The sequence below is a fragment of the Streptococcus sp. Marseille-Q8145 genome (assembly GCF_965112035.1).
Genome location: NZ_CBCOPQ010000005.1, coordinates 57,672 through 173,014 on the forward strand (window position 1 = coordinate 57,672; position 115,343 = coordinate 173,014).

General features: G+C 42.8%; 96 protein-coding genes, 2 pseudogenes and 1 riboswitch (2 of these 99 cut by a window edge). Of the genes and pseudogenes, 76 read left to right on the forward strand and 22 right to left on the reverse strand.

From position 1 onward, the window contains the following. From ACWPVL_RS10140 to ACWPVL_RS10230, 19 genes are all read left to right on the forward strand, one after another. On the forward strand, window positions 1–1,060 hold the 3' portion of the coding sequence (locus tag ACWPVL_RS10140) for an LCP family protein (protein ID WP_454388699.1). Its footprint begins 278 nt before the window's first position; 1,060 of the gene's 1,338 nt are visible here — the last part of the coding sequence; its start codon lies off the left edge, out of view; its stop codon occupies window positions 1,058–1,060. A gap of 183 nt (window positions 1,061–1,243) precedes the next feature. Continuing rightward, window positions 1,244–2,614 carry a 23S rRNA (uracil(1939)-C(5))-methyltransferase RlmD gene (gene rlmD, locus ACWPVL_RS10145; RefSeq protein WP_454388701.1) on the forward strand — a complete coding sequence of 457 codons (1,371 nt, stop codon included), beginning with the start codon at window positions 1,244–1,246 and terminating at the stop codon, window positions 2,612–2,614. Between the two features lie 339 nt (window positions 2,615–2,953). Continuing rightward, complete coding sequence (locus tag ACWPVL_RS10150; protein WP_454388703.1) at window positions 2,954–5,533, forward strand: dynamin family protein; 2,580 nt, start codon at window positions 2,954–2,956, stop codon at window positions 5,531–5,533. 11 nt (window positions 5,534–5,544) lie between these two features. Then, a complete protein-coding gene (locus ACWPVL_RS10155; RefSeq protein WP_454388705.1) occupies window positions 5,545–6,105 on the forward strand; it encodes a hypothetical protein in 561 nt (186 codons plus the stop codon). A 22-nt stretch (window positions 6,106–6,127) separates the two neighbouring features. Then, on the forward strand, window positions 6,128–9,349 hold the full coding sequence (locus ACWPVL_RS10160; protein WP_454388707.1) for a helicase HerA domain-containing protein: 3,222 nt from the start codon (window positions 6,128–6,130) through the stop codon (window positions 9,347–9,349). Continuing rightward, window positions 9,349–10,257 (forward strand): hypothetical protein, encoded by a 909-nt coding sequence (locus tag ACWPVL_RS10165; RefSeq protein WP_454388709.1) that lies wholly within the window; start codon window positions 9,349–9,351, stop codon window positions 10,255–10,257. Before ACWPVL_RS10160 ends, ACWPVL_RS10165 begins: the two co-directional genes overlap by 1 nt. A 15-nt stretch (window positions 10,258–10,272) precedes the next feature. Continuing rightward, the gene (locus tag ACWPVL_RS10170) at window positions 10,273–10,929 is read left to right on the forward strand and encodes a PoNe immunity protein domain-containing protein (RefSeq protein WP_454388711.1); all 657 of its coding nucleotides are present in this window, start codon (window positions 10,273–10,275) and stop codon (window positions 10,927–10,929) included. 303 nt (window positions 10,930–11,232) lie between these two features. Beyond that, entirely contained in the window at window positions 11,233–12,999 is a 1,767-nt protein-coding gene (locus tag ACWPVL_RS10175; protein WP_454388713.1) for a glycoside hydrolase family 13 protein, read from the forward strand. A 114-nt stretch (window positions 13,000–13,113) separates the two neighbouring features. Further along, a complete protein-coding gene (locus ACWPVL_RS10180) occupies window positions 13,114–13,425 on the forward strand; it encodes a hypothetical protein (protein WP_015604760.1) in 312 nt (103 codons plus the stop codon). 241 nt (window positions 13,426–13,666) lie between these two features. After that, a complete protein-coding gene (locus ACWPVL_RS10185) occupies window positions 13,667–14,554 on the forward strand; it encodes a DUF4300 family protein (protein WP_454388715.1) in 888 nt (295 codons plus the stop codon). Window positions 14,555–14,608: 54 nt separating this feature from the next. Beyond that, a complete protein-coding gene (locus ACWPVL_RS10190; protein WP_454388717.1) occupies window positions 14,609–14,800 on the forward strand; it encodes a hypothetical protein in 192 nt (63 codons plus the stop codon). Continuing rightward, window positions 14,793–15,248, forward strand: a complete 456-nt coding sequence (locus ACWPVL_RS10195; RefSeq protein ID WP_454388719.1) for a hypothetical protein — start codon at window positions 14,793–14,795, stop codon at window positions 15,246–15,248. The genes ACWPVL_RS10190 and ACWPVL_RS10195 overlap by 8 nt, the downstream gene beginning before the upstream one ends. A gap of 134 nt (window positions 15,249–15,382) precedes the next feature. Beyond that, a complete protein-coding gene (locus ACWPVL_RS10200) occupies window positions 15,383–15,895 on the forward strand; it encodes a DUF6630 family protein (protein WP_454388721.1) in 513 nt (170 codons plus the stop codon). Window positions 15,896–16,085: 190 nt separating this feature from the next. Then, the gene (locus ACWPVL_RS10205; protein WP_447450680.1) at window positions 16,086–17,513 is read left to right on the forward strand and encodes a helix-turn-helix domain-containing protein; all 1,428 of its coding nucleotides are present in this window, start codon (window positions 16,086–16,088) and stop codon (window positions 17,511–17,513) included. 157 nt (window positions 17,514–17,670) lie between these two features. After that, window positions 17,671–19,179 (forward strand): glycerol kinase GlpK, encoded by a 1,509-nt coding sequence (glpK, locus tag ACWPVL_RS10210; RefSeq protein WP_268731838.1) that lies wholly within the window; start codon window positions 17,671–17,673, stop codon window positions 19,177–19,179. 69 nt (window positions 19,180–19,248) lie between these two features. Further along, complete coding sequence (gene glpO / locus ACWPVL_RS10215) at window positions 19,249–21,075, forward strand: type 1 glycerol-3-phosphate oxidase (RefSeq protein WP_454388724.1); 1,827 nt, start codon at window positions 19,249–19,251, stop codon at window positions 21,073–21,075. Window positions 21,076–21,145: 70 nt separating this feature from the next. Next, a complete protein-coding gene (locus ACWPVL_RS10220) occupies window positions 21,146–21,850 on the forward strand; it encodes an MIP/aquaporin family protein (protein WP_454388726.1) in 705 nt (234 codons plus the stop codon). A gap of 191 nt (window positions 21,851–22,041) precedes the next feature. Continuing rightward, the gene (locus ACWPVL_RS10225; RefSeq protein ID WP_454389022.1) at window positions 22,042–23,079 is read left to right on the forward strand and encodes a M42 family metallopeptidase; all 1,038 of its coding nucleotides are present in this window, start codon (window positions 22,042–22,044) and stop codon (window positions 23,077–23,079) included. A 154-nt stretch (window positions 23,080–23,233) separates the two neighbouring features. Next, window positions 23,234–24,148 carry an alpha/beta fold hydrolase gene (locus ACWPVL_RS10230; protein ID WP_454388728.1) on the forward strand — a complete coding sequence of 305 codons (915 nt, stop codon included), beginning with the start codon at window positions 23,234–23,236 and terminating at the stop codon, window positions 24,146–24,148. A 72-nt stretch (window positions 24,149–24,220) separates the two neighbouring features. Here the strand turns inward: ACWPVL_RS10230 and ACWPVL_RS10235 are convergent, their stop codons facing one another. Beyond that, window positions 24,221–25,669 (reverse strand): alpha-amylase, encoded by a 1,449-nt coding sequence (locus tag ACWPVL_RS10235; protein WP_454388730.1) that lies wholly within the window; start codon window positions 25,667–25,669, stop codon window positions 24,221–24,223. A gap of 179 nt (window positions 25,670–25,848) precedes the next feature. On the opposite strand from ACWPVL_RS10235, the gene ACWPVL_RS10240 reads away from it, so the two are divergent. From ACWPVL_RS10240 to ACWPVL_RS10255, 4 genes are all read left to right on the forward strand, one after another. After that, window positions 25,849–28,893: a CocE/NonD family hydrolase gene (locus ACWPVL_RS10240; protein ID WP_454388732.1), complete on the forward strand. Its 3,045-nt coding sequence runs from the start codon at window positions 25,849–25,851 to the stop codon at window positions 28,891–28,893. Between the two features lie 124 nt (window positions 28,894–29,017). Further along, a complete protein-coding gene (locus ACWPVL_RS10245) occupies window positions 29,018–30,631 on the forward strand; it encodes a M20/M25/M40 family metallo-hydrolase (protein ID WP_454388734.1) in 1,614 nt (537 codons plus the stop codon). A gap of 110 nt (window positions 30,632–30,741) precedes the next feature. Further along, window positions 30,742–31,485 carry an ABC transporter ATP-binding protein gene (locus tag ACWPVL_RS10250; protein WP_045497015.1) on the forward strand — a complete coding sequence of 248 codons (744 nt, stop codon included), beginning with the start codon at window positions 30,742–30,744 and terminating at the stop codon, window positions 31,483–31,485. Then, window positions 31,475–33,115 (forward strand): hypothetical protein, encoded by a 1,641-nt coding sequence (locus ACWPVL_RS10255; RefSeq protein ID WP_454388736.1) that lies wholly within the window; start codon window positions 31,475–31,477, stop codon window positions 33,113–33,115. The genes ACWPVL_RS10250 and ACWPVL_RS10255 overlap by 11 nt, the downstream gene beginning before the upstream one ends. A 119-nt stretch (window positions 33,116–33,234) precedes the next feature. On the opposite strand, the gene ACWPVL_RS10260 is transcribed toward ACWPVL_RS10255, so the two are convergent. The 3 genes from ACWPVL_RS10260 to ACWPVL_RS10270 all read right to left on the reverse strand — a co-directional run bounded on the left by ACWPVL_RS10260 (window position 33,235) and on the right by ACWPVL_RS10270 (window position 35,277). Beyond that, window positions 33,235–33,993: a CPBP family intramembrane glutamic endopeptidase gene (locus tag ACWPVL_RS10260; protein WP_454388740.1), complete on the reverse strand. Its 759-nt coding sequence runs from the start codon at window positions 33,991–33,993 to the stop codon at window positions 33,235–33,237. Window positions 33,994–34,184: 191 nt separating this feature from the next. Next, the gene (gene trhA, locus ACWPVL_RS10265) at window positions 34,185–34,832 is read right to left on the reverse strand and encodes a PAQR family membrane homeostasis protein TrhA (protein WP_062005232.1); all 648 of its coding nucleotides are present in this window, start codon (window positions 34,830–34,832) and stop codon (window positions 34,185–34,187) included. After that, window positions 34,816–35,277 carry a DUF1836 domain-containing protein gene (locus ACWPVL_RS10270; RefSeq protein WP_179856147.1) on the reverse strand — a complete coding sequence of 154 codons (462 nt, stop codon included), beginning with the start codon at window positions 35,275–35,277 and terminating at the stop codon, window positions 34,816–34,818. The genes trhA and ACWPVL_RS10270 overlap by 17 nt, the downstream gene beginning before the upstream one ends. Window positions 35,278–35,432: 155 nt before the next feature. On the opposite strand from ACWPVL_RS10270, the gene yaaA reads away from it, so the two are divergent. Continuing rightward, the gene (yaaA, locus tag ACWPVL_RS10275; protein WP_454388743.1) at window positions 35,433–36,161 is read left to right on the forward strand and encodes a peroxide stress protein YaaA; all 729 of its coding nucleotides are present in this window, start codon (window positions 35,433–35,435) and stop codon (window positions 36,159–36,161) included. A gap of 279 nt (window positions 36,162–36,440) precedes the next feature. Here the strand turns inward: yaaA and ACWPVL_RS10280 are convergent, their stop codons facing one another. The 4 genes from ACWPVL_RS10280 to coaA form a co-directional block, all read right to left on the reverse strand. Then, complete coding sequence (locus tag ACWPVL_RS10280; RefSeq protein WP_125404504.1) at window positions 36,441–37,169, reverse strand: TraX family protein; 729 nt, start codon at window positions 37,167–37,169, stop codon at window positions 36,441–36,443. 301 nt (window positions 37,170–37,470) lie between these two features. Continuing rightward, complete coding sequence (locus ACWPVL_RS10285) at window positions 37,471–37,989, reverse strand: DNA topology modulation protein (protein WP_454388745.1); 519 nt, start codon at window positions 37,987–37,989, stop codon at window positions 37,471–37,473. A 67-nt stretch (window positions 37,990–38,056) separates the two neighbouring features. After that, window positions 38,057–38,293, reverse strand: a complete 237-nt coding sequence (rpsT, locus tag ACWPVL_RS10290; RefSeq protein WP_001274000.1) for a 30S ribosomal protein S20 — start codon at window positions 38,291–38,293, stop codon at window positions 38,057–38,059. 70 nt (window positions 38,294–38,363) lie between these two features. Next, window positions 38,364–39,284, reverse strand: coding sequence for a type I pantothenate kinase (coaA, locus tag ACWPVL_RS10295; RefSeq protein ID WP_454388747.1), 921 nt, complete (start codon window positions 39,282–39,284; stop codon window positions 38,364–38,366). Window positions 39,285–39,377: 93 nt separating this feature from the next. On the opposite strand from coaA, the gene ACWPVL_RS10300 reads away from it, so the two are divergent. From ACWPVL_RS10300 to ACWPVL_RS10335, 8 genes are all read left to right on the forward strand, one after another. After that, window positions 39,378–39,965 carry a class I SAM-dependent methyltransferase gene (locus ACWPVL_RS10300; protein WP_454388749.1) on the forward strand — a complete coding sequence of 196 codons (588 nt, stop codon included), beginning with the start codon at window positions 39,378–39,380 and terminating at the stop codon, window positions 39,963–39,965. A 2-nt stretch (window positions 39,966–39,967) separates the two neighbouring features. Next, window positions 39,968–41,245 (forward strand): pyrimidine-nucleoside phosphorylase, encoded by a 1,278-nt coding sequence (locus tag ACWPVL_RS10305; protein WP_454388751.1) that lies wholly within the window; start codon window positions 39,968–39,970, stop codon window positions 41,243–41,245. Between the two features lie 17 nt (window positions 41,246–41,262). Next, the gene (deoC, locus tag ACWPVL_RS10310; protein ID WP_454388753.1) at window positions 41,263–41,925 is read left to right on the forward strand and encodes a deoxyribose-phosphate aldolase; all 663 of its coding nucleotides are present in this window, start codon (window positions 41,263–41,265) and stop codon (window positions 41,923–41,925) included. Beyond that, the gene (locus tag ACWPVL_RS10315; protein WP_005590143.1) at window positions 41,912–42,301 is read left to right on the forward strand and encodes a cytidine deaminase; all 390 of its coding nucleotides are present in this window, start codon (window positions 41,912–41,914) and stop codon (window positions 42,299–42,301) included. Before deoC ends, ACWPVL_RS10315 begins: the two co-directional genes overlap by 14 nt. Window positions 42,302–42,372: 71 nt before the next feature. Beyond that, complete coding sequence (locus ACWPVL_RS10320) at window positions 42,373–43,428, forward strand: BMP family lipoprotein (protein WP_005590144.1); 1,056 nt, start codon at window positions 42,373–42,375, stop codon at window positions 43,426–43,428. Window positions 43,429–43,564: 136 nt separating this feature from the next. Beyond that, on the forward strand, window positions 43,565–45,079 hold the full coding sequence (locus tag ACWPVL_RS10325) for an ABC transporter ATP-binding protein (RefSeq protein WP_045497051.1): 1,515 nt from the start codon (window positions 43,565–43,567) through the stop codon (window positions 45,077–45,079). 13 nt (window positions 45,080–45,092) lie between these two features. Next, on the forward strand, window positions 45,093–46,187 hold the full coding sequence (locus ACWPVL_RS10330) for an ABC transporter permease (protein ID WP_061422956.1): 1,095 nt from the start codon (window positions 45,093–45,095) through the stop codon (window positions 46,185–46,187). Window position 46,188: 1 nt separating this feature from the next. Next, entirely contained in the window at window positions 46,189–47,145 is a 957-nt protein-coding gene (locus ACWPVL_RS10335; protein ID WP_061911259.1) for an ABC transporter permease, read from the forward strand. Window positions 47,146–47,246: 101 nt separating this feature from the next. On the opposite strand, the gene ACWPVL_RS10340 is transcribed toward ACWPVL_RS10335, so the two are convergent. Continuing rightward, entirely contained in the window at window positions 47,247–48,179 is a 933-nt protein-coding gene (locus tag ACWPVL_RS10340) for a polysaccharide deacetylase family protein (RefSeq protein WP_454388757.1), read from the reverse strand. Between the two features lie 132 nt (window positions 48,180–48,311). On the opposite strand from ACWPVL_RS10340, the gene ACWPVL_RS10345 reads away from it, so the two are divergent. The 8 genes from ACWPVL_RS10345 (at window position 48,312) to ACWPVL_RS10380 (ending at window position 56,962) form a co-directional block, all read left to right on the forward strand. Continuing rightward, on the forward strand, window positions 48,312–49,598 hold the full coding sequence (locus ACWPVL_RS10345) for a homoserine dehydrogenase (protein WP_454388759.1): 1,287 nt from the start codon (window positions 48,312–48,314) through the stop codon (window positions 49,596–49,598). A 1-nt stretch (window position 49,599) separates the two neighbouring features. Further along, a complete protein-coding gene (gene thrB / locus ACWPVL_RS10350; protein ID WP_454388761.1) occupies window positions 49,600–50,466 on the forward strand; it encodes a homoserine kinase in 867 nt (288 codons plus the stop codon). 165 nt (window positions 50,467–50,631) lie between these two features. Continuing rightward, window positions 50,632–51,534 carry a UDP-N-acetylmuramate dehydrogenase gene (murB, locus tag ACWPVL_RS10355; RefSeq protein ID WP_454388763.1) on the forward strand — a complete coding sequence of 301 codons (903 nt, stop codon included), beginning with the start codon at window positions 50,632–50,634 and terminating at the stop codon, window positions 51,532–51,534. Between the two features lie 203 nt (window positions 51,535–51,737). Continuing rightward, window positions 51,738–52,895, forward strand: a complete 1,158-nt coding sequence (locus ACWPVL_RS10360; RefSeq protein ID WP_454388765.1) for an ABC transporter ATP-binding protein — start codon at window positions 51,738–51,740, stop codon at window positions 52,893–52,895. Next, on the forward strand, window positions 52,876–53,682 hold the full coding sequence (locus ACWPVL_RS10365; protein WP_454388767.1) for an ABC transporter permease: 807 nt from the start codon (window positions 52,876–52,878) through the stop codon (window positions 53,680–53,682). Before ACWPVL_RS10360 ends, ACWPVL_RS10365 begins: the two co-directional genes overlap by 20 nt. Next, window positions 53,679–54,452, forward strand: coding sequence for an ABC transporter permease (locus tag ACWPVL_RS10370; RefSeq protein ID WP_005590157.1), 774 nt, complete (start codon window positions 53,679–53,681; stop codon window positions 54,450–54,452). Before ACWPVL_RS10365 ends, ACWPVL_RS10370 begins: the two co-directional genes overlap by 4 nt. Continuing rightward, window positions 54,449–55,519 carry an ABC transporter substrate-binding protein gene (locus tag ACWPVL_RS10375; RefSeq protein WP_005590161.1) on the forward strand — a complete coding sequence of 357 codons (1,071 nt, stop codon included), beginning with the start codon at window positions 54,449–54,451 and terminating at the stop codon, window positions 55,517–55,519. The genes ACWPVL_RS10370 and ACWPVL_RS10375 overlap by 4 nt, the downstream gene beginning before the upstream one ends. A 291-nt stretch (window positions 55,520–55,810) precedes the next feature. Then, entirely contained in the window at window positions 55,811–56,962 is a 1,152-nt protein-coding gene (locus tag ACWPVL_RS10380; RefSeq protein WP_454388770.1) for an iron-containing alcohol dehydrogenase, read from the forward strand. A gap of 115 nt (window positions 56,963–57,077) precedes the next feature. Here ACWPVL_RS10380 and ACWPVL_RS10385 read toward each other — a convergent pair whose 3' ends face one another. After that, window positions 57,078–57,893 (reverse strand): Cof-type HAD-IIB family hydrolase, encoded by an 816-nt coding sequence (locus ACWPVL_RS10385; protein ID WP_454388772.1) that lies wholly within the window; start codon window positions 57,891–57,893, stop codon window positions 57,078–57,080. A gap of 136 nt (window positions 57,894–58,029) precedes the next feature. Between ACWPVL_RS10385 and proB the strand changes: the two genes are divergently transcribed. The 8 genes from proB (at window position 58,030) to ACWPVL_RS10425 (ending at window position 78,069) form a co-directional block, all read left to right on the forward strand. Then, a complete protein-coding gene (proB, locus tag ACWPVL_RS10390) occupies window positions 58,030–59,139 on the forward strand; it encodes a glutamate 5-kinase (RefSeq protein ID WP_454388774.1) in 1,110 nt (369 codons plus the stop codon). A 96-nt stretch (window positions 59,140–59,235) separates the two neighbouring features. After that, window positions 59,236–60,498 (forward strand): glutamate-5-semialdehyde dehydrogenase, encoded by a 1,263-nt coding sequence (locus tag ACWPVL_RS10395; RefSeq protein ID WP_454388776.1) that lies wholly within the window; start codon window positions 59,236–59,238, stop codon window positions 60,496–60,498. A gap of 2 nt (window positions 60,499–60,500) precedes the next feature. After that, on the forward strand, window positions 60,501–61,301 hold the full coding sequence (proC, locus tag ACWPVL_RS10400) for a pyrroline-5-carboxylate reductase (RefSeq protein ID WP_454389024.1): 801 nt from the start codon (window positions 60,501–60,503) through the stop codon (window positions 61,299–61,301). Between the two features lie 236 nt (window positions 61,302–61,537). Beyond that, the gene (locus tag ACWPVL_RS10405; RefSeq protein WP_454388778.1) at window positions 61,538–62,809 is read left to right on the forward strand and encodes a DUF2130 domain-containing protein; all 1,272 of its coding nucleotides are present in this window, start codon (window positions 61,538–61,540) and stop codon (window positions 62,807–62,809) included. A 9-nt stretch (window positions 62,810–62,818) separates the two neighbouring features. Then, a complete protein-coding gene (locus ACWPVL_RS10410) occupies window positions 62,819–63,262 on the forward strand; it encodes an N-acetyltransferase family protein (RefSeq protein WP_454388780.1) in 444 nt (147 codons plus the stop codon). Window positions 63,263–63,363: 101 nt separating this feature from the next. After that, entirely contained in the window at window positions 63,364–64,242 is an 879-nt protein-coding gene (gene truB, locus ACWPVL_RS10415; protein WP_447450666.1) for a tRNA pseudouridine(55) synthase TruB, read from the forward strand. A gap of 282 nt (window positions 64,243–64,524) precedes the next feature. Continuing rightward, window positions 64,525–76,803 (forward strand): collagen-flanked surface repeat-containing protein, encoded by a 12,279-nt coding sequence (locus ACWPVL_RS10420; protein WP_454388782.1) that lies wholly within the window; start codon window positions 64,525–64,527, stop codon window positions 76,801–76,803. A 117-nt stretch (window positions 76,804–76,920) separates the two neighbouring features. Further along, window positions 76,921–78,069, forward strand: coding sequence for a glycosyltransferase (locus tag ACWPVL_RS10425; RefSeq protein ID WP_454388784.1), 1,149 nt, complete (start codon window positions 76,921–76,923; stop codon window positions 78,067–78,069). Between the two features lie 330 nt (window positions 78,070–78,399). Here ACWPVL_RS10425 and ACWPVL_RS10430 read toward each other — a convergent pair. Beyond that, window positions 78,400–78,792 (reverse strand): annotated as a pseudogene (locus ACWPVL_RS10430) (IS66 family transposase); the annotation flags it as partial. Between the two features lie 286 nt (window positions 78,793–79,078). On the opposite strand from ACWPVL_RS10430, the gene ACWPVL_RS10435 reads away from it, so the two are divergent. The 3 genes from ACWPVL_RS10435 to ACWPVL_RS10445 all read left to right on the forward strand — a co-directional run bounded on the left by ACWPVL_RS10435 (window position 79,079) and on the right by ACWPVL_RS10445 (window position 80,920). Continuing rightward, on the forward strand, window positions 79,079–79,606 hold the full coding sequence (locus ACWPVL_RS10435; protein WP_454388786.1) for a hypothetical protein: 528 nt from the start codon (window positions 79,079–79,081) through the stop codon (window positions 79,604–79,606). A gap of 109 nt (window positions 79,607–79,715) precedes the next feature. Further along, window positions 79,716–80,039 carry a hypothetical protein gene (locus ACWPVL_RS10440; protein ID WP_454388788.1) on the forward strand — a complete coding sequence of 108 codons (324 nt, stop codon included), beginning with the start codon at window positions 79,716–79,718 and terminating at the stop codon, window positions 80,037–80,039. A 167-nt stretch (window positions 80,040–80,206) separates the two neighbouring features. Beyond that, a complete protein-coding gene (locus ACWPVL_RS10445) occupies window positions 80,207–80,920 on the forward strand; it encodes a DUF6572 domain-containing protein (protein ID WP_454389026.1) in 714 nt (237 codons plus the stop codon). 44 nt (window positions 80,921–80,964) lie between these two features. Here the strand turns inward: ACWPVL_RS10445 and pepT are convergent, their stop codons facing one another. Beyond that, window positions 80,965–82,188, reverse strand: a complete 1,224-nt coding sequence (gene pepT, locus ACWPVL_RS10450) for a peptidase T (RefSeq protein ID WP_454388789.1) — start codon at window positions 82,186–82,188, stop codon at window positions 80,965–80,967. A gap of 282 nt (window positions 82,189–82,470) precedes the next feature. Between pepT and ACWPVL_RS10455 the strand changes: the two genes are divergently transcribed. The 4 genes from ACWPVL_RS10455 to ACWPVL_RS10470 all read left to right on the forward strand — a co-directional run bounded on the left by ACWPVL_RS10455 (window position 82,471) and on the right by ACWPVL_RS10470 (window position 87,383). Further along, a complete protein-coding gene (locus ACWPVL_RS10455; RefSeq protein ID WP_454388791.1) occupies window positions 82,471–83,103 on the forward strand; it encodes a copper homeostasis protein CutC in 633 nt (210 codons plus the stop codon). A gap of 11 nt (window positions 83,104–83,114) precedes the next feature. Continuing rightward, entirely contained in the window at window positions 83,115–83,786 is a 672-nt protein-coding gene (locus tag ACWPVL_RS10460) for an MmcQ/YjbR family DNA-binding protein (RefSeq protein WP_454388793.1), read from the forward strand. A gap of 112 nt (window positions 83,787–83,898) precedes the next feature. After that, entirely contained in the window at window positions 83,899–85,647 is a 1,749-nt protein-coding gene (locus ACWPVL_RS10465; RefSeq protein WP_454388795.1) for an ABC transporter ATP-binding protein, read from the forward strand. Further along, a complete protein-coding gene (locus ACWPVL_RS10470) occupies window positions 85,644–87,383 on the forward strand; it encodes an ABC transporter ATP-binding protein (RefSeq protein WP_454388797.1) in 1,740 nt (579 codons plus the stop codon). Before ACWPVL_RS10465 ends, ACWPVL_RS10470 begins: the two co-directional genes overlap by 4 nt. A gap of 42 nt (window positions 87,384–87,425) precedes the next feature. Here ACWPVL_RS10470 and ACWPVL_RS10475 read toward each other — a convergent pair whose 3' ends face one another. From ACWPVL_RS10475 to ACWPVL_RS10485, 3 genes are all read right to left on the reverse strand, one after another. After that, window positions 87,426–88,709 carry an aminotransferase-like domain-containing protein gene (locus ACWPVL_RS10475; protein WP_454388798.1) on the reverse strand — a complete coding sequence of 428 codons (1,284 nt, stop codon included), beginning with the start codon at window positions 88,707–88,709 and terminating at the stop codon, window positions 87,426–87,428. A 138-nt stretch (window positions 88,710–88,847) separates the two neighbouring features. Beyond that, the gene (locus ACWPVL_RS10480; RefSeq protein ID WP_125381784.1) at window positions 88,848–89,360 is read right to left on the reverse strand and encodes a transcription repressor NadR; all 513 of its coding nucleotides are present in this window, start codon (window positions 89,358–89,360) and stop codon (window positions 88,848–88,850) included. Between the two features lie 38 nt (window positions 89,361–89,398). Beyond that, on the reverse strand, window positions 89,399–89,923 hold the full coding sequence (locus tag ACWPVL_RS10485; RefSeq protein ID WP_454388800.1) for a hypothetical protein: 525 nt from the start codon (window positions 89,921–89,923) through the stop codon (window positions 89,399–89,401). 207 nt (window positions 89,924–90,130) lie between these two features. Here ACWPVL_RS10485 and ACWPVL_RS10490 point away from each other — a divergent pair, with 207 nt between their 5' ends. The 5 genes from ACWPVL_RS10490 (at window position 90,131) to ACWPVL_RS10510 (ending at window position 94,169) form a co-directional block, all read left to right on the forward strand. After that, window positions 90,131–90,469 carry a zinc ribbon domain-containing protein YjdM gene (locus ACWPVL_RS10490; RefSeq protein WP_454388802.1) on the forward strand — a complete coding sequence of 113 codons (339 nt, stop codon included), beginning with the start codon at window positions 90,131–90,133 and terminating at the stop codon, window positions 90,467–90,469. An 8-nt stretch (window positions 90,470–90,477) separates the two neighbouring features. Further along, window positions 90,478–91,104, forward strand: a complete 627-nt coding sequence (locus ACWPVL_RS10495; RefSeq protein WP_454388804.1) for a Pr6Pr family membrane protein — start codon at window positions 90,478–90,480, stop codon at window positions 91,102–91,104. A 286-nt stretch (window positions 91,105–91,390) separates the two neighbouring features. Further along, window positions 91,391–91,918: a bifunctional pyr operon transcriptional regulator/uracil phosphoribosyltransferase PyrR gene (pyrR, locus tag ACWPVL_RS10500; RefSeq protein ID WP_454388806.1), complete on the forward strand. Its 528-nt coding sequence runs from the start codon at window positions 91,391–91,393 to the stop codon at window positions 91,916–91,918. After that, window positions 91,915–93,195 carry a uracil-xanthine permease family protein gene (locus tag ACWPVL_RS10505; RefSeq protein ID WP_454388808.1) on the forward strand — a complete coding sequence of 427 codons (1,281 nt, stop codon included), beginning with the start codon at window positions 91,915–91,917 and terminating at the stop codon, window positions 93,193–93,195. The genes pyrR and ACWPVL_RS10505 overlap by 4 nt, the downstream gene beginning before the upstream one ends. Before the next feature lie 56 nt (window positions 93,196–93,251). Further along, a complete protein-coding gene (locus ACWPVL_RS10510; RefSeq protein ID WP_045497159.1) occupies window positions 93,252–94,169 on the forward strand; it encodes an aspartate carbamoyltransferase catalytic subunit in 918 nt (305 codons plus the stop codon). Between the two features lie 146 nt (window positions 94,170–94,315). Here the strand turns inward: ACWPVL_RS10510 and ACWPVL_RS10515 are convergent, their stop codons facing one another. Together ACWPVL_RS10515 and ACWPVL_RS10520 are read right to left on the reverse strand one after the other, a co-directional pair. Continuing rightward, window positions 94,316–94,882 (reverse strand): LytS/YhcK type 5TM receptor domain-containing protein, encoded by a 567-nt coding sequence (locus tag ACWPVL_RS10515; RefSeq protein WP_454388810.1) that lies wholly within the window; start codon window positions 94,880–94,882, stop codon window positions 94,316–94,318. A 4-nt stretch (window positions 94,883–94,886) separates the two neighbouring features. Further along, window positions 94,887–95,864: a nucleoside hydrolase gene (locus tag ACWPVL_RS10520; protein WP_454388812.1), complete on the reverse strand. Its 978-nt coding sequence runs from the start codon at window positions 95,862–95,864 to the stop codon at window positions 94,887–94,889. A gap of 121 nt (window positions 95,865–95,985) precedes the next feature. Beyond that, window positions 95,986–96,030: riboswitch (PreQ1 riboswitch) on the reverse strand. 133 nt (window positions 96,031–96,163) lie between these two features. Between ACWPVL_RS10520 and ACWPVL_RS10525 the strand changes: the two genes are divergently transcribed. The 4 genes from ACWPVL_RS10525 (at window position 96,164) to whiA (ending at window position 99,387) form a co-directional block, all read left to right on the forward strand. After that, the gene (locus ACWPVL_RS10525) at window positions 96,164–96,547 is read left to right on the forward strand and encodes a RidA family protein (protein ID WP_005590207.1); all 384 of its coding nucleotides are present in this window, start codon (window positions 96,164–96,166) and stop codon (window positions 96,545–96,547) included. Between the two features lie 67 nt (window positions 96,548–96,614). After that, window positions 96,615–97,505 carry an RNase adapter RapZ gene (gene rapZ / locus ACWPVL_RS10530; RefSeq protein WP_125446610.1) on the forward strand — a complete coding sequence of 297 codons (891 nt, stop codon included), beginning with the start codon at window positions 96,615–96,617 and terminating at the stop codon, window positions 97,503–97,505. Then, complete coding sequence (locus tag ACWPVL_RS10535) at window positions 97,502–98,479, forward strand: YvcK family protein (protein ID WP_149555572.1); 978 nt, start codon at window positions 97,502–97,504, stop codon at window positions 98,477–98,479. The genes rapZ and ACWPVL_RS10535 overlap by 4 nt, the downstream gene beginning before the upstream one ends. Continuing rightward, window positions 98,476–99,387, forward strand: coding sequence for a DNA-binding protein WhiA (gene whiA / locus ACWPVL_RS10540; RefSeq protein ID WP_454388815.1), 912 nt, complete (start codon window positions 98,476–98,478; stop codon window positions 99,385–99,387). The genes ACWPVL_RS10535 and whiA overlap by 4 nt, the downstream gene beginning before the upstream one ends. 32 nt (window positions 99,388–99,419) lie before the next feature. Here the strand turns inward: whiA and ACWPVL_RS10545 are convergent, their stop codons facing one another. After that, the gene (locus ACWPVL_RS10545; protein WP_454388817.1) at window positions 99,420–100,388 is read right to left on the reverse strand and encodes an NAD(P)/FAD-dependent oxidoreductase; all 969 of its coding nucleotides are present in this window, start codon (window positions 100,386–100,388) and stop codon (window positions 99,420–99,422) included. Window positions 100,389–100,498: 110 nt separating this feature from the next. Next, on the reverse strand, window positions 100,499–101,815 hold the full coding sequence (locus ACWPVL_RS10550; protein WP_454388819.1) for an FAD-containing oxidoreductase: 1,317 nt from the start codon (window positions 101,813–101,815) through the stop codon (window positions 100,499–100,501). A 192-nt stretch (window positions 101,816–102,007) separates the two neighbouring features. Between ACWPVL_RS10550 and ACWPVL_RS10555 the strand changes: the two genes are divergently transcribed. The 6 genes and pseudogenes from ACWPVL_RS10555 to rpsU all read left to right on the forward strand — a co-directional run bounded on the left by ACWPVL_RS10555 (window position 102,008) and on the right by rpsU (window position 106,467). Next, window positions 102,008–102,364: a DUF1304 domain-containing protein gene (locus ACWPVL_RS10555; RefSeq protein WP_454388821.1), complete on the forward strand. Its 357-nt coding sequence runs from the start codon at window positions 102,008–102,010 to the stop codon at window positions 102,362–102,364. Between the two features lie 111 nt (window positions 102,365–102,475). Further along, entirely contained in the window at window positions 102,476–102,853 is a 378-nt protein-coding gene (locus ACWPVL_RS10560) for a BlaI/MecI/CopY family transcriptional regulator (RefSeq protein WP_005592027.1), read from the forward strand. A 15-nt stretch (window positions 102,854–102,868) separates the two neighbouring features. Then, window positions 102,869–104,371: pseudogene (locus tag ACWPVL_RS10565) on the forward strand (M56 family metallopeptidase). 300 nt (window positions 104,372–104,671) lie between these two features. After that, window positions 104,672–105,403, forward strand: coding sequence for a polyphosphate polymerase domain-containing protein (locus ACWPVL_RS10570; RefSeq protein ID WP_454388824.1), 732 nt, complete (start codon window positions 104,672–104,674; stop codon window positions 105,401–105,403). A gap of 11 nt (window positions 105,404–105,414) precedes the next feature. Continuing rightward, window positions 105,415–106,098 carry a DUF4956 domain-containing protein gene (locus ACWPVL_RS10575; protein ID WP_454388826.1) on the forward strand — a complete coding sequence of 228 codons (684 nt, stop codon included), beginning with the start codon at window positions 105,415–105,417 and terminating at the stop codon, window positions 106,096–106,098. Window positions 106,099–106,290: 192 nt separating this feature from the next. Next, window positions 106,291–106,467: a 30S ribosomal protein S21 gene (gene rpsU, locus ACWPVL_RS10580; protein WP_000048054.1), complete on the forward strand. Its 177-nt coding sequence runs from the start codon at window positions 106,291–106,293 to the stop codon at window positions 106,465–106,467. Between the two features lie 98 nt (window positions 106,468–106,565). Here the strand turns inward: rpsU and mscL are convergent, their stop codons facing one another. Further along, complete coding sequence (mscL, locus tag ACWPVL_RS10585) at window positions 106,566–106,952, reverse strand: large conductance mechanosensitive channel protein MscL (protein WP_061909123.1); 387 nt, start codon at window positions 106,950–106,952, stop codon at window positions 106,566–106,568. A gap of 169 nt (window positions 106,953–107,121) precedes the next feature. Here mscL and dnaG point away from each other — a divergent pair, with 169 nt between their 5' ends. From dnaG to ACWPVL_RS10600, 3 genes are all read left to right on the forward strand, one after another. Then, complete coding sequence (gene dnaG / locus ACWPVL_RS10590; RefSeq protein WP_454389028.1) at window positions 107,122–108,891, forward strand: DNA primase; 1,770 nt, start codon at window positions 107,122–107,124, stop codon at window positions 108,889–108,891. A gap of 2 nt (window positions 108,892–108,893) precedes the next feature. Further along, window positions 108,894–110,006 (forward strand): RNA polymerase sigma factor RpoD, encoded by a 1,113-nt coding sequence (rpoD, locus tag ACWPVL_RS10595; RefSeq protein ID WP_062004428.1) that lies wholly within the window; start codon window positions 108,894–108,896, stop codon window positions 110,004–110,006. Window positions 110,007–110,131: 125 nt separating this feature from the next. Beyond that, a complete protein-coding gene (locus ACWPVL_RS10600) occupies window positions 110,132–110,470 on the forward strand; it encodes a metal-sulfur cluster assembly factor (RefSeq protein WP_125381817.1) in 339 nt (112 codons plus the stop codon). 82 nt (window positions 110,471–110,552) lie between these two features. On the opposite strand, the gene birA is transcribed toward ACWPVL_RS10600, so the two are convergent. Continuing rightward, the gene (gene birA / locus ACWPVL_RS10605) at window positions 110,553–111,488 is read right to left on the reverse strand and encodes a bifunctional biotin--[acetyl-CoA-carboxylase] ligase/biotin operon repressor BirA (protein ID WP_454389030.1); all 936 of its coding nucleotides are present in this window, start codon (window positions 111,486–111,488) and stop codon (window positions 110,553–110,555) included. Window positions 111,489–111,502: 14 nt separating this feature from the next. Further along, a complete protein-coding gene (locus ACWPVL_RS10610) occupies window positions 111,503–112,504 on the reverse strand; it encodes a LacI family DNA-binding transcriptional regulator (protein WP_454388829.1) in 1,002 nt (333 codons plus the stop codon). Window positions 112,505–112,702: 198 nt separating this feature from the next. On the opposite strand from ACWPVL_RS10610, the gene ACWPVL_RS10615 reads away from it, so the two are divergent. The 3 genes in view from ACWPVL_RS10615 to galT are tightly spaced (at most 11 nt apart) and all read left to right on the forward strand, a layout consistent with a single transcriptional unit that may run on beyond the window. Further along, the gene (locus ACWPVL_RS10615) at window positions 112,703–113,881 is read left to right on the forward strand and encodes a galactokinase (RefSeq protein WP_454388831.1); all 1,179 of its coding nucleotides are present in this window, start codon (window positions 112,703–112,705) and stop codon (window positions 113,879–113,881) included. An 11-nt stretch (window positions 113,882–113,892) separates the two neighbouring features. Beyond that, on the forward strand, window positions 113,893–114,552 hold the full coding sequence (locus ACWPVL_RS10620; RefSeq protein WP_454388833.1) for an HAD family hydrolase: 660 nt from the start codon (window positions 113,893–113,895) through the stop codon (window positions 114,550–114,552). Next, window positions 114,549–115,343: the 5' portion of a UDP-glucose--hexose-1-phosphate uridylyltransferase gene (galT, locus tag ACWPVL_RS10625; RefSeq protein ID WP_454388835.1), read on the forward strand. It continues 690 nt past the right edge of the window; 795 of the gene's 1,485 nt are visible here — the first part of the coding sequence; it begins with the start codon at window positions 114,549–114,551; the stop codon falls past the right edge of the window. Before ACWPVL_RS10620 ends, galT begins: the two co-directional genes overlap by 4 nt.

A 115,343-nucleotide genomic window follows, 5' to 3' on the forward strand; every position in this document is an offset into this window, starting at 1 on the left:
AGAAACGAAAAAATCAACTCAGAAAACTCCTAGAACCTACAAAAAAATTCGTCCGAAGCGCGTGCTGATGTGGCTCCTCATTTTTGTGCTTTTGGTTGTTTCTGGCATGCTCTTTATGTTTTTCAAAGGCTTAAATACAGCGAGACCAGGAAATCTTAAAGCGGCTGATGTTGAGTACTTTGATGGTCATGATGCTCGAGATGGGATCAACATTCTTGTTTTAGGGACAGATGGCCGAATTGGAGAAAATTCAACGGAGACTCGGACTGATTCAATTATGGTCTTGAACGTTGGTAATAAAGACCATAAAATGAAGTTGGTTAGCTTTATGCGTGATACCTTGATTCATATTGACGGCGTCAGCAATTCCTACACGGAGCCGACGGATGATGATTATTATGATCAAAAATTGAACTCCGCCTATACTTTTGGTGAACAAGACAATCATCGTGGAGCTGAGGCAGTGCGCCAAGCATTGAAAGATAACTTCGATATTGACATTAAATACTATGCTCTAGTGGACTTTAATACCTTTGCGACTGCAATTGACACCCTCTTTCCAAATGGTGTATTCATGGATGCTAAATTTTCGACTATTGATGGCGAAAAAGTCACAGAAGTGGAAGTTCCAGATGATTTGAACATGAAGGATGGAGTGGTTCCTACTCAAACCATCAAGGTTGGTCGTCAGCACATGGACGGTCGGACGCTCTTAAACTATGCCCGCTTCCGTAAGGACGATGAGGGTGACTTTGGACGTACACGCCGCCAGCAAGAAGTCTTGACTGCTATCATGCAGCAGATAAAAGACCCTACGAAGCTTTTTACAGGATCTGAAGCATTAGGAAAAGTTTTTGCCTTGACCTCGACCAATGTACCTCAGAGTTTTATTTGGTCACAAGGCTTATCCTTGGTGCTTGATTCACGCAATGGGATAGAGCGCCTCACTATACCAGAACTAGGCGACTGGACGGATACCTATGATATGTATGGTGGACAAGGACTCTTGATTGATTTTGAAGCCTATAAAGAAAGATTGAAACAAATGGGATTAAGATAGGGCTCTTATGATATAATGGGAAGTGGCAGATTTTGTCTCTTCCTTTTCTTTTTGGGAAAATAGCAGAGCAGAAATGTGACCATATTTTCCAATAGGAAGAAAGAAATAAACAGTATAAAATCCAGTGATTCCCTGCTTTAGTATAATTGTAGTTGAACGCAGGATTGCTTAGAAAGTAAAGAAATGTTAAAAAAGAACGATATTATTGAAGTAGAAATTGTAGATCTGAGTCATGAGGGAGCGGGTGTGGCCAAGGTAGACGGCCGCGTTTTTTTCATTGAAAATGCCCTGCCGAGTGAAGTGATTCGCATGCGTGTCCTCAAGGTCAATAAAAAAATCGGCTTTGGCCGTGTTGAGGAATTTGTGAAAAAGTCTGACCAGCGCAATGAGCATGTTAATTTAGCCTATCTGCGGACTGGGATTGCTGATTTAGGGCACTTAGCCTACCCAGCCCAGTTAGCTTTTAAAGGCAAGCAAGTGCAGGACTGCCTTTATAAAATTGCTGGCATTTCGGACGTAGAAATGATGGAGACACTGGGCATGGATCAGCCACTGGCCTACCGTAATAAAGCACAGGTGCCAGTTCGCCGTGTCAATGGACAGCTGGAAACTGGCTTTTTCCGGAAAAATTCCCATGACCTCCTACCGATTGAGGACTTTTATATTCAGGATCCAGTTATTGACCAAGTTATCGTTTTTGTACGCGACTTGCTGCGTCGCTTCGACCTCAAGCCCTACGATGAGAAGGAGGGCACTGGTTTGATCCGTAATCTGGTTGTCCGCCGTGGCCATTATTCTGGTGAAATCATGGTGATTTTGGTGACCAGTCGGCCTAAGATCTTCCGAGTGGAGCAGTTAATAGAGAGTTTGACAGAGGCTTTCCCAGCTATCAAGTCCATCATGCAAAATATCAATGACCAGCCGGGAAATGCCATTTTCGGTCGGGAATTTCGAACACTCTACGGCCAAGATTTCATCACTGACAGCATGCTGGGCAAGCAGTTCCAGATTGCTGCGCCAGCCTTTTACCAAGTCAATACTGAGATGGCAGAGAAGCTGTATCAGACGGCCTTTGACTTTGCTGATTTTAAAAAAGAGGATATTGTGCTGGATGCCTACTCAGGTATTGGCACCATTGGCCTGTCGCTGGCTGACCGAGTCCAGCAGGTCTATGGAGTCGAGGTCATTCCTGAGGCCGTGGAAAATAGTCAGCGCAACGCAGAACTCAACGGTATCACCAATGCTAGCTATGTTTGCGCCCCTGCAGAACAAGCCATCCAAACTTGGCTGAATCAGGGAATCAAGGCGGATGTCATCCTAGTCGATCCGCCGCGTAAGGGCCTGACAGAAAGCTTTATCACTTCTAGTGTCAGCATGGAGCCCCAGCGGATTGTCTACATTTCCTGCAATCCTGCTACTATGGCGCGTGATATTAAACTCTATCAAGAGCTAGGCTACGAACTAAAGAAAGTCCAGCCAGTGGATCTCTTTCCGCAGACGCATCATGTTGAGACGGTATCACTGCTTGTACGAGCTGATTTATCAGCGAAGTAGAAGTAGATGTTCCGTCCATGCGATAGCTGTCGTAGAGTGGAGATAGTCTCCACGACGGACTAAAATTATGTGTTCCAGTGGTGAGATACGAGGAGCAGTTAAATTTGGACGATAGTGGGCTATTCACAAATATACTAATAGATCAATTGATGGAAGAATAACTACAGGAGAGTATCAGAACTGGGGAAAAAAGATTGAGTCCTAAGAATAGACAAATAATAGAATAGAGAAATAATTGACAAGTATAATTACTGAAGGGGTAATTAAAAGGAAAAGGATTCTTAAGATGACACACTATGTTATTGTGAGATGATAAAATCTAAATTTGGAGGAACTAAAATGAGAAAAGTATTTATAAAATATGATCCTTATGAAATGAAAACCGTGGTTGTGGTTGATGGAAAGGAAATACAGAAAAATAAGCATTGCGATGCTAACTTAAAAAAATATTTGGATGCGGATGTACATATGCCTATTCAATCGTGGATTGATCCGATAAGCCGAGATAACTGGAAAGGTTTATTGGAAACGCTGTGCTTAATGGGCGATAAGGATATAGTGGTCGAGTTTTCTGGAAGAAAGATAGATTATGATAGTGTACAAGAAGCACTTATCGCACAGAATGAGGTGCGTAAACTTGGTGCAAAGCTTACCTTTTGTGACCTTACGGATGAAATTGTAGCTGACTCTGAAATGAAAAAGAATATTGATGAAGTAATTAATTTGATGCTTACAGATTATTTTGAAGAAATCGTCAGAGAGTCAAAGTCAGAAGTACTCATAAAAAAATATGAATGCTTAAAAGAAACGTATGAGGAAATTGATGCTGAAGAATTTAGAATTGTGTTTACAGGCACATATAGTAGTGGTAAATCTTCTACAATAAATGCGCTAATTCGAAAGAATTTATTGCCAACAGCGTCCGGAACATGCACTGCTAAAATATGTAGAATTATTCATAGCGAAAACGAAAAATGCATGGCTATTGTTAAATATAAACTGAATGGAAAAGTTAAAGAATTTAAGTGTTTCGATGAACAAGAAATTCAAGATAGAATTAAAGCAGTAGAGGATGCTGTTGAAATAATAGAAGTATACACTGACCTTTCAATTCTATATCCAGAAGGAGTGAAAAAAGATTACAAAATTGTAATAGTAGATACGCCCGGTACAGATAGCGCAACAGGAAATGACACTGAAAAAGCTGAAGAAGAGGTAAAGCGTCTTTCTAAGAAATCACATATTGAGATTACAAAGGATGTGCTGGAGTCTAAACAAAAAGAGATGGTAGTTCTCATTTCTGATGAAAAGGTTGAAGATGAGAATATTGTTGAACTCTTAGATATTATTGAAGAATCAGCAGAGCGGGATGGTGGAGCATTCAATGATAGATTTCTTTTTGTAATGAATAAGTGTGATGCTTTATCATATTCAAATCAGGGGGAAAATCTTGAAAATTACGTAAAGAACTTTATCACAAATATAAAGAAAGTTCCAAATTCAGCAAGAATAAGAAATATTGTAAACCCAAGGGTGTTTCCTATTACTTCAGGAGCTGCATTAGCTGTAGTTAATGGCTATACAACTGAACCAGGAATTGCTGAAGGTATGACAAAAAAAGCCGAACTCTATGGATATTACGAATCGTTTTGTAAAAAAGTGTACTATTATGACCCGGCAAAACTTTCCGATAATTTTAAACGGTATATTGAACAGATTAAAACTCAATATGCTAACTATCATAATTTCTGCTTGGAGGAACAAAGTGCGGTTTCAGAGGCTACAAAGTATAACTATTTACAAGCTTTAGATGGAGAACTAAGTGTACCAGAACGTATATTAATTCATTCTGGTTTGCCTGCCTTGGAAAATGCAATTCAGGAATATATAAAAAGCTATGCTTATCCTATAAAGGTTCGTCAATTATTAGGTTGTTTTATTGATATATTGGATGAGTTGAATTCATTGAATAAACTTAAAATTGAGGCGTTAGAAGAAGCAAAAAAAATTTACAGCGGTGCTGTTCTATCCAGAGAAAAAAAAGAAAAGGAAAAGGCGCAAGAGGAGCAAAGAAAAGCTACTCTAGAAGGCGTAAAAGGAAAAATGGACAGCGTAAAAGAAAAGATTGATCAGATTACAGAAACTGTACCTGAGATAAATGATATTCGTTCTAGCTTTTACGATGTGAAGAACAGTATCGCTGAGAAGGTTGCTGGACGTAGTACAGTATCCAAGTCAGAAGGAGACAAAATTATTGCTGAGATATCTAAAAAGATAGATCAGTTATTAGGACAGATAAATGACACAGTAAAGAAGGTTAAGGATAAGAAGAGGGGAGCAACAATTGAACTGTACGATGAGTTTATTAAGTATTTGCAAGAGTTAGAAAGTGCAGGTTTAATGACAAATGGAAGCTTCTCATTAAAGGATACTATGGCATATAAGAAAATCGTTGATAAAGATTCATTTACAAAAGCAGAAGAGGAATCTAGGGATGAAAAAAATCCTAATAAATCCCATATAGAATTTGGTTATGGTATAGGACCTTTCTTTAAATCAATTGGATCGGCTTGGAAAACTAGAAAAGAGCCTGAAACTATTCAAAAGATATATATAAATATAGAAGAATATATTTCCAAAAATATTACTCCAATAGAAGCTAAGGTTGATGAATATGTTGCTAAATTAAAGGAGGACTATCGAGAGGATATAAGGTCACTTAAGAATGAAACAAAAGGTAAAGTGGATCGAGTTATTGAACTGATAAAGGAAAAGGATAAAGATATTATCGTAATAAAAGAGGAAGCAGCTCAAATTGCCTCGGATGAAAAAACATATGCGGAACAAGTGATGCGTTTTGATGAAGTAAGACAGTATATTGAAGCACTTGTTGAAAAAATAGAATATACACAAGTTTAGGAGGTCAAATAATGGAAGATATGAAATATTTTATTCCTAATTCTACTTATGATGATGCTATTAAGAATAAAGAAGTTGGGGTATTAAGAGGGCTACTTATAGGTATTATTGGGTCAGATCCTACTTTTTCAACAAGAGAGTTTAGTGAAGCCAAAAGATATATCAAGGAAAAAAGCATAGAATATCACGGTGAAAAAATCAAACTCACAGAACCATATGTAAAGCAAGAAGATGAATATGAAAAAGAAATGTGGGATGAAGATTATTATAAACTACAGTTGGTATGGTTTAGAGACAATTTTGCTAAAGCTCGCTTTATAAAAATCAAAGAGGAAGGCAAAATTATCTATAAAGATAAAATGACTTACGGTAAGGCAAAGCTACAGAACCGTTTGTCGGTTTCTTCTCAATCAAAAGGAAATTCAATAAAAAAAGAATCAGTCGTTATAGCAACCGGTAACGATGAAAAGAAGAAACGGTTGTCATTCGTAGAATGGACTAAGAAAAATTGGTGGTGGATTTTGATATTAGTGGCTTTGATTGCTAGCTATTTTATTCTTTTTGGTAAATAATTATAGGAAAGGTAGAGAATTTATGGCGAAAGAGGATGTAGATGTACGACAACATGGTGAACTAGATGATGCCTTAGCAAAAGTTGATAAGGTAATAATGAGAAAATATATTTCTAATATTGATGAAAGACCTGTATTTATCCCGTCATATGATGTTTCTTTTGCACCTGTTGAAAACCCTGAGGTGCCTACTTGTATTGTTGGAACCAATATAATGCTATCTAAATTAACAAGGGTCGTATTTGATAAGGATGAAAATATTCTTGATAAATTGACAGTCGCTTATAATGCAACTTCCATGTATGAGGATGCAACCTTAGTAATGCTGTTAAAATCAGATGGTAGTAATATTGATGTTTATTTGGGCACTGTTTGTAAGAAAACAGATGATTCATTTGTTCCCAAAAAACAGATTACAGCACTAATTAAAAACTTCGAGGCGAACTTTCCGGGAAGTAAAATAGAAGAGATAGAAGATGCTGCAATCAGAATGTCAATCGTGCAAAGCATTTTTGAAAATAATGTTTGTGTATCGGCTGTTACAGGTATAGCGGCGCTAAAAGAAGAAAAGTACACCGAAAATGCAAAGTATATTCAAGGACTTGAAAAGCTTGCAGATTCTTTAAAAGGGAAAAAATGCACGGTTATGATTATTGCGGATCCAGTTGGAGATCATGATCGTGAAGCGATTAGAACTGGATACGAGGAAATATACTCAGCATTGAAACCATTTGAAAAATCTGAATATACCGTAAATCAAAATAACGGCAAAACAGTTACAGATAGCGTTATTAAGGGGGTAACAGATACGACCAATGAAAGTGTAGCAAAGACTAAGACACATACTCTTACAAAAGGAACTAACAGCTCATACACAGTAGGAGGTAGCGTTGGAGTGAATGCTAGTGTTACAGCAACTGCGGGAATATCTGTTGCTCCTTTCGGAGTTGGTGTCAATGCGAGTGCTTCTACTACGCTAGGTACTAGTGTTTCGAAAGACTATCACTATATGCATGGACACCATGAAGATAAAAGCGATGCAGAAGGTAGGACAGATACAAAAGGAACATCCAAATCATTAAGTGAGCAAAACTCAATTGCAAATGCACTTAGTTCATCTCAAGGTGATGGCCTCCAAATCACTTATGAAAATAGAAGTATAAAATCTATTTTAGAAAGAACAGATCTGCAAATAAAAAGAATATCTGAATGTGAAGATTACGGAATGTATGATTGCGGTGTTTATTTCTTATCAGAGGATTATACAACCTGTTTGTCAGTCGCAAGTACATATAAATCAATTATTCAGGGAGAACATTCTTCTGTTGAAGCATCACATATTAGTATTTGGGATGAGGAGGATTCAAAGGGCCTCATTCCATATTTATGCGCATTTAATCATCCAATATTTGATCTTGCGGATGAAGAAAATGAAGATAGTAGGGCATCTGTATCAACTTTGGTTAGTGGTAGAGAATTATCAATTTATATGGGCTTGCCTAAAAAGTCAGTGTCTGGAATACCAGTGATTGAATGTGCTAGCTTTGGAAGAAATGTTCTTTATGCTCAAGAAGGACCAACAGGTAAAAAAATAGATTTTGGGACCATACATCACATGTATGATGACGAGGTAGCAAGAGTTCTTCTAAATAAGAATAGTTTTACATCTCATACCTTTGTTACTGGATCTACAGGAGCTGGAAAGTCTAATGCGATATATCACCTCTTAGATAAGATGTGTTTTGAAATGTGCGAGGATAGTGAAAAGACACATTTTATGGTTATTGAACCTGCCAAAGGGGAATATAAGGATATATTTGGTGGATATGATAATGTACAAGTATTAGGGACAAATCCAAAGAAAACTAAGTTATTAAGAATAAATCCGTTTAGTTTTCCAGAGGATATTCATGTTTTGGAGCATATTGATCGCCTGATAGAAATTTTCAATGTATGTTGGCCTATGTATGCAGCAATGCCAGCAGTTCTAAAAGAGTCAATTGAAAGAGCGTATGAGGTTGCAGGATGGGATTTAACAAATTCTGAATGCAAATATGAATTTGATGGAAAGAAGACCTATCCGAATTTTATCGATGTTTTAAATCAAGTTAATACTGTTATTAGTGAATCCAAGTATTCTGCGGACAGTAAGGGCGATTATGTTGGTGCTTTATCAATGAGAATTAGTTCATTGACAAATGGTATTAACGGACAGATATTAACTAGCAATGAACTTTCGTATGAAGAGTTATTTGATCAAAACGTTATTGTTGATTTGAGCAGAGTCGGCTCTAACGAAACGAAGTCTTTGTTGATGGGACTACTTGTAGTGAAGCTCCAAGAATATAGGATGTCATCAGCAAAAGGAAACAACAAAGTATTGAGTCATGTTACTATTTTGGAAGAAGCCCATAATTTGCTTAAAAGAACAAGTACTGAGCAGAGCGCCGAGTCATCTAATTTGGTAGGCAAATCTGTTGAGATGTTGGCTAATGCAATAGCAGAAATGAGAACTTATGGTGAGGGATTTATAATTGTAGATCAATCTCCGGGTTTGATGGATATGTCAGTCATAAGAAATACAAATACAAAGATCATTTTACGCTTGCCTGATGCGACAGACAGAGAACTGGTTGGTAGGGCGGCAAATTTGAATGATAATCAGATTGTAGAGTTGGCAAAGCTTAAAACTGGCGTATGTGCAGTATATCAAAATAACTGGATAGAACCGGTTCTATGCCATATTGATGAATGGGATGACAAAAAAAGTAAGAAGTATACAGGGAAGGGAGAAAACATTCCAGATTCAGCTGCAATCAAGAAAAAAATAGTTCAATTAGTACTTAAACCTGCGCATTTAGTTGATAAAATTAGTACGAAAGACATCTTTGATGAAATTGAAAAAACAAGACTTTCTACAGAATTAAAAATAAAACTTACTAAGCTTTGCAATGAGAAGAATGTTGAGAGATTCCGTGATTTGAGAAAATCTATTGTATACGAAATATTCGCTCCTGATACCATTTTAGAAAGGAATATTTGTTACAGAAATGAAATCAAAGAGTGGTGCGTAGCTATGCAAGACGAGCTTGTTCCTAATTTGGACGATTTTACAGAAGAGGAAGTGAACAAAATTCTTGCAATACTTGCTTTTGAAAAAAATCGAATAGAAGGAAAAAGAGAGTATGAAGAGTTGATTAATAATTTACTTATTTTTATGGATGGTCAGAAGAGGAGGATGTAATGATTGAAGGTGGAAACGGGACAAAAGAGATAAAATCAAATGCTGATAATTTTGAAAACAAATCATCCGAATCTGAAAAAATACCAAAGAGTTTAGCTATATTTGCTGACAAGATTAGTGCATTGTTTTCTGATGATATTAAGGACGGACAGCCTGAGTCTGATTCATGCGAAAAATCTGAATCAAAAGAGGCAAATGATACTAATGAGTTTGAAAGCGGTGAAAACAAGAAATCATTAATAAAAGAGCTGTTTGATAATATATTTTTTGACGATTTTGTTGATAAAATTGGTGAAAATGGTAATCCTGAAAACGATGATAGTAAATCAGAACAGGACGATAAAATAAATGAAGTGCAAAAAGCAGCGATTAAAGAAGCTCTTAAAAGAATCATAAATGGTGAAAAACTAACAAATGAGGAACTGGGAAATCTTGGGGAAATGATGATGGACCAGTATTACATATCAATAGGATATAAGCCACTCAATAGACATAGAGTAACAAGCCTTGATGATAAAAAAGGTGGATTTAAGACTGGAATTGATGGTGTATACGAAAAAACTAATACAGATGAAGGCAAGTCTTATGTTATTGCCGATGCGAAGTATAATACTTCTCAGTTGTCAGAAACTATTGATGGTAAGCAGATGTCAGATAACTGGATTGATAAGAGGTTGGATGATGCTGTTGGAAAAGAAAAAGCTGATGAGATTAGAGATGCAGCAGAAGATGATCCAGATTCAGTGACACACGAAATTTATCATATAGATCCGAATATTGATGAAACTGGGAATATCCATTCAGATACGCAGAAAGTGGATTCGGAGGGAAATAAGGTCGGCGATAAGACTATAGTTGAGTATTTTGATAAAGATGGAAATCGAATAGAACCATCGAATGGAAATTGATTGGAGGTGTAACAAATGAGAGACATTCGTAAAGATAGCTTGTATTTTGATAACTACTTAGATTATCAATATTCAAGAATTAAAAAGAAAACCGCTAAGCTGAAAGAATCTGACGAGGAAAAGAAACAGAGAATACTGGTATCTTTAACAGGATATGAAATTGATCTATTGAAGGCAGAATTTTCAGCAGGTGCATCTAAGAATGACATAAAAGCATTGCTCAGCAAGGCGATAAAGATAGCAAGTGAATATAAAAACATTACACATGATGATTTGCTTACATTGTTGTCACTGGCAGTAATGGTTAATGATAAGAGTGAAGCCATAAAATTGGTGAAGAACAATATTGATATTATTGAGAAGGATAGACTTCTTAAATATATTGCAAACAATGTACAAGGTAAAAAAGCAACATGGGATAATAAGACACAATTAAGAGAAGAGTTTTCGGCATTGGATGGTGTTTTTGAAGCTAGTGATAAGGAAGCCGCTCTTCTGGAATATTTGGATAGTTGGTACAAGAATCATTCAGGATATGCTTGGTATAATTCACATAAGAGTAGCTCAGATACATATTGTGGATATTGGAGCTTTGAAGCTGCAGCTATAGCGACTATTCTGAAACTTAACGAGAGTAAGTTGAAGGAGTCAATATATTATCCAAGTCTTTAAATAACAGAAATGTATTATGGAGTCTGGGACAAAAAGTTTTCTTGGCTAAGAAAAACAGAGATTTACATTTGTTGTGAGTCTCTGTTTTAGTTTCTAGCTATAATCTTGTTATGCTTGAGTAGATTATTGACCATGAGTACCAATCCCATGTGAATTTTGACTTGGCGCCTTCCTCTCAGGTTATAATATTTGCAACTCAACATCTTGCAATCGTTTTTTTAAAGTGATATACTAGGGCTAGGTTTTGAAATCGTTTGCATAAAGTTACGATGAGCTTATAAAGAGAAATCTAGGAGAGAAAATATGGAATTGTCAGCAATTTACCACAGACCAGAGTCGGAGTATGCTTATCTTTATAAAGATAAGACAATGCACATTCGCATTCGGACGAAAAGGGGAGATATCGAAAGTATAGCCTTGCACTATGGAGATCCTTTTATCTTCATGGAGGATTATTATGAAGACAGCAAGGAAATGGTCAAAGTCACCTCCGATGCTTTGTTTGATTACTGGCAAGTGGAGATTACAGTTGGCTATGCACGACTCCAGTATCTCTTTGAGATTAAGGATAAGCAAGGCCAGACTATCTTGTATGGCGATAAGGGGTGTGTTGAAAACACGCTTGAAAATCTTCATTACGAGGGGAATGGCTTTAAGCTTCCATATATTCATGAAATTGATGCTTGTCATGTTCCTGACTGGGTTTCAAAGACGGTCTGGTATCAGATTTTTCCAGAACGCTTTGCAAATGGCAATCCTGCTCTTTCGCCAGAAGGAGCTCTAGCCTGGGATTCGTCAATCACGCCTAAAAGTGAGGATTTCTTTGGTGGCGATTTACAAGGGATTATTGACCATCTGGATTACTTGCAAGACTTAGGGATTACAGGCCTGTATCTCTGTCCTATCTTTGAATCCCCGAGCAATCATAAGTACAATACGACGGATTATTTCGAAATTGACCATCATTTTGGAGACAAGAAAATTTTCCGTAAACTGGTGGATCAGGCCCATCAGAGAGGAATGAAAATCATGCTGGACGCTGTTTTCAACCATATTGGAGACCAATCTCCACAGTGGCAGGATGTCCTTAAACACGGAGAAAATTCAGCTTATAAAGACTGGTTCCATGTTCAAGAATTCCCTGTGACCAAGGATAAGCTTGGCAATCCAAGAAAGCTCCCTTACCATACCTTTGCCTTTGAGAGCTATATGCCCAAGCTCAATACGGCCAATTCTCAAGTGAGGGACTATTTGTTGAGCGTTGCGACCTACTGGATCGAGCATTTTGATATCGATGCTTGGCGCCTGGATGTGGCGAATGAAGTCGATCACCAATTTTGGCGAGATTTCCGTAAGGCTGTCTTGGATAAAAAGCCTGATCTTTATATCCTTGGTGAAGTCTGGCACACTTCTCAGCCTTGGCTAAATGGCGATGAATTCCACGCGGTCATGAACTACCCTCTCTCTGATAGTATCAAGGATTATTTCTTGCGTGGGGTTAAGAAAACGCATCAATTCATTGATGAGATCAACGGTCAGTCTATGTATTATAGACAGCAGATTTCGGAAGTGATGTTCAATCTTCTGGATTCGCACGATACGGAGCGTATTCTAGCCACTGCCAAGGGAGATGTTCAACTCGTTAAGTCTGCACTAGCCTGCCTCTTTTTACAAAGGGGGACACCGTGTTTCTACTATGGAACCGAGTTAGAGTTAGACGGAGGGCCAGACCCAGATTGTCGTCGTGTCATGCCTTGGGAACGTGTTTCCAGTGACAATGACATGCTCGATTTCATGAAGAAGTTGATTCAGCTTCGCAAGGATGCTTCAGGCATTATCCAGCATGGGAAATATAGTCTAGAAGAAATCAAGCCGGATGTGCTATCTCTGGAATGGAATTACGATGGACAAAAAATCCGAGCAATTTTTAACCAATCCAAGGAGAATTACCTCTTAGACAGTGATTCGACTACTTTAGCAAGTCATTGCCAAATCTCGGATGGGCAGCTTCATATCTTACCAAAAGGCTTCGTAATCTTTACGGAAGTTTTGGAAACTGCTGCAAATTAATTTTTGGAAATCTGACTTAAGTATTTTGTCAGAGTTACTCGAATTTCAAAAAACCAATCTAAGAGCAGTCTATTTAAGAAGAGCAAGTAACTTATTAGAAAAGAGGAGTTCAGAATGGAATTAAAAGATTTTACCGAAAAAGAGCAGGAGCAGATCAAAGAGGGGCTTAGTACAGCTGTCATTAGCGATAAGGAAGCTGCTAAAAAGATTTTGGACCTTGTGCCACAAGAATGGCTTAAGCGAATTCCTTTCCTTGTGAGAGGGCATGCAACGACCAAGACGGTTGAGCGAGTTGCCAAGCAATATCCAGAACTTTACGCTGTAGCTAAGCAAGCAGGAGAGCTTCCTGAAAAGGAGCGTGAAGAATTGCGCGCTATCATGACAGCTATTTTTGAAGAAAAGATGAACAAGCATAAGATTAAGTAGACTTACCAGTGTATAGTGATTCCTTTCTTTAAGTTGGCGTGTGGAGTTAGCTACTCTACCTTGCTCATCAATTCATAAAACAAAGTGACTGCACTTTTATCAACTGCAGTCATTTTTTATGGCTTCAGGGAGTTTCTATCCAAGATAGATTTTTCCTTTCTGTTTTTCAGTATTTCTTGATATAATAACAAGAGGAATTATTTGAAGATGAATATAGGAAAAATGTAAAAAGGACGAAAGAATGAAGAAAGTAAAAAAGATTATCTTGATGAGTGCCTGTACTTTGGCAGTTCTTGGCTTAGCTGCATGTGGGAAGGCACAAAAGCAATCAAACGGCAGTCAAGAGAATCAGACAGTTGGTCAGACTAGCTCAGAAAAATACCCATGGAAGGCCACTTATTCAAATCTAAATAGTCAAAAAAGTGTCGAAGAAGTTAAGAGCCTATTGGCTGCCAACTTGGATAAAGACAGTGTCGATAACTTTGTCAATCTAGTCAATGACTACAACGGTCTTGTCGGCTCTACTGGATTAAGGGGCGATTTCACTAAATTTACCAAAACCGAATATGATGTAGAAAAAATCAATCCTCTTTGGCAGGCCAAGAAGGGTGATTTTATCGGGACAAATTGCCGGATCAATACTTATACCTTGCTGAAAAATAGCATCGACATCCCTCAAATAGCAAAAGATGACGAACTCTTGTTCATAGATAATGATTCGATTGACAAGGGCAAGCTCTTTGATGCCAAGGATAAGGAAGATTTTAATATCCTGTTTTCAAGAGTCAAGACTGAAGCGACCCAAGATGTCAAGGTCCATGCTAAGAAGATGGAGGACTACTTCAAACAGTTTAAGTTTAACGAAAAGGCTCGGATGCTCTCCGTCATCGTCCACGATAATCTTGACGGTGATTCTCTCTTTGTAGGGCATGTCGGCGTCTTGGTTCCAGATAAAGACGGCTATCTGTTTGTCGAAAAGCTGACCTTTGAAGAGCCATACCAGGCTATCAAGTTTGCGACCAAGGAAGATGTCTACAAATACTTGCAGACAAAATATAAAGATTACACAGGGGAAGGATTGGCCAAGCCCTTCATCATGGACAATGATAAGTGGGTAGAGGGGAAATAGAATTTCTAGTTAGTTAAGTTTTATGGAAACTCTAGTTAAGGGAAGGACATAAAAATGGATAAAAAACAGATATATTTTTCGATTGCCCTTATTCTTATCGGTTTCCTACTTGTAGAATCAAGTATCTATATCGTACCCTATATTGAAGGCTTAAAAGAATTAGAAATAGCTGTTTTTGTAATCGGAATTCTTGTTTTACTAGGTGTCATCATCTTATTAGCAAAGACTAAGAGGCATCATGATTAAAGAGCAGTACTTACGAATAAAAGATTTAGAAATTATTTTATGGGAATTTATTGCTCATAAAGTAGAGGAATTGTCCGTATTCAAAGCCTTATCTGAGAATTTGCCCTATCTTAATAGAGAAAAGCTAGATATGGTTGATTCATCCGAAATCCATGATAGCGAAGGCCTTACTATTGTAGACTTGCAGCAGAATGGTAGGGAATTGTTCATTCGCTTTGAAATGGACTTTCAACTAATGGGCTGGGCGTCTGCTAGAAATGACTATACAGCCTATATCCAAGCGAGTCTTGTCGGAAGTTGTCGAGTTGACTTGAAGGCAAATCCTGCTTTTTCTGGCAAGAATGTAAATGCTCTCACTAAAGCTCAATTATTGGAATATGGTGAAAAATTGATTTTGGATTTAGAATTCCAATACCGAGATGTTGAAGGTTCTGAACACTATAGATGATGAAACCTTCTTAAACGAACAAGTGATAATCGCCTAAATCATCAGTCCTATGACTAGGATTAGTCGGGATTACAGATAAAAATTTTTTCAATAACGTTAAAAATATGTCCTTATGGACAAGAAAGGAGTCAGTTATGACAAATGAACTGAACAAAGAAATGTTTACCAGCATAGTTGAACTACTTACAGAGGACAGCTCTGTCCGTTCTGCTATAGAAACTTGTCTTGCCTCACCGTGGGACTACTTTGATGAAAATATCGATCGCTATGACGATCGTGGGATAGAGGACGATGAATCAGAAGATACCATCGTTTGGATCGGGATTGCGGATGAGTTAATTGAGAGTGGTAATGCTATTGAGCTGGATTGGAAGGCTGAGTTAGAAGACTTCACCTATTTCATGAAAGAATTGGCAGATCAAAAGAATCTCCCGCTGCAAGATGAGTGGCTAGATGAAGATGGAGACATTCCATCATGGTGCAAGGTCTTGGATGAAAAATGGGAGGAAGCAGGCTACTACGTCGGAGCAATGGACATTGATAGCGACAGCTATGTCATGTTTGTCTGTCGCAGGGAGACTTTGACTGAACTGACTCAATTAGGTCAAAAGGTTGGGTTCCGTTTGGATTTTGCAAAGAATATGTAAATACCATGCTTAAAAAGGTGAACTAATCCTGATGATACAAGGGAATCCTGAGACGGCTGGGAAAATCATCCAGCTGGTTCAGGTTTCCTTTTTCCTTTAGTCATAGAAAGATGTAGTAGATGAAGCAGATTGCTTCGTCTTTTTTTATTTTTGTGTTAAGCTAAGATTAGCAAACTGAAAGGTTTTTCCGATGTATCTAGCAGACTTAATGGAAAAGAGTGAGGCGGGGCAGTTTATTGTCCTGTCTTATTTACAGCAGCATTCTACATCCAGTTTGAAGGACGTCATGTCAGAAACTGGCTTCTCAAAAGCAACCTTGACCAAGTACATTAGCCTGATTAACGACAAGGCTATGGACCATCATGCAGCCTTATCCATCCAGCTTCAGGACGAAACGCTCAGTCTGTCTGTCGGTCCAGATACCAAGGGACGGGATATTCGTAGACTCTTCTTAGACAATTCTATCAAATACCAGATTTTAAATTACCTGCTCTATCATCAGCAGTTTTTAGCCCATCAATTAGCCCAAGAGCTGATGATCAGTGAAGCAACACTCGGCCGTCATATATCCGGTTTAAATCAGATTTTATCAGAGTTTGAGCTATCTATCCAAAATGGCCGCTTGAAAGGGCCTGAGCACCAGATCCGCTATTTTTATTTCTGCCTCTTTCGTAAGGTCTGGTCCAGCCAAGATTGGGAAAAAGAACTTCAAAAACCAGAAAGAAGGCAGGAAGTTACCGTCTTAGAAGAACTTTGCGGAGCCCAACTCTCTCAAGGGCAGAAGCTAGACTTGGTCCTTTGGGCACATATCACCCAACAGCGCCTGCGCGTCAATGCCTGTCAATTCCAAAATATTGAACAGAAAATGCAGAGCTATTTTGAAAATATCTTTTATCAGCGCTTGCATCGCCGGACAAATGATTTCTTTGCCGGACAGCACATCACTCTAAGTCTCGAAGATGGCGAAATGATGATTTTCTTTTCATTTCTGCTTTCCCATCGGATTTTACCCCTGCACACCATAGAGTATATACTGGGCTTTGGCGGTGAAATTGCCAGCCTGATTACGCAACTGATTCAAGAGATGAAGGGCCAGAACTTGCTAGGGGATTACATCGAGGATCAGGTGACCTACGAACTCAGCCAGCTCTGCGCCCGCGTCTTTCTTTTCCGAGGCTATCTCTTGCAAGATAAATACAAGCATGATTTGGAATTGCGCCATCCTTACTTATGGAGCGAAGACGATTATCGACAAGTGGCAGACACTATTTTTAGCAAACTGCCTATTTTCCAGCAGGGAACATCTCTGGATAAAAAGGTGCTGTGGGAATGGCTCCAGCTGATGGAGTACATTGCTGAAAATGACGGTCAAGTCATCAAGATAGGAATGGACTTGACAGATAGCTTTATCGTTGTTTCCAGGATGACAGCCATTTTAAGACGGTACTTAGAGTACAATCGCTTTATTAGCATTGAAGCCTACGACCCAGCTAAAAATTATGACCTCATCATCACCAACAATCCCATTCATCAGAGCCCGCAGGTTCCCGTCTATTATTTAAAAAATGACTTGGATTTGGAAGATTTGGCTCAAATCCGTCACATGATATTTCATTAAGAAACCTGGAGAAATCCAGGTTTCTTTGTGATTTTCACACAATCTCCTCAGATTTTTTTAAAATTTAAAAAAAGTTGATAAAAAAGAAAGCGTTTTATTTTATATACTAGTTACTGTAGAGGAAACATCCTCAAGATTTTTACTAGGAGGACAGTTCATGTCACAAGAAAAATACATCATGGCTATCGACCAAGGAACTACTAGTTCCCGCGCCATCATCTTTAACAAAAAAGGAGAAAAAGTTAGCTCCAGTCAAAAAGAATTTACTCAGATTTTCCCTCAAGCTGGATGGGTTGAGCACAATGCCAATGAAATTTGGAATTCTGTTCAGTCAGTAATTGCTGGAGCCTTTATTGAAAGTGGTGTGAAACCAAGTCAAATCGAAGCCATCGGTATCACCAACCAGCGTGAAACAACTGTCGTTTGGGATAAAAATACAGGTCTTCCTATCTATAATGCTATCGTTTGGCAATCTCGTCAGACTGCTCCCCTGGCTGAACAGCTGAAAAGCCAAGGCTATGTGGAAAAATTCCACGAAAAGACTGGTTTAATCATTGACGCTTACTTCTCTGCTACCAAGGTTCGCTGGATTTTGGACCATGTAGAGGGAGCGCAAGAAAGAGCTGAAAAGGGCGAATTGCTCTTTGGTACCATCGATACCTGGCTGGTTTGGAAATTAACTGACGGCGCGGCTCACGTGACCGACTACTCAAATGCAGCCCGTACCATGCTCTATAACATCAAGGAACTTAAATGGGATGATGAGATTTTGGAAATCCTTAACATTCCAAAGGCTATGCTTCCTGAAGTTCGTTCTAACTCAGAAATCTATGGTAAGACTGCTCCATTCCATTTCTACGGTGGAGAAGTTCCAATCTCTGGTATGGCAGGTGACCAGCAAGCAGCTCTCTTTGGACAGTTAGCTTTTGAGCCTGGCATGGTCAAGAATACTTACGGAACTGGTTCCTTCATCATCATGAATACTGGTGAAGAGATGCAACTATCTGAAAACAACCTCTTGACAACCATTGGCTATGGAATTAATGGCAAAGTTTACTATGCTTTAGAAGGTTCTATCTTTATTGCCGGAAGTGCTATTCAATGGCTGCGCGACGGTCTTCGGATGGTTGAAAATTCGCCAGAATCTGAAAAATATGCTCTCGACTCTCACAACAATGACGAAGTCTATGTCGTACCTGCCTTTACAGGTCTAGGCGCTCCATATTGGGATCAAAATGCCCGCGGATCTGTCTTTGGCTTGACCCGTGGAACCAGCAAGGAAGACTTTATCAAGGCTACTTTGCAATCCATCGCTTACCAAGTACGTGACATCATTGATACCATGCAGGTGGATGCCAATACTGCCATTCAAGTGCTGAAAGTCGACGGCGGTGCTGCTATGAACAACTTCCTCATGCAGTTCCAGGCTGACATCTTGGGAATTGACATTGCCCGTGCTAAAAACTTAGAAACAACGGCTCTCGGTGCAGCCTTCTTGGCAGGACTGTCAGTAGGCTACTGGAAAGACTTAGACGAACTCCGCACTCTCAATGAAACAGGAGAACTCTTTGAGCCATCGATGAATGAATCCCGCAAGGAACAACTCTACAAAGGATGGAAAAAAGCCGTTAAGGCAACTCAAGTCTTTGCAGAGATCGACGACTAAATACTGAGTCTTATTTTGATGATAAAGCCAGTAGAAGCATGAAATGACTAAGTTAGAAAGTGTGTAATTATGGAATTTTCAAAGAAAACACGTGAATTATCGATTAAAAAGATGCAGGAACGCACCTTGGACCTCCTGATTATTGGTGGTGGGATTACGGGTGCTGGTGTAGCCTTGCAAGCAGCAGCCAGTGGCCTGGAGACCGGTCTGATTGAAATGCAGGACTTTGCTGAAGGGACTTCTAGCCGTTCTACTAAATTGGTCCACGGAGGCCTTCGTTACCTTAAGCAATTCGACGTAGAGGTGGTCTCAGATACAGTTTCGGAGCGTGCTGTGGTTCAGCAAATTGCCCCCCATATTCCAAAACCAGATCCAATGCTCTTGCCAGTTTACGATGAGGATGGAGCGACATTCAGCCTCTTCCGTCTCAAAGTAGCTATGGACCTCTACGACCTCTTGGCTGGTGTCAACAACACTCCTGCAGCAAACAAGGTCTTGAGCAAGGAAGAAGTCTTAGAACGGGAACCTGAACTTAAGAAGGAAGGCCTGGTCGGCGGCGGTGTCTATCTTGACTTCCGCAACAACGACGCTCGCCTCGTGATTGAAAATATCAAACGCGCCAACCAAGACGGTGCCCTGATTGTCAACCATGTAAAGGCAGAAGGCTTCCTCTTTGATGAATCTGGAAAGATTACAGGCGTTGTTGCGCGTGACCTCTTGACGGATGAAGTCTTTGAAATCAAAGCTCGCTTGGTCATCAACACAACTGGACCTTGGAGCGATAAGGTGCGCAATCTGTCAAATAATGGGGAGCAATACTCACAAATGCGTCCAACCAAGGGTGTTCACTTGGTAGTTGACTCTAGCAAGATCAAGGTTTCGCAGCCAGTCTACTTTGACACAGGCTTGGGAGATGGCCGGATGGTCTTTGTTCTTCCACGTGAAAATAAAACCTACTTTGGTACGACTGACACTGACTACACTGGCGACCTAGAGCATCCAAAAGTAACACAAGAAGATGTGGATTACCTCTTGGGCATTGTCAATAATCGCTTCCCAGAAGCAAACATCACGATTGACGATATCGAAAGCAGCTGGGCAGGTCTGCGTCCTCTCATCGCAGGCAACAGTGCTTCTGACTACAATGGTGGAAACAATGGTACCATTAGCGACGAAAGTTTCAATGCGCTGATTGCGACCGTTGAGAGCTATCTGGCTAAAGAAAAATCTCGTGAGGATGTCGAAGCGGCTGTTACTAAGCTTGAAAGCAGTACATCTGAAAAACACTTGGATCCATCTGCAGTGTCTCGTGGCTCTAGTTTGGATCGTGATAACAATGGTCTCTTGACCCTTGCTGGCGGTAAAATCACAGACTATCGTAAGATGGCGGAAGGCGCTATGGAGCGCGTGGTTGACATCCTCAAAGCAGAATTCGACCGCAGCTTCAAGCTCATCAACTCTAAGACCTACCCTGTTTCAGGAGGAGAGCTCAATCCAGCAAATGTGGATTCCGAAATCGAAGCTTTTGCTCAACTTGGTGTCTCACGCGGCTTAGACAGCAAAGAAGCCTTCTATCTTGCAAACCTTTACGGTTCGAATGCTCCTAAAGTCTTTGCCCTCGCACACAGCATCGAACAAGCACCAGGTCTCAGCCTAGCTGATACCTTGTCACTGCATTATGCTATGCGTAATGAATTAGCACTCAGCCCAGTTGACTTTTTGCTTCGCCGGACAAATCACATGCTCTTTATGCGGGATAGCTTAGATGTTATTGTAGAGCCTGTTCTGGATGAAATGGGACGATTCTACGACTGGACAGAAGAAGAAAAAGCAGCTTATCGAAATGACTTAGAAGCTGCCCTTGCAAATAATGATTTAGCAGAATTGAAAAAATAGAAAATAGAAGAAGAGGTGGCGGATCAGTTCTCCTGTCTAACCACCCCTTCTTTTAAATGGAGTAATATAGATGATGAAAGAAATATTTGGTGAATTTTTAGGGACCCTGCTCTTGCTCCTTTTGGGGAATGGCGTCGTTGCAGGCGTGGTGCTTCCCAAAACTAAGAGTCACAACTCTGGTTGGATTGTGATCACCATGGGATGGGGGATTGCCGTTGCCATCGCTGCTTTTGTATCTGGCAACCTTGGCCCAGCCCATCTGAATCCTGCCCTAACTATCGGAGTAGCTCTCAAAGGTGATTTGCCTTGGGCATCTGTTCTTCCTTATATCCTCGCTCAGTTTGCAGGTGCTATGGTCGGACAGTTCCTCGTCTTCCTGCAGTTCAAGCCTCACTATCTGGCTGAAGAAAATCCAGCTAATATTCTTGGGACATTCAGCACTGGACCAGCTATCAAAGACACCTTCTCGAACCTGATTAGCGAAATTCTTGGAACTTTTGTCCTTGTGCTGACTATCTTCGCTCTAGGGCTTTATAAGCTGCAAGCAGGCATTGGCACTTTTGCTGTCGGAACACTCATTGTTGGGATTGGTCTTTCACTTGGTGGAACGACTGGTTATGCCCTCAATCCTGCGCGTGACTTAGGACCTCGCATCATGCACAGTTTCCTTCCGATTCCAAACAAAGGAAATGGCGATTGGAGCTATGCTTGGATTCCAGTTGTCGGACCAATCATTGGTGCTGTCCTTGCAGTAGCAGTCTTCTCCCTATTTTAGACGAAAATAAAGCAATCCTCTTCTCCGAGATTGATATATGCTTGGAGAAGAGGATTTTTGTATAGATTTTCCAATTTCATCGAGGACTTTGCTAAATCAATCTAAAATCAGGAGAAAAGAGCCAGTCAGGACGATATTTGGCAGCGGATTTATGCTATAATTGACAGTATAAATGATCTAAAGGAGTTATGATGAATCAAACTGTTCAATATTTACAAGAATTAATGGCTATCCCTTCCCCAACAGGCTTTACGGCTGAGGTTGCGGACTATCTGGTGAAGACACTAGAAGGCTTGGGCTATGAGCCTGTTCGGACCAATAAAGGCGGCGTCCATGTCGTGGTTAAGGGAGCAAATGATGCCCAACATCGGATCGTGACGGCCCATGTGGATACACTGGGGGCTATTGTGCGTGCTATTAAGTCTGACGGTCGCCTCAAGCTGGATCGGATTGGCGGTTTTCCTTGGAACATGATTGAAGGAGAAAACTGTCTAGTCCATGTGGCCAGCAGTGGCAAGACTATCAGCGGTACAATCTTAGTTCACCAGACATCCTGCCATGTCTACAAGGATGCTGGGACGGTGGAGCGAACTCAGGACAATATGGAAGTCCGTTTGGACGAAAAGGTGACGAGTAAGAAAGAAACGCGTGATTTAGGAATCGAAGTAGGAGATTTTATTTCCTTTGATCCTCGTACCACGGTTACTGAGTCTGGCTTCATCAAGTCCCGCTTTCTCGACGACAAGGTCAGCGCAGCTATTTTGCTCAATCTTCTGCGCGTTTATAAAGAGGAAAATATTCAGCTACCGGTGACGACTCATTTTGCTTTCAGTGTCTTTGAAGAGGTTGGTCATGGAGCTAATTCAAGCCTGCCTGAGCAAGCAGTAGAATATTTGGCGGTTGATATGGGCGCTATGGGTGACGATCAGCAGACAGATGAATACACGGTTTCCATCTGTGTCAAGGATGCTTCGGGACCTTATCACTATGCTTTCCGCCAGCATTTGGTGAATTTGGCTAAGGATCAGCACATTCCTTACAAACTGGACATCTATCCATTTTACGGATCAGACGCCTCTGCTGCCATGAGTGCGGGAGCAGAAGTCAAGCACGCCCTGCTAGGCGCTGGCATCGAATCCAGCCACTCTTACGAGCGTACCCATATTGACTCGGTTGTCGCGACAGAGCGTATGGTGGATGCTTATCTGAGAAGTGCCTTGGTGGAGTAAGAGTAGGACATTTAGCTTTGAATAAAAGGCAGAATCTGAGTATCCTGTGGGAAGCAGAATGGCTGTTCTTGTTCAATTGGTTAAGTCTTCGTAGATGCTTAAAGATATTTGGAAAGTTATGGTGTTCAGGTATTTGAAGAAATTCTTTCTGTGTTTGCTTTTTACAATCATCAGCGCTCTGGTCTTAATCTTTACTTATCATCAAATCTGCCTGACTAAAGAGCAGAAATTGCTTGATAATCCCTCAGGTCGGCTGGTTCAAGTAGATGGCAAGAAAATGAATGTCTATGTAAGTGGTCAGGGAGAGCAGACGCTGGTTTTTTTGGCGGGCGGTGGCACAACATCTCCCATTCTTGACTTTAGAACCCTCTATTCAAGATTGGAAAAAGATTATCGCATAGTTGTGGTCGAACGCTTGGGCTATGGTTTTAGCGATGACATTCAAGGAGATAGTAGAGATATTGACACGGTACTTGCCCAGACGAGGCAGGCTTTAAGAAAGGCTGAAATAACTGGCCCACATACTTTGGTGGCTCACTCTATGGCTGGGCTAGAAGCGCTTCATTGGGCTACAAAATATCCAGAAGAAGTCCAAGGCATTATCGGACTGGATATGGCTTTGCCGAGTTCTTACACTGATTTGAAGCTCTATCCTTTGGCTTATAAAGGCTTACAAATGGCTGCTAATTTAGGTTTAAGCCGGGTATTTTATGATGCTGACAAGCAGGTTCCCGCTCTTGCGTTTGGCAATTTGACAGCAGAAGAAAAGCAGGTATACAAGGCTCTCTTTTATCGTCGTCCATTGTCAAATGCTGTTTATGAAGAGGTCACCCAGGTCAAGCAAAATGCTGAGCTAGTTTCGAAGGAAAAGCTTCCTGAACGACCGATCCTGCTCTTTGCTTCAAATGGCCAAGGGACTGGCTATAGTCAGGGAGAATGGCAGAGCTTCCAGAAGGATTTTGCAGCAGCGCATTCACAGACAGAGCTAATTCTACTAGACTGCCCTCATTATGTGCATGATTATGCCAGTGATGAGTTGGCGGAAAAAATAAAGAAGTTTCTAAAATAGCAAGTTTTATAGGAGCTTGAAATACTAGAAAAAGGAGAGGGAAAGATTCCCTCTCCTTTTTGAATATACAGATTATTCGACACTCCAGACACTGACTGACTTTTCCTCCACTGGAAATTCTCCCCAGCCTTCTTGGTCAATGGTCACGATTTGAGAGCTCTTGCCCAGATAATCGCTGAATTCTCTACCAGCCCATTCTGGCCCGACCAGCATACGTTTGCTGCTGGCTTGATCATTGCTGACAATAACAGCGATTGGCTGACCATCGTCCTTGCCTTGGCGAGTCCATCCGATACAGTTGCTATCGTCAAAGTAGTCAGTCTGCTCACCGTAAGCTAGGTTGAGACGAATATCCAAGAGCTTGTCCAGTACGTCTTGGAAGCTCTCTTGGGCAAACTCCCCACTAATACCATAGTAGTCGCCGTAAAAGACGCAAGGCAGTCCCTCCTCTCGAAGTAGGATAAGAGCATAGGCTGCTGGCTTGAACCATTCTTCGACAGTGGACTCCAGAGCTTGTCCTCGCTGGGTGTCGTGATTGTCCACGAAGGTCACGGCTGATTCAGGATGATTTTTGACAAGAGTCTGATCAAAAATCGTCCGTAGGTCAAAGTCTGCCCCAGCTATGCTAGCGTCAAAGAAATTATGGTGGAGCTTGACGTCAACAAGATCAAAGCGGTATTCGATATTTTTTAGATAGTCGTTATTAGCCGTCTCATCGCTGTTCCAAAATTCTCCAAAAACATAGAAATCCTCACCGTATTTTGCAGTTATATCGCGGATAAAATTTCTCATAAAGAAGGAGTCAATGTGCTTGACAGCATCTAAACGAAATCCTTGAACGCCTGTTGTTTCGATAAACCAGTAAACCCAGTCGTAGAGGTTTTGAATAACCTCTGGATGCTTGAAGTCAATATCAGCATACATGAGGTAGTCATAGTTGCCGTTTTCATTGTCCACAAGCTCATCATCCGCCCAGCCTTTATTGTCTCCTTGGATAAGGAAAATGCCTGACTTGTTGTTTTTGGCGTCATAGTCCGTACCGGTAAAATGGTACCAATGCCATTCAAAGTCATTGTAGGTTTTATTGCGGCCTGGGAAAGTAAAATGCATCCACGCTTCTATTTCAAATGGCTTTGAGATTTCTATGTTTCGGTCGTTGGGATCCACTTCAACGACAGTAAAACGCTCCTTGTAGTCCGCAGCTGCCTTGTGATTGAGGACTACGTCAGCCATGGGTTCAATGCCATTGGCTTTGAGAGTTTGGATAGCTTTTAGGTAGTCTTCCTTAAAACCATATTTGGTGCGGACGGTTCCTTTTTGGTCAAACTCACCTAAGTCGAAGAGATCATAAACTCCATAGCCGACATCATTTGAGCCTGTTGCTTTGAAAGCTGGTGGCATCCAAACCTTGCGGATGCCTTTTGATGCTAGACGAGGAGCATCCTCCGCCAAGCGATTCCAATGTTGGCCATCATTTGGTAAGTACCATTCAAAATATTGCATTAATGTTTGATTTTCCATACGAGATACCTCACATTCTTGGGATGGGTCTATTTTACCAAAAGAAGAATGATGATACAAACGTTTATACAAGTTAATTTTATATTTTTTGATGATAAGCCAAAACTAGCATTGAATTTAAAACGCTTACATAGTATAATGGACAAGTAATAAACTTTATAAAAAGAAAGGGGTTCTTTATGAAAAAGAGAGGACTAGTGAGGTTACTCTTATCAGTCTCGTTATTTGCACCTTTGGCCCTAGGCCGGGTTGTTCAAGCCGATGAGGCGAGTCAGGCGAATGTCGAAAGCAAGGAAATTCTTCAAACAGAAGCTGTCGCAAAGCCGTCTGAACCGGTGTCTTCAGTCCAGCAACCAGCAGTTTTAGAGGTTGAAAGCAAGGAATCGTCGGCTACTGAAAGACCAGAAAAGCAAGAAGAGGAATCGGTCACTGCTGAAAAATCAGTTGTGGACTCTGAAAAGTCTGCTTCATCATTGGAGTCGCCACCTTTAGCTTTGGCTCAAGATGCTAGCTTAGTGCCTTCTGCTGTGCCTGCTACTGCCAAAGGCCAAGACCTGTCTGCTTATACGGGGAGCCTTTCAAATCCAGCCTTGGCTGATAAGGAATTGACCCTACAAGAAGCAGTCGATGAGCTACTGAAATGGGCAGCCGTCAATGAATCTCAGCTAGGCACCAGTGCTCAAGATAGGGTGAATCTAGCCAAGAGCATGGGAATGATTGACAAAGAGGCTGATTTGACAGCCAGTGTACAGGGAAGCAATCTGAAGACTATGTATGCAGTTGCCAAGCGCCTGCATGATGCCTATCGTGCTGAAAAGAAAGCACCGCTCTTTTTGAATGGTCGGGCACAGCCAATTTTCCCATACAGCAGTGGGGCTAAGGAAGATAAGGACTATTCGTATGAGAAAAGCGACATCGTCCGTTTTCCTGTCTATGTTGAGACGGATCATGATACGGATGGAGACGGAAAGCGTGACCTCGTCAAGGCTATCGTACAACTTCCGAAAGCAGTAGCTCAAGGTGATTTTAAGGCTTCGACGATTTTAGAAGCCCGTCCTTACGTCGCGGGGACTTTGGATGAAAACTATGTAACCTTAGAAAGCCTCAATCTGCCGACAAACGGTTCTTATGATATGAAGAGTTTGCACAATAAGCCCGCTAAGCGCCAACCGGTTTCTAGCATGAGCAGTATTGATGCGGCAAAGAAGGCCAAAGCGTCAGATTGGTACTATTATAGCCCTTATGAAGGGATTTATGATTACGAGAATTTGAACTGGTATGATTACTTCCTAGTGCGCGGCTATGCCTTTGTTTCCAGTGCTGGTCTGGGTACTAAGGGTTCAGAAGGCTTCAATACAACTGGATCTGATTTGGAAGTAGAAGCCTTTAAAAATATTGTTGAATGGGTCAATGGTAAACGGACAGCCTACACAGACAGAACTAGCAATATTGAAATCAAGGCTGACTGGGCCAATGGCAAAGTCGGCATGACTGGCCTATCTTGGGCCGGTACGACAACTTTCGGTGTGGCAACAACGGGTGTAGAAGGCCTTAGAACCATCGTTCCAGCCGCAGGAATTGCTAGCTGGTATGATTATTTCAATAGTCAAGGAACAGCTTACAGCAATCCGCCATACAGTGATCTGTCTTGGCTGTCACTCTACGTTTCTACTCGGATGCTCGACCAAGACGATTGGGCCTCAATCTGGAACAAGTATGCTGACTACATCAATCAGCTAAACAAGGACCAAAAAGCTCACGGTCGCAATTATAGCCAAGTTTGGCGGGAACGCGATTATACCCTAAATTCAGGAAAGATAAAGACTAGCGCCCTGCTGGTACATGGCTTAAATGATGACAACGTCAAAACAAAACAGTTCGAGCTTATGTATGATGTCTTGAAAAAAGCGGGACAAAATGTAAAACTCTATCTCCACCAAGGAGACCATGTCCATCCTGCAGCTATCTCTCGAGGTTATGGTATCAAGGCCAACAATCAAGATTTCTACGACTTGCTCAATATTTGGTTCTCTCATTATCTTTACGATGTCAAGAACGATGTTAGCAAGCTTCCTGCTGTCTTGGCACAAAATAACTACGATCCAAATAAATGGACGAGCTATGATAATTGGCAAAGCACCAATCGTTTGATTTTGACAGCTAAGTCCAAACGTCTCGAAGAGACCATCTCCAGTGACTATGCGGCTGCTGGGATTGACACTGGCAAGCGAGATGAGGCAGTCAGTCAAGCTTCTTCTAAGGCCAACATGACCTTTATGACAGAAGTCAAAGAAGACACAACTATCAAAGGTCATATCCCAGTTCACTTCAAGGCAGCTTTAGCTAAGGGCAGTGGCAGAAATCTGCAGGTCAATGCGCTCTTGGTAGATGTATCAGACGAAGAGTTTGATGTTGTTGGAAATGGTGCTGCTAGTGATGACAGCAAGGCTGGTGACTTCTGGATGGGCAGCAATCTCAGCAATCTGGATGTTAAAAACTTTGCGACAACCAAAACCAAATACAAGGTCATTGCTAAGGGCTGGCTAAACTTAGCCAATCCAGAATCAGGCTATACACCGTCTAGTTCAGAAAAGAGCATTAAGCCAAAAGTCGGCCAATTCCATGATTATACCATGTATTTGCAGCCGAATCTTTACACGGTGAAAAAAGGCCACAAGCTGGCTCTGGTCTTCAATACTTATGACCCTAGCGACCTGACAATTAAGCGTCAGTATGAGGTGACTTTCAAGACGGATTCTATTAGTGCGCTAGTACCAACTGTGGAAGCGAGTCGTTCTCAAAAAGCTGATTATGTAGCAAGTGCCCTTGATACGGAATATGCTAACTTACCTGAAATTCTTGGGGAAAAACTAGTTGCACCAGAAATCAGAGAAGTCCCAGAATATATCTTTGATAGACAGGAGCCACAAGAAGAAGCTCCGTCAGTCAATTCGAGGGTTGGACGTAAAGAAGAGCAGCAAGGAACGACTGACCATGTGCAGCAATTAGGCAGTCAGAAAGTGGTGCCTCAGGTGCAACAATTGGCTAGTCAACCAGAAGCGTCTCAAGTGGAGCAGGCAGTTGTTCTACAAGCTCAACAAGCCGCAGCTTCCTTGCCAAAAACTGGTAGCCATTCAGAAAAAGGAATGTTCTATCTAGGCTTGGTGCTTTTTGTCAGCACATTCGGCATGTCTGGCCTCGTTAAGAAATATTCTCGTCGTTAGTCATTACAAGAAAAAAGCAGCCAAACATTCCTGACTAGGTAAAGATTGGCTGCTTTTGCCTTATCGTCTTTCAGCTGGCCTTGGCTTACAAGTCAGCAATGCCAGCAATATAGAGGTAGAAAGAATGAAACAGTATATTCAAGATATTTTTGATCAAAGTATGGCGATTGAAAGTTTTACCCATACTAGTTCTGAGCGGAAGATTGAAGCCTTTCTTCAGGAACGGATAGGGGAGATTCCTTATTTTCAGGAGCATCCAGAACAGTTTGGCTGCTATCAGATTCCAAATGATTTTTATAACCGCAGTGTCAACTGGGCTCTGGTCAAGCGAGATACAGCTGACACCGTGATTCTTTTTCATCATCATGATACGGTGGACATTGAGGACTTTGGCAGTCTCAAAGACTGGGCTTTTGATAATCAGTCCCTGAAAGAAAAATTACCCTCCATTTCTTCAGATTCAGATCTTTTAGCGGATATTGCGTCGGACAAGTGGCGGTTCGGTCGGGGCTCTTGCGACATGAAAGCGGCTCTGGCCTTGCAGCTGGGAGTGGTGGAAAGATACAGTCAGATACAGTCTGGCCAGGTCAATTTGCTCTATCTGTCGGTCGGAGATGAGGAATCCTATTCCCAAGGCATGCGGGCAGCAACAGCCTTGCTTGCTGAATTGAAGGAGCGTTTCCAGCTTCATTACCTTCTGGCGGTGGATTCTGAGCCTTTTGAGAGCCAGTCAGCGGAGGAAAAGGTACTTCATGTAGGAACAGTCGGCAAGTTGATGCCAGTTGTCGTGACTCAGGGTATCCTTTCTCACATGAAAGAGCCACTCAAGGGGATCAATGCGCTATCCTTGCTGGCCAAGGTTGCTGAAAAAATTGACCTCAATCCGGCTCTATCCGACATGGCCTACGGCGAACGCTCGCCTCTGCCATCATGGTCTTATCTGCGCGATTTGAAGGAAAATTACGATGTGTCAACTGTACTGCGTGCAGCAGGCTATTTCAGCGTCCTTTATTTAGAAAAGAGTCCAAGTGAATTGCTAGCGGCCATAAAGAATCTCAGTCAGGAAGCAGTGGAGGACTTTTATCAAAACTATTGTCAGCTTCAGAAAGTCTATCAAGAAAGCAAGCTTGTACCGAAACCGCGCGTGCTGACCTATCAGGAATTACTGCAAGAATGCCAAGAAAAAGTCGATTTTGAAGACACTTTGCAGCAAATTTATGAGGAAGCGCAACAAGCCTTGCAAGAGGGTGCCTCCTATCAAGAAATCAGCATTCAAAATATCCAGAAAGTTTTAGATTTTTATGACCGTAAGGAAGCTTTGGTTGTCTTAGCGATCGCGCCGCCTTACTATCCATCCATGAATTGTCGCCGTCTGTCAGATAGTCCGATTAGGATTGACAAGGTCGTTCAACTTTATCGAGATTATCTGGACAAGGAAGCTGGTTGTCAGCTCCAAGTGGACGAATTTTTCATGGGAATTTGTGACCTTAGTTACTGTGCCTTAGAGAAGCCTGCCGCTGAATACCAAGACCTGATTGCCAGTATGCCTGTACCTGAGAATCTCTATCATCTGGATTTCCCAGAAATTGCGGCCAATCATATCCCCGGCATCAATCTCGGTCCATGGGGCAAGGACTTGCATCAGCTGACTGAGCGTGTCTATGAGCAGGATATGCTAGAAACCATTCCCAATTTCTTGCTCTATCTGCTGGAGAATGCTCAATCTTTCAAGGTTTAAAGGATGGTTCTTCCTTGTTTTAAAGCAAAATCCGAACTTTTTCGCTAGTTTCTAGACAAATGACTTTTAGGATAGTATAATAACCTCAAAACATAGCAAAGGAGATTCTCATGATTGAATTTAGAGATGTTACAAAAGACTATGATGGCAAGCTGGCGCTTAACCATCTGAATCTGACCTTGGAAAGCGGTGAGATTGTCGGTCTGATCGGTCACAATGGAGCGGGTAAGTCAACGACCATTAAATCCCTGGTCAGCGTCATCAATCCGACGCAGGGACAAATTTTTGTGGACGGCAAAGAGCTATCCAGTAATCGTCTAGAAATCAAGAAAAAAATCGGCTATGTAGCTGATTCTCCTGATCTTTTCTTGCGCCTGACAGCCAATGAATTCTGGGAGCTAGTGGCGACTTCCTACGATATGACTACGGCAGAAGTAGAGGCTCGTTTGGGTGAACTGCTGGCTATTTTTGACTTTGCTAGCCATCGTTATGAAGTAATTGAGTCGTTTTCACATGGTATGCGGCAGAAGGTCTTTGTCATTGGTGCCCTTTTGTCCGATCCAGATATCTGGGTCTTGGATGAGCCCTTGACGGGCTTGGATCCTCAGGCAGCTTTTGATCTCAAGCAGATGATGCGTGAGCATGCTAACAAGGGAAATACAGTTCTGTTTTCAACCCACGTGTTAGAAGTGGCTGAGCAGCTATGCGACAAGATTGCCATTCTCAAAAAAGGAGAGCTGATATTCTACGGAACGGTTGAAGACTTGAAAGCCCAGCATCCAGACCAGTCCCTCGAAACCATCTATCTAGGTCTGGCTGGCCGAAGAGAAGAGGTGAGTTCAGATGCGCCTTAAAGCGATTAAAAAATTAGTTGATATCAATATTCTCTATGCTATCCAAGCTTCGCAGTTGCAGCAATACCGCAAGAAGCAGGAAAAAAATCCAGAGGTAAAAGTCAATGTCTCCCTGCAGGCTATTCGAATGTACTTGATTTTGGGGTTGGTCTACCTGTTCTTCTTTGGTATCATGAGTGCCTTCAATCACATGGTAGGAAATCCGGGCCTCTTTGCCAATATGGTCTCCGTATTTGCTATATTTTCCATGTCACAGGGCTTCTTGGTTTTCTATAATGTCTTTTATGAAAGCAAGGATTTGCAGTCCTATCGGCCCTATGCCTTTAGTGAATCAGAAATCATTGTCGGAAAGAGCATCTCTGTTGTCCTGACTCTCTTGATTGCGATTCTGCCCATGTATAGCTATTTCATCGTGCTAGGTCTTCAAGGCGGAAATCCTTTAGTCGGTCTGCCTATGGCCTTGATTTCGATTGTCATTTTAAGCTCGGTTATAACCTTTATCATTTTGATTTTGGTGCACTTTATCACCAAGACAGCTTTCTTTAGAAAGTATAAGACTATTCTATCCAATGTGATTCTAGGGCTGGTTTCCCTTGGTTCGGTAGGACTCTATATCTTTATCAATCAAATGAACAGTCGTAGTATCGCCAATAATACAATAGCCACACCTTATTTCCCGCCCGTTGTAGCCTTTTACGACTTTATCATCAATCCTTTTAGCTTGTCTGCAATTTTAGGAATTCTAGCTTGGCTTGCCGTGGCGGCTCTGCTCTTCTTGGTGGTTAAGTTCAAGGTCATACCAGAATTTTATGAAGCAGCCTTGATGACAGGAGCAGCAAGTGGAAAACGTGAGCGAGTGCACGATATCAATATGGACGAGGCCAAGAATTTTAAGAAGTTCGTCTGGCGCTATCACATTCGGCTGCTGAGTGAAGGTTCGGTCATCTTGCAGGCTCTCTTTATGTCGGCACTGATTCCTTACATTATCATTTTTAGTATGGCCATGGGGGCAGTCAAAGCAGATCTAGATGTTAGCCCGTTCTTGATTCCGCGATTTTTACTTCCGCTTAGCTTCCTATCTATGTTTATCGCTACCCTCAATTCGGGTGGGAATAATCTGACCTCTATAGGTTTATCCTTGGAGCGGGAAAATTTTGATTATCTGAAGGTTTTGCCCTTTGAGCTCAAAAAATACGTTCGTCTCAAATTTTGGTATCTCTTTGCTATTCAGTCCATTCTACCAGTGATTCTTCTTTTGGTGACTAGTCTTATCTTTCATGTTCATTTGGTGACGTTTCTCGTTATGCTGCTGGTTTGGTTTATGGCCAGTCTAGCTTGGAGTGCTTGGGGCTATCATCGGGATTATAAGCATCTGGTGACCAACTGGTCCAATGTCAACGAGCTGATGAGTCGAGATAACAGTATGGGTAAGACCCTATTGGCACTAGCCTTTACCATTGGAGTGATGATCGTGATTGGCGTTCTCTATGCGATTTCATACTTCCTGACTCTCGCAGTTCTCTATCTCCTTTCAGTTCTGCTGATTTTGATTTGTGGACTTGTTTCTTATCTGATCTATCGCTATTATATGAAAAAACTTGATAGCGAAATTGCTAGTTTCAATTGCTAATTGACCATAATAAAAAGCTTAGCAGCGAGGTTACTTGATACCTTGTTTCTAAGCTTTTTAGTTGCGATTTATTTTATAGTTTTCCGATATAAACTGTATGTCAGCTGATTTTTATCCTTTTAAGAACGCCAGTTAATCAAGACATACATTAAGCTGGAGCCAAACATATCCGCCAAGGCGTGCATGAGAAAGAAAGGCAGGAGGTTCTTGACCTTGTACTTGTAAAGAAAATAGTAGAAGAGACCATAGACCACTCCGATAACCAAGGCCCAGAGCATTCCTTGATAAGTATGGAAAGAAATCCGAATGATGGTAGAGTAGGCCAGTGCCCACCACTTATGCTTATCCTTGACCGAGGTCATAAGACCCAGAAAGAAGAATTCTTCATAGAAGCCATTGAACAGTCCGTAGAGTATGGCCATAGGTGTCAGATCAGCAAATTTCCGGAAGATTTCTAGCAAATCTATATAGGACCAGAGAGTTGGATCAAAGTAATTATACTCGCCGCTTAGTGTCGTCACAATGTCACCAAAGAACCCTACCACTACAAAAATAAGAGGAGTCCAGAGGAGAACCGACCAGCTCAGACGGATGGGAAGCTGCTTAAAGTCAAAGCGCCGAAACAATAGGTAAAGAATGGTCAAGACCAGCATCAGGAGCTGAAGATTGAAATTGCTTGAGAATGCTGCGCCTTCGCTAGCTGTATTGCTGACTGTTTCAGTTGCTGCTGTCGTCGCTGTTGTTGCAAAGCTAGCTAGATAAAGTTCGGTTGATGTGTAGATGAACTGACCAAACATGAGCAGAGTAATCACAAGAATATCGAACCATTTCAGTTCTTTCAGAGGCTGTGATGGGCGGATTTTTGATAAAATAGTCATTCATTTCCCTTCCATAACTGGCAGATTTAAATGCCAGAGATCATCTTTTCTATCTTTATCTTAGCAGAGAAAGCTTAAATTTATATTATTTTCAAAGTTGCTGCGTTTGAGAGGTCTTAGTGTAGATCTGCTGTAGGCTTGGTTGAAGAGCTGCATTATGCTATAGAAAAAAACTGCTTTGAAAAGCAGTTTTACATGAAATAGACAATTGCTAGGTATTGGAGAGCAGAAGCGGCTAGGATGAAGAGGTGCCAAATCATGTGGAAGTAGGGCTTCTTTTTGGCATAAAAACCAGCGCCGACTGTGTAGCAAAGACCGCCTGCTAGCATGAGTCCCCAAAACACTGGTCCAGTTTGTCCGATAATTTGCGGGATGATAAAGATAACCAGCCAACCCATAATTAGATAGAGGGCCAGACTAAATTTCTCATTGACCTTTTTGGCAAAGATTTTGTAGAGAATGCCAAAGATGGTCGTGCCCCACTGAATCGCGATAATCAGATAGCCCCGCCAGTCATTCATGAGTGAAAGGACGACTGGCGTATAGCTGCCCGCGATAGCGATATAAATCATGGAGTGGTCAATAATCCGTAGGATGTATTTGTGGGTAGAGCCATAGGACATAGAGTGGTAAATGGTAGAAGAGAGAAACATGAGGAAAAGGCTTATGACAAAGATAGAAGTGCCAACAGCAGAAACCATGCCATGCTCTTCATAGCTGTAAACAGCAGAAATCGGAAGGAGAATCAGCATCAAAACAGCTCCGACGGCATGGGTAACAGCATTGGCAATTTCCTCTCCAAAAGAGAGTTGTTTACTGAGTTTAAGCGCGTAGTTCATCGTTATCGGCCTCCTTTTCGGGTACTTGGATAAAAGCAAGGGTCTGCTGGTAGAGTTTTAAGGTCTGACAAGCACTGGCAATGATCGGAGTCACTTCAAGCTTCCGTCCGTTCATATAATCCACAAAATCATTGTAGAGCTCTTCAGACTGGGTCTCAGCATTGAGCATATCTAAAGTAGCAGCAATATCTTGAATAGAAAAAACAGTTTTCAAGCTTGTAATGGCAATCAAGCGGGCAACTTGCTGCCGATTGTATTTTTTCTTTAGAGGTTTTTCAAGGTAGGCATGCTTGACATAATTATTGATCATGGATGCCGTCAAGCCTTTGTCGGATGCAGTAAAAGCTGGCGTACAGACCTTGTTGACGTAGAGCAGGACTTGGTCCAGATACAGGTCAAGAACAGGTAATTCATCCCATCTCGGGAACAGATTTTTCGTTTCCAAATTTCAAACTTTCTAATATCTAGTTTCGATAACTAGATAATATCATTTTTGAAAATTAAAGTCAAGAATAAATCCAATTAGTCCAAAATTTGCTATAATCATGAGTAAGGAAAACAGGAAAATGGACTCTGAATCCAAGATGAGAAAGGGAAAATATGAAGATTTTAATTCCGACTGCTAAAGAAATGAATGAAGAACAGAGCTCGCTGGGTCGCTCCCAGTTGACGCCCAAAAGCAAAATCATAATAGAAGAGTTATTACAATTTTCAGCCAAGGAGCTGGAAAAATTATACAAAATCAGTCCGCAGATGGCTGAAATAGAATACCAGCGAATTGAAAATCTGAGCAAGAATGAAGCGGAGACTTATCCAGCCTTGCACTTATTTGACGGGCTCATGTATCGCAATATCAAGCGAAAAGATTGGACACAAGAGGAAAGCTCCTACATTCAAGAGCATTTGCTGTTAACTTCTAGTCTATATGGGGTCATTCCTGCCCTGAGTCCGATTGCCCCTCATCGGTTGGATTTTTTGGTGGGGCTAAAGCCCAATGGTCAAACGCTGAAAAAATTTTGGCGGGAAGAGTATACAAAAGCAGTAGCGGACGAAGATATGCTGCTTTCTCTCTTGTCCAGTGAATTTGAGGATGTTTTTGAAAAATCGATCAGAGAGAAGATGCTTCGTTTTAAATTTTTAGAAGAAAAGGCTGGCAAACTCAAAAGTCATTCTACTATTTCTAAAAAGGCGCGTGGGCAATTTTTGACTGCTTTGATGGAAACCCAAGTCGATCATCTTGACCAAATCAAAGAGCTCTCTTTTGCAGGTTTTGCCTATCGAGCGGATCTTTCAGATGATAAAGAATTGGTTTTTGTAAAAGAAGAATAAGAAAAGGAGGCTGGGACAAAAGTCTGGCTTCAAATATAAAAAGCGAACAAAACTAGTTTTCTGGTAATCAGAATTCTACTTTGTTCGCTTTTCGCATTTAATTATAGATTTGAAGGGCTTAATAATTAAGATTTTTAAAAATTGAAATATTTTTGTCCCAAACTCTTTTTTGTAGCAAAGAGACTATTGTCCCAGACTCTTTTACTCTATTATTTAGACTTACCAAAAGAAAAATTAACTTAACAGGTATTCTACTGCAACTTTTAATACATTCATTAACTACATTAGAAATAAGAGAAAGGCAATTCGAAACAGAGACAGGGCGAGCAAATGAAGGGGATAAAACCAGTAAAATACTTTTCCAATATTTGCCCCTTTTTGACCGTTGTAGAAAGAGGTCACGAGGAGAAACAGAAGACAGGTGGCAGCCAGATCAGCCAGACCATCATAGGAGAAATTGAAGGCCAAAATTAGGATTTGCACACTGTTCAGTACCAAGACACCGCCAATTTTTCGGAAGATTGGGTCTTTAATCTTTGCAAAGGCATAGATACCAAAAACTCCTCCCGTCAGTCCGCCGTCAGCGATAATGGACAGAGTAAAACAGAGTAGAATAATTAGAACTTTTCTCCAGGTTGCTGTTTGCTGATCACTGTAATAAAGAGCACAGAGCCCCAAAAAGAGAGTAACAACCGTATTTTGCATGATAAAGCCAAGACCAGTAACCCAGCCCATCAGAGAGAAAGGGATGATACTGATAAGAGCCAGCAGCCCTAATCGTCTCATGTACTTGCTCACATCATGACTGTGCCGATAGCCTTCTGCAATACAAAAGGCAAAGACTGGAAAAGCCAGGCGGCCTATTATGTGCATACTATTGGCCAGCCAGTTAGGAGAGAGAATATTCATATTGGTAGCCAGTGGAAAAGATACCCAGGCGATATGGTCAATCAGCATTGCAAGCATAGCAAGCAGTTTCAAACTGCTATTGTCAATCATTTTTTTCATAGGATACTCCTTTTTCCTTTCCTATGATACAAGAAAGAGTTTCTTCTTTCCATTTCTTTAGCTTACATTTCTCTCATTTTTCTTACAATTTTGTAAGTTGGAATTTCACCTTTTTACCTCATCGATGAATACTTCTGATTTTTCTTGACAAATAAGACTGAACGAGGCTGGGACAAAAAGATTTTGATTTTAGTGATTCTTTATTATAAATTTTTAAAATTGATAGATTAGACAAAAAAGTGAACAAGACAGAATTCTGAGTGTCAGATAACTCCGTTTTGTTCGCTTTTTATATTTAAGGTTAGACTTTTGTCCCAGATTCTTTTACATAGTCTGATAATTGCTTTTGATTCTGCAATTCGATAAATTTCTCAGGATAGGTCTGACGAACCTTTTGATAGAGATTTTTAGTCTCTCTTGTCCTGCCATCCCAAAGGATCCAGCGGATGAATTCCCAATCCAGTCTTTCAGTACAGCCAGAAGCCATACTCTCTCGTACCTGATTTCGGTATTTGAGGTAGCGTTTGAAGGCGCGATAGAGGCAGTTCCAGCGAGAAAAGTTCATAAAGATAATCTGATCAGCCTGAGCCATCCTTTCCTCAAAGCAGGCGAAGGAGTAGTTGCCATCGATGACCCAGGATTGTTCTCGCTTGAGGAAATCCGCTAAATCAGCCTTGACTTGGTCTTGACTACGAGTCTGCCAGCCTTCTTCAAACCGAATCGTGTCCAGATGAAGCACAGGAATATGGTGAAAGTGGCCTAACTGCTGGGCTAAGGTTGACTTGCCAGAGCCGGAGTAGCCGATGATAGCAATCTTCATATACATTCTCCTAATTACAGTGAGCAACAAAAAAAGCTCCGTGGAGCTCCTTTGTATGCGCGATGCATTATTTAGCAAGTTTAGCTGAAAGACGTGCTTTATCGCGGCTTGCTTTGTTTTTGTGGATCAAACCTTTAGTTTCTGCTTTATCGATAGCTGAGCTAGCAGCACGGAAAAGTTCTTCAGACGGGTTTGCTTCAAATGCTTTGATTGCAGTACGCATAGCTGATTTTTGAGCTGAGTTTTTTTCGTTTTGTTTAACGTTCAATTCAGCGCGTTTGATAGCTGACTTAATGTTTGCCAAGTTATTCACCTCCATTGAAAATACTAACTATCTAATTATATATGAAAAGTTGTGATTTGACAAGCCTAAATTATTTTTTTAGATAGATTTCGTCAATTTCATGATTTTTAGCCTTGTGCAAAATCACTTCAGCCCTGTTACGTGTTGGCTCAATATAGTCTAATAGGTTCACCAGATTGATTGTTTCCCAGATATTATGGGCCAGCGCCATGACTTCTTCTTCAGGCTGGGTCGTAAAGCGATGGTAGTAGTTATTCGTGTCGTGCTTGGCTAGTGCCAGTAATTTTTTAAAACGATCCAGATACCAAGACTCGATATTTTCGACTTCGGCATCTACATAGATGGAGAAGTCGAAAAAGTCAGTCATATAAAGGCGTTCGTTTTGCGGATTTTGGAAGACGTTGATGCCTTCTACGATGACAAAGTCAGCTGCCTTAATTTCCTGTTTTTCATTTGGGACAATATCATAGATTTCGTGCGAGTAAACAGGAATTTTATAGTTTTGACCATTTTTGATGCGGTCTAAGAAATCCAGTAAAAGTTCCATATTATAGCTTTCAGGGAAACCCTTGCGATTTAAAATGCCTGATTCAATCAAGGTTTGGTTAGGATAGAGGAAGCCATCGGTCGTCACCAATTCAACGGTTGCATTTGTGAAAGTTCGTGATAGAAGGATTTGCAGCAGACGACTAATGGTTGATTTTCCAACGGCAACACTACCAGAAACTCCGATAATAAAAGGTTGTCTTTTACTTTCTTTTTGCAGAAAAATACCTTTTGAAAAGGCGAGATCCTCTTTGGAACGTTTGTAAATTTGAATGAGATTGGTCAGAGGCAGATAGACATCCGTTACATCCTGCAGGCTGATTTTGTCATTGAAACTCTTGATAGAATTGAGTTCGGACTCAGTGAGCGGTGGATTTTTCTTTCGATGCAGATTCTGCCAAGTTTGGCGGCTGATTTTTTCAAAATGAAGAAATTCGTTTGTCATAAGTTACTCCTATATGATGGATTTTAGTATAACATACTTTTGGAGAAATGAAAACGATTTACAAATCTAGAAAATTTATGATAAAATGGTTTTATGACTAAAATGTATTTTGCAGAAAATCCGGATGCCAAACATGACATTCATGAATTAAAAGTGGAACTATTAGGACAACAGATGACCTTTTTAACGGATGCTGGTGTCTTTAGCAAAAAAATGATCGATTACGGCAGTCGAGTGTTGTTGTCTGCCTTGGAATTTAATAAAAAAGAAACGCTGCTGGATGTCGGCTGCGGTTATGGAACGCTGGGCTTGACTCTGGCTAAAGCGCAAGAGCTGGAAGTCACTCTCGTGGATATCAATCAGCGGGCGCTCGATTTGGCTAGAAAAAACGCGGATGCGAACCAAGTATCTGCAGATATTTTCCAGTCCAATGTTTACGAACATGTGACCGGACAATTCCATCATATTATCAGCAATCCACCGATTCGGGCCGGTAAGCAGGTGGTGCATGAAGTTATTTCAGGTAGCTATGCTCACTTGCTAGCGGATGGGGATTTGACGATTGTTATCCAAAAGAAACAAGGAGCTCCCAGCGCTAAAACCAAGATGGAAGAAGTGTTTGGCAACTGCGAGACTCTCAAGAAGGACAAAGGCTATTATATCCTAAGGAGTGTGAAATAAAGATGCGGGCAGTTGATATTATTCAAAAGAAACGAGATGGACTAGAGTTGTCCAGTCAAGAGATTGAATGGCTGATTGAGGGGTATGTAGCTGGAACAGTACCAGATTACCAGATGTCGGCCTTTGCTATGGCTGTTTACTTTAAAGGAATGACTACTCGGGAAATTTCTGATTTGACCATGGCCATGGTGGGGACAGGCCAGCAGTTTGATCTGTCAGCTATTTCAGGGATTAAGGTCGACAAGCATTCGACTGGTGGAGTGGGAGATAAGGTTACCTTAATCTTGGCTCCTCTAGTAGCTAGCTTTGGCGTGCCCGTTGCCAAGATGAGCGGACGAGGCTTGGGGCATACGGGTGGTACCATAGACAAGCTCGAGTCTGTCAAGGGCTACCAGGTAGAGCGCAGTCAGGAAGATTTCATCAAGCAGGTTCAGGAGATTGGTGTATCCGTCATCGGTCAGTCAGACCAGCTAGTTAAGGCAGACAAGCTTCTCTATGCTCTACGTGATGTGACCGCTACAGTTGATACGATTCCTTTGATTGCCAGTTCGGTTATGAGCAAGAAAATCGCCGCTGGTGCAGACAGCATCTTACTGGATGTAACCGTCGGTGAAGGTGCCTTTATGAAAAATCTAGAGGATGCCCGTGTCCTAGCCCGTACCATGGTAGACTTGGGTAAGGCTGTCGGACGTAGAACAGTTGCAGTCATTACGGATATGAGTCAGCCTTTAGGTACTAGCATTGGCAATCGTTTGGAAATCCTAGAAGCGCTGGAAATCCTTCAAGGACAAGGACGCGAAGATATTACGGAGTTTATCTGCGAGCTCGCTCGGATTATGCTTGATTTGGCGAATGTTGAGAAGTCAGTCTCTGAAATTAGAGAGCATCTGATAAATGGAGCGGCTTTGAAAAAATTTGAAGAGATGATTGCGGCTCAAGGTGGAGATCTAGAGGACTTGTATCGACCATCCCAAGCGGCTTATGTGGCTGAAGTGAGAGCAGAGCAATCTGGCTTTATCACAGAGCTTCCAGCTATGGAATTTGGCTTGTTTGCGATGAGATTAGGAGCAGGCCGAGCAGTCAAATCTGATAAACTAGATTATGAAACTGGAATCGTGTTTGAAAAGAAGGTTGGCGAAACAGTCGAAATTGGGGAAATTGTCGCAAAAATTTACGCAAATGAAAAAATTTCTCAAGAACTAGTTACAGAATTCCAAAAAAATGTTAGAATAGGTAGTGAAAGCGTTGCAGTAAGCGAGATTGTCGAAGTGATCGCTTAATTTTAGGAGAATCAAACATGAAATTAAACAAATACATTGACCATACGCTTTTGAAACCTGATGCGAGTCAGGAGCAGATTGAAACCTTAATTGAGGAAGCAAAGAAATACGACTTTGCGAGCGTCTGTGTCAATCCAACTTGGGTGAGTTTTGCTGCGCAAGCATTGAAAGGGACAGATGTTAAAGTTTGTACGGTCATTGGTTTTCCTCTGGGAGCGAATACTCCGGAGCTCAAGGCTTTTGAAACGAGTGATGCCATCCAAAACGGAGCGGATGAAGTCGACATGGTCATCAATATTGGCGCTTTAAAGTCTCGAAATTTTGACTTAGTTGAAAGAGACATTCGAGCTGTTGTGGAAGCTGCCAAAGGAACTTTAGTTAAGGTTATTATTGAAACCTGCCTCTTGACAGATGATGAGAAAGTGAAAGCTTGTCAAATTGCTCAGAAAGCTGGTGCGGATTTTGTCAAGACATCCACTGGTTTCTCAACTGGTGGTGCAACCGTTGCAGATGTAGCTTTGATGCGTAAGACAGTTGGGCCAGATATGGGAGTCAAGGCTTCCGGTGGTGCCCGTTCTTACGAAGATGCACTTGCCTTTATCAAAGCTGGTGCGACTCGCATTGGAGCATCCTCTGGTGTAGCGATTATGGAGGGAGACGTGGCTAATGGCGACTACTAATTTGATTGATTTAGTTGTAGAAACCACGAAGAATGCCTATGTTCCATACTCTCATTTCCCTGTCGGAGCTGTTTTAGTAGCTAAAAATGGTCAAGTTTTCACAGGTGTCAATATCGAAAATGCTAGTTTCGGCTTGACCAATTGTGCAGAGCGAACAGCCATTTTTAAAGCTGTTTCTGAAGGCTTTTTAGACTTTGAGGAATTAATTGTTTATGGAGAAACGGAAAAACCGATCTCTCCGTGTGGTGCCTGCCGCCAAGTAATGGCAGAGTTTTTTAATCAGGATTTACCAGTGACCTTGGTCGCTAAAGATAAATCGACGGTCGTGATGACGGTCAAGGAGTTACTTCCATACTCTTTTACAGACTTAACTTGAGTCTGTTGCTGGTCAATTGACCAAAATTAAACTTGCAACTAAGTTGCACATCTTATATAGGAGGTTCAGAAATGAACAAGAAACAATGGCTAGGTCTTGGTCTAGTGTCTGTCGCAGCAATCGGACTTGCTGCATGTGGGAATCGTGCGTCTAAATCAGATAGCTCTAACGCTAAAACTGATTTAAAAGCTGCTATCGTAACCGATACAGGTGGTGTTGATGATAAGTCATTTAACCAATCTGCATGGGAAGGTTTGCAAGCTTGGGGGAAAGAAAATGGCCTTTCAAAAGATAACGGCTATACTTACTTCCAATCAACAGACGAGTCACAATACGCGAACAACCTAAACCAAGCTGCTACGGATGGTTACAACTTAGTATTTGGTATCGGTTTTGCCCTTCGTGATGCCGTTGAATCTGCTGCTAAAGATAATTCAAGTATTAACTACGTTATTATTGACGATGTGATTGAAGGTCAAAAGAATGTTGCTTCAGCAGTCTTTGCAGATAATGAAGCAGCTTACCTTGCTGGTGTTGCAGCTGCAAAAACGACTAAGACAAAACAAGTTGGTTTCATTGGTGGTATAGAAGGAACTGTTATCACACGTTTTGAAAAAGGTTTCGAAGCTGGTGTGAAATCAGTTGATCCATCTATCAAGATTAAAGTGGACTATGCTGGCTCATTCGGCGATGCAGCTAAAGGTAAAACAATTGCTGCTGCTCACTATGCTGGTGGTGCGGATGTTGTTTACCAAGTAGCTGGTGGTACTGGTGCTGGAGTATTTAACGAAGCTAAGTCAATCAACGAAACAAGAAATGAAAATGAAAAAGTTTGGGTTCTTGGTGTTGACCGTGACCAAACTGAAGAAGGTAAATACAAATCTAAAGATGGTAAAGAGTCTAACTTTGTTTTGGCATCAAGCTTGAAACAAGTTGGTAAGACTGTCCAAGACATTGCTAACCAAACAGCTAAAGGTAAATTCCCAGGTGGTAAAACTACAACCTTTGGTTTGAAAGACGGTGGTGTTGATTTGACAACAACCAACCTTTCTGAAGATGCTAAAAAAGCTGTTGAAGAAGCGAAAGCTAAAATCCTTGACGGTAGCATCACAGTTCCTGATAAATAATTGAATGTTGAGCGATCCGACCTACTAGGGTCGCTCATTTTTAAATTCTGACGCCTTTGCATCGATTAAGCCTACTAGGATAGGAGTCCGAGGAGGTTATATCGATATAAAATGAAATTCTGGAAAGGAAAGAGCCATGACACATGAAAATGTCATTGAAATGCGAGAAATTACCAAGATTTTTGGTGAATTTGTGGCCAATGATAAAATCAATTTGGAACTCCGAAAAGGTGAAATTCACGCTCTTTTAGGAGAAAATGGTGCCGGGAAGTCAACCTTGATGAATATGTTGGCCGGCCTACTTGAGCCGACTAGTGGTGAGATTGTAGTAAACGGAAAGCCAGTTAAGCTGGACTCTCCATCAAAGGCGGCCTCACTTGGTATCGGGATGGTGCATCAGCACTTTATGCTTGTGGAAGCCTTCACTGTTGCTGAAAATATTATTCTTGGAAGTGAGATTACAAAAAATGGTATCTTAGACTTGAAACGCGCTACGCAAGAAATTAAGCGTTTGTCTAAGAAATATGGTTTGTCGGTCGATCCATCTGCCAAGATTGAAGACATTTCCGTAGGAGCACAACAACGGGTTGAAATTCTGAAGACCCTTTACCGTGGTGCAGATATCCTCATCTTTGACGAACCAACAGCTGTTTTGACACCATCTGAGATTGATGAATTGATGAAAATCATGAAAAACTTAGTCAAGGAAGGTAAGTCTATCATTCTTATTACCCATAAGTTGGATGAGATTCGTGCAGTTTCTGACCGAGTGACCGTTATTCGTCGAGGAAAATCGATCGAAACAGTTGAAATTGCTGGTGCAACCAACCAAGACTTGGCAGAAATGATGGTGGGACGGGCTGTTTCCTTCAAGACTGAGAAGAAACCTTCTAATCCGCAAGAGACGGTTCTTTCAATCAAGAATCTTGTCGTCGAAGAAAATCGCGGCGTTCCAGCTGTTAAGGGACTTTCACTGGATGTTCGTGCTGGTGAGATTGTTGGGATTGCTGGTATTGACGGAAATGGTCAGACTGAGTTGATTCAAGCTATTACAGGACTTAGAAAAGCAAGCTCGGGTGAAATTTTGATCAAGAACCAGTCCGTGATTGGTAAGAAACCACGCCAGATTACTGAAATGAAGGTCAGCCACGTACCTGAAGATCGCCATCGCGATGGTTTGGTGCTGCAGATGTCCATTTCTGAAAATATTGCTTTGCAGACTTACTACAAGGAGCCGCTCAGCAAAAACGGCATCTTGAATTACAACAATATCTACTCTTACGCGTGCAATCTGATGAAAGAGTTTGATGTGCGGGCAGCTAGCGAGTATGTACCTGCTTCAGCCCTCTCAGGAGGAAACCAGCAGAAGGCTATCATTGCTCGGGAAGTGGATCGTGATCCAGACTTGTTGATTGTCAGTCAGCCAACCCGCGGTCTTGATGTCGGAGCGATTGAATATATCCATAAACGCTTGATTGAGGAGCGTACTCAGGGCAAGGCAGTTCTTGTTGTCAGCTTTGAGCTAGATGAAATACTCAATCTTTCTGACAGAATCGCCGTTATCCATGATGGCAAGATTCAAGGAATTGTGACACCAGAGAAGACCAATAAGCAAGAACTTGGTATTCTCATGGCTGGTGGTAAGATTTAGAAGGGAGATTCAAATGTCTAAAAAAACACAGCAGATCGCAGTTCCCTTAATCTCAGTTCTTTTAGGGATTTTATTGGGAGCGATTGTCATGGCTATCTTTGGCTATGATGCCATCTGGGGATATGAATCCCTCTTTAAAACGGCATTCGGTTCTTTGAGAAGTTTGGGTGAAATTTCTCGGGCGATGGGACCTCTAGTTCTCATTGGTCTGGGTTTTGCCGTTGCTAGTCGGGCTGGATTTTTCAATGTCGGACTTCCAGGCCAGGCCTTGGCTGGTTGGATTCTAGCTGGTTGGTTTGCCCTTTCCTTCCCTGACCTACCTCGCCCTCTGATGTTGCTAGCAACTGTAGTTATTGCAGCAGTAGCTGGTGGGATCATTGGTGCTATTCCAGGAGTTCTGCGTGCCTATTTAGGAACGAGTGAAGTCATCGTTACGATTATGATGAACTACATCGTCCTCTTCGTTGGAAATGCTTTTATCCGCAGCTTTCCAAAATCTGTGATGCAGAGTGTTGACTCTAGTAAGCGTGTTGGAGCCAATGCTATTTATCAAACAGAATGGCTGAGAAGTTTGACAGCTAACTCTCGGATGAATATTGGTATTTTCTTTGCTTTGATTGCAGTTGTGCTAATCTGGTATATGCTGAAGAAAACAACACTTGGCTTTGAAATCCGCGCTGTAGGACTGAACCCGAATGCATCTGAATACGCAGGGATGTCTTCTAAACGGACTATTATTTTGTCTATGATTATTTCTGGAGCCCTTGCAGGACTTGGAGGAGTAGTAGAAGGACTGGGTACTTATCAGAATGTCTTTGTGCAAGGAAGTTCATTGAGCGTTGGTTTCAATGGTATGGCAGTTAGTCTTTTAGCAGCAAACTCTCCAGTTGGTATCCTTTTTGCGGCTTTCCTTTTTGCAGTTCTAAGTGTCGGTGCGCCAGGTATGAACGTGGCTCAGATTCCGACAGAATTAGTCAATATCGTGACAGCTTCGATTATCTTCTTTGTCAGCGCCCATTACCTGATTGAGCGTCTGACTGGTAAGACAGTCTTTGAATTATTTAAAAACCGTAAGCAAGAAGCTGGTAAAGTGAAAGGGGGAAACTAGGATGAGTATTGTAACGATATTAGGTTTATTAGTATCATCTATGCTGATTTATGCGGCTCCCTTGATTTTTACAAGTATCGGTGGAGCTTATTCGGAGCATGCCGGAGTCGTCAATGTCGGCTTGGAAGGGATCATGGTAATGGGAGCATTTACAGGCGTTCTCTTTAACCTGACTTTCGAAAGTAGTTTTGGCAGCTTGACTCCGTGGCTTTCCTTGATTGCTGCTGGTTTAGTCGGAGTGCTCTTCTCCCTTATCCATGCTGTAGCAACTATTAACTTCCGTGCAGACCACGTTGTCAGTGGTACGGTTCTAAACTTGCTAGCACCAGCCTTGGCGGTTTTCCTTGTGAAAGCTATCTACAACAAGGGACAAACAGACAACATTCAGCGTTCATTTGGTAAATTTAATTTTCCTATTTTGTCTGATATTCCCGTCATAGGAGATATATTCTTCAAACATACAAGTCTGATGGGATATTTGGCCATCGCCTTCTCTTTCCTTGCTTGGTTTATTATGTTTAAGACAAAATTTGGATTGCGCCTTCGCTCAGTTGGAGAACATCCGCAGGCAGCAGATACACTAGGAATCAATGTTTATCTCATGCGCTATTGCGGTGTTATGATTTCTGGTTTGCTCGGCGGTATTGGCGGAGCTATCTATGCTCAGTCGATCTCCGTTAACTTTGCTGTGACAACTATCATAGGTCCAGGTTTTATCGCCTTGGCAGCTATGATTTTTGGTAAATGGAGTCCTATTGGTGCTATGTTGGCAAGTCTCTTCTTTGGAGCTTCTCAAAGTTTAGCCGTTATTGGAAATCAGTTGCCTCTTCTTTCAAAAGTGCCAACGGTTTATCTACAGATTGCGCCATACGTTTTGACGATTGTGGTTCTTGCGGCCTTCTTTGGTAAAGCTGTTGCTCCGAAAGCAGACGGTATCAATTATATCAAGTCTAAATAATTTTTTACACCAGTTCTTTGGAACTGGTGTTTTTTGTGATTGGAAAAAGCTGCTATCGGAAATAGAAAAAGCCTGCTTCGTCTGAAGCAAGCTTTCTAAGATTAATTTGTAGCGATTTCGTTTAATAAATCTTCTGCAGTAGTAGTTGGGTTCACTCGAACACGATTGAGTGAGAGCAGCCCATTAGACAGGGAAGCCAGGCCGTTATTGGTCGTCAATCCCATCTTATAGCCTAGACTTTCAGCAATCTGCAAGGTCGCATCACTATAGCGGCCAGATGGATAGGCAACAGTCGTAGTTTTCTGCGAAAGATTGTCATCTAAAAAGGCTTTAGAATCACGTAGTTCAAGGGTTTGTTGATCAGTAGTGGCAGTTGATAGATCAGGGTGGTTGACGGTATGGTCTTCAAAGGACATTCCCTTTTCCTTCATTTCTTTGATCTCATCTAGCGTCAGCATATCTTCACGGCCAGCTTGGACAAAGCCAGTAATGACATTGTTGGTTGCCTTCATCTGGTACTTTTGAAGTAGCGGGAAGGCATTGGTGTAAAAGTCTCTCAAACTATCGTCAAAGGTCAGCCAGACTACTTTTTTATTTTCAGGCAGGACATTCTCTGTCAAAGCTTTGTAAGCTTCATCTGGGGTTAAAGTATAATAACCAGCTTCTTTCAGGGCCTGCAAATGACTTTCAAAAGTAGTTGGATCTACAATCAAACCAGCATTGGCTGCCTCAGAGGGATCCATTACATGGATCGCATGGTACATCAAGATTGGGATCTTAACAGGCTCGTCTTGTTTTACCCACTTGATTTTTGAAGCTTCTTCATTTGTTGAGGTAGAGTCTGGCTTCGAGGTGGATTGCACGGTTTGGTTGCCTGCAGAGGATTGTTTGCTAGGAGAGAACTGAGTCTTCCAAAGATAAATTCCGCCTACGATTAGGACAAGGAGTAAGAAAAGATTGATAATAGAAAAAAGGAATGCCTTTTTCTTAGCTTTATGTCTCTGCATGCGTCTTCCAATGTGTTTATCTGTCATGGTATCTCCTTCTAATCTCATGAGTTTAAAATTTTTACTTACATTATAACAAATATACAAATAGATTTGTAGGCATTTCTATATATTTTTGTTATAATGTTTTTTATATAAGAAATATTCAAGGAGTTCCTCATGTCTATTAAAATTGCTTTACTTGGTTTTGGAACAGTTGCTAGTGGTGTTCCTTTCTTGTTGAAAGAAAATGGAGAAAAGATTGTTCAGGCTGCTCATTCTGAGATTGAAGTTGCTAAAGTTTTGGTCAAGGATGATGCCGAAAAAGAACGTCTTTTGGCAGCTGGAAATGATTATAACTTTGTGACCAATGTGGATGAAATCTTAAATGACGGCGAAATTGCGATCGTAGTGGAGCTGATGGGACGGATTGAACCAGCTAAAACCTTTATCACACGTGCACTTGAAGCAGGTAAGCATGTGGTAACCGCTAACAAAGACTTGCTGGCTGTTCATGGTTCTGAATTGTTAGATATTGCTAAGAAAAATGGCGTTGCTCTCTATTATGAAGCAGCTGTTGCGGGCGGTATCCCAATTTTGCGTACCTTGGTCAATTCATTGGCATCTGATAAGATTACCCGCGTTTTGGGCGTGGTCAATGGAACGTCTAACTTCATGATGACCAAGATGGTAGAAGAAGGTTGGTCTTACGAGGATGCTCTTGCAGAAGCACAACGTTTAGGATTTGCTGAAAGTGACCCGACTAACGACGTTGATGGAATTGACGCAGCCTATAAAATGGTCATCCTCAGCCAATTTGCTTTCGGTATGAATATAAAGTTTGAAGATGTCAACCACCAAGGTATTCGCAACATCACGCCTGAAGACGTCGCAGTTGCTCAAGATTTGGGCTATGTGGTGAAATTGGTCGGCTCAATTGAGGAAACGCCATCAGGAATCGCTGCGGAAGTGACACCGACTTTCTTGCCAAAAGCGCATCCGCTAGCTAGCGTAAACGGCGTAATGAATGCGGTCTTTGTCGAGTCAATCGGTATCGGAGAATCCATGTATTACGGTCCAGGTGCAGGTCAAAAACCAACTGCTACCAGTGTCGTTGCGGATATCGTCCGTATTGTCCGTCGCTTAAATGAAGGCACGATCGGCAAAGCCTTCAATGAATTTAGTCGCGAGCTTGTCTTGGCTAAGCCTGAGGATGTTAAGAGCAACTATTATTTCTCTATCTTGGCTCCAGATGCCAAGGGTCAAGTATTGCATTTGGCTGAAATCTTCAATGCTGAAGAAGTTTCCTTCAAGCAAATTCTGCAAGAAGGTACGGATGGTGAAACTGCTCGTGTAGTTATCATCACGCATGCTGTCAGCAAGACTCAGCTAGAAAATGTTGTTGCCAAGCTCCGTGAGGTACCAGAGTTCGAATTGCTCAACACCTTTAAAGTATTAGGAGAATAAGATGAAAATTATTGTACCAGCGACCAGTGCCAATATCGGGCCTGGTTTTGACTCAGTTGGTGTCGCAGTCTCCAAATATTTAGAAATTGAAGTCTTGGAAGAAAGTGAGGAGTGGGTTATTGAGCATGACCTCAATCCTCGAATTCCAACTGATAAACGTAATTTACTAATCAAGATTGCCCTGCAATTGGCTCCAGACCTTCAGCCTCATCGCTTAAAAATGACCAGCGATGTTCCTTTGGCGCGCGGTCTCGGCTCTTCTAGCTCCGTTATCGTGGCAGGGATTGAACTGGCTAATCAGTTAGCAAATCTGAACTTATCTGATCATGAAAAGTTGAAAATTGCGACAAAAATCGAAGGGCATCCGGACAATGTCGCACCAGCGATTTATGGAAATCTAGTGATTGCAAGCTCTTTCCAAAATCAAGTTTCAGCTGTCGTGTCAGATTTCCCAGAGGTCAGCTTTATCGCTTTTATTCCTGATTATGAGTTGAGAACAGTTGAAAGCCGCCGTGTCTTGCCTAATCGCCTTTCATACAAGGAAGCTGTTGCAGCAAGCTCTGTAGCCAATGTCGCTGTTGCAGCGCTCTTAAAGGGCGATATGAAAACAGCTGGTCGTGCCATTGAATCTGATCGTTTCCATGAGAGATATCGCCAACCGCTTATCAAAGAATTTTCTGACATTAAATTCTTAGCCAGAAAACAGGGCGCTTTTGCGACTTATATCTCTGGAGCTGGTCCGACTGTCATGGTTTTATCTCCGAAAGATAAGGCTGAGCAGATTTATCAGCAAATCAAGGAACAAGGCCTTGATGGACAAGTCTTCCAGTTGCAAGTCGATACTCAGGGTGTACGTGTAGAAAAATAGAAGAGAGTTTGAGGATGACGAACTTGTGGACGCAGTGTTGGTCTACAATCTTCGTTCTCCTCTTTCTTTTTGCTTTGAAAAAGAATCTTTATTTCCCTTAGTCTATCGTAAATATCATTTAATTTTGATATAATAGGGTGTAATTTGTAAAAAAGAGAGTAAGTCATGCAAAACCTAGAAAAATTTTCTGCGGAATTAGAAGGAATCGACATCCGTTTCAATGAACCTTTGAGTCAATACACTTATACGAAGGTAGGCGGAGCTGCCGATTTCTTAGTTTTTCCACGCAACCGTTATGAGTTAGCACGGGTTGTCAAGTTGGCCAATCGTGAAAACATCCCTTGGTTGGTACTTGGAAATTCAAGTAATATTATTGTTCGAGATGGCGGTATTCGAGGCTTTGTCATCATGTTTGATAAGCTAAATAATGTAGCAGTAGATGGCTATACGATTGAGGCAGAAGCAGGTGCCAATCTAACTCAGACTACTCGTATTGCCCTGCATCATAGTTTAACTGGCTTTGAATTTGCCTGTGGCATCCCGGGTAGTATTGGCGGAGCTGTCTTTATGAATGCTGGCGCTTATGGCGGAGAAATTGCTCATGTGCTTGTTTCTTGCAAGGTCTTGACACCTGAAGGAGAAATTAAGACCTTGGATGCGCGTGATATGCGATTTGGTTATCGTCATTCACTTATTCAAGAAACTGGCGACATTGTGATTTCAGCTAAGTTTGGTCTGGCACCAGGTGTCCACCAAAACATTCGTCAGGAAATGGAACGTCTGACCTATCTGCGTGAACTCAAGCAGCCTTTGGAATACCCATCATGTGGGTCTGTCTTTAAGCGTCCTCTGGGACATTTTGCTGGTCAGCTCATCAGTGAGGCCGGTTTAAAAGGCTATCGAATCGGTGGTGTAGAGGTTTCAGAAAAGCATGCTGGTTTCATGATTAATGTCGATCATGGTACAGCTAGCGATTATGAAGAGTTGATTGCTTATGTCATTAAAACAGTCGAGGAGCATTCAGGTGTCACTCTGGAACGAGAAGTTCGAATTATCGGAGAAGCATAAGAGTCCGATATGTAATTGTCTGATTGCTTTTTTAAGATTTGTCCAAGTCTTTGGGATAACTAATATCCATGTGTCATTAGTAAAGGGGGTGAAAGCCTATCGATATCGCAAGTATGCAGGGCCATAGTAGCCCTCGAGAGGTTTTTTTGGTCTGACAGAGCCAAAAATCTGTTAATACATGGAAAAGAAGGAATTTATGCCAATTGAAAAAACCAATTATTGAGTTCAAAAACGTTTCGAAGGTTTTTGAAGACAGTAACACCGTCGTTCTCAAAGATATTAACTTTGAATTAGAAGAAGGAAAATTTTATACGCTTCTTGGAGCTTCTGGCTCTGGGAAGTCAACCATCCTTAATATTATTGCAGGACTGCTAGATGCGACAACGGGAGACATCTTTTTGGATGGTGTCCGCATCAATGACATTCCTACCAATAGGCGGGATGTTCACACCGTATTTCAGTCCTACGCTCTTTTCCCGCATATGAATGTTTTTGAGAATGTGGCCTTTCCTTTGCGGTTGCGGAAGGTGGACAAAAAAGAAATTGAAGAACGGGTTGCTGAAGTTCTGAAAATGGTTCAACTGGAAGGATATGAGCGCCGTTCAATTCGGAGACTTTCAGGCGGTCAACGCCAGCGGGTAGCCATTGCCCGTGCCATCATCAATCGGCCACGGGTTGTCCTACTTGACGAGCCCCTTTCTGCGCTGGATTTGAAGTTGCGGACGGATATGCAATATGAGCTACGTGAACTCCAACAGCGTCTTGGGATCACTTTCGTCTTTGTCACCCACGACCAGGAAGAAGCCCTAGCTATGAGTGACTGGATTTTTGTCATGAATGAAGGGGAGATTGTCCAGTCAGGAACGCCAGTGGATATCTATGATGAGCCGATTAACCACTTTGTTGCGACCTTTATCGGAGAATCTAATATCCTGCCAGGTAAGATGATCGAAGACTACTTGGTCGAATTCAATGGCAAGCGTTTTGAAGCAGTTGACGGAGGCATGCGACCAAATGAACCCGTTGAAGTGGTGATCCGTCCAGAAGATTTGCGCATTACCTTGCCTGAAGAAGGAAAACTGCAGGTTAAAGTAGATACCCAGCTTTTCCGCGGGGTTCATTATGAAATCATCGCCTATGATGAACTCGGAAATGAATGGATGATTCACTCGACCCGCAAGGCCATCGTCGGAGAAGAAATCGGTCTGGACTTTGAGCCAGAAGATATCCATATCATGCGCCTCAATGAAACCGAAGAAGAATTCGATGCTCGGATTGAAGAATACGTAGAAATCGAAGAGCAAGAAGCAGGGCTGATCAATGCCATTGAGGAGGAAAGAGATGAAGAAAACAACCTCTAACCTTTTTATGCTTCCATATTTTCTTTGGATTCTGCTTTTTGTCATAGCTCCAGTGATAATGATTGTCTGGAAATCATTCTTTAATATCGAGGGGCAGTTCACTCTGGAAAACTATCGGATTTATTTCACGTCGCAGAATTTGACCTATCTGAAAATGAGCTTTAATTCGGTATTTTACGCAGGCATCATCACCTTGGTGACCTTGTTCATATCCTATCCAACCGCTTATTTTCTGACCCAGCTCAAGCATCGCCAGCTCTGGCTGATGCTGATTGTCTTACCGACTTGGATCAATCTTTTGCTTAAGGCCTATGCCTTCATCGGTATTTTTGGGCAAAACGGCTCGGTGAATGAATTTCTGACCTTTATCGGTATCGGTCCCAAGCAGATTCTTTTCACTGACTTTTCTTTTATTTTTGTTGCTAGCTACATTGAGCTGCCCTTTATGATTCTGCCGATTTTCAACGTCTTGGATGATTTGGATCCCAATCTCATCAATGCTAGCTATGACTTGGGTGCCAATCGTTGGCAGACTTTCCGCAATGTCGTCTTTCCGCTTTCAATGAATGGTGTGAGAAGTGGCGTGCAGTCCGTCTTCATTCCCAGTCTCAGCCTCTTCATGCTGACGCGTTTGATCGGTGGGAACCGTGTTATTACACTGGGAACAGCCATTGAACAGCATTTCTTGACAACGCAAAACTGGGGAATGGGCTCAACCATCGGAGTGGTTCTGATTATTGCCATGCTCTTCACCATGTGGGCAACCAAGGAAAGGAGAGAACGATGAAAAAATTTGCTAATCTCTATTTAGCGATTGTGTTTCTAATCCTTTATCTTCCGATCTTTTATTTGATTGCCTATGCTTTCAATGCTGGCGATGACATGAATAAATTTACGGGCTTTGATCTGGTTCATTTTCAAAAGTTATTTGAAGATTCGCGCTTGATTTTAATTTTGGCGCAGACGTTCTTCTTAGCCTTTCTTTCTTCCCTCATTGCCACGATTATCGGAACTTTCGGTGCTATTTATATTTACCAAGCCCGCAAAAAATATCAGGATGCCTTCCTATCCATCAATAATATCTTGATGGTGGCGCCTGACGTCATGATTGGGGCTAGCTTCCTGATTCTCTTTACCACGGCTAAATTCCAGCTGGGCTTTGTGTCTGTTTTAGCTAGTCACGTTGCCTTTTCAATTCCCATTGTTGTGTTAATGATTTTGCCACGGTTGAAAGAAATGAATGACGACATGATTAAGGCTGCTTATGATTTGGGAGCTAGTCAAGTCCAGATGCTCAAGGAAATCATGCTGCCTTATCTGACACCAGCGATCATTGCCGGCTACTTTATGGCTTTTACCTACTCACTCGATGACTTTGCTGTGACCTTCTTTGTAACAGGAAATGGCTTCTCAACTCTTTCCGTAGAAATTTATTCCCGTGCACGGCAAGGAATTTCCTTGGAAATCAATGCCCTGTCTGCTCTGGTCTTTCTCTTTAGTATCGTCTTAGTCATTGGCTATTACTTTATCACGCGTGAGAAGGAGGAAGCAGCATGAAAAAACTCTATTCGTTTCTAGCAGGGATTCTTGCGATTATCCTGATCTTGTGGGGAATTAGCTATCGGATTGAGAGTAAAGCCAATAGCAAGGGCAGTGATAAATTGGTTGTCTATAACTGGGGAGATTACATTGATCCGGAATTACTGACTGAGTTTACCAAGGAAACAGGCGTGCAGGTGCAGTACGAAACCTTCGACTCTAACGAAGCCATGTACACAAAAATTAAGCAAGGTGGTACAACCTACGATATCGCAATCCCAAGTGAGTACATGATTGCCAAAATGATGAAGGAAAACTTGGTGGAGAAATTGGACCATAGCCAGATCAAAGGCTTGGAAAATATTGGTTCAGACTTTTTGGATCAGCCATTTGATCCAGGAAACCAGTATTCCATTCCTTATTTCTGGGGAACGCTGGGAATTGTTTACAATACTAAAATGGTCGAGCACGCACCTGAGCATTGGAACGATCTCTGGAAGCCAGAATACAGAAACTCCATCATGATGATTGACGGAGCCCGTGAAGTCATGGGGATTGGTCTAAACTCGAATGGTCATAGTCTTAACTCCAAAGATGCTGACCAGCTGCAGGAGGCTGTCGATAAACTTTACACTCTGACGCCCAATATCAAAGCCATCGTTGCTGATGAGATGAAGGGCTACATGATTCAGAATAACGCGGCTATCGGTGTTACCTTCTCTGGTGAAGCTCGTCAAATGCTGGAAGCCAATGAAGATCTGCGCTATGTCGTTCCGACAGAAGCCAGCAACCTTTGGTTTGACAATATCGTTATTCCAAAAACGGTCAAAAATAAAAAAGCTGCCTATCAGTTTATCAATTTCATGCTGAGACCAGAAAATGCTTATAAAAACGCCCTTTATGTTGGCTATTCAACGCCAAACCTTCCTGCTAAGGCTATGCTACCAGAAGAAGTACAGGAAGATGAGGCCTTTTATCCAACCGAAGAAACCATGAAGCATCTGGAAGTCTATCAGCAATTAGGTCCAAAATGGCTCGGAACCTACAATGACCTCTATCTTCAAGTCAAAATGTATCGCAAGTAGCCAAAGAAGAGGCTGGGACAAAAGTCCTAGCCTCTCAATTGTCTTTGGATTATCGAGCAAGGCGCAGTGGTTGAGTGGGCTCTACTACGCTGATTTCATCAGCTTTTACAGCCTTACTCAACTGTGCGGAGGTGGGACGACGAAATCGAATTCTAACGAATTACCGATTTCTGTCCCACTCTCTTTTTTCTAATTTGACTTGTATAATTATTTGAAATGCAGTAGAGAAAGTAGTAAAATTATATTAACATATGCAATAGAGTTTTGTGCTCAATTAAGGAGGAAATCATTATGTCAGTTTTCTACGTTCCATCAGTCAATTTGATTGGTAAGGGTGTCATCAATGAATTTGGCGGTCATGTCAAAGAGCTGGGCTTTAAGAAAGCTCTCATCGTTACAGACCACTATATTGCTTCCAGTGACATTTTACCAAAAGTCATCAAGCCGCTAGAAGCAGAAGGCATTGAATATGTGGTTTTTGAAGGTGTAGACCCAAATCCTTCTTGTAAGAATGTCTACGATGGCTTAGCTACTCTTCAGGAAAATGACTGTGATTTTATCATCAGTGTCGGCGGTGGCTCTCCGCAGGATGCTGCTAGCTGTATTTCCATCATGGCGACAAATGGGGGCAAGCCGCAGGATTATGAAGGGCTCCACAAGTCTAAAGAAAAGGGTCTGCCAGTTGTAGCCATCAACACCACGGCAGGGACTTCTGCCGAAATCACTATCAACTATGTTATCACGGATGAAGAACGTAAGGTTAAGATGGTGATGGTTGATAAAAATAGCTTGGCTCTCATCTCTGTCAATGACCCAGAGCTCATGGTTTCCAAACCAGCTAATTTAACGGCAGCAACTGGGATGGATGCTTTGACCCATGCTGTTGAAGCCTTGGTAACTCCTGGTGCTTATGGCGTGACCAAGAAGTTGTCTATTGGCGCTATTGAGTTGATCAAGGAATATTTGCCACGAGCAGTTGCTAATGGCCATGATATAGAAGCGCGTGAAGCTATGGTCAATGCTATTTTCCTCGGCGGCATGTCCTTTAACAACGCAGGTCTGGGATATGTGCATTCGATGGCTCACCAGCTTGGTGCGGTCTATCATCTGCCTCATGGCGTTTGCTGTGCTATGCTCCTGCCAGTAGTTGAGCGTGAAAATGCCAAACGTGTACCAGCAGCCTTTAGAAATGTAGCTAAAGCTTTAGGCTTGCATACCGAAGGCAAGACTGATGAAGAATGTGCAGCATATGCCATTTCAGAAATCGAAACCTTGTCTGAAACGGTCGGTATTCCTAAGAAATTGACCGAGCTTGGCATTGAAGAAAAGGACTTTGACTTTGAATACCTTTCTAAGAATGCCTTGATTGATGCTTGCGCACCTGGCAATCCTTTCATGCCGACTTTGGAAGAAACCATTGCTTTATACAAAGAATTGTTTTAAGGCAAAGGAAAACAGTTCACTCTCTAAACTTAGTTGATTTATATCAAAAAAAGACAGTTGCTCTCTCTCCTACAGCTGTCTTTTTAATTTATGGAAATGGGATGATCGTACAGGATTAGTGCTCTAAAATAAACTTAGCAATAGCTGTGGCGACACCATTTTCTTCATTGCTCTCTGTTACATAGTCGGCCAAGTTTTTGACATATTGACTAGCATTCCCCATGGCAATGCCCAAGCCAGCAAATTGCAGCATTTCAATATCGTTATTCGCATCGCCCAGTGCCATGATTTCCTCAGGATTGATCTCTAAGCGTTGTGCTAGACGCTCTAGGGCAAAGGCTTTGGTAACACCTTTTGGCATCGCCTCGTAGATGACAGGCTGGGAACGGACGCCACTGAATCGTTGGCAGAGCTCTTGAGCGAACTTGGTCTCAAAATCATCTACCTGCTCAGGATTTCCTAGAAACATAGCTTGAAACATTCGATGCTGACCGCTGCAAGCTTCTTCAAGGCTGATTTCAGTAGGAGTCGTAAAGACAAGAGCTGCATCATCTGTCACAATTTTGCTGGCTTTTTCTCCCACGACGAAGTAATGCTCTTCATCAAACAAGGTTAACTGTACTTGGCTCTGCTCGGCTAAACTGTAGAGGTAGCGAATATCATCTGGATTTAATTCTTGCCAGTCAACGACCTGCCAATCGCTAGTCTGATGGATGGCGCAGCCATTGTCTACGATGACATATTCATTTTCATTCTCCAAGCCCAGCTCCTGATAGTAGGGCTTGACCCCCACGAGTGGTCTACCTGTACAGAGGACCAGTTTTACTTCAGCTTGGATAGCTTGGTGGATAGCATCAATATGAGCTTGAGGAATCTTTTTTTCCTCAGTTAGTAGGGTTCCATCCATATCAAGGGCAATTAGTTTAATCATAGTTTTTCTCCAATAGTATTTGTGAATATTATAGCATATTTTCTATTGCTAGGAGAGCAGAAATGGGGAGGATTGTTTTTTTAATTTTGCTATCCTTATGGTATAATAAGAAAATCTAGTAAGGAAAAGAGAAGCTATGAAAGCAAAGCGTATTGTATTTAAAGTTGGAACGAGCTCATTGACAAATCCTGACGGTAGCCTGTCGCGGGCAAAGGTGCGGGAAATCACGCATCAATTATCGGTCTTGCATGAAGCCGGACATGAGTTGATTTTGGTATCGTCTGGAGCCATTGCGGCAGGTTTTTCTTCTCTAGGCTTTAAAAAACGCCCCACCAAGGTAGCCGATAAACAGGCTTCGGCAGCTGTTGGTCAGGGCCTTCTCCTAGAGGAGTACACCACCAATCTGCTCTTGAAGAAGATTGTGTCTGCCCAGATCTTGCTGACACAGGATGATTTTGCGGATAAGCGGCGTTACAAAAATGCCCACCAAGCTCTGTCAGTCCTCCTTAATCGGGGTGCCATTCCCATTATCAATGAAAATGACACAGTTTCGATCGAGGAGCTAAAGGTGGGGGACAATGATACGCTCAGTGCTCAAGTGGCTGCCATGGTTCAGGCAGACCTCTTGGTGCTCTTGACAGATGTCGATGGACTCTACACGGCCAATCCCTCTACCAATCCAGATGCCCAGCGGCTTGAAAAGATTGACAAGATTAGCTCTGAGCTGATTGATATGGCTGGCGGTGCAGGAACGAGCAATGGAACTGGTGGCATGCTGACAAAGATAAAAGCAGCAACTCTTGCGACCATGTCTGGTGTACCAGTTTATATTTGTTCGTCACTTAAAAGCAATGCTTTATTGGAGGCGGCGAGCCAGACTCGAGACGGGAGCCTTTTCTTAGCGCAGGATAAGGGCTTGAAGACGCAAAAGCAGTGGCTAGCCTTCTATGCCAAGAGCCAAGGTACTATCTATGTAGATCAGGGAGCGGCACAGGCACTCCGCTACGATGGAAAAAGCCTTCTGGTATCAGGAATTGTTAGGTTAGATGGGCATTTTTCTTACCAAGATACGGTGACGGTATACGAAGAAGAGACTGGTGCGATTTTGGGAAAGGGGCGCGTGCGCTTTGGTAAACCTGCCCTCAAGGATATGCTGCGTTCTAGCAAGCCAAAAGGAGTCGTAATTCACCGTGACGATTGGATTTCTATTACTCCAGAGCTTCAACTGCTCTTTTCTGAATTTTAAGAGGAAATAGGAGTTTACTTATTTTCTTTACCCGAACTCTCCAACATCTTCGCCAATAGAAAAAAGAAATTATTGTATCTTACGAAAGGAGGCTCTATGACCTCGACACAAGAATTATTTGAAATTGTAAAAAAGTCAAAAAAATCAATCAACACGGCTACGACTGCTGAGAAAAACAAAGCGTTGGAAGAAATGGCAAAGCAGCTCTGGCTTTCTCGTGCGGATATTTTAGCAGCCAATGAACTGGATATGTCAGCGGCTAAAGGTAAAATCTCTGATGTGATGCTGGACCGCCTTTATCTAGATGAGGATCGGATTGCTGGCATGGCAGAGGGCATTCGTCAGCTGATTGACTTGGAGGATCCTGTGGGGCAAGTCTTGGAAAAGACTGAGCTTGATAACGGCCTTGTCATCAGTAAAAAGCGGGTGGCTATGGGCGTGATTGGGATTATCTACGAAAGCCGGCCCAATGTCACTTCAGACGCTGCGGCTCTGGCGCTAAAGAGTGGCAGTGCAGTCGTTCTCAGAAGCGGTAAGGATGCCTATCAGACAGCGCTAGCCATTGTCACAGCTTTGAAAAAAGGCTTGGCTCAGACCAAGATTTCGCCGGATTGTATCCAGTTGGTTTCTGATACCAGTCGGGCTTCCGCCCAGGCAATGATGAAGGCCAAGGGATATCTGGATTTGCTCATTCCTCGTGGTGGCGCGGGATTGATTCAGGCAGTCGTGGAAAATGCGACTGTGCCGGTTATCGAGACAGGTACTGGAATAGTCCATGTCTATGTAGATAAGGATGCTGATCAGGACAAGGCTTTAGCGATTATTGAGAATGCCAAGACCAGTCGCCCCTCTGTCTGCAATGCCATGGAAGTTCTACTAGTTCATCAAGAAATTGCAGCAGCATTTTTACCACGTTTGCAGAAGATGCTGGTGACTGATCGTAATGCTGCGAAAGAAAAAGCTGTTGAATTACGTTTGGATGAGAAAGCAGCTCAGTATATATCAGGCTCGCAAGCTAGACCGGAAGATTTTGACACCGAATTTTTGGACTATGTCTTAGCTGTCAAGCTGGTTTCCTCGCTGGAAGAAGCGGTGGAGCATATTGAAGCTCACAGCACTCATCACTCGGATGCCATTGTGACGGAGAATGATGCAGCGGCGGCTTACTTCACAGAGCAGGTGGATAGCGCAGCAGTTTATGTCAATGCCTCAACCCGCTTTACAGATGGCGGTCAATTTGGCCTTGGTTGCGAAATGGGGATTTCCACTCAAAAACTGCATGCCAGAGGTCCTATGGGACTAAAAGAGTTGACCAGCTATAAATATGTCATCCAAGGGACGGGTCAAGTGAGGAAATAATGATGAAAATTGGTTTTATCGGTCTGGGAAATATGGGTGGCAGTTTAGCTCGCCTAGTTGCCCAAGATGAGAGATATAGAAGCGAATTGCTACTGGCCAATCGCAGTCGTGACAAGGCTGAAAAGATTGCTGCAGAAGTTGGTGGACAACCGGTCAGTAATGAAGAAGTTTTTGCTCAGGCAGAAGTGATTTTTCTGGGTATCAAACCAGCTCAATTTGCTGACTTGCTGGCTGAATATCAGGAAGTTCTAGAAAAACGGGACTCTCTTTTGCTGGTTTCGATGGCTGCTGGTTTGTCTTTGGAGCTATTAGAAAAATTGACACCTAGCCATCATCGTTGGATTCGGATCATGCCTAATACACCAGTAGCCGTAGGCGAGGGTGTTATTAGCTATGCCTTATCCCAGCAAGCGAATCAAGCGGACGAAGACTTGTTGCGTGAGCTTCTGTCTTCGGCTGGCCTTTTGGTCAAATTAGAGGAAAAACAGTTGGATGCAGCGACAGCTCTTGCTGGTTGTGGACCAGCTTTCGTCTATCTCTTTATAGAGGCTTTGGCGGATGCTGGGGTGCGGGCAGGACTCAGTCGCGACATATCGCTTGAACTGGCCAATCAGACCCTCTTAGGCGCTGCCAAGCTAAGTCAGGTCAGCGGCCAACATCCAGCCCAGCTCAAAGATCAGGTCTGCAGTCCGGCCGGTTCGACCATCGCTGGGGTAGCCAGTCTGGAAGAAAATGCCTTTCGAGGAACGGTCATGGCTGCCGTTCAAGCTGCTTACAAGAGGACGCAGGAGTTGGGGAAATGAAGGATTTACCAGTTTTGAACCGATTTCTGACGGTTTGAAATAACAAGCTAACTTTCAGTGGACATGCTTTAGGGTAAACTAGGAAACATCTAAAAAAATTTCTATTGACCCTTCAGAAGATAATGGGGAAAGTATATTAATTCCCTCAACAAACAGCAGGCTAACGGCTTGCTGTTTTTCATTTAAAGGGAAGAATGATATAATGAAGTAGAGAAAAATCTTGAATGAGGTACCCCATGAACGAAATCAAATGCCCCAACTGCGGGGAGGTTTTTACTGTCAATGAGAGCCAGTACAGTGAGCTTTTGTCGCAGGTTCGGACTGCAGAGTTTGACAAGGAAATTCATGCTCGGATTGAGCAGGAGCTGGCTTTAGCAGAGCAAAAATCCCAGAATGCTCAACAAGCCCTGCTATCGCAGAAAGAGCAGGAAATTAGCAATCTTCAAAGTCAAATTGCTCAATTTGAGACCCAGCAGGAATTGGCAAAGAAAGAGGCTGAGCAGGCAGCTAGTCTTCAATTGCAGGAGAAGGATAAGAAAGTCCAGCAACTGGAAAATCAGCTGACAACTCTGCGCTTGGAGCATGAAAATCAATTGCAAAAGACCTTGTCTGCTCTGGAAAAAGAGCGCGACGAGGTTAAGAATCAGCTAGTTTTGCAAGAAAAGGAAGCAGCGCTGGCTCAGACCTCGCTTAAAGAGCGCTATGAGGTAGAGCTGCGGCAGAAAGATGAGACCATAGAGTTCTATAAGGATTTCAAAGCCAAGCAGTCTACTAAAATGATTGGCGAGAGTTTGGAACAGCACTGTGAGTACGAGTTTAACAAGAACCGTATGGCCATGTTTCCGCGAGCGGAGTTTGGCAAGGACAATGATGCCAGAACAGGCAGCAAGGGTGACTACATTTACCGTGAGGTGGATGAAAATGGTGTAGAAATCCTCTCTATCATGTTTGAGATGAAAAATGAAGGCGATGAGACAGCGACCAAGAAGAAAAATGAGCATTTTTTCAAAGAGCTGGATAAGGACCGGCGGGAGAAAGGCTGTGAGTATGCTATTCTGGTGACACTTCTGGAGGCTGACAGCGAACTCTACAATTCGGGTATTGTCGATGTGTCCTATGCCTATGAGAAGATGTATGTTATCCGACCACAGTTCTTCTTGCCCATGATTACCCTCTTGCGTAATGCTGCGCTCAACTCGCTCCAGTACAAGCAAGAACTGGCCTTGGTGCGGGAGCAGAACATTGATATTACGCATTTTGAGGAAGATTTGGATGCCTTTAAAGTAGCTTTCGCCAAGAACTATCAGTCTGCTTCGACCAACTTTGGCAAGGCCATCGAAGAGATTGACAAAGCTATCCGCCGGATGGAAGAAATCAAGAAATTCCTGACGACCTCTGAAAACCAGCTGCGCTTAGCAAACAACAAGCTGGACGACGTCTCTGTCAAAAAACTGACACGCAAAAATCCTACTATGAAAGCTAAGTTTGAAGCTTTGAAGGGAGACTAGGAGGCTCCTATGCAGATACGAAAAGTAACCATGAAAGATGCTGAAGCCTTACTGTCTCTATACGAAGACTTGGGCTATCCAACGACCGCTTCTAAGCTGGCTCGACGTTTAGAAATGATTCTCTCTCAGCCGCATTATGGCTGTCTTTTAGCTGAAAGAAACGGAGAAATTTTAGGTTTCTTAGGTTATGCAAAGCTCTTCTTTTTTGAATCAGATGGATCTTACTATCGTATTTTAGCTTTGTCAGTTGCAAAAGAAGCAAGACGACAAGGAATTGCTAGTAGGCTAATCAATGAATTGAAAAAACAAGCGGTAAAAGAAGGAGTTAAGGCACTGGCTCTAAATAGTGGATTAACTGCTGAACGAAATGCTGCACATCAGTTTTATAAGGCGGTTGGATTTGAAAAAGTGACTGCCGGCTTTGCTTTGCATTTAAAAAGTCAACATAAATAAATCATGAAAAATAGCAGAGGAAACAAAGTAATGTCTACAGCAAATATGAACAGCATAAGGGCTTCCAAAAGCGAGTTTTAGTATTTTTAGAAAGTTAATCAATGAACGGAATTATCAACTTAAGAAAAGAAGCGGGCATGACCTCGCATGATGCGGTCTTTAAGCTGCGTAAAATTTTGGGAACGAAGAAAATTGGTCACGGGGGCACCTTGGATCCAGATGTAGTCGGGGTGCTTCCGATTGCTGTGGGCAAGGCGACACGCTTGGTCGAGTTTATGCAGGAGGAAGGCAAGGTCTACGAGGGGGAGATTACGCTAGGATGCTCAACGACAACAGAAGATGCCAGCGGAGACATCTTAGAGCGGACGCCGGTGACAGAGCTTTTAGAAGAAGCTCTCATAGATGAAGCCATGGAATCTATGACTGGTGAGATTCGCCAGATACCGCCCATGTACTCAGCAGTCAAGGTTAATGGCCGTAAGCTTTATGAGTATGCGCGTGCAGGTCAAGAAGTGGAGCGCCCAGAGCGGCAGGTGACTATCTATAGCTTTGAGCGCACCAGTCCGATTGCCTATGAAGATGAGCAAGCTCGTTTTCGTTTTCGAGTCAAGTGCAGCAAGGGGACCTATGTCCGAACCCTGTCTGTTGATTTAGGAGCTAAGCTGGGCTTTGCCAGTCACATGTCCCAGCTGACAAGGACTTCTTCAGCAGGTATGAGCTTGGATGATGCTTTGACCTTGGATGAAATAGCGGAGCGAGTGGCAGTGGAGGATTTTACATTTCTTCAGCCTTTGGAGTTGGGGACAGGTGATCTACCCAAGATTGAACTAACGGTAGAGCAGCTAGAGGAAGTCCGCCACGGTCGCTTTATTTTCATTGAAAATGCGGCAACAATCTTGGCTGGTTTCCATAAAGGTAAGCTTATCGCCATCTTAGAAAAAAGGGAAGAAACCTACAAACCTAGAAAAGTTTTTCTTTGATGATATGAAAATATCAGGGTCCTGAAATTTATTTTCAGGATTTTTTTATGCCTAGAATAATTAACCAAATCTATAAACTAAAAAATGTATAAATATACTGTTCGAATAGATCAGAAACACTTATAAAATTTACTGTGAATTTTTAAAATAGCAATACTCAAAAATTGGACAGTTTTGCTAAAAATGATTAAGTAATAAAAGGGCTATAAAATTGCTTAAATCCCACTTATATGGTACACTTGAGGGAGTGACAATTTTAAATAATAAGGAGGGTTCCAATACATGGGACAAGACTGGAAGAAAATAGAAAGGCAACGTTTTACAATTCGTAAGACGAGAGCATGGGGTGCATGTTCAGTTTTTCTAGGATCAAGTATTTTCTTTCTAGGAGGGGGAGTTGCAAGTGCGCAAGAAGTTAGTCCTTCTGCACAAGATCAAGCAGCTCAAGTAGCAGAAGCTGCTAGAGTTTCAGATGAAAAAGAGTCTGAGAAACCGGCAACTGAAGCACAAGCCGAACCTGAAAAGAATGCTGCGTCAGTAAGTGCAGATGTTCAAGCAACTGAAGCTAAGGAACAAGCAGCACCTAGCACTGAAGAAGTAGCTAAAGCAGAAGAAGCAGCTGTTTCAAAAGATGAAAAGTCAGAAGAAACAAGCGCTCCGAAAGAAGCTAAAGCAGAAGAAAAGGCTGAGCCAAAAGAAGAAAAATCAGAGGCAAAAACAGCAAGTTCTGAAACTAATGAAGCCGCACAACCTAAGCGTTCAGGCACATCAGGATTCAGAAGTGTTAGTGGTACATCAGGATTCCGAAATACTGGTGCTACTCGCCAAGGATCTGACTATACTGTTACTCAAGATGGTAATCTAGCTACAGTTCAAGCGAATGCCTTGAAAACTCAGTTGGATAGAGCAGCATCAGAGAACTTGCCAGTTACACCGAACCAGCTTAGAAATTTTGGAACCGCAACAACTGACGAAGAAAGACGCAGATTAGAACGTCAAGCAGCGGATCTTCAAAATACTGAAGCTCAGGCAATGAATAGAAAAATCTCTGATTACTTGACGGCTAAACAAAGAGCTCAACAACTAACTGGTCAAGAAGGAAGTTTGCAACAAATTGCTCCTCAAAACCTCGTGTTCTCTGATGAGCCAAACGCAACGGCTAGGATTAGGCTGGCACAAGGAGACTGGTTCGTCAAAGACAGTACGCTCACATCCCGAAATCAATATGTTCGTGAAGCTTTGGATAGTCGGAGCTACAATGAGTGGCGAGACGGGACAACTACTCAACCGAATGCAGTTATCACTAGAGCCGATACAAGCCAACCGGCAGCAGAGCGAATCATCAAGGATCAAACAGATGCTTACTACATGGTTCATACGCAAGTTGGTAGAACCACAACAGTAGAGTACACCTTGCATAACTCATTTGCCGGTGGTCGACCTATTACGAAAGCTATTGCTCGATATACGCCTAAGAAGAGTTCTGCTTATGATGATAGTATGGTAATGGCTATCCATAAAGATCCAACTATGACAGTTTGGAATGGATCCAGCTATGATCGTAAAGGAACTGGTAACCAATTGCATATGGAATGGGAATTCTATTATGCGGATGGCACTAAGGTAGACTTTGGCAGAACACCTGGTGTTGTTTCTTTCGCTTCACGTAACCACCACGGGAATGATATTTACGCTGAAATTTATGGTAATTTGAGCTCAAATATGCAGAATGTACAAATTGTAGGTTCTTCTATCGTTCCACAGGCAAATGGTTGGTACTATGCAAATGGTAAGAATAACTCTTATAAAGGCCAAACTGAATATCAATGGGACCAACAAGGTAATCCAAATGAATTCTGGGGAGCGGGTGCTGCAAAAGTTACAAGTGGTACATCATTGAGCTTTGATATTGCCACCACTAACCCTGGTCAGCACTGGCCACGTCCGATTCGCCAATGGTTCTCATTTAATACCAACGTAAAAGCGAATAACGTCGTAACTAACCCTAATTTGACTTATACTCCTGCAGCATATGTCAATGAAGTTCCAGCACCAGAACCAGAAAAGTCTTATGACAGATTTGTCATGGATATTCCACATAATGTCAGAGTCGTAGATTATGAGAATGCCACTCCAGATCAAAAACGCGCCTTCGACAATCAAACTGGTTCTCAGATTGTTTACCAACAAGGTAAAGACGGACAAGTTATTGTTGTAGGACCAAAACCAGAAAACCTAAATGACGTACCGAATCCTAAGTTTACAGCTCAAGAACTTGAGACACTTAAAAATGGTGGAACTGTAAGAGGATTTAAAGGACACAATTACGTTGATCCTGTAGATACCATCATGGTTGTCAAACGTAATGCGGGACCAACTGGACCTAAGGGTGATAAAGGTGCAACAGGCGCAACCGGAGCCACAGGTGCAGCAGGACCAAAAGGCGATAAAGGCGCAACTGGTGCAACTGGAGCCACAGGCGCAGCAGGACCAAAAGGTGATAAGGGCGCGACTGGCGCAACCGGAGCCACAGGTGCAGCAGGACCAAAAGGCGATAAAGGTGCCACTGGCGCAACTGGAGCCACAGGTGCAGCAGGACCAAAAGGTGATAAGGGCGCGACTGGCGCCACAGGTGCAACCGGAGCTACAGGCGCGACCGGAGCTAAAGGCGATAAAGGTGAGACTGGTGCCACAGGCGCGACTGGCGCTAAAGGAGAAGATGGTAAGCCATCATTAGCCCAAGTCGTGGATAATAACAACGGCACCCACACTGTTAAAGTTGGACTGGATAAGAATGGCAATGGCCAGCTCGATCCAGATGAAGTAACCTCATCTACTATCGTTAAAGACGGAAAAGATGGTAAATCTCCACTAGCTAAGGTTGTTGACAACAACAACGGTACTCATACTGTTCAAGTCGGTCTTGATAAGAACGGTAACGGTGAGCTTGATCCAGACGAAGTAACTTCATCTACAATCATCAAAGATGGTAAGGATGGAAAAGCTGGTGCCACTGGTGCTACAGGTGCAACCGGAGCTAAAGGCGATAAAGGTGAAACAGGTGCTACCGGTGCAACTGGAGCTAAGGGTGATAAAGGTGAAACTGGAGCCACTGGAGCTAAAGGCGATAAAGGTGAAACAGGCGCAACAGGTGCGACTGGCGCTAAAGGAGAAGATGGTAAGCCATCATTAGCCCAAGTTGTCGATAATAACAACGGCACGCACACTGTTAAAGTTGGTCTGGATAAGAATGGCAACGGTCAGTTGGATCCAGACGAAGTAACCTCATCTACCATTGTTAAAGATGGTAAGGATGGAAAATCTCCATTGGCTAAAGTTGTCGACAACAATAATGGTACCCATACTGTTCAAGTCGGTCTTGATAAGAACGGAAATGGTGAGCTTGATCCAGACGAAGTAACATCATCTACAATCATCAAAGATGGTAAGGATGGAAAAGCTGGCGCAACCGGTGCCACTGGTGCTACAGGCGCGACTGGAGCTAAAGGTGATAAAGGTGAAACAGGTGCTACCGGTGCCACAGGAGCTAAGGGTGATAAAGGTGAAACAGGCGCAACAGGTGCGACTGGCGCTAAAGGAGAAGATGGTAAGCCATCATTAGCCCAAGTTGTCGATAATAACAACGGCACTCACACTGTTAAAGTTGGTCTGGATAAGAACGGCAATGGCCAATTGGATCCAGACGAAGTAACCTCATCTACCATTGTTAAAGATGGTAAGGATGGAAAATCTCCACTAGCTAAGGTTGTCGATAATAACAATGGCACCCATACTGTTCAAGTCGGACTCGATAAGAACAACAATGGTCAGCTTGATCCAGATGAAGTGACATCTTCTACAGTCATTAAAGATGGAAAAGCTGGCGCAACAGGTGCTACCGGAGCAACCGGAGCCAAAGGCGATAAAGGTGAAACAGGTGCCACAGGCGCGACTGGTGCCAAAGGTGAAGATGGTAAGCCATCATTAGCCCAAGTTGTCGATAATAACAACGGTACACACACTGTTAAAGTTGGTCTGGATAAGAACGGCAATGGCCAATTGGATCCAGATGAAGTAACCTCATCTACCATCGTTAAAGACGGTAAGGACGGTAAATCTCCGCTAGCTAAGGTTGTCGATAATAACAATGGCACACACACAGTTCAAGTCGGACTCGATAAGAACAACAACGGTCAGCTTGACCCAGACGAAGTAACATCATCTACAATCATCAAAGATGGTAAGGATGGAAAAGCTGGTGCAACTGGAGCTACAGGCGCGACCGGAGCTAAAGGTGATAAAGGTGAAACAGGTGCTACTGGTGCAACCGGAGCTAAGGGTGATAAAGGTGCAACTGGAGCCACTGGAGCTAAAGGCGATAAAGGTGAAACAGGCGCAACAGGTGCAACAGGAGCTAAAGGAGAAGATGGCAAGCCATCATTAGCCCAAGTTGTCGATAATAACAATGGCACTCACACTGTTAAAGTTGGTCTGGATAAGAACGGCAATGGCCAATTGGATCCAGATGAAGTAACCTCATCTACCATCGTTAAAGACGGTAAGGACGGTAAATCTCCGCTAGCTAAGGTTGTCGATAATAACAATGGCACACACACAGTTCAAGTCGGACTCGATAAGAACAACAACGGTCAGCTTGACCCAGACGAAGTAACATCATCTACAATCATCAAAGATGGTAAGGATGGAAAAGCTGGCGCAACTGGCGCTAAAGGAGAAGATGGCAAGCCATCATTAGCCCAAGTTGTCGATAATAACAACGGCACTCACACTGTTAAAGTTGGACTTGATAAGAATGGCAATGGCCAATTGGATCCGGATGAAGTAACCTCATCTACCATCGTTAAAGACGGTAAGGACGGTAAATCTCCACTAGCTAAGGTTGTAGACAACAACAACGGTACTCACACTGTTCAAGTCGGACTCGATAAGAACGGTAATGGTGAGCTTGATCCAGACGAAGTGACATCTTCTACAGTCATTAAAGATGGAAAAGCTGGCGCAACAGGTGCTACCGGAGCAACCGGAGCCAAAGGCGATAAAGGTGAAACTGGAGCAACAGGCGCCACTGGTGCCAAAGGAGAAGATGGTAAGCCATCATTGGCCCAAGTCGTAGACAACAACGACGGCACGTACACTGTAAAAGTTGGTCTGGATAAGAATGGCAATGGCCAATTGGATCCAGACGAAGTAACTTCTTCAACAATCGTCAAAGACGGTAAGGATGGAAAATCTCCACTAGCTAAAGTTGTAGACAACAACAATGGCACGCATACAGTTCAAGTCGGTCTTGATAAGAACGGTAATGGTGAGCTTGATCCAGACGAAGTAACATCTTCAACTATCGTCAAAGATGGAAAAGCTGGCGCAACAGGTGCCACAGGTGCTACAGGAGCGACCGGAGCCAAAGGCGATAAAGGTGAAACTGGAGCTACAGGAGCGACCGGAGCCAAAGGCGATAAAGGTGAAGACGGCAAGCCATCATTGGCGCAAGTCGTTGACAACAACGATGGCACGCATACTGTTAAAGTTGGTCTTGATAAGAACGGCAACGGTCAGTTGGATCCAGATGAAGTAACCTCTTCAACAATCGTCAAAGACGGTAAGGATGGAAAATCTCCACTTGCTAAAGTTGTAGACAACAACAATGGCACGCATACAGTTCAAGTCGGTCTCGATAAGAACGGCAACGGCGAACTTGATCCAGATGAAGTAACATCATCTACAATCATCAAAGATGGTAAGGATGGAAAAGCTGGTGCAACCGGAGCTAAAGGCGATAAAGGTGAAACTGGAGCTACAGGCGCAACTGGTGCCAAAGGTGAAGATGGCAAGCCATCATTGGCCCAAGTCGTAGACAACAACGACGGCACTCATACTGTTAAAGTTGGTCTTGATAAGAACGGCAATGGTCAATTAGATCCAGACGAAGTAACATCATCTACTATCGTCAAAGACGGTAAGGATGGTAAGTCTCCACTAGCTAAAGTTGTAGACAACAACAATGGCACGCACACAGTTCAAGTCGGTCTCGATAAGAACGGCAATGATGAGCTTGATCCAGACGAAGTAACATCATCTACAATCATCAAAGATGGTAAGGATGGAAAAGCTGGCGCAACAGGTGCCACAGGTGCTACAGGAGCGACCGGAGCCAAAGGCGATAAAGGTGAAACTGGAGCTACAGGAGCGACCGGAGCCAAAGGCGATAAAGGTGAAACTGGAGCTACAGGAGCAACCGGAGCTAAAGGTGATAAAGGTGAAACTGGAGCTACAGGAGCGACCGGAGCTAAAGGTGATAAAGGTGAAGACGGCAAGCCATCATTGGCGCAAGTCGTAGACAACAACGATGGCACGCATACTGTTAAAGTTGGTCTTGATAAGAACGGCAATGGTCAATTAGATCCAGATGAAGTAACCTCTTCAACAATCGTTAAAGACGGTAAGGATGGTAAGTCTCCACTAGCTAAGGTTGTCGATAACAACAACGGTACTCACACTGTTCAAGTCGGACTCGATAAGAACAATAATGGCCAGTTGGATCCAGATGAAGTAACATCTTCAACTATCGTCAAAGATGGAAAAGCTGGCGCAACCGGTGCGACCGGCGCCACTGGTGCTAAAGGAGAAGATGGTAAGCCATCATTAGCTCAAGTCGTGGACAATAACAACGGCACTCACACAGTTAAAGTTGGTCTTGATAAGAACGGCAATGGTCAGTTGGATCCAGATGAAGTAACATCTTCAACAATCGTCAAAGACGGTAAGGATGGTAAGTCTCCACTAGCTAAGGTTGTCGACAATAACAATGGCACACACACAGTTCAAGTCGGTCTTGATAAGAACGGAAATGGTGAGCTTGATCCAGACGAAGTAACTTCATCTACAATCATCAAAGATGGTAAGGATGGCAAAGCTGGTGCAACCGGTGCCACTGGTGCTACAGGCGCGACCGGAGCCAAAGGCGATAAAGGTGAAACTGGAGCAACAGGCGCAACTGGTGCCAAAGGTGAAGATGGCAAGCCATCATTGGCGCAAGTCGTAGACAACAACGACGGTACACACACAGTTAAAGTTGGACTTGATAAGAATGGCAATGGCCAATTGGATCCGGATGAAGTAACCTCATCTACCATCGTTAAAGACGGTAAGGACGGTAAATCTCCACTAGCTAAGGTTGTAGACAACAACAACGGTACTCACACTGTTCAAGTCGGACTCGATAAGAACGGTAATGGTGAGCTTGATCCAGACGAAGTGACATCTTCTACAGTCATTAAAGATGGAAAAGCTGGCGCAACAGGTGCTACCGGAGCAACCGGAGCCAAAGGCGATAAAGGTGAAACTGGAGCAACAGGCGCCACTGGTGCCAAAGGAGAAGATGGTAAGCCATCATTGGCTCAAGTCGTAGACAACAACGATGGCACTCACACAGTTAAAGTTGGACTTGATAAGAATGGCAACGGTCAGTTGGATCCAGACGAAGTAACCTCATCTACCATTGTTAAAGATGGTAAGGATGGAAAATCTCCACTAGCTAAGGTTGTTGATAACAACAATGGCACACACACAGTTCAAGTCGGACTCGATAAGAACAACAATGGTCAGCTTGATCCAGATGAAGTGACATCTTCTACAGTCATTAAAGATGGAAAAGCTGGCGCAACAGGTGCCAAAGGTGAAGATGGCAAGCCATCATTGGCGCAAGTCGTAGACAACAACGACGGTACACACACTGTTAAAGTTGGTCTTGATAAGAACGGCAACGGCCAGTTGGATCCAGATGAAGTAACATCTTCAACAATCGTCAAAGACGGTAAGGATGGAAAATCTCCACTAGCTAAAGTTGTCGACAATAACAATGGCACACACACAGTTCAAGTTGGTCTTGATAAGAACGGAAATGGTGAGCTTGATCCAGATGAAGTAACATCTTCAACTATCGTCAAAGATGGAAAAGCTGGCGCAACAGGTGCGACAGGTGCGACAGGTGCAACAGGTGCCACAGGAGCGACCGGAGCTAAGGGCGATAAAGGAGAAGATGGTAAGCCATCATTAGCTCAAGTTGTAGATAACAACGACGGTACTCACACTGTTAAAGTTGGTCTTGATAAGAACGGCAACGGACAGTTGGATCCAGACGAAGTAACATCTTCAACAATCGTTAAAGACGGTAAGGATGGTAAATCTCCATTGGCTAAGGTTGTTGATAACAACAATGGCACGCATACAGTTCAAGTCGGTCTTGATAAGAACGGTAATGGTGAGCTTGATCCAGACGAAGTGACATCTTCAACAATCATCAAAGATGGTAAGGATGGAAAAGCTGGTGCTACAGGTGCGACTGGCGCTAAAGGAGAAGATGGTAAGCCATCATTAGCCCAAGTTGTCGATAATAACAACGGCACCCATACTGTTCAAGTTGGTCTGGATAAGAACGGCAATGGTCAGTTGGATCCAGACGAAGTAACATCTTCAACAATCGTCAAAGACGGTAAGGATGGCAAATCTCCACTAGCTAAAGTTGTTGATAACAATAACGGCACTCATACTGTTCAAGTCGGACTCGATAAGAACAATAACGGCCAGTTGGATCCAGATGAAGTAACATCATCTACAATCATCAAAGATGGTAAGGATGGAAAAGCAGGCGCAACAGGTGCTACAGGCGCGACCGGAGCTAAAGGAGAAGATGGCAAACCATCATTAGCCCAAGTCGTGGACAATAATAACGGCACTCACACTGTTAAAGTTGGTCTTGATAAGAACGGCAATGGTCAGTTGGATCCAGATGAGGTAACCTCATCTACTATCGTTAAAGACGGTAAGGATGGAAAATCTCCACTGGCTAAGGTTGTAGACAACAACAATGGTACCCATACTGTTCAAGTCGGACTCGATAAGAACAACAACGGTCAGCTTGATCCAGAAGAAGTAACATCTTCAACTATCGTCAAAGATGGAAAAGCTGGCGCAACTGGAGCTACAGGAGCGACCGGAGCTAAAGGCGATAAAGGTGAAACTGGAGCTACAGGAGCAAAAGGTGAAGATGGTAAGCCATCATTGGCGCAAGTTGTCGATAATAACAACGGCACTCACACTGTTAAAGTTGGTCTTGATAAGAATGGCAATGGTCAGTTGGATCCAGACGAAGTAACATCTTCAACAATCGTCAAAGACGGTAAGGATGGCAAATCTCCACTAGCTAAGGTTGTTGACAACAACAACGGCACCCATACTGTTCAAGTCGGACTTGATAAGAACAACAACGGTCAGTTGGATCCAGAGGAAGTAACATCTTCAACTATCATCAAAGATGGTAAGGATGGAAAAGCTGGTGCTACAGGAGCGACCGGAGCTAAAGGTGAAACTGGCGCAACTGGTGCAACTGGTGCAACTGGTGCCAAAGGAGAAGATGGCAAGCCATCATTGGCGCAAGTCGTAGACAACAACGACGGCACTCATACTGTTAAAGTTGGTCTTGATAAGAATGGCAACGGTCAGTTGGATCCAGACGAAGTAACATCTTCAACTATCGTCAAAGACGGAAAAGATGGTAAATCTCCGCTGGCTAAGGTTGTCGATAACAACAATGGTACCCATACTGTTCAAGTCGGACTTGATAAGAACAATAACGGCCAGTTGGATCCAGATGAAGTAACATCTTCAACTATCGTCAAAGATGGAAAAGCTGGCGCAACCGGTGCCACTGGTGCTACAGGAGCGACCGGAGCTAAGGGTGAAGATGGTAAATCATCATTAACTGAAGTAGTTAACAACAACGACGGTACTCATACTGTTAAAGTTGGACTCGATAAGAATGGCGACGGTAAGCTTGATCCAAGTGAAGTAACGTCAACGACTATCGTGAAAGATGGCGCAACTGGTGCTACAGGTGCAACTGGAGCTAAGGGTGAAGATGGCAAGCCATCATTGGCTAAGGTTGTAGACAACAACGATGGCACTCATACTGTTCAAGTCGGACTTGATAAGAACGTCAATGGTCAGTTGGATCCAGACGAAGTAACATCTTCAACAATCGTCAAAGACGGTAAGGATGGTAAGTCTCCATTAGCTGAAGTAGTTAACAACAACGACGGTACTCATACTGTTAAGGTTGGAATCGATAAGAATGGTGATGGTAAGCTTGATCCAAGCGAAGTAACGTCAACGACTATCGTGAAAGACGGCGCAACTGGTGCTACAGGAGCGACCGGAGCAACTGGTGCAGATGGAAAAGATGGTAAATCATCATTAACTGAAGTAGTTAACAACAACGACGGTACGCACACTGTTAAGGTCGGTCTTGATAAGAATAGCGACGGTAAGCTTGATCCAAGTGAAGTAACGTCAACGACTATCGTGAAAGATGGCGCAACTGGTGCTACAGGAGCGACCGGAGCTAAGGGCGATAAAGGTGAAGATGGTAAATCATCATTAACTGAAGTGGTTAACAACAACGACGGTACCCATACTGTTAAGGTTGGTATCGATAAGAATGGCGACGGTAAGCTTGATCCAAGTGAGGTAACGTCAACGACTATCGTGAAAGATGGCGCAACCGGAGCTAAAGGCGATAAAGGTGAAACTGGTGCTACAGGCGCAACTGGCGCTAAAGGAGAAGATGGCAAGCCATCATTGGCTCAAGTCGTAGACAACAACGACGGCACTCATACTGTTAAGGTTGGAATCGATAAGAACGGTGACGGTAAGCTTGATCCAAGTGAAGTAACGTCAACGACTATCGTGAAAGATGGCGCAACTGGTGCTACAGGCGCAACCGGAGCGGATGGCAAGCCATCATTGGCTAAGGTTGTAGACAATAACGATGGCACCCATACTGTTCAAGTCGGTCTTGATAAGAACAACAACGGTCAGCTTGATCCAGACGAAGTGACATCTTCAACTATCATCAAAGATGGTAAGGATGGTAAGTCTCCATTAGCTGAAGTAGTTAACAACAACGATGGTACTCATACTGTTAAAGTTGGACTCGATAAGAACGGCGACGGTAAACTTGATCCAAGTGAAGTAACGTCAACAACTATCGTTAAAGACGGCGCAACTGGTGCTACAGGAGCGACCGGAGCAACTGGTGCAGATGGTAAAGATGGTAAAGATGGTAAATCATCATTAACTGAAGTAGTTGATAACCACGACGGTACTCATACTGTTAAAGTCGGTCTAGATAAGAACAACAACGGTCAGCTTGATCCAAGTGAAGTAACGTCAACGACTATCGTCAAAGATGGCGCAACTGGTGCTACAGGTGCAACAGGAGCTAAGGGTGAAGATGGTAAATCTCCATTAGCTGAAGTAGTTAACAACCACGACGGTACTCATACTGTTAAAGTTGGTATTGATAAGAACGGCGACGGTAAGCTTGATCCAAGTGAAGTAACGTCAACGACTATCGTTAAAGACGGCGCAACTGGTGCTACAGGAGCGACTGGTGCAACTGGTGCAGATGGAAAAGATGGTAAATCATCATTAACTCAAGTAGTTAACAACAACGACGGTACGCACACTGTTAAGGTCGGTCTTGATAAGAACGGCGACGGTAAACTTGATCCAAGTGAAGTAACGTCAACGACTATCGTGAAAGACGGTAAAGATGGTAAGACACCATTAGCAGAAGTAGTTGATAACCAAAATGGAACACACACCATTAAGATTGGTTTTGATACAAATGGCAATGGTAAGCTTGATTCAGATGAAGTAACCTCTGCTACTATCGTTAAAGATGGAAAAGACGGTAAAGATGGCAAAGACGGAAAAGATGGTCAAAGCTCACTTGTAACGCTCGTTGAAAATGAAGATGGTAGTGTTACTATTCTTGTTGGAATTGATAAGAATAACAATGGTAAGGTTGATTCTGATGAAGTAACATCTTCTACAATTATCAGAAATGGAAAAGATGGTAAGGACGGCAAAGACGGAAAAGATGGTAAAGATGGTAAGGACGGTAAAGATGGCAAGGGTGTAACCGGTCCAACCGGTCCAACTGGTCCAACCGGTCCAACTGGTCCAACCGGTCCTACAGGTCCAACCGGTCCAACTGGTCCTACAGGCCCTACAGGTCCAACCGGTCCAACTGGTCCAACCGGTCCAACCGGTCCTACAGGTCCAACCGGTCCAACTGGTCCAACCGGCCCTACAGGTCCAACCGGTCCAACTGGTCCAACCGGTCCAACTGGTCCAACTGGTCCTACAGGCCCAACTGGTCCAACCGGCCCAACTGGTCCAACCGGTCCTACAGGTCCTACAGGCCCAACTGGTCCAACCGGCCCTACAGGTCCAACCGGTCCTACAGGCCCAACTGGCCCTACTAATCCAATAAAACCAGTAGTTCCAACAGCTCCAACAGTTCCAGCTAAGCCAACAAAACCTGCAGGAACAACCAAAGTAGTAGCTAAGTCAGGAACCCTTCCTAAGACTGGTGACAATAGCAACCATGAAGTAGGTGTGGTAGGCGCAGGACTTCTATCAGCTGCACTTCTAGCTGCCTTAGGTGTTTCTAAGCGAAAAGAAGAAGAACTCTAAGATATTCTATTTATAAAATTTAAGCAATATCAAGTTTAGAGTAAAACAGAGGCTATTAGGATTATTAAAATTCTACTAGCCTCTAGTTTTGTTGTATTAATGTTTTGGAGGAATTGAATGTCATCAATTGTATTGAATATGATTGTAAAAAATGAAGCCCATATAATTTTGGAAACACTCCAAAATTTGGTCAATTCAATCACATTTGACTACTGGGTCATTTCTGACACTGGCTCCACAGATGGAACGGAAAACCTCATCTTGAACTTTTTTAGTGAGGTGGGAATTCCAGGAGAATTGCACAAAGATGAATGGCAAAACTTTGCACATAATAGAAATTTAGCCCTAAATTATGCAAGAGGAAAGGGAGACTATATTCTAATCTTTGATGCAGATGATTTCGTTGAAGGTAGTTTAAAAATTTCTACTGATCTTGAAGCAGATGCCTATTATCTCAATTTTTCAGATGAGAGTGGAGTTCTTTCATTTCGTCGTGTAGCTCTTGTTAAAAATAATCCAGAAATTTATTGGCGAGGAGTTGTGCATGAATTTATTGAATTGCCTGAAGGTGCCAGTTATGGAAATCTTGTAGGACCTTATTCAGTCATTGCAAGAACAAGAGGCGCTCGAAGTCTAGACGATGATAAATATTATCATGATGCAACTGTACTTGCAAATGCTGTTTATAATAATCAAGACCCTGATTTAGAGCCTAGATATACCTTTTATTGCGCGAGATCTTATCGTGATGCAGGTTTATATCAAGAGGCCTTGTCTTGGTTCAAAAAACGTGCAGTTATGACGGATGGATGGTCAGAGGAAGCTTATTATTCTTGTCTAGAAATAGCGCAAATTTATGAAAATGAAGGGAAAGCTCTTGAAGGACGGGAGTATTTGGAAAAAGCTATCCAGATTAACCCTAATCGCGCTGAAGCATGGTCTCAATTAGCCAAATTATATAGAGAGGCAGGGCAGCATCACATTGCTTTTGCTTATGCTTATATGGCTAAGGATTTAGAGTTGAATCCGGATAGTCTTTTCAGCTGGAACAGGGTTTATGACTATTGGATTCCATTTGAATTGTTAGAAAATGGTGTCAAAATAGGGAATTTTGAAGTTGCCTACCAAGGCTTCAGAGCTTTAATTCTGGCAGGACAGGCCGATACTTATAAGAACTATTATGAATACTTGCCTCAATTTGAACCATATCTAGATAATGAGATTATCGAGAAGATTATAGAAGTAATCAACGGTACAGAAGCTTAAGAGCAGCAATGCTAGATAGACTTTTGTCGATTATAGTGGCTTGATACAGCATAAACTTTGAGAGTGGGACAGAAATCGGTAATCCGTTAGAATTCGATTTCGTCGTCCCACCTCCGCACAGTTGAGTAGGGCTGTAAAAGCTGATGAAATCAGCGTAGAGCCCACTAAACCACTGCGTCTTGCTCGACAATCCAAAGACAATTGAGAGGCTAGGACTTTTGTCCCAGCCTCATTTGTTTTGGAGAAGTTGCTATTAGCCTAATTGTAACCGCCCAATAACAAGGTATATTGAAAGAACGTTCCAAAGTTGATTTGACTCTGGAACGTTTTCTATTTGCACTTTTCCTGAATAGTTTCAGCCCATGGTAAATAAGCCTCTAGAATCTCCCTTTTTGCGTGTCTCTCCTCGTTAGGTAGATGGTCTAGAAGATAAGTCATGTATTTCTCTGAATCAAGTCCATGTCGCTTGGCCGTTTCCAAAAGGCTCAAAATAATAGCTGTCGACTTGGCGCCCTCAAAACTCTGAGAAAAAAGCCAATTTTTTCTGCCTATGACAAAGCTCTTTATCGCCCTCTCAGCTAGATTGTTGGAAAGGACTAAGTTACCGTCCGAGAGAACTGTTCGGAAGGTGCTTTCGTATTTGATGCTATACTCCAAAGCAGTGCCTAGTTTTGACCCTGACAAAACAGCCTGCTTACGACACCAATCAAAAAACTCTTCCATCCTAAGGAAACAAACGAGTCTCATTCTCAGCTCTATGGTGTCAGCCCAGATACTTTCGGATATAATCCAGCAAGCAGAAGCATCAGCTTTACTGGAGCAGATGGCCAGCTAAAAACTGTTTAGATTAGCTAAGCTTACATTTTGATGTAAAACAAGAATAAAACGAATGATGAAGACCAAGCCAAGTCTAAGACCATCATTCGTTTTTTATTCTCACAACCCTATACTTATTTGATTGATATTGTGTTAAAATAAACAGAGACTGATAGATGAAAGGATTGTCATCATGATAGAAAAAGAATTACCTATCAAAGAATATCTTAGAGTAAAAAAAGAAGCTATTTATAGTCGCCTTATATTCTTGCTAACGGCCGTTACAGGAGCTATTCTATCCTTTATTTTGATTCATTCAGGATCTAGGAATCTAATCTTTGAAAATGTTTCAATTGGCTTAGTTGTGTTTGCAGGTATTGTTATATCAAGGCCGTATTGGACAAAAAAGAAACAATACGAGAATCAGTATCCAGAATTGAAAGGAATGTCTACAAGAGGTGCTGAAGCTTCTGGGAATTTTTTTGGGAAACATCTGATTGTATATCCAGCCATTCTTGTTTATATGGTTTGGGCCTTTTTCGCTTCTTATCATCCTGTTCAAAATCAGGAGATAGTAGATATTGATCTTCCGACGATTAGTACAGAAACTGAGTATAGTTTGGATTTTCCAAAATCAGATAGTTCAGCCAGCACTGGAGACAGTCAAGGAGATACTCAATCAGATTCTTCGTCAATCATACAAAATGAAAGTGGGGAGTAAAAGTAGGAAAAGATCCAGCATTAAAAGCGAGAGTAATAGCTAACAAAGCAAAGAAAGCAAGATATGAGCGCGCAAAAAATGGCATTGCAAGTAAGGATTTAATAAATCTGTGATGGAATTTGGTGGGAATATTGGACCAGAAAAGGGACATTATGTAATGCCAAAATTTATATATGATAAAGCTGTATTGGCATCAGATGGGAATCCGAGAGTATTAGAGGAACTATTGGACTTAGATAGAGGGTATTTAGGTGATTCACCTCTTACTATTAATGTTAAAAATCCTAAAAATTTACGTATGCCGTCAGGCAATGAACCAGGTGCTTGGCAAGGTCTTTGGGAACCAGGAGGTTTTACAAAGGGCGGTATACCAGAGGCAGTTGTAGATCAATTTAAACCAGGTGATTATACAATAGGAAAGGTATTTGAATAGGTGTTTATATGACAACAGAAATTCAGCAATACAAAAATTGTACGATATTAAAAAACAACAATGATTATCAGATCCTTTGGAGTAGAGGGAAAGAAGTGCTTAACTATCCCATTAGCCAAGAATTAGCAGAACGTGTTTCAAAATCAGAAAAAGATTCTTTAGAAGTAATGTTTTATTGTGAACATCATCGTTGGCCAAAGGCAGATGAGTTAGATGATTATAATCATTCAGATACGATTGTACATAGAGGCGATGGATTTGTTGTATATGAGACAGATGGTTATTACGAAATTAGCTTCTTTAAAGAAATTGGAGGAGCCATGGGTCCAGAAGTTTGCTATCCTATCAATAAGGAACTGATGGATAAAGCATTTGAATCTTCTAGGGGAGCATATGAAGTCATGATTTATGCTGAAACAGGGCGCTGGCCCTTAAGTAAGCAAGATGATATTGATAGAAACTACATACGTAATCATCCTGAAACTATGCTACCAAATATAGAAGATCAACGTGAGTTGTTTGATGTTGAAGAGTTTAAAGCTCTTGTAAAAAAAGCCATCTCTTCAGAACTCAAGCCAACTGAACTTGATGCTATTGGTACAGTTGATAATCATTTAGAGCTTCTTCTGGTGGATCCAGTCGACTGGCAGGAAGAGATAGAAGCAGTCCATCTGGAAATTTTGCAAGAAAAAATTAACAATTATATTCACTTCCTCGAAAGCAAGCAGTATGTGGCACGATACGGCGATAACTTTGACAAAAAAGTCATCCATATCACCTTCCAATATTCTCCATCGGATAACGGCTTAGCTTTTCTAGCTGCTGCTCAGAAGGTATTGCAACCGACGGATATGAGTTTGAAGATAGAATTACCGGAGTGAGAAAAAACCATAGAAATTCCTCGTGAATTTCTGTGGTTTCGTTTTTAATCTTGATAAGAGACGATGCCAATGATGGTATCGACAGCGCGTTCCATGGTTTCTAGGCTGACATATTCGAAGCGGCCGTGCATGTTTTCACCGCCGGCAAAGAGATTAGGTGTCGGGATGCCCATAAAGGAAATTTTTGAGCCATCAGTGCCGCCACGAATCGGCTCGATAATCGGCTGGATGTCCAGATTTTCCATGACTGCTTTGGCGATATTGATCGGTGTCATGTCCTTTTCAATGACCTGCTTCATGTTGTAATACTGATCTTTGAGGGTCAGGATGACACGCTCGCTGCCCAGCTCTTGGTTCATCTTATCAGCGATGGCCTGCATAGCAGCTTTGCGATTTTCAAAAGCCTCTGTCTCAAAGTCGCGGACAATATAGCTAGCTTGGGCTTCTTCGACAGTCCCGGTCAGATTCATCAGGTGGTAGAAGCCTTGGTAGCCATCAGTCTTCTCTGGTCGGTCGGCTTCTGGCAGCTGGTTGTGGAAATCAATAGCCAGCTGGAGAGCATTGACCATCTGGTCTTTAGCAGTTCCCGGATGAACATTGCGACCTTGGAAGGTCAGTTCTGCTCCAGCAGCACTAAAGGTTTCGTACTGGAGCTCTCCTAGCGGTCCGCCATCTACTGTATAGGCAAAATCGACATCGAAGTCCTCAGCGTCAAACTTATCAGCCCCGATACCGATTTCCTCGTCTGGTCCAAAGCCAACTCGGATTTCTCCATGCTTGATTTCTGGATGGGCAGACAGGTATTCGATAGCAGTCATGATTTCAGCAATACCGGACTTGTCATCTGCTCCCAAAAGGGTTGTTCCGTCAGTCGTAATCAGGGTTTGGCCCTTGTATTTATGGAGACTGGCAAAGTCTGCAGGATCTAAGTTAAAGCCAGATTGTCCGAGCGGAATCACACCGCCGTCATAATTCTCAATGACCTGTGGCTGGATGTTTTCTGCGTTGAAGTCCGCTGTATCCATGTGAGAAATAAAGCCAATTTTGCGGGTAAAGCTAGGGTCGTTGGCTGGCAGAGTTCCAATCGCAAAGCCATTAGGCAGGTAGTAGACATTTTCCAAGCCGACTCGCTTCATTTCAGGAATGAGGACATTGTTAGCAAAGTCGACCTGACTCTGAGTGCTGGGTGTAGTAGTAGATGTTTCGTCTGAGCGTGTGTTGACCTTGACATAGGTCAGGAAACGATCTAAAAGATTAGGGTATTTCATAAAAGCTCCTTGTTTTCATAGATTAAGTCTATTTTAGCACAATCTTGAACAAAAGACATCCGTAAGTCAACATTTCTCTAGTTGAAAAGTCTTGGAAGATGGTCGTAGTGGAAATAACTGAAAATAAGATTTGTAAGAGTAGATAATAGAAAATTTTTGCAAGCCTATTAATATAAAATTGTTGAGAAAAGCAGTGGCAAATATGCTAGGGGTGCATGTTAGAGGAAATTTTGTGATATAATAAAAAGTAGAAAATCAATATAGTAAATAAGAGGTAGTGCCATGATTTATGAATTTTGTGCAGAGAATGTCACCTTACTAGATAAGGCTTTAGAGGCTGGAGCGAAGCGGGTTGAGCTGTGTGATAACCTATCAGTTGGTGGAACAACGCCTAGCTACGGTGTCATCGAGGCTGCAGTACGAATGGTCAAGCCTTATGATGCGACTGTGATGACCATGATTCGTCCTCGCGGTGGGAATTTTGTTTATTCAGATATGGAAATCGAGATAATGCTTTCGGACATTCAGAAGGCACGTGAGGCGGGGAGCCATGGCCTCGTTTTTGGTGTTTTAACAGAAAATAACGAGATTGATTATCCTAAGATGGAACGGCTGCTTGAAGCGGCTAAGGGGCTAGATGTGGTCTTTCATATGGCTTTTGATGCTATTCCTGCTGAGTATCAGTTCGGAGAGTTAGACTGGTTGGTTGAACATGGAGTGAAGCGGATTTTGACACATGGCGGGCCAGCGTTAGAGTCCATTCTAGAGCATTTGGCCTGGCTGGATGAATTGATTGAGCATGCGGCAGGGCGGATAGAAATTTTACCTGGTGGTGGGGTTAATCTGGACAATCGTGCCGAGATTACTGACACTTTGGGTGTTGATCAATTGCATGGGACCAGGGTGGTATTTTAGAAGGAAAATGGATGCTGGATTTATTTGACAGATACAGGCTGAAGGAAGAAAATTTGCTGGATTATGGCTTTGTCAGGGCTGATGCAGAATACAACTATTCGACTGAGATTATGGCTGGTGACTTCCAGATGAATGTGCTGATTTCCGATGGAAAGCTGGATTTTCAGGTGCTTGACTTGGATACAGGTGATGAGTACCGGCAGGTCAAGATGGAAAGTATGGCTGGAGAATTTGTCGGACAAGTCAGGGCGGCCTGCCAGGAGGTTTTGCTGGATATTCGGCAGCATTGCTTTGAGGAAGTAGGCTTTCTTTATGAGCAAAGTCAGCGACTGAGTAACTATGTGGCGACTACTTATCAGGGGCAGTTGGAGTATCTTTGGGAAAATTCTTCTCGTAAAAGCGCTAATAGAGCCGCTGTTTTTCGCCATCAGGATAGCAAGAAATGGTACGGAGCTTTTTTGACGACCGACTGGTCCAAGTTTGAAAAGGAGCGCAGTGGTGCGATCGAGGTTCTCAATGTCAAGAGTGACCGAGTTGCGGAACTTATTCAGCAAAAGGGAATTTTCCCCGCCTTTCATATGAATAAAAAATACTGGCTCAGCCTGCCCTTGGATGGAACTTTGCCCGACCAGCAACTTTTTGATTTGCTGGATACCAGCTTTGTCCTGACCAAGAAAAGATGAGCATAGTTTGCCTGAGTTTCATTTTTAGATGAAATAGCGTATAATAGAGATAGTGAGAAACGGACAGTCAGATTAAGGGCTGTCCGTCCTTTGTTTGGAATGAGGAAACGAAATGAATCTTATCAGAAAACTGGACTGGTTTTTTAAACTGGAGAAGCGACGTTATATGATTGGCATCTTGGCCTTGTCTCTGGTCAGTGTTTTTAATCTGATTCCACCACGAGTCATTGGGCAGGTTATAGACAGGATTGCAGGGCAGAGCCTGACTGCTGGAGAACTTGCTTATAATCTTCTCCTTTTGATTTTGTCCGCTTTTATCATGTATGGTTTGCGGTATGTCTGGCGGCTCTATATCTTTGGTACGGCCAATAATCTGGGGCGTATCTTACGCTTTCGGCTTTTTGAGCATTTTACGCAAATGTCGCCAAGTTTTTATCAAAAATACCGAACGGGTGACCTCATGGCTCATGCGACCAATGATATCAATGCGGTAGTCAGTGTGGCTGGCGGTGGTGTTATGTCAGCGGTAGATGCTTCTATTACAGCCTTGGTGACCCTCATCACCATGGTTTTGGTCTTGGACTGGCGGCTGACCCTGATTGCTATTCTTCCTCTGCCCTTTCTGTCTTGGGGGACCAGCTTGATTGGTCGGAAGAATCACGAGAGCTTTAAAGCGGCTCAGGAGGCTTTTTCTGATCTCAACAACAAAGTTCAGGAAAGCGTAGCGGGGATTAAAGTGACCAAGTCTTTTGGCTATCAGAATGCGGAGACGGAGTCTTTTGGAGCTATTAACCAAGAAGTCTATCAAAAGAATATTTTAGCTGCCAAGTATAATTCCCTGTTTGATCCCATGGTGCTGATTTTTGTCGGCTTATCCTATGTTCTGACCTTGATTTTCGGAGGAATGTTTATCTCCCAAGGTCAATTTACAGTCGGTGAACTGGTTACCTTTATGACTTATCTGGATATGCTGGTTTGGCCGCTGCAAGCGATGGGGTACCTAGTGAATATCAGCCAGCGGGGAGCTGTTTCTTATGAACGGATCGAACAGTTGTTGGCGGAGGAGTCGGATGTCAAGGAAGCCCAGCAGCCACTTGCCAGTATCCAAAATGGCCGACTGGACTATGAAATCGATTACTTTGCTTATGAGAACGAAGTGACTTTGAAGGATATTCACTTTACATTAGAAAAAGGGCAGACCTTGGGGATTGTAGGGCCGACTGGATCTGGGAAGACCACCTTGCTGCGCCTCTTGCTTCGGGAGCAGGATATTCAGGAAGGAGCAATTTATCTGAATGGCCACGATATCCGAGAGTATGCTCTTAAGGATCTGCGTGGTCTGATTGGTTATGTGCCTCAGGATCAGATACTCTTTGCCCTGTCCATTCGGGACAATATCCGCTTTGCCAATCCAGAACTATCAGAAGAGCAAGTCATCCGAGCAGTCCAACTTTGTGGTGTTTATGAAGATATTAAGGCTATGCCGAATGGTTTGGATACGCTACTTGGAGAGCGAGGCGTCTCGCTTTCTGGCGGTCAGAAGCAGCGTTTGGCTATGAGCAGAGCCCTCATCACTAATCCAGAAATTTTGATTTTGGATGATTCCTTGTCAGCAGTAGATGCCAAGACCGAGCATGTGATTTTAGAAAATCTCAAGCAGGAACGAGCTGGCAAGACGACCATTATCACTGCCCATCGTCTGTCAGCCATTGTCCATGCGGATTTGATCCTAGTGCTGGAGAATGGCCGTATTAAGGAACGAGGTAGCCACCAAGAATTGCTGGCAGCACAGGGCTGGTATGCTCAAACCTATCAAAATCAACAATTATATGAACGCTTTGAGGAGGAGTCTGCAAAATGACAAAACAATCAACTTTTAGACGCCTTCTAGATTATATGTGGCGCTACAAATGGATTAGCCTCCTGGCTCTAGTCTTTATTTTTGCGACAACTCTGGTGACGACGGCCTTGCCACTTTTGGCTCGTTCTTATATTGACCAGTTTGTCAGCCGAGAGGCAGCCTCAAGTGGTCTCTATCTGCTGGCAATTTACTATGGTCTCTTTCTTTTGCGGGTGCTCCTTACTTTTCTGGGGCAATATGCTTTTGCAAGGGTGGCCTACAGCATTGTCCGCGATCTTCGGCAGGAAACTTTTGCGAATATGCAGCAATTAGGGATGGCTTACTTTGACCAGACTGCAGCAGGGGCTATCGTTTCTCGCTTGACAAACGATACCCAGTCAGTGGCTGATATGTTTAGCAGCATTTTTTCTAACTTCCTCAGCTCCATGCTTATTTTGGTGGTGACAATCGTAACTATGTTGGCTCTGAATTGGCGGCTGACTCTGCTGATTGTCCTCTTTTTGCCTATCATGCTTGGTTCGATTATCCTGTATCAGCGGCTTTCCAATCGCTTGCTCAAGCAAGTCCGAGCTAAACTGAGCGACCTCAACGTCAAACTTTCTGAGAGTATTGAAGGGATGCGGATCATCCAAGCCTTTGGTCAGGAAAAGCGCCTGTTAGAAGAATTTGAAGAAATCAATGGGGAACATTTGGCTTTTAGCAATCGCTATCTGAATGTGAACAGCCTCTTTCTACGCCCTGCTATGTCCTTGCTGAAAATTTTGGCTTATGCTCTTATTCTGACTTATTTTGGCTTGAGCTGGCAAGTAGCTGGAGTGACTGCAGGTGTCATGTATGCCTTTATCCAGTATGTCAACCAGCTTTTCAATCCCTTGATCGATGTCATGCAAAATTACTCTGTTCTTCAAACTTCTATGGTAGCAGCGGAGCGCGTTTTTGAACTGATGGACCGTAGAGACTTTGAGCCTGAGCAAGCAGAAGAAGGACCTGAGATTCAGGCGGGCAATATTGACTTTCAGCATGTGAGCTTTTCCTATGACGGAAAAAGAGAGATTCTAAAGGACATTTCCTTTAGCGTCAAGCAAGGTGAGACGATTGCCTTTGTCGGGCCAACGGGGTCGGGAAAATCCTCCATTATCAACCTTTTTCTGCGCTTTTATGAATTTGAAAAAGGTAGGATTCTTATCGATGGCAGAGACATCGGAGACTATAGTCAAGCAGAGTTACGCCGCAATATCGGTCTTGTCTTGCAGGATCCCTTTCTCTACCACGGCACCATTGCCTCCAATATCCGCATGTATCAGGAGAGTCTGTCACAAGCAGAGGTAGAGGAAGCAGCTCGCTTTGTCGATGCCCATGACTTTATCAGCCAACTGCCTCAGGGATATGATAATCCAGTTACTGAACGCGGGTCCACCTTCTCTAGTGGCCAACGACAGCTTTTGGCTTTTGCCAGAACCATCGCAACCAAGCCTAAAATCCTGATTTTGGACGAAGCCACAGCCAATATCGATTCGGAAACTGAGGAGTTGATCCAGCATTCTCTCCGGAAAATGCGGCAGGGTCGAACCACTATTGCCATTGCCCATCGGCTGTCCACGATTCAGGATGCCAATTGCATCTACGTTTTAGATAAAGGGCGCATCATTGAGTCTGGTAGCCATGAAGAGCTTCTAGCACAAAATGGGACCTATAAGAAAATGTATCAGCTGCAGGCAGGGATGATGGATGCCTGATAAACAAGGAGAAATTCAAACAAAAGTTGTAGGACAATATGCCTACAACTTTTTTAGATAGTCTTTCAATTTTTCCAGATTTTCCTTTAAATCATCAAACAGTAGCTTAGCATAGTAGTAGGGGCAGGTCTGAATGTAGCTACTTTCAAAAAAGTCCAGCGGCAGCTTGCTATGTTTGAGGGAGCTGACTGATGAGAGGGATTGCAGGTCAAAAATCACGCCATCGGTTGTCAACTGGTGGGGTAGAGGGAAATGAAGTTCGTCCAAGAGGAATTGTGCCTTATTTTTTTCAACTTCCAGTTGGTTCAATAATGCCAGACGATTCTTTTCAAACATCAGATTGTCAATATAGAGGGAGAGAGCTTTTTGCATGATGAGGTTACTGTCGTAGTCAACCGCTTTTTTATAGGACAGAAAGGTCTCTCGAATCTGAGGTGGCAGAGCCAAAGCAGTGATGCGCAGGGCGGGAAAAAGACTGGTGGAAAAAGACTTGATATAGAGAACATGCTGGCTGTCATCTAGATAGTAAAAAGGCAGTTCTCGCTTGCTATCAAAGTCGGCCAGATAGTCATCTTCAACGATATAGACATCATAACGCTCAGCAAGGGCAAGGATTTCTTCCTTTTCCTGACGGCTGTAGGAATGTCCTAGTGGATAGTGGAAACGGGGAATCGTATAGAAAAACTTGATTTGCCCTGTTTGAAAAATCCTCTCTAACTCTTTTAGGTCAATCCCAGACGGCTTACGCTCTATGGTCTCATAAGGCAGTTTCTGATTTAGCAGTAAGTCGTTGATCCGATGGTAGGTGGGCTGTTCCACCAGAATGGTCTCTTTGCTATTAGGAAAGTCGATCTGAGAGAGAATGTAGAGGGCTTGTTGGGTACCGGAAGTCAGAATCAGATTGTCTGCAGAAGTGTAGACCGCGGAGTCCAAGAGCAAGCGCTGGACCGACTGTCGCAGATCCTCCAGTCCTTCTTGCTGGGAGTAGTAGTTAAAAAGATAGTTTTCTCGACCGATCAGCGTTTCATTGACACAAAGGCGGAAGTCTTCATAGGCTTGATGGCGGTCGTCTGTCACAGCCAGCTCAATATCTTCCTTTTTGTTTTGGTCATTTTCCAAGACATAGTAGCCGCTCTTAGGCACGGCATAGATATACTTTTGATAACGAAGCTCAATCAAGGCCTTCTGGGCAGTATCCTTGCTGCATTGGTAGCGGTCTGCCAGCTTGCGGACGGAGGGAATCTTTTGCCCCCTAGTAAGTCTTCCCTTGTCAATGTCCCTAATGATTTTATCCATGATGATTTGGTATTTAGCTTTTGCTGCCATTCTGTCCCCCTACAGATTTCTTTCTCTTATTTTACCTTATTTCGAGGAAGTTGACAAAGTTTCTTGTTCATTTAAAATATAAAAACCAGCCTTGAATTCCCTTCAAAACTGGTTCAATCTACAATATTATCCTTATGCCTATTCTTGCAGAAAGCCCAGTGTAGCTAAGGCTTCCTCGATATAGTCTAGGTCCTGTTGAGAATCTGCCTCGATTAAATGGTAATGAATTCCATTTGTTAGCTCGGATAAGGCACGAAAATCGCTCTCTGAGACTTGCTCTAAAAATTGCTGCACATCGCGACGACAGGTCAATTTCAGATAGGTCTGGATTTCCCCATAGACAGGATGCTCAATCATGATATTTTGCACCCGCCCGCCATTATCAACGATGGCCAAAAGTTCGGCTTCAATATCGTCCGCCTTGTGTTTGAGTTTAAAAAGTCTGTGAAAATGAGCGGGTTGATTGCTTTCTTTATAGAGATAGCCCCTATTGGTACTGATAATGGGAGTGCCATCGGCTCGCAGCAGAGCAATATCCTGAACGATAATCTGACGAGTGACATGAAATTGTTCCGCCAAAAATTGTCCATTTAAAGGTTGCCGAGCTTCTTTTAAAAGCTCTAATAAATCATTTCTTCGTTTTTTTGTCATAACTTCATTGTAAATCAAAACTTTAGAAGATTCAAGGTTTAACGAATCTTTTTCAGAGCCTGATAGACAAATTTTGCAATGACAAAGTCCACCATGCTGTGAATGATTGTTCCAAATCCGACTAAAGCGAAGAGGATATAGAAGGCATTGGCCGGATAGTCTGTCGTTGTGTAAAAGAGAATGCAGACCACTACCTCGCCAAAAGCATGAATCAAGGCCAGGACGAAATTAAAGATCCAAATCTTTTTCTGACTATCCAGTGTTTCAGGATACTTTTGCAGGTAAAGAGCGCCGATAGTCCCGAAGAGCAGGTGAGACAGGGCTCTCAGTGTGATGATGAAAGGGAGACTAGACATGGCAAATCCAATAGTAGAGCCGAGGACGACAATCACTGTCATGAGTGGTGAGATGAACATGGCCAGAAAGATTGCAACGTGGCTGGCTAAAGTGAAGGAAGCGGGCGGAATGACAATCTTAATCGGCATAACCAGCGGAATAACGATGGCTAGGGCAGTCAAGAAAGCGGTCAGTGTCATAAACTGATTTTTGGATGTTGGTTTCATAATAAACTCCTTTTATCTACTGTATATACACTAGAATAGTACATTGTTTTGTCATAAAAGTCAAGAAAGTTTTTTGAAAACAAGTGATTTTCTTTGCCCATTTGTCAAATAAGATAAAATATCGTATAATAAGACGGTAAAATATGGCTGTCATTCGATTCTTATTTTTTTCTGAATGTCTGCCCACTTATAAGGAGAAATGAATTAATGAATAATTTGCCAAATTGTCCAAAATGTAACTCAGAATACGTTTATGAAGATGGTGTCCTCTTGGTTTGTCCAGAATGTGCTTATGAATGGGATCCTGCAGAAGTTGCAGCAGGAGAAGCTGGTCCAGTGGCTATTGATGCAAACGGAAACCAGTTGGCCGATGGGGATACAGTTACCTTAATCAAGGACTTGAAAGTCAAAGGTACTCCTAAGGATCTCAAACAAGGAACGCGCGTGAAAAATATCCGCATCGTCGAAGGCGACCACAATATTGACTGTAAGATTGACGGATTTGGTGCTATGAAGCTCAAGTCAGAATTTGTCAAGAAAATCTGAGAAGCGCTATGAATAAAAAAATAATTCTTTCTTATCGCCTTCTTCTTTTGGTTTTGGCTTTTGTAGGGGTCTATCTGGAAATTGCTAAACTTGGAGTGGGAATGCTAATGTACTACACGGTCTTGTCTAATCTTCTGGTTCTGTTATTTACCGCCTATCTCATTTTTAGAATGTGGACGAACAATAATTGGGAGAGTTCCAAGCTGTTGCGCGTGAAGGGTGGTGTGACCATGTGTATCATGATTACCTGCGTGGTCTATCACTTGCTCCTAGCTCCGATTGCGACCGATTTTTATCGCTTGGAAAATTTCCTTTGCCATTACATTGTGCCACTCATGTTTTTCTTTGATACTCTTGTATTTGATAAAACCCGACAGTATCGTTGGTTTGATCCCATTTCTTGGACAAGTGTTCCGCTGATTTACATGATTTTTGCCCTTATTAACGGTTTTTTCTTGAAAATTGATATTCCGAATGCTAAGGATAAACCCTTTCCCTACTTTTTCCTTAATGTCTATAAGCACGGTTGGCCTTATGTTATCAAGATGTGCTTGATTATCTTTGTGGCTTATCTGGTCTTTGGTTATATTTTTTACGGAATCAAATCTATCTCATTTTCAAAGAAGAAAGCTTAGAGTATTATAGTGGGAAATAGAAAACAGATGTTCTCTGTTTTTTATTTTGTTGAAATGGATTAGCAATTTCTCATGAAAAAAGTTCATTTTTTTCTTGAAATGGAATTAAAATTGTGGTATAGTTATAAACAATTAAATAGTCCTTTAATTCTATCCAGAGAGATAGGCAAGGAGCAAAGTAAAAATGATGGGTGGAGTGTGACAAGTGCGTCTTGTTTCAGCCTGTCTCTATTTTCTGAGGTCTCCTTGCAAAAGGAGGCTTTTTTAATGTTTTTAGGAGGTTTAGATGAAGACAAAGGAAGTTGTCGATGAGATCACTATGAATCGTGCCATCACGCGGATCACCTATGAAATCATCGAGCGCAACAAGGATTTAAGCCAAATCGTTTTGGCAGGCATTAAGACCAGAGGGGTTTTCATTGCCAAGCGGATCCAGCAAAGACTGGCTCAGCTAGAGAAAATTGAGATTCCAGTTTGCGAAGTGGATACAAAGCCCTTCCGAGACGATATCAAGGTCAAGGAAGACACGACAGTGATTCCAGTTGACATTATTGAGCGTGAAGTGATTATTGTTGACGATGTGCTCTATACAGGTCGGACGATCCGCGCAGCCATTGATAATCTTGTCAGCAATGGGCGACCATCACGTGTTAGCCTCGCTGTTCTAGTGGACCGCGGGCACCGTGAGTTGCCGATTCGGGCAGACTATGTTGGCAAAAATATTCCAACGAGCCACCTTGAAGAGATTATTGTTGAAATGACTGAAAAAGATGGTCAGGACCGAGTTCTGATTGTAGAGGAGGAGACAAGATGAGTCAAGAAGTTAAATACGATGTCCATGATATGCCAAAACCTGGCTTACTCTTAGGACTTTCATTCCAACATTTATTCGCTATGTTTGGGGCGACAGTGTTGGTTCCGATTCTGGTGGGAATTGACCCAGCGGTAGCCCTGTTTTCAAGTGGTTTGGGAACGCTGGCCCACTTGACAGTGACCAAGTACAAAATCCCTGCTTATATGGGCTCCAGCTTTGCTTATATCGCTGCCATGCAAATCTTAATGAAGACAGATGGGATTGCTGCGGTTGCGCAAGGTGCTATCACGGGAGGTTTGGTCTACTTCATCGTTGCCCTCATCGTGAAATTCGCAGGAAACGCCTGGATTGATAAGATTTTGCCGCCAGTAGTGGTGGGGCCGATCATCATGGTGATTGGTCTGAGTCTAGCGGGTACAGCCGTTGGCGATGTGATGTATAAGACCGTTGGAGACCAGAAGGTCTACGACATCACCTACTTTGCTATCGGGATGGTAACCCTCCTCTGTGTCATTCTATTTAACATATACGGTAAGAAAATCGTTGGTATTATTCCAGTTCTGCTGGGCTTGATTGTTGGCTATATCTTCGCTCTGATTGTTGGATCGGTGACAGGTCAGGAGATTATCTCTTTTGCCAACGTGACAAAAGCTTCTTGGTTCCACGTTCCGCCGATGAATCTTCCGTTTATAGATTATGATTTTAAATTGTATCCAAGTGCAATCCTAACAATGGCACCGATTGCCTTTGTAACGATGACAGAGCACTTTGGGCATGTAATGGTTCTGAATAGCTTGACAGGCAAGGATTTCTTTAAAGAGCCTGGTTTGGATAAGACTTTAGCTGGAGACGGTCTGGCTCAGGTTATCGCGGGTATCTTTGGTGCTCCGCCAGTAACCAGCTACGGTGAAAATATCGGGGTTATGGCGCTCAATAAAATCTACAGTGTTTATGTGATTGCTGGTGCTGCTGTATTGGCTATTGTCATGAGTTTTGTTGGGAAAGTATCTGCCTTGCTCCAATCGATTCCAAGTCCAGTTTTGGGTGGCATTTCCATCGCCCTCTTCGGGGTAATTGCTTCCAGCGGTTTGAAAATTCTGATTGAAGCACAAACCAATTTTGACAATAAAAAGAACCTGCTGATTGCCAGTGTCGTTCTGGTATCTGGTATCGGTGGTCTGACCCTGCAACTATCAGGTCTGCAAGTTTCAGGGGTTGCCTTGTCAACTGTTCTCGGAATTGCCCTCTACCTCATCCTGCCAGAACCTAAAAATTAGGCTGACGAGATTGCTACATTTGTCCAAAGTTTTTAATAAAAAAGGAGTATAACATCATGTCATCAAATCAAATCGCACTTAAAAATCTTGTATCTATGGAACACCTTACGAACGAAGAAGTAATGGCTTTGATCAAGCGCGGGATTGAATTTAAAAACGGCGCAAAGGTTCATTATGATGAGCAGCATATCGTTGCAAATCTCTTCTTTGAATCTTCAACACGGACTCACAAGGCTTTTGAAGTAGCAGAATTAAAACTTGGATGCGACCTGCTTGACTTTGATGTCAAGACAAGCTCAGTCAACAAGGGAGAAACCTTGTACGACACGATTTTGACTATGTCAGCTCTCGGTGTAGATGTCTGTGTCATCCGTCACCCTGAGGTGGACTACTATAAAGAATTGATCGAAAGCCCAACAATTACAACTTCTATCGTAAATGGTGGTGATGGTTCTGGTCAGCACCCAAGCCAAAGTTTACTTGACTTGATGACAATTTACCAAGAATTCGGTCATTTTGATGGTTTGAAAGTAGCTATCGCTGGTGACCTTGATCACTCACGTGTAGCCAAATCTAATATGCAAATCTTGAAACGTCTCGGTGCTGAGCTTTTCTTTGCTGGTCCAGATGAGTGGAGAAGTGCGGAATTTGCTGACTATGGTAAGTTCGTAACGATTGACGAAGTTATTGACCAAGTGGATGTCATGATGTTTCTCCGCGTACAGCACGAACGCCATGACTACAACTCCATTTTCTCTAAGGAAAATTATCATAAACTCCACGGTTTGACGCAAGAGCGCTATGACCGTATGAAGGATACCGCTATCTTGATGCACCCAGCGCCTGTCAATCGCGATGTAGAAATTGCAGACCATTTGGTTGAAGCTCCAAAATCTCGAATTGTAGAACAAATGACAAATGGCGTCTTTGTCAGAATGGCAATCATTGAGGCTGTTCTCAAAGGACGAAACTAATCTCAAATGTAGCTTTGGAGTAGGATTGGACTCTAGAAGGGTCTGTCTACTCCTTTTTTATAACTTGACATTAAAGACGGATAAAAGACAAATGTTAAACTAAAAAGAACTACTCGAAATCACTGTTTCTGAGTAGTTCTTTTGATTTATGCATTGTTGGATTTTGCAAAGATTCTGGGGCTGACTTTTTTGAGTTGTGGGATGAAGGCAAGACTAACCCCAATAACGATGAGGCGGTCTGCATAGTCGGTCAGTGCTTGGACAATGATGGTACTGGTGACCAAGTCTAAGCCTAAACCGTGTAAACCTTGAACGATAATACTAGATCCGCTTGGGGTAATTCCGTTGAAGACTATCACAGTGATCAGAGAGGCCAAAGCAGTAGCTGGCAGAGAGACTAGAACCGTTTTCCAGAGGAGGTTTAGTCTTGGTTTTGAATCAGCAGTGAAAAAGACCGAGACAAGCAGAGCCAAAAGAATGGCTACTGGAGAGAAATAAATAGCAGAAATGTCCGTTGTAAAAGCGCTAATAAGAGCACTGGCAACCGCAGTTCCTACTCCCCAAATAGGTCCTAAAATGAGGCTAGCCAATATCGTTCCAAAAGTATCCAAATAAACAGGAAGTTTTAGAAAAAGGGCAATGTTAGCTCCGATATAGTTTAGAGCGATGCAGATAGCTGTAAATGTGATGGTAAATGGTGTTGTTTTTTTCATAATTTTATCCTAAATTTAAAGTTTCTAGATCTTGGCAGATGATTTCCTTTGACGTGTTGAGTATCACGGAGAGAAAATCCTGAAAGAAGAGGTGGCTGTTTACTTGGGTCAGCACCTTAGCATTGGCTTGCTTACCATAAAAATGATAGGCATCAACCAGCGTTTGTCCCATGGCAATGCCTTCCGTTGCAAGATCGACGAAGGAGTTAAAGCCTTGGCAAAGGTCTCCATGCAGGAAATGGGCAACAGCCAATGGATCGTTGATGACACAGCCGATGATATGTTCATACTCCCAATGAAAATCCCAGTAAAAACGCGTGATTTTTCCGACAAAGTCGGCGACTTCAGGATTGATAAAACGCATATATTCCAAGAGATTGGGTGTCAAGACAATCTTTCGAGTGACATCTAGACCGACCATTTCGATCTTCTTTCCAAGTTTTTCGTAGGTTTCTTGGGCTGCATGCGGATCGCACCAGTAGTTGTACTCCGCTACGGGTGAACAGTTGCCGTGCGATTTGTAGCTGCCGCCCATACTGACAAAACGGTCTAGATGCTGCCCAAGGTTAGGATTTTTCCTAAGAGCCAAGGCAATATTGGTCAAAGGCCCCAGTGCAATGATGGAAGTGTCACTATTTTTCTGGAAATAGTCTGCCAGATAGTCATAAGCTGCTTGTGGCTGGGCTTGGGTGGAACTGCTTCTTGCTATCCCGCTTTCCCCCAATCCATCCATGCCGTGGGTATCCTGAGCGGAGACGAAATCACGAACCAAGGGCTTGTCGGCTCCTGCATATACTGGAATATCTAGCCGATTCAGCCTTTCCAGGATTTTAAAGGCATTTTCAAGACCAAGTTCCACTGGGACATTTCCAGCGACTATGGTCAAAGCAACGACCTCTAGTTCAGGGTGTTGCAGGGCATAGAGCAGAGCTAGGCTGTCGTCTATGCCAGGATCGCAGTCAATAATAACTTTTCTTTTCATAGGTCCTCCTTTTGAGAAATAAAATAAGGCTGAAACCTCAGTCTCAACCTCTCAGTTAGTTCTGCCAAAGTGGCAGGACACCAGAAAAAACTATGCGCAATTACATTACTTTAGAATATAAGGGTACTTAGTTTTTTATACTGGGAAGTTTGCGAACCAGTCCAAAACAAGTGTTTTGAATTATGCATTTACTATCATAAAGAAAAATTTCCTAAAAGTCAATGGGAAGGGGGACAAGAATAGTCAGTCTTTTGACTTTATGATATAATAAGTAAGATAAAAGAAATGAGGAGAATACAATGGCAAAAATAGTACAAACAGATAAAGCACCAGCAGCAATCGGACCATATGTCCAAGGAAAAATCGTCGGCAACCTTTTATTTGCAAGTGGTCAGATTCCTTTATCACCAGAGACAGGAGAAATTGTAGGTGCAACGATTGAAGAGCAGACCCAGCAAGTTTTAAAAAATGTAGGAGCTATTTTGGAAGCAGCTGGAACAGATTTTGACCATGTGATCAAGGCGACCTGTTTCCTAAGTGACATCAATGATTTTGTGCCATTTAATGAAGTCTACAAAACAGCCTTTAAGAGTGAATTTCCAGCTCGTTCGGCAGTGGAAGTGGCTCGCTTGCCTCGTGATGTAAAAATCGAAATTGAAGTCATTGCTGAGATTGTAGAATAAATGTTTGGGACCGGGAGAAGTTTCCCGTCCTTTTTTAGAAATAAAATGTTAGACGAAGGGAGAAAGAATGGCTGAACACAAGATTCAATTAGTGATTGTGACAGGAATGAGCGGTGCCGGAAAGACCGTTGCTATCCAGTCTTTTGAGGATCTGGGTTATTTTACCATTGATAATATGCCACCGACCCTAGTACCAAAGTTTTTGCAGCTGGTTGAAGGAACCACTGACAATGATAAACTGGCTCTGGTTGTTGATATGCGGAGTCGCTCCTTCTTTTTGGAGATTCAGGATATTCTGGATGAGCTAGAAAGAAGCACAGAAATTGATTTTAAAATTCTATTTTTGGATGCGGCCGACAAGGAGTTGGTGGCTCGCTATAAAGAAACCCGACGCAGTCATCCCTTGGCCGCCGACGGGCGGATTTTAGATGGAATCAAACTGGAGCGTGAACTCTTAGCACCTCTGAAAAATCTCAGTCAAAATGTTGTAGATACGACGGAACTGACACCACGGGAGCTCAGAAAGACCATCTCTGAACAATTTTCAAATCAAGCTGATCTGCACAGTTTCCGCATTGAGGTTATGAGTTTTGGTTTTAAATATGGTTTGCCTCTGGATGCGGACTTGGTTTTTGATGTGCGTTTTCTGCCTAATCCCTACTATAAACCTGAGCTGCGTAATCAGACAGGATTGGACAAGGATGTCTTTGACTATGTCATGAACCATGCGGAGTCAGAAGAATTTTACCAGAACCTGTTAGGCTTGATTGAGCCGATTTTGCCAGGCTATCAAAAGGAAGGAAAGTCTGTGCTGACTATTGCAGTTGGCTGTACAGGTGGACAACACCGTAGTGTGGCTTTTGCACAGCGTTTGGCGGATGATTTAGCGAAAAACTGGCCAGTTAATGCCAGTCATCGCGACAAAAATCGCCGGAAGGAAACGGTGAACCGCTCATGAGAAAACCGAGAATTACAGTTATCGGCGGCGGTACAGGAATTTCAGTTATTTTAAACAGCCTGCGGAAAAAGGATGTGGAGATCACAGCCATTGTCACAGTAGCAGATGATGGCGGCAGTTCTGGTGAGCTGCGGAAAAACATCCAGCAGCTGACGCCGCCGGGTGACCTTCGAAATGTTTTGGTGGCCATGTCTGACATGCCAAAGTTTTATGAGAAGGTCTTCCAGTATCGCTTTGCCAAAGGAGACGGCGTTCTAGCAGGTCATCCCTTGGGTAATCTGATTATTGCTGGCATTTCCGAAATGCAGGGTTCGACCTATAATGCCATGCAGCTTCTGACCAAGTTTTTCCATACGACAGGTAAAATCTACCCTTCAAGCGACACTCCGCTGACTCTGCATGCTGTGTTTACTGATGGAACGGAAGTTGTCGGTGAGAGCAATCTGGCCAGTAAGACTGGCATGATAGAGCGGGTCTATGTGACCAATACCTATGATGATGAAAAGCCTGTTGCTAGTAGAAAGGTGGTCCAGAGCATTTTGGATAGCGATATGGTGGTGCTGGGACCGGGTTCTCTCTTTACCTCCATCTTGCCAAATCTCGTCATTGAGGAAATTGGCCAAGCCCTCCTAGAGACCAAAGCAGAAGTGGCCTATGTCTGCAACATTATGACCCAGCGCGGCGAAACAGAGCACTTTTCAGATAGCGACCACGTTCAAGTATTGCATCGTCATCTGGGCAAAAAGTTCATTGATACTGTCTTGGTCAATATCGAGCCAGTCCCGCGCGAGTATATGAACAGCAATAAATTTGATGAATATTTAGTTCAGGTTGACCATAATTTTCGAGGGCTGCAGGAGCAAGTTCCCCGCGTTATTTCCTCGAATTTTCTTCGTTTGGAAAATGGCGGAGCTTTCCATGACGGCGAGTTGCTTGTTGATGAATTGATGCAGATCATACAGGTGCGCAAATGAGCTATACAGTAAAAGTAAAAGAAGAGCTTTTAAGCTTATCTGTAAAAGACAAAAACGAGTTGGCTGCCATTATCAAGATGGCTGGTAGTTTAGGAATTTCTTCGACCGGCCTCACCTTATCCATTTCAACAGAAAATGCCAAGATTGCTCGCCATCTCTATGAGCTGCTGTCGGACCTTTATCAGGTCAAATCAGAAATCCGCCACCATCAGAAGACTAATCTGCGCAAGAATCGCGTTTATACAGTATTTCTGGATCAGAAAGTTGAAGAAATCCTATCTGACCTACACTTGGCTGACTCCTTTTTTGGTATCGAGGCAGGGATTGATCAGGCCATTTTGTCAGATGATGAAGCCAGTCGTGCCTATCTGCGGGGAGCATTTCTGGCTAGTGGTAGTATGCGGGAGCCAGACTCGGGCAAGTACCAGCTGGAAATCCTGTCCGTTTATTTGGATCATGCTGAGGATTTAGCTGCTTTGATGCGCCGTTTTCTGCTGGATGCCAAGACCATTGAGCGCAAGAAGGGGGCTGTTACTTATCTGCAGCGGGCTGAGGATATCATGGATTTTCTCATTGTCATCGGGGCTATGGAAGCTACGGCTGAGTTTGAGTCTCTTAAGCTCATGCGGGAAGCGCGTAATGACCTCAATCGCGCTAATAATGCGGAGACAGCGAACATCGCCCGTACGGTCACAGCCAGTATGAAAACCATCAACAATATTGCCAAAATCAGCGATAATATCGGCATTGAGAGTTTACCTGTAGATCTGCAGGAGGTAGCCCAGCTTCGTATCCAACATCCAGACTACTCCATCCAGCAGCTAGCTGATAGTCTGAGCCGGCCACTGACTAAGAGCGGTGTCAATCATCGCTTGAGAAAAATCAATAAAATCGCAGATGAATTATAAAAGCTGCTGAGCTTGAGCTCGGCAGCGGTTTTTTATAGGCTTGTAGAATGTTTGGGTTGGACTTTTTGCTCAGGATAGATATGGTTAATGGCATTGTTGACAGCGGTAGGTGCCTCACCTAGCCCAGTCGCAATCAGGTCAATCTTTCCCTCGTAGCCGCAGCAGTCACCAGCTGCATAGATACCTGGCACGGAAGTTTCTTGCTTGCTATTGACCAAAATCTTGTGACGGTTGAGCTCCAAGCCCCAATCTTTGAGATTGCCGACAGAGGATTTAAAACCGTAGTTGACAAAGAGATGATCCAGAGGCAAAAGCTGACTATCCTCTCCTTTGACTTGGCTGATTTCCAAGTGGGTAATCTTGCCATTTTCACCGACCAATCGACTAGGTACAAATGGTGTTTTAATCTCAACACTAGAAGCCTTGAGTTCTTCCACGCTATGCTCTAAAGCACGGAAATTATCCCGACGATGAACCAGGCTAGTTTCTGCGATTTTTTCAAAAGCTAGCGCCCAGTCAACAGCCGAGTCACCGCCACCCAGAACAACAACCTTTTTGCCAGCGTATTGGCTGATGTTTGAAACGTGATAGTGGAGATTGCTGTAGCTTTCAGCATCGTCTAACTCCAAAGCCCTCGGTTTGAAGGCGCCGCCCCCCATGGCAATGATAATGGTTTTTGTTTGATGCTGGGCTTTAGAAGTCGTGATGGAGAAGCCATCATCAGATTTAACGATATCCAGCACTGTTTCATTGAGGCAAATCTCAGTCTGGAAAGTTTCCAGCTGCTCAATCAAACGCTGAGTCAACTCTTCGCCAGTCAAATTAGTAAAGCCCGGCACATCCAGAATCTTCTTCTCTGGATAGAGAATGGCCGGCTGACCACCCAGCTGAGGCAGGGAATCAATGATTTTAACCTTGGCTTGGCGCAAATGAGCGTAAAATGCAGCGAATAAGCCAACTGGACCGCCGCCGACAATCGTAATATCATACAGTTCAGACATAATTCTCCTCAATCTTTTTAAAATAAACTAGCATTATTGTACCACAAAAAGAGGTTGAAATGTAGTTAAATTTTTGTAGGGATTGTAAAAGCCCCATCAGGGGCTTAACATTAAATAGCAAATAAATCATTGAGGTTTTCAGCCAAAGTCGGGTGAGTGAAGATTTGCTTGCTCAAGTAGGTGTAAGGAATCTTATTATCCATGGCTACAGTCAGGATATTGATAATTTCCTGAGCCCCAGCTGCGAAGATAGTCGCTCCGACGATTTCCTTGGTCTCAGTGTTGACAACAGCCTTGAAGGCACCGCGTAAGTCAGCATTGACATGTCCGCGAGGCATTGCTGCGACTGGAATCTCCTTAACTGCAATCGGCAGTCCTTGCTCTTGGGCTTCCTTTTCAGTCAATCCGATTTGAGCCAAAGGTGGTGTGATAAACATGCTGGTAGGGACGTTCTTACGGTCTTCCAGTGTGTAGCTGCCGTCACCAGCCAGATAGCTATAAAGGATACGGAAGTCATCCAGTGAGATATAAGTGAACTGCAGACCGCCATTGACATCGCCTGCTGCAAAAACGCCGGGTACAGATGTTTCCAAGTGTTTATCAACCTTGATAGCTCCGCGCTCTGTCAGCTCGATATCTGTATTTTCCAACTTCAGTGGTTCAACATTAGGCTTGCGACCAGTAGCATAGAGCAGAGCGTCAAAGCGGAATTCTCCATCTTCTGTCACAACCACAACTTCATCACCATCATTTTTAATTTGCTTGGTTTGCACATTTTGCAGGAGCTGGATTCCGTCTTCTTCCATATATTGCTTAGCCAGAGCAGCGATAGAAGGCTCTACTCGAGGGAGAAAGACAGGTGCAGCATCCAGTACAGTTACTTGACTGCCTAATTTGTTGTAGAGTCCAGCAAATTCTAGGCCGATGTTACCGCCACCCAGAACTCCTAAACGTTTAGGAAGTTCCTTCAAATTTTGGATGCCAGTTGAGTCATAGACATGCTCGGTTTCAGTCAGTCCTGGAATTGGCAGGACATTGGAAACGGCACCGGTATTGATAACAATAGTTTCAGCCGTCAATTCCTCTTTCTCATCGCCAGCTGTGATTTCGATGACTTTGTTTGAAAGGAAATGAGCTTCCGCATCGATGATGTCGACACCAGCGCCACTGATTGCTGCGTAGTTCTTCCCGTTGAGACGGCTGATTACAGCATTCTTCTCAGCCATTACTTGGTCAAAAGCTAGACCTTTTTCAGCTGCGACTAAGAGAGTTTTGGTTGGGATGCAGGCGATATTGATACAGGTTCCCCCGTACATAGCCTTGCTTTGCTCAATCAAAGCAACTTTTTTTCCTTGGGCCGCCATTTTGGCTGCCAATGTTTTACCGGCCTTACCAAAGCCGATGACAATTAAATCATAGGTTAACATAATTTACCTCCATTTTTCAAAAAGATTGTATCACATCTGATCAGAAAATGCTCATTTCTGCTACGCCTATTTTAAAAAGGTATCATAAAACATTTTAATAGACTTTGTCCATTTTATTGGAACTAAATTTTAGCGCTTTCTCTTGCACTATGTTATACTTCTTTTCGTCATAAATTTCTATAAGGAGAAGAAATGTCTATTTTTACACTGATTTTGGCAAGTTTGGTTGCCTTGGAATTTTTCTATATTATGTACCTAGAGACCATTGCGACGACTTCAGCTACGACAGCACGGGTCTTTGGTATGCCTCAAGAGGAGTTGGAGCGGCAGTCGGTCAATACACTTTTCAAAAACCAAGGAGTTTATAATGGTTTGCTGGGTATTTTGGTTTTAATTGCGGCCTTTGTACAGCCTAGTCCAGTTTGGCTGGGGATTTTTATGGTTTATATCATCTTGGTAGCTGCTTACGGTGCAGTGACCAGCGATCCGAAAATTTTGTTCAAGCAGGGCGGACTAGCAATGTTGACTTTGTTGAGTTTATTTTTCTAAAAAGAGCGGGAAATAGTGATTCCCAGCTCTATTTTTACATAATGATTGACTTTTTTATTAGACATGTGTAGAATAAAATTAGGAAGAGACTTTAGAAAGGATGGGAATATAATGAATCATTCAATTAAACGTTTACCAGATGGTGAATTTGCCATCTTAAAGATTATTTGGCACTTGCCAAATCCAACGACTTCAGCCCAAATCATGGAAAAGCTGGGTGAAGATAACCATTGGAAGCCTCAGACTTTGTTGACAGTCTTAGCTCGTTTGACGGAAAAGGGCTTTTTAGAAAGTGTTCGCAAGGGACGTGAAAGGCAGTATACGGCCTTAATTTCGGAAGAGGAATACTTAGAAGTAGAGACGTCAGACTTTTTGAAGCGCTACAGCGGACATTCCATGGGAGGCTTTGTCAAGACTCTCTTTTCATCTAATTCTTTTTCAGAAAATGAACTGGATGAGCTGCGTAATTTGCTGAATCAGAAAGAGTAAGATGAGGTAGTATCCATGAAACAGTTCCTTTTGTCTTTCCTCTTAACCAGTTTCTCAACCTCGATCTTGATTCTGTTTTTGAGCCTTCTTTTTGCAGTCCTTAAAACCAAGATTTCGGTCAAGGTCAAGTATTTTACTTGGTTTTTAATCTTGCTGAGTTTTTTTATTCCCATTCCGTCCTCAGTTTGGCTCTGGTTTGATTCGGCTGAGTACTGGGGCGACTATTCAGACAACCGTTAGGGCTAGCCAGACAAGTGGAGGGCAGGCTGTTTCTCAAGTAGCTGAAAAAGCTAGTCAGGCAAATCTCTGGGAGGCTTTTCTGGGTCTACCTTGGTTTGAAATATTCTTTGTTATCTGGCTGCTTGGTTGTGCATTTAACTTAGGGAAATATGCCTATTCTTATATCCGTTTCAAAAAGATGTTGCAACGTTGGGGGACAGAGGTTGCGGACGAAGAGACTTTGTTCCAGTTGCATTTGATCAAAGAAAAGATGGGCGTTAAAAGTAAGATTCGTCTGCTCCACTATCCTATGACACAGAGTCCAATGTTGCTGGGATTCAGGGATATTTTGATTGTGTTGCCGGAGCTGGACTATACGGAGGAGGAGCTGCAGCTGATTTTCCAGTATGAGCTGACTCATTATCAGCACTATGATGTCTTGATTAATCTTTTTGCGATTCTCGCTAAGAGCCTGCATTGGTTTAATCCGGTTGTCCGTTTTGCCTGTCGGGAAACTCAGGAAGCAGGAGAATGTACTGCGACTACGATGTTTTGAGTAGAAAAGACACAGCTTATCGGACTTTTTATGGTGAGACCATTCTGACAATGATCGATCGTAGTAAGAAGACTCCGATTGCTTTGACGACTTGTTTTTACTCGGATAAGTTTAATCTTAAGCGGCGAATTATTGGTATTATGGACAGCTGCCTGCCGAAAAAGTTTCTGTCTGCTTCTTTCCTAGTAGCAGTTCCTCTACTTTTGCTCTTGACTAGCTCGGTCTTTGCCTTAGAAAATCCAGTCGCACAAGATAGTAAACTTGTCTTAGAGTCGAAGAAAGCGGAAGGACTTAGTCAGCGTCAGGTTTTAGAAACAGTTTTGAAGGAACTTTCTCTGGCTGAAAAGGACATTAAGGATGTGCAGATTTTACGTGAGAAAGGCAATTATAAGATTCTCTTTTCACACGGACAGACGGCTCATGAGATGCTTGTTAATGTCAAGACTGGAAAAGTCGTCCAATCCAAGCATACCATTGTCGAAAAGACAGTGACAGTTGAAAAAGAAGTTCCGCCATCATCGTCTTCTGCAGCGACTCCAGCTGATGGTGGAAGTGGGAATGGGAATGCGGGTCAGACGGGAAGTGTTAGTTCTCCGCCTCCTGCGACCAATACTGTGACAAATTCAAATACAAACACTAGTACAGCACCTGTCCAACCTCCTGCTCAAACTAGCTCCTCAAAGAGTAAGGATAAAGATCGTGATGATGACAAAGACGATGACGACGATGATGATGACGATTAGATAAAAAATTCTACCAATCAAGATTTCTTGAGAGAAGCAGCGATTGGTAGAATTTTTTTATCTTTATTTTTTGTAGAATCTAGTCTTCAACTCATAAATTAAGGTCAATTTTAAAGTTTTTTTAAAATTTTAGTCATTTCCTCTTGACTTTTAAAAACTACAAGTGTAGAGTATAACTATAAACTACAAATGTAGAATAAAGTTTTGAAAATACTGTCCGGAAAGTAGAAAATGGTAGAGCAAGTGCTCTCTTTCTTTTAAAACTTTAAACGACACTTGTAGAATAAAATGAGAATTAAAATGAAACAAAAACAAATCCAAACGAACTTCCAACGTGTTGAAACAAAGTACATCATAGACTGTGCGACCTTGGCTCGCTTAGAAGCTGAAATGCATGCTTACCTCATTCCAGATGATTACGCAACGTCTACTATTTCAAATGTCTATTTTGACAATGATGATTTTCAAATGATCCAGGATTCGATTGCTAGAAGAGGTGGTCGTGAAAAGCTACGGATGCGGACTTATGCAGCGGAGCCAACAAAAGATAGTCAGGTATTTTTGGAGATCAAGAAAAAGTCAGAGGATGTTGGCTTCAAGTATCGTCTGGTTTCAAATTTGACTTCGGTTGTTAATTTTATTGAGAAGGGACTTGCAGACCAGACTATTTCTGATGAGCGGGTCAAGACAGAAGTGGAGCTGTTGCAGGAGCGTTATGCAGGCTTAAAACCGAAAATGGTGATTAACTATGACCGTTACTCGATGAAAGGCTCAGAGGACAAAAAAGTTCGTGTGACGGTTGATTCCAATATCCGCTTCCGTGATTATGATGTGGACCTGACTTCAGGACGCCACGGCTATCCTCTATTAAAGGACGATATGGTGATTATGGAAATCAAGGTTCCAGGGGAATATCCTCAGTGGATGTATGAAATTTTGAACAAATACGGCCTTGAAGATCAGTCCTTCTCAAAATACGGCAAAGCCTACCTAAAATCTAAAGAGTTGGTTCCTCAAGCCGTCAAGGTTTAAGGAGAGAAACAATGATTACACAACTATTTGACAGTATCTATTCTTCGGCTGAAATCAAGGTTAACCCCCTAGCTCTAATAGCCTCCCTCGTGACAGGCTTGATTTTGGGAATCATTTTGGCAAAGGTCTATAAGCACCAAACTATTTATACCAAGGAGTTTGTCATCACGCTGTCTCTCTTGCCAGCCATTATCTCTATTATCATTTTCTTGGTAAATGGAAATCTGGGAACCAGTGTCGCTGTAGCAGGAACATTCAGTTTGATTCGTTTCCGATCAGCAGCAGGAGGATCCAAAGAACTTTTGTCCATCTTCATGGCGACAGCGATAGGGATCACGACAGGAATGGGTTTCTTAACTCTAGGAGTTTTTTTCACACTCCTCATTTCCTTCTTTTGGTTGCTCTTTGAAAAGATGGGCTTTAGTTCGGTTAGTCAAACCAGACGTTATGTCCAAATTCAGATTCCAGCTGAATTAGACTATGAAGTACTTTTTGAAGCAATCTTTGAAACAGCCTGCAAAAGCTTTGAGTTGACCTCGGTCCAGTCAGTTGACAATAAGTTTATCAAGTTGGACTATGTGGTTGATTTGAAACCAGATGTAAGCGACCAGCGCCTCATCCAACGCTTCTTACGCTATGAAAAGATTAAGAATATTTCCCTCTCGAAAGAAGCAAAAAAACGAAAGAGCTTGTAAAGTAAAAACCAGCCGTTTTGAATGACTTGCATCCCAAAAGTTAGGCAAAGCTTATATCTTAGTATTTCCGTTTGCAATATGGTTTCTCAAACCTCAAAAATCCAGACACATACGAATGACATAAAATACTTGACACGACTTTCTATGTATGGTATCATTATATAGATTTTGGACTTGAAGGGAGTGAAAAAAATGTCAAAAACAGTAGTACGTAAGAATGAATCTCTTGACGATGCTCTTCGTCGTTTCAAACGTGCGGTTACTAAAGCTGGTACTCTTCAAGAAACACGCAAACGTGAATTCTATGAAAAACCTTCTGTAAAACGCAAACGCAAATCAGAAGCAGCTCGTAAACGTAAAAAATTCTAATCAATAGAATGAGGAAGCAGCCGATTTGGCTGTTTTTTTCTTTTGAATGGGAAGCACATAATAAAAACAGCACTGAAAAAATCAGTGCTGTTTGGATATTAGTTTTGTTTTTCAAGCAAGCTCTTGATTTCTTGCAGAACTTCAAGTTCTGTTGGTCCAGCTGGTGCTTCTTCAGCAGCTTCTTCGTTCTTTTTAGCAAGGCTTTGTGCTTTTTCAGCAGACTTAACGATGAAGAAGAGAACAGTACCGATTACTAAGAAGTTGATCACGGCGCTCAAGAAGTTACCATAAGCAATTCCGTTCCATTTCAATTCAGCGATTTGCTTCAAGTTTGCAGCTTTCAAAATTGGATTGAGGAAGAGGGGAGTGATAACGTCAGTAATCAATGAATTGACGATTGCTCCGAAAGCATTCGCAATGATAACCCCGACTGCCAAGTCAATCACGTTACCGCGTAGCAAAAATTCTTTAAGATCCTTTAACATTTTTTTTCCTTTCAAAAAATAATTTAATATTTGTGGTTATATTATAGCTTAAAGTAGCAATTATTTCAAGTCATTTTCCTATCAAATGTTTTACATTTGCGTCAAATTATTATAAAATATAGAGTGATATTCTGTGATAAATTGGAGGTATTGTCTATTGGATAAAGAAATGATTTCTGAAATAAAAAATAGTGTCAATATCGTCGATGTCATAGGAGAAACAGTGGCCTTGACCAAGGCTGGGAGAAATTTTCTGGGACTTTGTCCCTTTCATGGCGAAAAGACGCCCTCTTTCAATGTTGTAGAGGACAAGCAGTTCTATCACTGCTTTGGCTGTGGCAAGTCGGGGGATGTTTTCAAGTTTATTGAGGACTACCGAGGCGTATCCTTTATGGATGCTGTGCAGATTGTCGCAGACAGAGCGGGCATTTCATTAGGTATGGAGAGAGCTAGCGCAGATCGACCGAGACAGGATCATCCGCATCAAGCGCTCTATGATATTCATACAGAAGCAGCGAAGTTTTATCATGCGGTTCTGATGACGACCAAGATAGGAGAAGAAGCGCGCGCTTATCTCTACCAGCGTGGGCTGACGGATGAAGTCATTAAGCATTTTCAAATCGGGCTGGCTCCCAATGAAGGCAACTATCTTCATAAGAGTATGGCTGGTAAGTTTGATGAGTCCACTATCATGAACTCGGGTCTTTTTAATTTGGCAGAGAATAATCTTGTCTACGATGCTTTTCAGAACCGGATCATGTTTCCTTTGACCAATGACAAGGGTCAGGTTGTCGCCTTTTCTGGTCGGATCTGGCAAGATTCGGAGGCTGGTTCGCAGACTGCTAAGTATAAGAATAGTCGCAGCACCCCTATTTTTAATAAAAGCTATGAGCTTTATCATCTGGATAAGGCCAAGCCGGTGATTAAAAAGAGCCATGAGGTCTATCTGATGGAGGGCTTCATGGATGTGATTGCGGCCTATCGGGCTGGAGTTGAAAATGCAGTCGCATCTATGGGAACAGCTCTGACTCCTGAGCATGTCCAGCATTTGCGTAAGTATTGCAAGAAAGTCATTCTGACTTATGATGGAGACAGGGCTGGTCAGGCTGCGACAGCCAAGGCTTTAGAGGAGCTGCGAGATATGTCGGTAGAGATTGTATCCTTTCCCGACAATATGGACCCCGATGAGTTTATTGCAAAAAATTCTGCCGAGGAATTGCGACAATTTCTGACCAAAACGCGAATTAGTGATGTAGAGTTCCTTTTGCGTTATCTCAAGCCGGATAATATTGAAAATTTGCAGGCTCAGATTGAATTTGTAGAGCGAATGGCGCCTATTATTGCTCAGACGCAGTCTATTACAGCTCAGAATTCCTATATTTATATGTTGGCTGAGTTACTGCCAGATTTTGATTACCAGCAGGTGGAGAATACGGTTAACAACAGTCGTTTGGCTGAGCGAAGTAGTCGAAGCGGACAGCAGTCGGAATTTCCAAGAAGCCCTGTACTGGTAGATCTTCCGTTGTCTAAACAGCTATCACGGCTGATAAAGGCAGAAATCCATATCCTTTATCGGATGGTACATAATCCGCTGGTTTTGAATAACTACCGGCTTCGTACAGATTTTGCCTTTGATACGGCGGAACTGCAGGAGCTATACGAGCTTTTACTGGCCAATGGTGAAGTGACTTCGCAGGATTTATCTAGCTTACCAGAAAGAGTCCAGCAACTTTGGTATCGGATGTTGGAGGAAGATTTGCCAGAGGAGATGGAAGACGGAGAGTTAGCAGAAGTTGAGCTGACTAGGGAACGCGAATTGCTTCGTAAGAATAATCAGCTGATTAGCAAAAAGGTTCGAGAAGCTTTGCATACTGGAGATGAGAATGCCGCTATATTAGAGGTGGAGCGCTTAATCGCACAAAAAAGAAGAATGGAGTAGGTATGGCTACAAAACAAAAAGAAGTAACAACATTAGACGTTCAAATTGCAGAATTTATCCGCAATCATAAGCAGACAGGTGTAGCGACAGACGATGAAATCAATGACCAGCTGGTCATTCCTTTCACTTTGGACGCCGATGGGATTGAGGATTTGCTGCAACGCATTCAGGATGCGGGTATTTCTATCACGGATAAGGAAGGAAATCCTAGTGCGCGTGTCTTGAATGCTGAAGAGGAAGAAGTAGAACTGACCGATGAAGAGCTCTTGGGTAGCAATTCAGCCAAGGTTAATGACCCAGTCCGCATGTATCTGAAGGAAATCGGGGTTGTGCCGCTTCTTAGCAATGAAGAAGAGCAGGAGCTGGCGATTTTGGTAGAGCAGGGGGACTTGGAAGCCAAGCAGCGTCTGGCTGAGGCCAACCTTCGTCTGGTTGTTTCCATTGCTAAGCGTTATGTCGGCCGTGGTATGCAGTTCCTTGATTTGATTCAAGAAGGAAATATGGGACTGATGAAGGCTGTTGATAAGTTTGACTACACCAAAGGATTTAAGTTTTCAACTTATGCGACTTGGTGGATTCGTCAGGCCATTACCCGTGCGATTGCTGACCAAGCTCGGACTATTCGGATTCCAGTCCACATGGTGGAAACCATTAACAAGCTGGTCCGCGAGCAACGCAACCTCTTGCAGGAATTGGGTCAAGATCCAACGCCGGAGCAAATCGCTGAGCGGATGGATATGACGCCAGACAAGGTTCGTGAGATTCTTAAGATTGCTCAAGAGCCAGTTTCCTTGGAGACACCTATCGGTGAGGAAGATGACAGTCATCTGGGAGACTTTATCGAAGACGAAGTGATTGAAAACCCAGTCGACTACACGACTCGTGTCGTTCTTCGTGAGCAGCTGGATGAGGTCTTGGATACGCTGACAGACCGCGAGGAAAATGTCTTGCGTCTGCGCTTTGGTCTGGACGATGGAAAAATGCGGACGCTGGAAGATGTCGGCAAGGTCTTCAATGTGACTCGTGAGCGGATTCGTCAGATTGAAGCTAAAGCCCTGCGTAAACTCCGCCATCCAAGCCGCAGCAAACCACTCAGAGACTTTATCGAAGATTAAGAACTGAAGAGCAAGAAGAGGCAGGAATCCTTCAGTAGGAAGTGTCAAGTCGGCAATCCTAGCTGAAAACCAAGGCCTCCTCTAGCTAACTTGAAATTTCTGCTATATCTATAAGGAGGATATGCATGTCAGAAAAAAAATATAGCCCTGAAGAAGTTGAAAAGATTAAAACGCGTATTTTGGAGAGCTTGGAGCAGGTCATTGACCCAGAGCTGGGGATTGATATTGTCAATCTCGGTTTGATTTATGAAATCCGTTTTGACGAGACCAATGGAGAAACGGAAATCGATATGACCCTGACAACCATGGGATGCCCTCTGGCGGATCTTCTGACTGACCAGATTTATGACGCCATGTCAGATGTTCCAGAGGTTACTAAGACAGAAGTCAAACTGGTTTGGTATCCAGCTTGGACAGTGGAAAAGATGAGTCGCTATGCTCGGATTGCATTAGGGATTAAATAGCGACTCACACTGGAAGAAAGACTATACAGAAAAGCACTTGAAATGGAACATCAAGTGCTTTTTGAATGTAATTTTGTACAAACTACCAGCTAGTTAGTGAAATTTCCCCGCTGTTGAGCCAGATATTTTGGCCGTTCTCCAACTGGACTAGAAGTTGGCCACTGTCCGAGATATCGCTAGCAATTCCCTTATAGGTTTGATTATTTTGCTGGAAGCTCACTTGGCGACCGAGGACTAGAGAGTGCTTTTTGTAAAGATAGAGCAGGTCTTGGGGATCGCTTTCGTAGAAACATCTCCAGATTTCAGCAATCAGCTCATTTCTGCTGATAGGAGCTCGCTCTGTAAAGAGTGATCCAGCCTTAGATTGCAATTCTTCTGGAAAATCATTAACGCAAAAATTAAACCCGACCCCGATAATAATATCTGTTACTAAGCCTGTCTCGACGGAAGTAATGGCCTCGGTTAAAATGCCTGCGATTTTTTTATCCTTGTAGTAAATATCGTTGACCCACTTGATATCTATATCTATGAGGGTTAGATTTTTTACAGCTTGATAGATGGCTCCGGCCGTCAGGAGAGTATAGGCGGGAATTTGATCAAAAAACAGGTTGGGTTTGAGATGGAGGGACATGTAAAAGCCGCCTTGTTTTGGAGAGAAAAAGTTTCGGCCGAAGCGACCGCGTCCGGCTGATTGAGCAGCAGCTAGATAGAGGGTATTTGCTTCGCCGCCCGCTTCCAGACCTGCTTTGGCATCTATCTGAGTAGATTGGCAGTTGGGGTTGAAGGAAACCTTGATGGGCGCCTCTTTTTCAATGATTTCTGGGATTAGTAAATCCCCCGCTTTGAGCTTATAGCCCCGATTTTTAACGGAATCAATCTGGATTCCTTCTTTTTCCAAGCGTTGAATGGCCTTCCAAATGGAGGTTCTGGAAATGCCTAATGTCTGAGCTAGACTTTCTCCATTGACATAATCGTCAGCTTGGCTGAGAATGGTAAATAATTGTTCGTAGGTTTTCATTCGTTCTTTCACTGTTAAATACTGCTTTCTCGAATGGTCAGCTTGGTAGAAAGTTTGACCATATAGGGAATGGAATCCTCTTCGGATGTTAAAATTTGATTCAGAATGTGCAGAGCCTGCTTGCCCATTTCTTCAGTAAAAACGGTGACCGTACTGAGACTGGGATAGATATACTTAGCAATAGAGGTATCATTAAATGAAATGATGCTGACATCTTGGGGAACTTGGATTCCGTGTTCTTGCAGAGCCCGCAAGGCACCGATAGCCAAAGCATCGCTAGAGATGAAGAAGGCGGGCGGGAGCTGGTTCTCGTGCTCGCTAAGGAGCTCTGTCATCATCTGATAGCCTGATTCCGAAGAAAAGCTGCCTACCTTAACCAAGTCAGCTTGAAAGATTCCTTTATCAGATAGATATTGCTGAAAGCTTGCCAAACGAGGGTCGCTGATGAGGCTAGCTTGGTCAGAGGTTCTTTCCTGCCCAGCAATCATGCCAATCTGGTCAAAACCAGCGTTCATGAAGTGCTCAAGAACCTTCTGTACAGCATTCTCAAAATCAATCGTCACACAGCTGTAGCCTGCGTTAAGCGTATCACTGTCTACAAAAACTAAGTGGCTACTGTACTGCTCCAGCTGCTGGATTTGAGCTGGGCTGAATTTGCCGATGGCAATCAAGCCATCAATGTCTTTCAATTGCTCAAGAGAATCATTTTGAAAGACTCTGAGAATCTCATAGCCCAATTCTTGGGCTTTTTTTTCAATACCCAAGCGAATGGAGTAGTAGTAAAGGTCATCAAGCTCTTCCTGCTCAGTGTACCATTCAATGAGCCCGATACGGTAGGCTTGAGCCTTGCTTGGCTTCCTTTTTCTTGATTTTTTATAGTTCAGCTGCTCAGCGATTTCAAAAATCTTTTTACGAGTGCCATCACTGACTGACATGGCTGGGTCGTAGTTGAGTACGCGAGAGACCGTAGCGGGAGAGACCCCAGCAGCCTGGGCAATATCCTTAATCGTAGCCATTTTGTTCTCCTATTGTCTTATATGAGCTATTATACCTCAAAAACAAGTAAATAACAAAGATGAATTTAGTAAATATTACCCAATTATTTTATTAAGTAAAATTTTACTAAATTTATTGAAGTTTTACTCGGAAACAGTTATAATAAATATAAGAAAACGATTACAATGTCGATCATTCATTTTAAAGGAGTTTAGCTTATGTCAAACCTAATTTCAGCGGAGCAAGTCCGCGCAGATTTTGCCAAAGTTTTTGGAGTAGAAGCGGATCACACTTTCTTTTCACCCGGTCGGATTAATCTGATTGGTGAGCATACCGACTACAACGGCGGCCATGTCTTTCCTGCAGCCATTTCTCTAGGAACTTATGGGGCGGCTCGCAAGCGGGACGACCAGCTCTTGCGATTCTTCTCGGGAAATTTTGAAGAAAAAGGCATCATTGAAGTGCCATTGGAAAACCTTCGTTTTGAAACAGAACACAACTGGACCAACTATCCAAAAGGAGTTCTACATTTTCTGCAAGAGGCTGGCCATACGATTGACCGAGGCATGGATGTCTATGTTTATGGAAATATTCCCAATGGGGCTGGCTTGTCGTCATCTGCGTCATTAGAGCTCTTAACGGGTATCATTGCTGAGAAACTTTTTGATTTGAACTTGGAACGTTTGGACCTAGTGAAAATCGGTAAATTAACTGAAAATGAATTTATCGGGGTTAATTCTGGCATCATGGACCAGTTTGCTATCGGGATGGGAGCTGACCAGCGGGCTATTTACCTTGACACCAATACTCTTGAGTATGATTTGGTGCCGCTTGATCTCCAGGACAATGTTGTAGTGATTATGAATACCAATAAGCGACGTGAGTTGGCGGACTCTAAGTACAATGAGCGTCGGTCGGAGTGCGAAAAAGCTGTTGAAGAACTTAACCGTAAGCTGTCTATCGCTACCTTGGGTGAGTTGGACGAGTGGTCCTTTGATGAGTATAGCTATCTGATAGAGGACGAAAATCGCCTCAAACGGGCTCGCCATGCCGTTTTAGAAAATCAACGGACTTTGCAAGCGCAGGCAGCTTTGCAGGCAGGTGATCTTGACAAGTTTGGCCGTCTCATGAATGCGTCTCATGTTTCTTTAGAACATGACTATGAAGTGACTGGTTTGGAATTGGATACCCTCGTTCATACTGCTTGGGCTCAGGAAGGTGTTCTTGGTGCTCGTATGACAGGGGCAGGTTTTGGTGGCTGTGCCATTTCCTTGGTGCGAAAAGATACTGTTGAGGCCTTTAAGGAAGCTGTTGGCAAGCACTACGAGGAAGTCGTTGGATACGCTCCAAGCTTCTATATCGCTGAAGTTGCAGGTGGCACTCGCGTTTTAGACTAGGAGAGAAGTAAATGGACGCTGTAATATTTGATTTAGATGGCTTATTAGCTGATACTGAGATCATTTCTCTAAAAGTTTATCAAGAATTGCTTAAAGATTTTGGAATTCCTTTCACAGAAGAAACATATTCTAGAGAGTACAGTGGACATAGGGAAGAGGAGAATGTTCAACGATTTTTGGATACCTATGATTTACCTTGGAACTTTGACCAAACCTTGGAAAAAGTTTATGAACTGGAAGCTCGAATATTAGCCAAAGGTGTAAATTTAAAAAAAGGTGCTAAAAATTTGCTTGCTTTTTTGCAAAGAGAAGGTATTCCAATCGCCTTAGCAACTTCAAGTGTTGAATCTCGAGCGAGAATGATCTTGGATAGCAATGATATACTGTCCCTATTTGACCATCTAGTTTTTGCAAAAGATGTAAAGCGAAGCAAACCTTACCCTGATATATTTTTAAAGGCCTGTAGAGATTTGAACGTTTTACCAGAGAATTGCTTAGTACTAGAGGATAGTGAAGCAGGGATTGAGGCAGCGTATAGAGCTGGGATACCAGTCATTTGTATTCCAGACTTAAAAATACCAGCACAGTCTTTCTTAAATAAAACAGAACAAGTTTTTCAGGATTTAGATGCTGTCAGAGACTATTTAGAAAGTAAGAAGGAGAATCAATGAGTCAGGGAGTTCTAGATGCATTTATCACGGAAGTCATTGCTGGAAGTTCATTTCAGGAAATGGATCGAATCTACCTGACCAATCGTGTTTTGGCACGAGTGGGAGATGGTGTTTTAGAAGTTGAGACTGAGTTGGATGACTTGATTGACCTCAAGGACCAGCTGGTTGAGGAGGCAGTTAGATTAGAGACGATTGAGGATAGTCAGACTGCGCGTGAAATCCTTGGTGCTGAGCTTATGAACTTCATCACACCAGCCCCTAGTCAGCTCAATCGGGACTTCTGGACGACTTATGGCTCCAATCCTGAGCAAGCTGTGGCTGATTTTTACCAGCTTAGTCAAAAGAATGACTACATCAAGGTCAAGGCTATTGCTAAAAACATTGCTTTCAAAACACCGACTGAATATGGAGATTTGGAAATCACCATTAATCTCTCTAAGCCAGAAAAGGATCCCAAGGAAATTGCGGCAGCTAAAAAGGTTAAGAACAGCCATTATCCAGCCTGCCAGCTCTGTATGGAAAATGAAGGATATCAAGGTCGCTTGGACCATCCAGCTCGTACCAACCATCGGATTATTCGATTTGATTTGGCTGGACAGGAATGGGGCTTCCAGTATTCGCCCTATGCCTACTTTAATGAGCATTGCATCTTTCTGCACAGCCAGCACCTTCCCATGGCTATCAGCCGGCTGACCTTTGAGCGCCTGCTAGACATCGTCGAGACTTTTCCAGGCTATTTTGCAGGATCCAACGCCGACCTGCCTATTGTCGGCGGCTCCATCCTGACCCAC

Excerpts from the sequence above, each read along its gene's own strand:
- ACWPVL_RS10300 (WP_454388749.1), top strand. The coding sequence starts at position 39,378 with ATGACTAAAATGTATTTTGCAGAAAATCCGGATGCCAAACATGACATT.
- ACWPVL_RS10155 (WP_454388705.1), top strand. The coding sequence starts at position 5,545 with ATGGAAGATATGAAATATTTTATTCCTAATTCTACTTATGATGATGCT.
- ACWPVL_RS10325 (WP_045497051.1), top strand. The coding sequence starts at position 43,565 with ATGACACATGAAAATGTCATTGAAATGCGAGAAATTACCAAGATTTTT.
- ACWPVL_RS10560 (WP_005592027.1), top strand. The coding sequence starts at position 102,476 with ATGAATCATTCAATTAAACGTTTACCAGATGGTGAATTTGCCATCTTA.
- deoC (WP_454388753.1), top strand. The coding sequence starts at position 41,263 with ATGAAATTAAACAAATACATTGACCATACGCTTTTGAAACCTGATGCG.
- ACWPVL_RS10205 (WP_447450680.1), top strand. The coding sequence starts at position 16,086 with ATGTATCTAGCAGACTTAATGGAAAAGAGTGAGGCGGGGCAGTTTATT.
- ACWPVL_RS10180 (WP_015604760.1), top strand. The coding sequence starts at position 13,114 with ATGGAATTAAAAGATTTTACCGAAAAAGAGCAGGAGCAGATCAAAGAG.
- ACWPVL_RS10535 (WP_149555572.1), top strand. The coding sequence starts at position 97,502 with ATGAGAAAACCGAGAATTACAGTTATCGGCGGCGGTACAGGAATTTCA.
- rapZ (WP_125446610.1), top strand. The coding sequence starts at position 96,615 with ATGGCTGAACACAAGATTCAATTAGTGATTGTGACAGGAATGAGCGGT.
- rlmD (WP_454388701.1), top strand. The coding sequence starts at position 1,244 with ATGTTAAAAAAGAACGATATTATTGAAGTAGAAATTGTAGATCTGAGT.
- ACWPVL_RS10505 (WP_454388808.1), top strand. The coding sequence starts at position 91,915 with ATGAGTCAAGAAGTTAAATACGATGTCCATGATATGCCAAAACCTGGC.
- ACWPVL_RS10420 (WP_454388782.1), top strand. The coding sequence starts at position 64,525 with ATGGGACAAGACTGGAAGAAAATAGAAAGGCAACGTTTTACAATTCGT.
- ACWPVL_RS10405 (WP_454388778.1), top strand. The coding sequence starts at position 61,538 with ATGAACGAAATCAAATGCCCCAACTGCGGGGAGGTTTTTACTGTCAAT.
- ACWPVL_RS10260 (WP_454388740.1), bottom strand. The coding sequence starts at position 33,993 with ATGACTATTTTATCAAAAATCCGCCCATCACAGCCTCTGAAAGAACTG.
- ACWPVL_RS10190 (WP_454388717.1), top strand. The coding sequence starts at position 14,609 with ATGGATAAAAAACAGATATATTTTTCGATTGCCCTTATTCTTATCGGT.
- ACWPVL_RS10455 (WP_454388791.1), top strand. The coding sequence starts at position 82,471 with ATGATTTATGAATTTTGTGCAGAGAATGTCACCTTACTAGATAAGGCT.
- ACWPVL_RS10250 (WP_045497015.1), top strand. The coding sequence starts at position 30,742 with ATGATTGAATTTAGAGATGTTACAAAAGACTATGATGGCAAGCTGGCG.
- ACWPVL_RS10375 (WP_005590161.1), top strand. The coding sequence starts at position 54,449 with ATGAAAAAACTCTATTCGTTTCTAGCAGGGATTCTTGCGATTATCCTG.
- ACWPVL_RS10510 (WP_045497159.1), top strand. The coding sequence starts at position 93,252 with ATGTCATCAAATCAAATCGCACTTAAAAATCTTGTATCTATGGAACAC.
- pyrR (WP_454388806.1), top strand. The coding sequence starts at position 91,391 with ATGAAGACAAAGGAAGTTGTCGATGAGATCACTATGAATCGTGCCATC.
- ACWPVL_RS10185 (WP_454388715.1), top strand. The coding sequence starts at position 13,667 with ATGAAGAAAGTAAAAAAGATTATCTTGATGAGTGCCTGTACTTTGGCA.
- ACWPVL_RS10395 (WP_454388776.1), top strand. The coding sequence starts at position 59,236 with ATGACCTCGACACAAGAATTATTTGAAATTGTAAAAAAGTCAAAAAAA.
- pepT (WP_454388789.1), bottom strand. The coding sequence starts at position 82,188 with ATGAAATACCCTAATCTTTTAGATCGTTTCCTGACCTATGTCAAGGTC.
- ACWPVL_RS10220 (WP_454388726.1), top strand. The coding sequence starts at position 21,146 with ATGATGAAAGAAATATTTGGTGAATTTTTAGGGACCCTGCTCTTGCTC.
- trhA (WP_062005232.1), bottom strand. The coding sequence starts at position 34,832 with ATGAACTACGCGCTTAAACTCAGTAAACAACTCTCTTTTGGAGAGGAA.
- ACWPVL_RS10425 (WP_454388784.1), top strand. The coding sequence starts at position 76,921 with ATGTCATCAATTGTATTGAATATGATTGTAAAAAATGAAGCCCATATA.
- ACWPVL_RS10345 (WP_454388759.1), top strand. The coding sequence starts at position 48,312 with ATGTCTATTAAAATTGCTTTACTTGGTTTTGGAACAGTTGCTAGTGGT.
- ACWPVL_RS10610 (WP_454388829.1), bottom strand. The coding sequence starts at position 112,504 with ATGGCTACGATTAAGGATATTGCCCAGGCTGCTGGGGTCTCTCCCGCT.
- ACWPVL_RS10175 (WP_454388713.1), top strand. The coding sequence starts at position 11,233 with ATGGAATTGTCAGCAATTTACCACAGACCAGAGTCGGAGTATGCTTAT.
- ACWPVL_RS10200 (WP_454388721.1), top strand. The coding sequence starts at position 15,383 with ATGACAAATGAACTGAACAAAGAAATGTTTACCAGCATAGTTGAACTA.
- ACWPVL_RS10340 (WP_454388757.1), bottom strand. The coding sequence starts at position 48,179 with ATGACAGATAAACACATTGGAAGACGCATGCAGAGACATAAAGCTAAG.
- ACWPVL_RS10330 (WP_061422956.1), top strand. The coding sequence starts at position 45,093 with ATGTCTAAAAAAACACAGCAGATCGCAGTTCCCTTAATCTCAGTTCTT.
- murB (WP_454388763.1), top strand. The coding sequence starts at position 50,632 with ATGCAAAACCTAGAAAAATTTTCTGCGGAATTAGAAGGAATCGACATC.
- ACWPVL_RS10550 (WP_454388819.1), bottom strand. The coding sequence starts at position 101,815 with ATGTTAACCTATGATTTAATTGTCATCGGCTTTGGTAAGGCCGGTAAA.
- mscL (WP_061909123.1), bottom strand. The coding sequence starts at position 106,952 with ATGTTAAAGGATCTTAAAGAATTTTTGCTACGCGGTAACGTGATTGAC.
- ACWPVL_RS10555 (WP_454388821.1), top strand. The coding sequence starts at position 102,008 with ATGTCTATTTTTACACTGATTTTGGCAAGTTTGGTTGCCTTGGAATTT.
- glpO (WP_454388724.1), top strand. The coding sequence starts at position 19,249 with ATGGAATTTTCAAAGAAAACACGTGAATTATCGATTAAAAAGATGCAG.
- yaaA (WP_454388743.1), top strand. The coding sequence starts at position 35,433 with ATGAAGATTTTAATTCCGACTGCTAAAGAAATGAATGAAGAACAGAGC.
- ACWPVL_RS10515 (WP_454388810.1), bottom strand. The coding sequence starts at position 94,882 with ATGAAAAAAACAACACCATTTACCATCACATTTACAGCTATCTGCATC.
- ACWPVL_RS10195 (WP_454388719.1), top strand. The coding sequence starts at position 14,793 with ATGATTAAAGAGCAGTACTTACGAATAAAAGATTTAGAAATTATTTTA.
- ACWPVL_RS10225 (WP_454389022.1), top strand. The coding sequence starts at position 22,042 with ATGAATCAAACTGTTCAATATTTACAAGAATTAATGGCTATCCCTTCC.
- ACWPVL_RS10305 (WP_454388751.1), top strand. The coding sequence starts at position 39,968 with ATGCGGGCAGTTGATATTATTCAAAAGAAACGAGATGGACTAGAGTTG.
- ACWPVL_RS10385 (WP_454388772.1), bottom strand. The coding sequence starts at position 57,893 with ATGATTAAACTAATTGCCCTTGATATGGATGGAACCCTACTAACTGAG.
- ACWPVL_RS10170 (WP_454388711.1), top strand. The coding sequence starts at position 10,273 with ATGAGAGACATTCGTAAAGATAGCTTGTATTTTGATAACTACTTAGAT.
- ACWPVL_RS10485 (WP_454388800.1), bottom strand. The coding sequence starts at position 89,923 with ATGAAACCAACATCCAAAAATCAGTTTATGACACTGACCGCTTTCTTG.
- ACWPVL_RS10280 (WP_125404504.1), bottom strand. The coding sequence starts at position 37,169 with ATGAAAAAAATGATTGACAATAGCAGTTTGAAACTGCTTGCTATGCTT.
- ACWPVL_RS10570 (WP_454388824.1), top strand. The coding sequence starts at position 104,672 with ATGAAACAAAAACAAATCCAAACGAACTTCCAACGTGTTGAAACAAAG.
- ACWPVL_RS10285 (WP_454388745.1), bottom strand. The coding sequence starts at position 37,989 with ATGAAGATTGCTATCATCGGCTACTCCGGCTCTGGCAAGTCAACCTTA.
- ACWPVL_RS10410 (WP_454388780.1), top strand. The coding sequence starts at position 62,819 with ATGCAGATACGAAAAGTAACCATGAAAGATGCTGAAGCCTTACTGTCT.
- ACWPVL_RS10240 (WP_454388732.1), top strand. The coding sequence starts at position 25,849 with ATGAAAAAGAGAGGACTAGTGAGGTTACTCTTATCAGTCTCGTTATTT.
- ACWPVL_RS10365 (WP_454388767.1), top strand. The coding sequence starts at position 52,876 with ATGAAGAAAACAACCTCTAACCTTTTTATGCTTCCATATTTTCTTTGG.
- thrB (WP_454388761.1), top strand. The coding sequence starts at position 49,600 with ATGAAAATTATTGTACCAGCGACCAGTGCCAATATCGGGCCTGGTTTT.
- ACWPVL_RS10445 (WP_454389026.1), top strand. The coding sequence starts at position 80,207 with ATGTTTTATTGTGAACATCATCGTTGGCCAAAGGCAGATGAGTTAGAT.
- ACWPVL_RS10160 (WP_454388707.1), top strand. The coding sequence starts at position 6,128 with ATGGCGAAAGAGGATGTAGATGTACGACAACATGGTGAACTAGATGAT.
- ACWPVL_RS10315 (WP_005590143.1), top strand. The coding sequence starts at position 41,912 with ATGGCGACTACTAATTTGATTGATTTAGTTGTAGAAACCACGAAGAAT.
- glpK (WP_268731838.1), top strand. The coding sequence starts at position 17,671 with ATGTCACAAGAAAAATACATCATGGCTATCGACCAAGGAACTACTAGT.
- ACWPVL_RS10480 (WP_125381784.1), bottom strand. The coding sequence starts at position 89,360 with ATGACAAAAAAACGAAGAAATGATTTATTAGAGCTTTTAAAAGAAGCT.
- ACWPVL_RS10465 (WP_454388795.1), top strand. The coding sequence starts at position 83,899 with ATGAATCTTATCAGAAAACTGGACTGGTTTTTTAAACTGGAGAAGCGA.
- ACWPVL_RS10335 (WP_061911259.1), top strand. The coding sequence starts at position 46,189 with ATGAGTATTGTAACGATATTAGGTTTATTAGTATCATCTATGCTGATT.
- ACWPVL_RS10460 (WP_454388793.1), top strand. The coding sequence starts at position 83,115 with ATGCTGGATTTATTTGACAGATACAGGCTGAAGGAAGAAAATTTGCTG.
- proB (WP_454388774.1), top strand. The coding sequence starts at position 58,030 with ATGAAAGCAAAGCGTATTGTATTTAAAGTTGGAACGAGCTCATTGACA.
- ACWPVL_RS10615 (WP_454388831.1), top strand. The coding sequence starts at position 112,703 with ATGTCAAACCTAATTTCAGCGGAGCAAGTCCGCGCAGATTTTGCCAAA.
- rpsU (WP_000048054.1), top strand. The coding sequence starts at position 106,291 with ATGTCAAAAACAGTAGTACGTAAGAATGAATCTCTTGACGATGCTCTT.
- ACWPVL_RS10245 (WP_454388734.1), top strand. The coding sequence starts at position 29,018 with ATGAAACAGTATATTCAAGATATTTTTGATCAAAGTATGGCGATTGAA.
- dnaG (WP_454389028.1), top strand. The coding sequence starts at position 107,122 with ATGATTTCTGAAATAAAAAATAGTGTCAATATCGTCGATGTCATAGGA.
- ACWPVL_RS10165 (WP_454388709.1), top strand. The coding sequence starts at position 9,349 with ATGATTGAAGGTGGAAACGGGACAAAAGAGATAAAATCAAATGCTGAT.
- ACWPVL_RS10520 (WP_454388812.1), bottom strand. The coding sequence starts at position 95,864 with ATGAAAAGAAAAGTTATTATTGACTGCGATCCTGGCATAGACGACAGC.
- ACWPVL_RS10525 (WP_005590207.1), top strand. The coding sequence starts at position 96,164 with ATGGCAAAAATAGTACAAACAGATAAAGCACCAGCAGCAATCGGACCA.
- ACWPVL_RS10435 (WP_454388786.1), top strand. The coding sequence starts at position 79,079 with ATGATAGAAAAAGAATTACCTATCAAAGAATATCTTAGAGTAAAAAAA.
- rpoD (WP_062004428.1), top strand. The coding sequence starts at position 108,894 with ATGGCTACAAAACAAAAAGAAGTAACAACATTAGACGTTCAAATTGCA.
- ACWPVL_RS10255 (WP_454388736.1), top strand. The coding sequence starts at position 31,475 with ATGCGCCTTAAAGCGATTAAAAAATTAGTTGATATCAATATTCTCTAT.
- birA (WP_454389030.1), bottom strand. The coding sequence starts at position 111,488 with ATGAAAACCTACGAACAATTATTTACCATTCTCAGCCAAGCTGACGAT.
- ACWPVL_RS10600 (WP_125381817.1), top strand. The coding sequence starts at position 110,132 with ATGTCAGAAAAAAAATATAGCCCTGAAGAAGTTGAAAAGATTAAAACG.
- ACWPVL_RS10470 (WP_454388797.1), top strand. The coding sequence starts at position 85,644 with ATGACAAAACAATCAACTTTTAGACGCCTTCTAGATTATATGTGGCGC.
- ACWPVL_RS10495 (WP_454388804.1), top strand. The coding sequence starts at position 90,478 with ATGAATAAAAAAATAATTCTTTCTTATCGCCTTCTTCTTTTGGTTTTG.
- ACWPVL_RS10575 (WP_454388826.1), top strand. The coding sequence starts at position 105,415 with ATGATTACACAACTATTTGACAGTATCTATTCTTCGGCTGAAATCAAG.
- truB (WP_447450666.1), top strand. The coding sequence starts at position 63,364 with ATGAACGGAATTATCAACTTAAGAAAAGAAGCGGGCATGACCTCGCAT.
- ACWPVL_RS10620 (WP_454388833.1), top strand. The coding sequence starts at position 113,893 with ATGGACGCTGTAATATTTGATTTAGATGGCTTATTAGCTGATACTGAG.
- ACWPVL_RS10320 (WP_005590144.1), top strand. The coding sequence starts at position 42,373 with ATGAACAAGAAACAATGGCTAGGTCTTGGTCTAGTGTCTGTCGCAGCA.
- whiA (WP_454388815.1), top strand. The coding sequence starts at position 98,476 with ATGAGCTATACAGTAAAAGTAAAAGAAGAGCTTTTAAGCTTATCTGTA.
- ACWPVL_RS10475 (WP_454388798.1), bottom strand. The coding sequence starts at position 88,709 with ATGGCAGCAAAAGCTAAATACCAAATCATCATGGATAAAATCATTAGG.
- ACWPVL_RS10380 (WP_454388770.1), top strand. The coding sequence starts at position 55,811 with ATGTCAGTTTTCTACGTTCCATCAGTCAATTTGATTGGTAAGGGTGTC.
- proC (WP_454389024.1), top strand. The coding sequence starts at position 60,501 with ATGAAAATTGGTTTTATCGGTCTGGGAAATATGGGTGGCAGTTTAGCT.
- ACWPVL_RS10150 (WP_454388703.1), top strand. The coding sequence starts at position 2,954 with ATGAGAAAAGTATTTATAAAATATGATCCTTATGAAATGAAAACCGTG.
- ACWPVL_RS10490 (WP_454388802.1), top strand. The coding sequence starts at position 90,131 with ATGAATAATTTGCCAAATTGTCCAAAATGTAACTCAGAATACGTTTAT.
- coaA (WP_454388747.1), bottom strand. The coding sequence starts at position 39,284 with ATGACAAACGAATTTCTTCATTTTGAAAAAATCAGCCGCCAAACTTGG.
- ACWPVL_RS10235 (WP_454388730.1), bottom strand. The coding sequence starts at position 25,669 with ATGGAAAATCAAACATTAATGCAATATTTTGAATGGTACTTACCAAAT.
- ACWPVL_RS10545 (WP_454388817.1), bottom strand. The coding sequence starts at position 100,388 with ATGTCTGAACTGTATGATATTACGATTGTCGGCGGCGGTCCAGTTGGC.
- ACWPVL_RS10370 (WP_005590157.1), top strand. The coding sequence starts at position 53,679 with ATGAAAAAATTTGCTAATCTCTATTTAGCGATTGTGTTTCTAATCCTT.